The sequence below is a fragment of the Pantoea sp. E2023-21 genome (genome assembly GCF_051302795.1).
GTDB lineage: Bacteria > Pseudomonadota > Gammaproteobacteria > Enterobacterales > Enterobacteriaceae > Pantoea > Pantoea ludwigii_A.
Map to the genome: position 1 here is coordinate 286949 of NZ_CP195345.1, position 113792 is coordinate 400740.

Sequence of the window (113792 nt, forward strand, 5' to 3'; positions counted from 1 at the left end):
CGCTAAACACTTTTCCGCAATGATGTTGATTGCGTTGTCATAATCTGGCTTCTGCTGAACGGATGCAACTTCTTGATGCTGTTTGAGAAGCGCAGTGATGATATCAAGTTGCAAAGGGTGATCGGAGTTAAGCAGGCATGACACCGCACGGCCAATGACAGCATGGATATCATCCATATTTTCCGCTTTATCATCTGACATCACCTTCTCCTCAATTCCTTTGCTAATTAACATTTTTCAGCCTGTTCCTAAACATTAATGGGAATGTCTTACTTACGTGCCGTCAGGGAAGTGCCCTGATGAGTTTTTGGCGTAACGCTGACACTCTGGCGGTTAAATCAACCAGTTCTTCATACGGCGTATCCATCACTGACACCATGTCGGCGGGGACGCCGGCAGCGGCTATTTTCAGCTGTTGACCCTGCTCAGTAACAGAGATCAGCACTCTACGCTCATCGCCACCCACATCTCTTTTTCGGCAAATGACACCAGACTGCTCCATTCTTTTTAACAGTTGGCTCAGTGTTCCCGAATCCAACTGCACGCGTGCGCCTAACTCTGAAACGGTAATCTTGTCTTTTTCCCACAGCGCCAGCAGGACCAGATACTGCGGGTAGGTCAGTCCCAAAGGCTTCAATCTTGACTGATAAAGTTTGGTCATCGCAAGGGATGCGGAATAAAGCGCGAAGCAGAGAAACTGATCAACCGTGACCGGCGCTTCACTCTCTGGACTTACACAGCAAACTTCATCATTTAACTCTTTCATATCACCACTAATTTTAGAATAGAGCTGCAGTCGTAAGACGCAAAAACGCGACTATATTGACATAAATTAGATTGTAGTCAATTCAATTTAAACGCAGGCATTTTGGTTTATTATCACCATAATTCATTAGCCTGGTACGGATTTGACTGTAAAGCGGTTAGTTACGCGTTTTGCTATGCTGGCGTTCCTGAATAGGACGTCGACGATGCAACGACAATCGCTTGAACTGTGAGGTTTGAAACTGATGAAGCAAACAACACCTGGCATTCTCATCCTCGCGGCGGGCAAAGGCTCGCGTTATATCGCCAGCGGCGGCAGCGGCAATAAATTGCTCGCCAGTATGGGCGACGGTGAGCTGACGGTAATTGAAACGGTCATTGAACAGGCAAAGATAAGCGGCGTGCCGGTGGCGCTGGTGACGCGTCCCGACTATCTGGCTGTGCGCCAGCATGCAGAAACAGCTGGCGTGCAGGTTGTATTATGTGAAAGTGGCGGCAGTGGCGAGTCGATTGCTGCGGGCGTTGCAGCAACCGGAAACTGGCAGGGTTGGATAATTGCTCTTGGTGATATGCCGTGGATCGGCGCGCCAGATTATCAGCAAGTGTTAAGCGCACTGGAGCAGGGCGCCGCGCAGGTGCGGCTAAGTAATAAGGGTAAACCTGGGCATCCAGTCGGGTTTAATCACTCCTTTGCCGAGGCGCTGCGCAATCTCTCCGGAGATGAAGGCGGCCGATCGCTTTTGCATCCTAAACTGCTGTTAACGTTGGAAGCGAACGCTGATGTCGGCCGTGATATCGATGTGGTATGAAGCCGGTTAAACCATATTAAGCCGGGCCGCGGCGACATCCGCAACAATGGAAAGGGCAAGAGTGCGAGCATCACGCGCCTGCGCAAATATGCCAATGGGTGCTTTGATTCGCGCAATGTCCTCATCGCTAAAACCTTGTGCCAGCAGTTTCTCAACCCGCGTGGCATGCGTGCGCCGACTGCCTAACGCACCGATATAGAAGGGCGTTGATCGCATGGCTGCCAGCAGCACTGGCAATTCACGGTCCAGATCGTGAAACAGCAGGATCACCGCCGTGAATTGATCGAGAGGCTGTGCCTCCACATCGTCACCGGATTGCACCGCATAACCGGCGGCCTCTGCAATGGCGCGGGTCGCCAGCGCTTCGACCGACCGTCCATGCACCACCACACGGGTTTTTGGCTGATAGCAGGTGATAAAGGCTTCATCCTCCCAGCCCGTGGTCTGAACGGTAGCCTCGATGGCCAGCCGCTGAAAGTTCGGCAGATAGCGCAACGCAGCGGTTTTACGTTTTGCCAGTAAATCCAGCACGCTGATCAGTTGCTGCGCATCACGAAGCCGATGAAAAGCGAGAGTAATGCCGCCGCCGCAGGGCAGCACAATATCCAGATAGGGCGATCCTTCGCCATAGGTGACAAACCGATCTTTCCCGCAGGCGATGACGTCCAACGCTTCGTAAGCCGCTGCCGCTTCCACGCACCCGCCGGAAACATAGCCGCAATAGCGGCCATCTTCCCGAACCACCATCTGCGCCCCCAATGCGCGGGCGGCACCACCGCGAATCTCCACCAATGTCACCAGCACGCTGGCGAAATTAGCCTGCATCGCTTCCAGTGCGAAGCGCAGAATGGCTTCACTATCGTCAGTTTGCAAAGCTTGCTGCGGCTTGATCTGCTGTTGCAGATCGTCGTCAATCATTAGCTGCTGCACTGCGATTCTCCTTCGCTTCATACAAGGGCGGGCAGGCCTTTAAGTAACTTATCCAGCGTGACCGGATAGTCGCGCACACGTACGCCAGTGGCGTTGTAAATGGCATTCACGATTGCCGCGCTGACGCCACACAAGCCCAGTTCGCCCACACCTTTTGCCTTCATCGGTGAGGAAATGGGGTCGGTGTCGTCGAGGAAAATCACCTCTTGCTGCGGAATATCAGCGTGAACCGGCACTTCGTAGCCGGCCATATCGTGATTGACGAAATAACCCAGCCGCTCATCGACGAACAGTTCTTCCATCAATGCGCCGCCAAGCCCCATCGTCATGGCACCAATTACCTGACTACGCGCGGTTTTGGGATTGAGAATACGTCCGGCGGCACAAACTGCCAGCATACGACGCACGCGCACTTCGCCGGTGGCGGTATCTACACCGACTTCAATAAAGTGACCGGCAAAGGTTGATTGCTGATATTGCTTATCAAGATCACCGAATTCGATGGTGTCTTCTACGGTGATGGTGGCTTCTGCGGCGGCGTGGGCGAGTGGCGCGCTTTTGCCTGCGTCATGCACCTGACCGTCGCTAAAAGTCGCGCGTTGCGCATCAAAGCCCAGTTTGCTGGCTACCGCTTCGCGCAATTTCACGCAGGCGGCGTAAACGCCGGAGGTTGAGGTATTTGCACCCCATTGACCGCCGGAACCGGCAGAAATAGGGAAGTCTGAATCGCCTAAGCGGACCACCACACGCTCAATCGGTACACCCATCATCTCCGCTGCCGTTTGAGCGAGGATGGTATAGCTGCCGGTACCAATGTCAGTCATGTCGGTTTCAACGGTGATGATGCCTTTTTCATCCAGATGCACGCGCGCGCCGGAAGGCGCCACCATGTTATTACGAAAGCCTGCCGCGACGCCCATGCCCACCAGCCAGCGTCCATCTTTAACCATCGCCGGTTTAGTGTTGCGACGTGACCAGCCAAACCGCTCGGCGCCGGTATTCAAACACTCGACGAGTTGGCGACGTGAGAAAGGGCGCTCGGGTTTGGCCGGATCGACCTGCGTATCATTGAGGATGCGGAATGCGATAGGATCGATGCCCACTTTTTCCGCCATTTCATCGATGGCAATTTCCAGCGCCATCAGTCCCGGCGCTTCGCCTGGAGCACGCATCGCGTTCCCTTCGGGAAGGTCAAGCGTTGCCAGTCGCAATCCGGTAAAACGGTTGGCACCCGCGTAAAGCAGTTCCGTCTGCTGCACGGCGGTTTCCGGTGTGCCACCCGGCAGATTACCCGACCAGCTTTCATGCGCGATGGCCTGAATGTGGCCTGCTTTATCCGTACCAATACGGATGTGCTGGATGGTTGCCGGTCGATGCGTCGTGTTATTGACGATCAGCGGTCGTGGCAGCATCACTTTGACCGGACGTTTAATTGCGCGTGCGCCAAGTGCAGCTAACACCGCATCGCTACGCAGGAAAAGCTTGCCGCCAAAACCACCGCCGATGTAGGGCGAAATGATGCGGATCTTTTCCATCGGCATGTTGAGCGTGGCGGCTAAATCGGTGCGGCACCAGTCAATCATCTGGTTCGACGTCCAAACGGTGAGTTTGTCGCCTTCCCATGTTGCCATCGAGGCGTGCGGTTCCATAGCGGTATGGCTTTGATCGGGCGTAGTGTATTGCGCATCCAGCTTCACTTCTGCAGCAGCAAAAGCAGCGGTGAAATCACCGACGCTCTTATCAGGCTCACTTTCGGGTGCGGACGTCACGGCGGGTTTCTGCTGCGCAAGATCATAAGCACCCTGAGCACGCTGATAATCCACCTTAACTAAACTGGCCGCTGCACGCGCCTGTTCAAAGGTCTCGGCAACCACCAAGGCTACGGCCTGGTGATAGTGTTCGATGGTGTCGCCAGCCAGTAAGCGAGCGGTATTTTTATCCCCTTTACCCAGAGATCCTGCGTTTTTAGCCGTAACCACCGCCAATACGCCCGGCGCATTGTTTGCTGCCTGCACGTCAATGGCGATGATTTTTCCTTTGGCGATGGGCGCACCCACCACATAACCGTAAGCTGCATCAGGCGCTTCGCTATGCCATTCGTAAGCATAATGCGCCAGGCCGGAGGTTTTGAGCGGTCCGTCGATACGATTCAGTGGCTGTCCGACCACCTTGAGCTGATCAATCGGGTTATTACCTGCGGGTTTTTCGAATTTCATGATTTATCCTCTCGCTTCTGCCAGCACGGAAGCGAGCGTTCGCTGCGCCAGAATGATCTTGAACGCGTTTTCCGCGGTCGGTTGCGCCGTGGCAAAAAGACGATCGTTCACCGCCTGCGCGCCGTGAATAACCGCATTATCCGCCTCCTCAAGTCGCCACGGCTGATGTGCCACGCCGCCAAGCGCCACGCGCCCGGATTTATCTGGCTGAATGATGGCAGCGACAGAAACCAGTGCAAACGCGTAGGATGCGCGGTCGCGCACCTTGCGATAAATGTGCGTACCGCCCAGCGGTGCAGGCAGTGATACCGCGACAATCAGTTCGCCAGGATTGAGCACGGTCTCCAGATGCGGCGTGGTTCCGGGGGCACGATAAAAATCAGCAATCGGAATGTTACGTTCACGGCCGTCTGGGCTGACTGTTTCCACCACGGCATCCAGCAAACGCATCGCTACTGCCATATCGCTCGGGTGTGTGGCAATACAGGCCTGGCTTGTGCCGACAACCGCATGCTGACGACTGAAGCCATCCAGCGCTGCGCAGCCGCTACCGGGTAAACGTTTGTTGCACGGTTGATTGGTGTCATAAAAGTAAGGACAACGCGTACGCTGCAGCAAATTCCCTGCGGTTGTCGCCTGATTACGCAACTGCCCTGAAGCACCCGCCACTAACGCGCGCGATAACACGCCATAATCTCGTCTAATGCGCGCATCGGCCGCCAGGTCAGTGTTGCGCACCAACGCGCCGATGCGTAAACCGCCTTCCGCCGTCGCGTCGATTTTATCCAGCTCAAGGCCATTCACATCAATAAGATGCGAAGGCGTTTCGATCTCAAGTTTCATCAGATCGAGCAGATTGGTGCCGCCAGCAATGAATTTGGCGTTTGAATGCTGCTGTGCGCTGGCTGCCGCTTCGGCGGGGGATTTAACCCGTTCATAAGTGAAAGCTTTCATGATTCCAGTCCCTCCGCATACTCCTCAATCGCCGCGAGAATGTTGGAATAGGCTCCGCAGCGACAGATATTGCCACTCATGCGTTCGCGAATTTCCTCTGCGGTGACCTGCGGTGATGAGACCAAATCGTGCGTAACGTGGCTGGGAATACCGGCTTTGATCTCTTCCAACACCGCCATTGATGAACATATCTGACCTGGCGTGCAGTAACCGCACTGATAGCCATCATGCTTAATAAAGGCGGCTTGCAAGGGATGCAGCGCGTCAGGATTTCCCAATCCTTCGATGGTGGTGATTTCAGCATCCTGCTGCATCACGGCTAATGTCAGGCACGAATTAATGCGGCGTCCGTTAACCATCACCGTGCAGGCGCCACATTGGCCATGGTCACACCCTTTTTTAGTGCCTGTCAGATGCAGGTTTTCACGCAACGCATCCAACAGCGTGGTGCGGGTATCTACATCGAGTTGATGATGTATGCCGTTGACCTTGAAGCCGACCGGCACCCTGGATGGTGCGGGCGTAGTTGCCGTGGTGCCTGCACCAAATGCCACCGTTGACGACGCGGTTGCTGCCGTGGCAGCACTGACTTTCAGCAGGCTGCGGCGTGAAAGGTTAAAGTGATTTTGTCCATCAATTGCCGATAATCGGTTGATTACTCGCATTCCGCCGGCATTGTGGAGAGGTTTTGTTACGTGTTGGCTGCTCATGCCAAACCTCCAGTAAAAGGGTTAAATGTTGGGATACAACTTATTTTTGTATGGTTTTAGAAGGTTAAGCATAGTCGGCAATTGCAAAAACATTATTCGCCATCACTGAATGGGTTTATGAGCGGGAGTAATAAGGGTATTCCGGTGGGGGGAAAAGGCCGCGAGTGGCCCGTCAAAGGGAAGATTTTCCGGGCCTGCTGCTGAAAATAAGCGTGTTGTGGACGTTTTATGAGAAAGAAATCATCGCGGCACGTTTTTAAATCGACACTTCCAAAAACTCGATAAACGCTCTTACCCTTGAATTAAGTGCAGATCGCTCATTAACACAGGCATAAATATTCATCGGTAAAGACGCGATATCGCAGGTATAACTGTTGTCTGATTGAAACAACGGTATGAGTTGACCACTCTCGATTAACGGCTGAGCTATAAAGCTCGCCAGACGGGCAATGCCACCGCCTTTTTCTGCTATTTTCGCAATAATATCAATATCATCACTGATAAACTCAGGGCTGAGTTTAGCGTTAATTGTTTGACCGTTGACCCTAAAAGTCCAGGGGAGGAAACGTCCATCTGTGGGATAGCGGAAAACCAGACAGGCGTGCTGGCTTAGATCTTCGGGCGTTTCGGGGATACCGGCGCGCGCCAGATAATCGGGCGCTGCGCAGATGATAAACGGTAACGAGGCGATTTTGCGGGCGATTAGCTGATCGTTCAGCTGCGCCTCGATACGAATACTGACATCGACGCCTTCCAACCGATGGTCGACATTGCGATCGGTACTGATCAGTTCAATATCAATGTCAGGGTAAGCGTGTTTGAAAGCAGGCATAAGAGAGGCGAGAACGTGCCGACCAAAGGCGGCCGTGGTCGCTATGCAAAGTGGACCCTGAGGTTTGGTTTCGATCGCTGCGGCCTGCGAGGCAAGGTCAATATCCTGGGGGATGTGACGCACTTTTTCAAAATAACGTTTACCGCTTTCCGTAAGCGTCATACTGCGGGTGGTGCGTGATAGCAGCCGCACGCCCAAATGTGTCTCCAGACGCGCAACACTCTGGCTGACCGCCGCCGGACTCATTCCTTTCGACCGCGCTGCTGCTGCAATACTGCCGTTCTCCACCACGCGGATAAACGTGTTAATCAATCCCAATAAGTCCATACATCCCTCAATGCTTAATTCGTTACTTTTACTTAATAATGATTAAAGCAGAAGCGTTCTACCCGCCGCCCGAATCGCCTGATAGGTTAGCGGCTGTTTTGCATAAACTTACTGAACAGGATAATGCGATGAATGCTGAAATTACTAAAAATGTTGTACGTTTTCGCCTGCCTAAGCACGTATCACCCTACATCTTCGCGCTCTATATGGCGACCATCATGGCGTTTCTAATGAGTTTGGTGATTACCTTCGCCGAATTTGGCATCGGGCCCCATTATATGACAAATGTGATGAATGCCTATCAGGTCGCCATGCCAGCGGCTTTTATTTGCATACTCGTAGTGCGTCCCATTGTGGTCCGGTTGGTAGGATTGACGGTTCACGGCCACTGAGGCGTTTGACACTAACCATATCAACTCTCACTAAGCGTTTTCTACTCTGGCGTGCAAAAAGTCGATAAACGCGCGGACTTTCTCCGGTATATGGCGGGTGTTGGGGTAGAGGGCATAAATCCCCTGGCGGGGGAAATGATGATCCGGCAGCAACAGGATTAAGTTCCCCCTAAGCAATTCTTCACTCACAAGCCATGCCGGTAACAGGGCGATCCCAGCCCCGCCAACAGCAAAAGCCAGTAATGAAACTGCGTTATCGGCCATGATCATGGCAGGACGGTGTGCGTTTAGAACCACATTTTTCCCCTCAGGTGTTGAAACTTGCCAACTCAACGGCGTTGAAAGACGGCTATGTGCAATCCATTTCGCCTCAGCAAGTTGTTCCAGAGTGGTGATGGGCCCCTTTCCTAAGTTGCGAAGATAGGCAGGTGAAGCGACGGGGTAAATATCAAAGCGATCGATGAGTCGCGCATGGTGACTGGAATCTGCAAGCTGGCCAAGACGGATTGCCACATCAAAACGCCCGGAAATCAGGTCGTCATTTTTTGAAGATGAAACATGCTGGATGCGCAATTGAGGGTGTCTGAATGAAAATTCTGCCAACGCTGGCACGACAACACGCGCTCCATACTCGGGTGTCGTGGTAATGCGTAGTAAGCCGGTCAGCCCGGAATGATCGCTGCGTACTTCGTCGAGGGCGCGCTCAGCATCCTGCAGAAGTTGCTGGCAACGGTGATAAAACTGTTCTCCGCTATTCGTGACAGACACCCTCCGAGTGCTGCGGGTCAGTAAAGATACGCCGAGTTCTTCTTCAAGTTGTTTGATATTGAAGCTCACTACCGCTTTAGTCAGCCCCAGCGTCTGTGCTGCTCCGGTAAAACTTCCGGCTTCAACTACCGCAACAAACATCTCAAGACGCTGCATATTAATCATCAGTTGCTCCCGTCAGAAAATCCCACTGTCAAAAAATTTTTGACAGTGTAACAACCGTAAGCCCATTTATCCTGATAATTAACGTTCCTATAATTCGCACATTATGCTGTTTTAAAGAGAAAAAGATGACATACCGTGTGCGCGTTGCCTGTGTCTATTTGTTCGGATTTTTTATCGACCTGGTAAACATGTTTATCGCCAATGTGGCTTATCCAGAGATTGGTCGTCAGTTCGACGCCCCGGTGAGTCAACTGGCGTGGATAAGCAATAGCTATATTCTGGGGCTTACTCTGGTCATACCGCTCAGTAACTGGCTGGCGAAACGTATCGGCACTAAACGCCTGTTTATGGTCTCGTTGTTTATTTTCATTATTGCAAGCTTTGGTGTGGGTTGGTCTTCATCCATGGATCAACTGATTGCCTGGCGAGGGCTACAGGGGATCGGCGGTGGGTTGTTGATTCCTCTGGGTCAGACAATGACCTATGCATTGTATAAAAGTCATGAACGCGCAAGATTATCTTCTGCTGTCATGCTGGTGGCGTTACTGGCGCCAGCACTGTCGCCGGCTATCGGTGGAATACTGGTTGAGAGCATCAGCTGGCGCTGGGTATTTCTGACAAGTGTGCCGCTGGGGGTAATCGCCCTTGTGCTGACCGTATGCTGGCTCAAATCTGACCAACGGGTTAAACAGCGCGAGAGTCTGGACGTTGGGGGCCTGATTGGCGGTTGTACTGGATTGGCCCTACTACTTCTTGGGCTGACGTATCTGGGAGAGTCGCACCGCTATCTTCAGGGCGGGCTGATGCTCTTAATGGGGTTAGTTATCATGGCTGGGTACATATGGAATGCCATGCAGAAATCCAGTCCACTCCTTAACTTGCGGCTAATAAAAGATCCTCTTTTGCAGACCGCAATGCTGATCTACCAGTTCATTCCGGGTGTTTTCACGGGAGTGAGTATGATCGCCATGCTTTACCTGCAAAACCAGCTTGGTATGCATGCTTCAGTGGTGGGAGCCCTAATGTTGCCATGGTCATTGGCATCGTTTGCGGCGATCACATTGACCGGCAAGAGGTTCAATACCTTAGGACCACGCCCGCTTTTTATTACCGGTTGTCTCGTTCAGGCATCGGGCATTGGGCTGCTGGCATTGACAGGCCACAGTGCTGATGTCGTCGTTTGTGTATTTGCCTTCACACTGATGGGATTTGGTGGAAGTTTATGTAGCAGCACGGCCCAAAGTTCAGCGTTCATTCACATAGCAAACGGTGATCTTGCCGATGCCAGCGCACTGTGGAATATCAATCGACAGCTCAGTTTCTGTTTGGGCGTAACCCTCATCAGTCTGTTATTTAATGTTATAGCCGACACCGGGCTGTCAATAGACCAAGCCTATCATCTGTGTTTTGTCATAGCTGCATGCAGCGCTGTTATACCCATCGCGTGTTGTTTCCGGATAGCCAACCAGCAGGTTATTTTCACTTTAAACCAGGAGCAGAAATGAATCGTTATTTTAAGGAAGTAATGGATGCGCATGACTTGATCCGTCATTGGCTGGGAAACGCAGACGCGCCTGATGAGGTCTGTGAGAAACTCCTCGCTCGCTTTAGTCCGGCCTATTCAATGATGACGACAAGCGGTGTATTACTGGACTTCACCCAAATAATCAGTTTCTTTCGCACGCAGCGTGGCGCACGACCGGGCCTTAATATTAAAATCACTGATTTGCAGATTGTTGCTGAGAGTGAAAGTGGGGCAACTGTCATCTATAAAGAACGGCAGCAAATTCACGCGCAGGGCGCCACACTTCGCTTTTCGACAGTTGTATTCGAAACAAATCAGTATGGCACCGTGATCTGGCGACACCTTCATGAGACATCAATGTCTTAGGCATAATCCGTGCTTCAGCGCCGTCCAGCGTTGAAGCGGTTACCGTTAGGGTTTGCAGATGAAATTAACAATACCTGGATTACAGCCACCGAATAAAGAGGCTGGCAGAGATTGCGTACTGGTCCGTGAGCAGCCGGAAGTGCCTGCGAGCGCGTGTTAACACGCTTATCCTGTAATCTGGGGATTTCAACATAACCAGTCCAACAAAAGATCCGCATCTCCGAAAGTGACATTATCAAATAGCACCTTTGTCAAAGCTAAGTAGAGATGACCGGCTACAGGCAAATCTGAGATGTCCGAAATTCTCTAATAGCATGTGATTTAACTTCGGCTCTGTTTTATTTTTATTCTCACAATCAGTTATGCTGACTTACATTGGAAATGAAAAAGGAATTATTCAGTGCGTACCCGTGATTCGGCCCGTTTGCTTATTATCAACTCTCTCAATCAGGTTTTATTATTTAGGTTCAGGCATAACAATGATGCGCTGGCAGGTAGAGTATACTGGGCAACTCCCGGTGGAGGCGTGGAATCAGGAGAGACGTTTGAGCAGGCCGCCATCAGAGAACTTAGAGAAGAAACAGGTATTTATGTTGATGATGTGGGCCAATCGTTAACTGAGAGAACTTTTGAAATGACTTTACCCAGCGGAGAGGTAGTTCTGGCACATGAGCGATTTTATTTAATTAAAATTGATAATGAAGATATCAGCAGCAGCGGATGGACTGAAGATGAAAAATCAGTCATTGATAATTATTACTGGTGGGATCTAAATGAACTGCGAAATACTGACGACATTGTTTACCCCTCAAATATTCCCGATATCTGCTCGATGCCGTATTAATCACCAAATATCTCATGACTTGGTGACTGTATTTCGCGTAGCAGCGTCAGTATCTGGCAGCGCAATGCATCATCAATCCGGTGGGTGCCAGGTTTACCGCGGCGCGCGTTCGTCAGCCCGGCAGCGCCGGACTCGCGATAGCGGTTCATAAACCGCTGAACCTGACGTTCAGTGAGCTGCAACTGTGAAGCAGCATCACAACGACGCAGGCGTTTTTCGATAACAGCCTGAATCACGGGAAGACGGTGAAGTTCTTTGTTCGACATGGTCACCAGCATCAGCAGAGATCTCCCAGAAAAGATGGCAAAAGCGCCGTATCTGGGTGACATTATGAACTAGCTAAAAAGTGACATTATCAAATAGCACCTACAATCTTAGTGCGCATAATCATGATTATGTTAAATGAAGTATCTAAATGCGCATTCCCCGCTCATCAATCCTTCCATCTTACGTCACCCTTTCGAGTGACGTGCTGCTCACTCACTGATTGAAAGACCTCGAGTAATGATCTCCAGACCAATTTGTTGACCGTAGGACAGCTCAAGTGTGTTGCCATCAGGATCGGCAAAAAAAGCCCAATATCCCACTGGCGCTGATGATTGTTGCGCTGGTCGGCGCAATACGCCTTCACGTTCTGCTAAAGCAACTGTGGCATCAATCTCTTCTTTGCTGTGACAAGCAACGCCAATGTGGCCAAACGGACCTAAAGGTGTATCAATTGTCGTTTCAGATTGCACAAGCACCAAGGCAAATGGACGCGTCAAATCTGAAAGCCAGGCCACTTTCTGTGCTTCTGCTATGCCGGGCTCGCGCTCGTGGATTACCTGCATTCCAGCGTAACGCTGATAGAAATCGATGCTTCGTTCTATATCTCTGACCTGCAACGCCAGGTGACTAAAACCTCTATCGTGTTCTTTCATATTTCATTCCTGTGAAATAACCAGAATAGAAATATGTCATAGATTCTTAATGGGACTTGTTCCCGGGTGCTTTAACGTTCTGACTCCGCAATATACAACTCATACACCACGCATGGCACGTCGTAATGCTGTTCAATCGCTTTGTAAGTCATTCCCAGTCGCTGCATCACCCTCTGCGATGCGGCATTTTCAGGATCGGCAACCGCAACCAGATATTTTGCGCCGATATGTTCGACCGCAAACTGAATAATGGCCTGTGCTGCTTCAGTCGCGTAGCCTTTGCCGTGATGATTAGCATTCAAACGCCAGCCAATTTCCAAAGGTGCGCCATCCTGGTTGGCCAGGTGCTGAAGACAACCCGCCCCCACGATGTCGCCAGACGCTTTTTCCCGCATCGCCCACCAGGAAAATCCATACTGCTGCCAGCGCAATGTCACGCGTTCAATAGTCGCCAGGGTTTCTTCCGGGGTTTTAACCACGCCATTACTGATATAACGCATAATCTCTGGATCGTTTTCCATCGCCCGCAGGCCATCGAAATGGGCGAGTTCGAAGGGTTCTAGCTGCAAGCGAGATGTTTCTAATTTCATCGTTCCTCCAGAGTATTAATGCGTTTTGTGCAGCGCCTGTACCAGCGTCATGGCATACGGTGATGCTTCAGAAATGTCCAGCTGCTGCTCTAGCTCAATAAGATGATCGCGCATCAGTTGCTGGGCTTTCGCGGGGTTTCCGGCGCTCAATGCATCAATAATGTGCTGATGCTCGTCGCACTGGCAAACCGGCATCTCATTGCGCTGATACAACATCACAATCAACGAACTCAGCACCATCAAATTATTGAGAATGTCTTCCAGCACTTTATTACCGGCGATTTTGCCCAGCAGCAGATGAAACGCGCCAAGCTGATACACCACGCGTTGCCGTTCCTGACTGTGAATGGCGTCATGTTCCTCTTTTTGCTGCAGCTGTAATGGCAGGGCGAACGCCGCTATTTTTTCCGGCGTGATACAGGCAATGATCGCTGACTCGATCGCATGGCGAGCCGTGAAGATTTCACGCGCCGTAGTGGCTGAAGGCTGAGCAACAATAGCGCCGACATTCGGTTCAATAGTGACGATATGCTGCAGCGCCATGCGCTGAAGCGCCGCCTGCACATGGTTGCGATTTGCCTTCAGCGCATCCACGATCTGTGCCTCAATCAAGCGCGTGCCGGGCCGCAGTTTATGCTGGGCAATTGCCATGGTGAGCGAATCATAAATGCGAGCGATCTCTTTTTGTCTGGGGGTTTGCTTCGCGCCCATACTCAATCCTGTATCGGTCATAATAGTCCCCCGAAATATACATCATTTAAGCGCGGTAAACTTGCTGGCCATGGAAGTAACTGGCTGAAATTGCTGGCTGGCGCGCCACCGCCTCGGCGGAACAGCTGGCGTTAAGCAGGACAAAATCAGCCGTATCGCCAGCCAGTGGCCAGATGCGTGTGCCCTTTTCATCCAGCGGTAAAATGTCACCGGTTGCGATCGCCAGCGCCCGATTCAGCGCAAACTCTGTGCCTCGGCCATACAACTGCGCCCATAAGTTGGCCTTTTCCAGCATGCTGCCGGTGCCAAAGGGTGACCAGTGATCAATGACGCTGTCAGTGCCGGTCATCAATTTGACACCGCATTTTTGCAGCAGCGGAAGCGGCATGACATCTTTGCCCAGCGGCAGACCGGACGCCAGGCTAATGCCCAACGCGGCCATACGTTCACCCAGCGCTTGTACTGCAGAATCACTGATTTGCGCCAGACAGTATGCATGGCTGAGCGTCACTCGCCCTTGCAGTTCCGGTGCCTGTTCCAGCGCATCTAGCAGAAAGTGAATACAGGGAATGCCGGTGCTGGCGGCTTCATGCAGATGGATATCCACGCCGGTGTTACTGTCATGCGCTAAGGCCAGCATCGCATCCAGTGAACGGTGCATATCACCATCAACCCTGGAAGGATCGAGTCCGCCGGTCCACTGACAGCCAACAGCCAACGCCTCACGCATGAGTGACGCGACGCCAGACCGCAGCAAGCCGTGCTGGGGAAACGCCACAATTTCACAGTCCATCTTTCCTGCAAACGTTTCTAAAGCCTGCATCAAATGTTCCAGGCTGCGCAGGCCACTCACAGGATCGATATTGCAATGGCTGCGAATCCGCGTCGTGCCGTTACTGAGCAGAAGATCGATCAACTTTTGTGCCTGCTCAACCGAGTCAGGGAGCAGCGTGGGTAATAGCTGCTGCTCCAGCGCAATCATTTGGAAAATGTCCTGCTCGTTATTCGGTTTAGCCGCCCGCCATGGTCGACCGTAGAAGGTTTTATCAAGATGGATATGCATATCACGCAGGGTTGGCAGCATCAGCATGGCGGAAGCATCGGTTTGCGGCAGTGAGCTTTGTACCTCGCTCTGCCCGATTACCGCCATAATCCTGCCGTCTTTGATTTCTATATTAAACAGAGCAGATTGGGTGCCCTGAATATGACCGTTATGTTCGATAAACCCGGTTTCGAGCCTGACGTTGGTGAGAATGAAGTGATCAATCATGGTTTGCCCCTCTGTTGACCCGGGGAAAGGAGGAAGTGACGATCTGCTCAACCGGCGGATGCCCAACGGTCCGTTGCGGATAGGTTGAGATAATATGCGAAAACACCTGTTGTGACGCGGCGTGTAGCGCTGCTGCACTCTGTCCGCTGTTGACCAGTTCGCGATCCCACACCAATTTGCGCCCTGCTACAATCACGCCAGTGACATCGCGGCCATTACCATTCAGAACCAACGTAGTGATGGGATCAAATACCTGTCCCAGCGCAGGTTGATCAAGATTGACCATCATCATATCGGCCTGGCAACCCGCCGCTAAACGGCCAAGATCATCTCGTCCCAATGCTTGCGCACCGCCCAACGTCGCCATGCGATAATAATCGGCAGCGCTGGCCGCAGAGATATCGCCGGTGACAACGCGCGTTAGCACCACACCCATTTGCATATTGGTAAACATATCGGCGGGAAAGGTATCCGTTCCAAGCGCTACGTTGATGCCAGCGGCTTTAATTAACGGGTAATGTTCGAGATATTTGCCATGACGGCCAGAGACCAGCGGACAGGCCACCAGCGAAGCGCCAGATTGTGCCAACCGCGTAATATCCTCGGCCACACGTGTTGCGTCGGCGTGCAATCCACCCAGAAACTGCCCGTGTGGCAACAGCATGTGGCGGTTGAGCAAGCCGTTGTCGGCCAGCAGTTGCAGTGAAGTGCGTCCCTGATAGCGCATGGCTATCTCACGTACTTCCAGCTCGCTTTGGCAACAATGCAAACGTGTGGGACACGCCAGTGACGTGACAATGTCACCTAGTTCTTTAAGCCATACGGCATCACCGCCTTCAATACGATCGGGCGCCAGCATACCGCTCAGCGTTGAAACGCCACGTTGCTGCATGCGCTGATAGAAACTGACCGCATCTTCAAGCCCCTTCTTCGCGCGAGCGCGGTTGCCAATCCACGCAAACTGTCCCTGCACATCGCTGGCGTAGTAGCCAGCCATGAAAGCCGGTCCCAGCCACGCGCGCGCGCCTAAAGATTCAGCCACATCCGCTGCGTATAGATATTCGTCGAAATCCTCGGCCCATTCGCGGTACAGAATCGAGGTGATGGGTGCAAAACTGGTGATGCCGTTAAGCAGCAGATGGCTGTAAGCATAATGCTTGGCAAAGTTAAGCTGTTCGCGGCTGTAGAGATCGCGGCGTTGCCAGTCAGCGGCAACAATGCGCCCTTTTTTCCAGCCTGGCTGGTTATCGAAGGCCAGCACGGTGGTATCGAGATCGCCCAGGGCATCGAGGTCAATGAAACCCGGCCCCACCAGACAATTTCCGACATTCATTTCCTCATCCACCGGGCCGGAATAATCAAAACCGACAAACAGGATGCGCTCGCCCTGCCACACCACTTCGCCCTCTGGCAGCAGGCAGTGATCGCCATCGCGATAGCCCACAACCCAAGCGGCACGCAGTCGGATTACTTTTTCACTCATCAGAACAGGCACTCCCCGTCTGCAGCAATCAGTTTGCCACCCTTGATCACCTTACGTTCACGCGGTAACTCCACCAGCGCTTCAACCATGCTGCGGCCTGGAATCAACACAAGATCGGCGCGATTGCCCGGTTGTAACCCATAGTTTTCAAGCGCCATGACGCGGGCACCACCAAAGGTAATCGTCTGAGCCGCACGCATAATTTCCTGATCCTGACGCCAGCGATAACGCAGTCCCATGGTGACCGCGCGTTGCAGCATATCGCCGCTGCCGTAAGGGCTCCAGGTATCGCGCACGCCGTCGTTACCGGCGCAAAACGCTACACCCGCCTCGGTGAGCAATTCATAAGGGGGGACCGCGATATCTGCCGGCGCGGTCGTCGCGACCGACATGCCCAGCTCTGCCATCTCTTCGGCAAATTGCTGTTGTCGAGCAGGTTCGATCATGCCGAGACAGAAGCCGTGGCTGAGCGTGACGCGGTTATGCATCTGATAGCGCCGGGTAAAACTCAGCAACAGTTCAAGACTAAATGCGCCCAGTTCGCCGCGTTCATGCAGATGAATATCCACCTTTTTGCCATGACGAACCGCCAGGTCAAAGATGATCTGTAGATGGCGTACCGGATCTTTGTCGTACGAACAGGGATCTAAGCCGCCCACCAGCTCCGCGCCCATCTCCAGCGCACGATCCAACAGCGCTTCGGTGCCGGGATTTTGTAAAATGCCGCTTTGCGGAAACGCGACAATCTCAATATCAACCTGATGAGCCAGACGACGCCGGGTTTCCAGCACCCCTTCCAGATTTGCCAGACCGATCTCGTTATCAATATCGACATGAGTGCGAATAAATGAGGTTCCTGCTGCGATGGCACGACGCGTAATGCGCTCTGACTGGCGTTGCGGATCGGGCTGCTGCTCACGACGGTAATCGCGCTCATTGGCAATAATCGCCGCCAGATTACGTGGGACGTCATTGCGATACCAGTCGCGCCCCAGCAAGGTTTTATCAAGATGGGCGTGGCCATCGACCAGACCCGGAAAGGCCTGCAAGCCGCTGGCATCGATAATTTTTGCGCCTGCCGCTTGAGGCAAATTCTGACCACGCGCGGCGATTACGCCATCGTTAAGCAACAGGTCGACGGGCTGACTTTCATCAAACGGCATGACATTCTGAATTAATACGCTTTCCATCTATGTTCTCCTTAAGAGTTTCAGGCCGCAGCAACGGCCGCCGGGAAATGGCATTCAAGCTGATGTTCTTCTGACAAGGCATGAACCGGCGGCATGGTTTGCTGGCACAGCGGCTGTGCGAAGCGGCAGCGGGCGGCAAAGGCACAGCCTGGCGGTGGAGACATGGGATTGGGCGCTTCACCCACGATCGGCTCACGTTCAGTTGATGGATTATCAAACTGTGGAATCGCCGCGATCAGCAAACGCGTATAAGGATGCGCAGGACGAGAAAAAATCTCTTCCACCGTACCTTGCTCAACAATACGACCGAGGTACATCACGCCAACCCGATCAGAAATGTGGGAAATCACCGCCATGTTATGGCTGATGAAAAAGTAGGTCAGACCATGCTCTTGCTGTAAACGACGCATCAGATTTAACACCTGCGCCTGTACCGAGACGTCCAATGCCGAAGTCGGCTCATCACAAATCAGAAAGCCCGGCTGCGTTGCCAGCGCACGCGCAATCGAGATGCGTTGGCGCTGACCACCCGAAAATTCATGCGGAAACTTATCCAGATCGTGAGCAGCAAGCCCAACCTGCTCCAGCAGCTGCCCGCAGTAGTTTCTTGCCTGGCGCGTGCTGCCGACTTTTTTACTCAGGACCAGCGGTTCGGCCAATGATCGGCCAATACGCCAGCGCGGATTGAGGCTGGCATAGGGATCCTGAAAGATCATCTGGGTGCCATTTTGCACTCGCCCTACGTTGCCATCCTCAGCTTGCCAGGCAAACTTTATACTGCCTGCTGAGGGCACATACAGCCCCGCCAGCGCCCGCGCAATGGTGGATTTGCCACAGCCGGACTCGCCGACGATGCTAAAGGTTTCGCCCTGACGTATGGAGATATTGATGCCGCGTACCGCGTGCAGCTCACGTTTTGCCCCCCGACGAAACAACGCGCTACGCTTCTCTCGTCCGAGCTGAAAACGGATGTGCAGATCGCGCACGCTTAACACTTCAGGTGGCAGCACTTTTTCACTCTTCATGGCGTCTCTCCATAAGGATTAAAGCAGGCGATCTGTGACAGATGTTTGAACTGCATGTCCGGTTGCTGACGTTGGCAATGCTCGGTGACGTTCGGACAGCGAGGATGAAACGCGCAGCCGTCCGGCAGCGTATTAAGCCGCGGCATAGTCCCGTCGATCTGCGCCAGGAAGGCATGACGTTCACGCATTGAAGGAATCGAGTTAATCAGGCCGCGCGTGTAGGGATGTTTTGGTGAGCGGATAACCTCAGCAACCGGTCCCATCTCAACAATGCGGCCAGCGTAGAGCACCGCCACCCGCGAACACACTTCCGCAACCACGCCCATGTCATGGGTGATCAGCATTACCGCTGTGCCATGCTGCTGACAGAGACGCTTGAGCACGCGAAGAACCTGCGCCTGAACCGACACGTCCAGTGCGGTGGTTGGCTCATCGGCGATCACCAACTGAGGATCAACGCAGAGCGCCAGCGCAATCACCACACGTTGGCGCATCCCACCTGAAAGCTGATGCGGGTATTGATGCATACGCTGCGCCGGGCTGCTCATGCCCACTTCTGTCAGCAAGTTGATGGCGCGTTCACTGGCCTCAGCCGCTGTGAGCGGCAAATGGGTGCGAATGGTTTCTGTCAGTTGCTGCCCTATGGTGAGAACCGGGTTAAGGCTGGTGAGCGGATCCTGAAAAATGCAGCTGATGGCTTTGCCGCGTAGCTGGCGGCGCGCATTGTCATTCAGGTTATCAATACGCTGCCCCTGAAACCAAATCTCGCCCTGCTTAATGCGGCCCGGTTCCTGCAACAGTCCACTGATCGCCGCGCCAGTCAACGATTTCCCGGCGCCTGATTCGCCGACCATGCCCAGCACTTCTCCCGGCTGCATGGTGAGCGACAAATGGTGAATCGCCTGTAAATTGCCTTTGCGATGGAGAAACTCAATGCTCAAATCTCTGACGTCCAGTAACGTCTCGCTGGCTGTCTGCATCGTTTAGCTCCTAACGTAGTTTCGGGTTGAGGGCGTCCAGCAACCAATCGCCCAGCATGTTGAAAGAGAGAGAAAGGATCACCAACAGCGCGGCGGGGAAAGCCACAATCCACCACTGTCCGGAGAAGAGATACTGATTGCCTTCATTAATTAAGGTGCCCAGCGAGGGCTGGTCTGGCGGCATGCCCACGCCAAGAAACGAGAGCGTCGCTTCGGTCAGGATGGCCACGCTAAGATGCAGCGTCGCCATCACCAGTACCGGGCGCAGCACATTCGGCACGATGTGGCGCAGCATGATATGAAGATGTGTCGCACCACTGATACGGGAAGCCATGACGTATTCGCGGCCCTTCTCCAGCATGGTCAGACCGCGTACCGTGCGGGCATATTGCATCCAGCCGGTCAGCGCAATCGCGCCGGTGAGAATGGCGGGTGCAAAATGCCCCATTAGCTCTTTCGGGATCACCACCCGCGCGACGCCGCTGACCAGCAGCGTGAACATGATGGTCGGAATACTCAGCATGGCATCGGCAAAGCGCATGATTAGCGTGTCGACTAAACCACCGAAATAGCCGCTCAATACGCCCAGCGCTACGCCCAGCAGCACCGATAACAACACGCTGATACCGCCGATAATCAATGAGATATTGAGTCCGTAAAGCATCAGTGAAAAAATATCGCGCCCTTGTACATCGGTTCCCAGCCAGAATCGTGCGTCACCCCCGCTCATCCACGAAGGGGGTAATTCGGAATCCATCAAATCAAACGTGGTGGTATCGAACACGTTATGGGGCGCAATCCAATGGCTGGTCACCGAGCAGAGCAAGATTACCAGGCAGCAGGTGAAGGCAACGACCGTGCTTTTACTGCGCCAGAACAACCAAAGCAGATCGCTGTCGGTGAAGGCACGCCATTGCTGAGCCATGCGGGTACGGCGGCGTACGGGCAAATTATCGTTAATCATGACCACTCCTTACTGAGCCCGCATACGCGGATCGATCAGGTAATACAACAGATCAACCAGCGTGTTGATCACGATAAAAATCAGGGCAGTAAACAGGAGATAGCCGGAGAGGACCGGCACATCGACGAAGTTAATCGACTGAATCAGCAGTAAACCCATGCCAGGCCACTGGAATACGGTTTCGATGACAATGGCGAAGGCGATCAAACCGCCAATCTGCAAACCGATCACCGTGACCACCGGCAATAGTGCGTTCTTCAGCGCATGGCGAAACCAGATGCGATAGTTTTCGATGCCGCGCGCGCGGGCGAATTTAACGTAATCGGACTTCATCACTTCCAGCATCTCGGTGCGAATCAAACGCATGATGATGGTGACCATTGACAGACCCAAAGAGAGCGCCGGCAGCACAATCGAGTGCCAGCCAGACGCGGTGAGCAGGCCGGTACTCCAGAAGCCAATTTTCACCGTTTCACCGCGACCGCTGGAGGGAAACCAGCCAAGCCAGACGGAAAACACGATAATCAGGATGATGCCGGTGAGAAACCACGGCAGAGAAACGCCGATCAATGAGAGGATTTGCACGCCCTCTTTCAGCAGTTTGTTACGGCTGATGGCTGACCAGACGCCTAATGGGAAACCGATTGCCATCGCCAGTACCACCGAAACAAATACCAGCTCTAGCGTGGCCGGCAGGCGCTCCATGATCAGCTGGAAAACCGATACCTGGTTGTAATAGGAAATGCCAAAGTTGCCGTGCAGCAAGCGCGTGATGTAGTGCCCAAATTGCACTATCACCGGGTCGTTGAGGCCAAGGCTGGTGCGTAATGCAGCGCGTTCAACTTCAGTGGCGCTCTCGGGCAGCATGCTGGCAACCGGATCGCCAAGATACTGGAACAGAATAAAGGACAGCAACGCGACACCCGCCAGCAACATACATGCCTGCAGTAACTTGCGCACAAAAAAAACCATAACGGCCTCCAGAAGCAAAGCGGCTAATGCTGATCTGGTGCGCATGAATGCGCACCCTACAAAGATTGTGTAGGGTCGCCATTAATGGCGACCAGGCAGACTTAATGAATCACTTTGCCGTACCACAGGCGTTGAACATTATCCGGCGTCTGTTTCAGCGTCAGTTTTTTGCTCATTGCCCAAACGGTGGGTTCGAAGTGCATCGGCAGATAAGGCAGGTCTTTGTTCGCCAGCGCGACGGCCTGGCTTAGCATGGCAAGGCGTTTAGCGTTATCCAACTCGCCCACGGAATCGTCGATCAACTTATCCGCCGCCGGATTGCTGTAGCGTGGGATGTTAAAGGTGCCGAGGCTTTTTCCGTTGCTGGTATGCAACAGCTGCACCGCTACGCTGTAGGGATCCATGATGGGCAGATTGGCCCAGCCCAGCACGCCAACATCGGTACGTCCGTTGACCAATATCGGGTCATAAACGCTGGCCGGATGCACATTCAGCGCGGCTTTCACCCCAATTTTCGACCAGTAACTCTGCACCGCCTGGCACCATTGTGCGGCGTTAATATAAGTGCCTTCCGGACAATCAAAGTTGAGATTAAAGCCTTGCGCATAACCGGCCTCTGCCAGCAACGCTTTGGCTTTTGCCGGATCGTAGGGATAATCCACACCGGCTTTGGCGTCATAGCCTGGAATATCCGGTGCCAGATAGTTGCTGGTGGGTTTGGTCAGACCGCGCATCACCTTTTGCGTGATCGCCTCGCGATTGATCGCCATATACAACGCCTGACGCACGCGGATATCTTTCAGCGGGTTCTCCGCTTTACTGTTTTTGGCATTCAGCGTGTCACGCATGTTGAGTGCCAGATAATCAACGCGTAACGACGGACTCACCTGCAACTGCACGGCAGGATTGTTTTGCAGGCGCTGAATATCCTGCAGCGGAACCGAGGTGACTAAATCGTACTCGCCGGCTAATAAACCTGAGAGGCGCGTGGCATCGGACGAGATCGGTTTGAAAATGATTTTGTCGATATTGGTGGTACCGGCAGCGGCATTCCACCAGTTGGGATTGCGCACGAGCACCATCTGTGTATCACGCTGGCGGCTTTGCAAAATAAACGGCCCGGTGCCGTTAGTATTATTGGTGGCGTACCCTTCGGTGCCTTGGCTGATATCGGTGGGCTTCAGTGCGTTATGCTTACTGAGCCACTTCTTATCCATGATCATCACGCCGGTCAGTTCGTTGATGGCGATCCCGGTCTTTTTCACCAAATGAATATCCACGGTATAGTTGTCTACCGCCACCGCATCTTTAATGGTTGAGGCATTAGCGCGAATACCTGACGCAGGATCCGTTACCCTCGCGACCGACGCCACCACATCTTCTGATGTCAGCTCGTCGCCATTATGAAACTTGACGCCTTCCCGCAGTTTGAACCGCAGCGTTGTGTCATCAAGTTGCTGCCAGCTCAATGCCAGCCACGGCTGGATTTTCAGATCGTTATCGCGCTGCACCAGCGATTCATAAATGTGATTCTGAAAAGTCAGCGCTTTGGTCGAGGCGTAAGCATCCGGATCCAGCGTTGGAATATCAGCATCGGTTGCCCAACGCACTACGTTCTCCGCCAGCGCCGATTGACTGGCAAGGCCCAGCGAACCTGCTACTAATAACGACAGTAAAAGTTGCTTCATCATTTATCTCTCATTAGCGTGCTAGGGTTATTGCTAGCAATACATGCAAAGCCAATACCAGTTCATGTGTTTGCTATTAATGTGACAGTTGATTCAGTTCTGGCGTCAGAATCCACTCTGCGCTGTCGTTCCACACGTCCATTTTGGTGATGCGCCCTTCTATTACTTCATAGCGGTCGAGGTAGCGATTGCCGGCGAACTCACGTCCATCCGGCCATACGCCGTAGAGGAAACCGGTGCAGTACACCACCACGTGACCAGGGCGTTTCTCCATCCAGTCAAACTCACCCAGCTGTTTTTTTACCCACTGATAGCGGGCGGCGTTGAAGGCAGTTACGCCGTGAACGCTTGGCATCACGCGCTTACCGGTAAAGGTGATGACCACATCCTGCGACATTAGCGCCGCGGCGCTGTCAGGATCCGGCGCCATTGAGGCGGCCAGAAACGCTTTCACAATCTCTACTTCTTCTGGTACTACGGACATATTTGCTCTCCCGTCGATACAATATTTGTGGGTGCAGATAGGCTCAGTGAATGGGCGGCAATCTCACCCGGCGTGGTAATCCATACGTCCTCACACTGCGCAATGATCGTCTTCAGCGTCTGCCGCAAGTGATGCAACCGGAAAGGCTGCCCCACAATGTAGGGATGCAACGCAATGCCCATGACTTGTGGGCGCTGCTCGGCGCGCTGTTTCATTTCCATGAATTGGCTTTCCATCATGCTGCAGAACGTCTCAATCGAGGTGCCATTGGGGATGATGGTAGGAATATCGTTGATCTCCTGCGGATAAGGCACCGACAGCAGATCGCCATGAGAGGTTTGCAGCGCAACCGGACGGTCGTCATGTGCCCAGTTTAGGGTGTAGCTAAAGCCGTTTTGACGCAGTAAATCCGGCGTGTCGTGGCTTTCGGAAATCCACGGCGACAGCCAACCCGCAACCGGGCGCTGCTGATAGGCAGTGAGTCGCTGCTGGCAGCGAGCAATCAATGCGCATTCATCTTCACGGCTTAGCTCACCCTGACGTTGCGAGTTGGTATGACCGTGGCCAATCAGTTCGCTACCGGGCAGGCTCAACCAGCGGTCCAGCAATTGCGGACAATAATCGATGATTGCGGTGTTGGCGATTACCGCCGGCGGAATGCCAAGTTCGGCAAACAAATCGGCCAAATACCAACCGCCCACCCGATTACCGTAGTCGCGCCACGCGTAGTTCAATACGTCGAGACGATTCGCGCCCTGAGACAATTTCGCCCCTTCCGGTAAACCAAAAGCAAAATGCTCCAGATTCATTGCGATATAGAGCGCCAGGCCTTTGCCCTTTGGCCACGCTGGCGATATTTGATGTTCAATTGAGCTGTAGGTATAGCGCTGATGGCTAGCGATATCCCAGATGACCTGCGGCGATGACATAACGGCCTCCTGATGAACACACGTCTTGCGATATAAGGAGCAAAGCAAACGGCATGCCACACTAGCTTTATTGCTAGCAATATTTCTTATTACCAGAGTATTACGGCCTTTTTTCCCGCTATCGCCCCTGCGTTGCCAATGTGGCGGTGAGATGAAAGAGAGTAAAAACGGCTCAAAAAGTCAGCTGATGGTGCACGCTCTGCCCTAAAAGTGCGCAATTGCTCCGTCTTAGTGGGGCTAAGTAATTGTGTGATTACGGTTGCATTTTCACCATTCATTGCTGGTTAACAGCGCAGGGGGAGGCGCAGAATGGAATATATAACCAACAATGAATATATATTCAAACATCAAACCTCTGAGGAGAAAGTCGAATGAGTTCCTACACGTATCCGAAATTCGGTGCCGGCTTGTGGCACTTTGCCAACTATATCGATCGCTACGCCGTAGACGGGTATGGCCCGGCGCTCAGCACCCTGGATCAAATCAAACTTGCGGGCAGCGTTGAAGACCTCTCTTACGTTGATGTGCCCTATCCGTTTACCGAAGGGGTAACTGTCGCGCAGGTAAAACAAGCGCTGGCCGATAACGGATTGAAAGCCATCGGCGTGACACCCGAAATTTATCTGCGCCGTTTCTCACGCGGTGCCTTTACCAATCCCGACGCCGCTATTCGTAAACAGGCGTTTGAATTGATGCACGAAGCCGCCACCGTGGTGCGGGAGTTGGGGGCTAATTACGTTAAAGTCTGGCCAGGTCAGGACGGCTGGGATTATCCGTTCCAGGTCGATCACAAAAACCTGTGGAAGATGGCGGTTGACGGCATGCGCGAATTGGCGAGTGCTAATCCTGACGTCAAATTTGCTATCGAATATAAACCGCGTGAACCGCGCGTAAAAATGACCTGGGATTCAGCTGCGCGCACCTTGCTCGGCATTGAGGACATTGGTTTGGATAACGTTGGTGTGCTACTCGATTTCGGCCATGCGCTGTTTGCGGGCGAATCCCCGGCGGATTCTGCTCAGCTGATCATCGATCGCGGACGTCTGTTTGGCATGGACGTCAACGACAACCTGCGCGGCTGGGATGACGATCTGGTCGTCGGCACCGTACACATGACCGAGATTTTTGAGTTCTTCTATGTGTTGAAGATCAACAACTGGGACGGCGTGTGGCAGCTCGATCAATTCCCGTTCCGTGAAGATCATGTCGAAGCGGCCAATCTATCGATTCGCTTCCTCAAACATATCTATCGCGCGCTGGATAAGCTGGATATCGCCGCGTTGCAGGACGCTCAGCGTGAGCAAAACCCGCTTAAAGCCCAGCGAATTATTCAGAATGCGCTGCTGACCAGCATCGAGCAGGAGAACCTTTAGTCTGGACAACTTTCACGCATCTTAGCGGCGCAATTTATTGCGCAATGAATCGTGTCGCTAAGGACGTTGCGCTGCCTAAAAAGCAACGCTCAGTACGAATTTTGTTGCTTCCATTGCACGTCCAACCCGTTAAGGTGGAAAAAAAATGGAGGTAAACATGCTCATGCCGTCTTCGCCCTGGTGGTGGGATCTCTCAACGCGAGAATTCAGTGAACTGGATATGGCGAATATCGTCGCCATACTGCCGATTGGTGCGGTGGAACAACATGGCCCGCATCTGCCCGTGCGTGTGGATGCGGCTATCAACGCGGGCATTATCCAGCGTGCTGTTGAACTCAAGCCCGACGATTTTCCGCTGCTGGTGATGCCCGCGCTGCCAATTGGCAAATCGGACGAACATCTTGCCTATCCAGGTACCCTTTCGCTGCCTTATGAGGTACTGGGCAAAGTGTGGTTTGAGGTCGCCAAAAGCGCCTGGCGCGCGGGAATTCGTAAACTGATTTTCTGGAACTCGCACGGCGGCCAACCGCAGCTAATGGAGATGGTGTGTCGCCAGCTGCGCATTGAATTGGGGATGTTTGCCGTTAGCGCCAGCTGGTTCCGTACCATTGATGCTTCTGACCTGTATAGCGCACATGAGCTTAATCATGGCATTCACGGTGGGGAATCGGAGACCAGCATGATGTTGCACTTGCATCCTGAATTGGTGCAGATGCAACATGCGGACGATTTCGTATCAGCTTCAGTCGCACTGGAAGCAACCGGCGGCATTTTAACCCCTGAAGGTGGCATTGGTTTTGGCTGGATGGCGCAAGATCTGCATCTTTCCGGCACCACCGGCAATGCCGCCGCCGCCGATGCGGAGCGTGGAGCCATTGCAACCGATCGTGCCGCACATGCGCTTCTGAAACTGGCGCGCGAAGTGCAGAACTTCGATATTCATTTCCTGACCGATCGTACAGCTTACCAAGACGCGCGATAAATCGCGCCGCTACGGATGTGTCATACATTGCGCTGTTACGGACGCGCGATAAATCGCACCGTTACGGATGCGTCATACATTGCGCTGCGACGAAACCCGTGGGTATATTCATTGCCGCACAAACCGTAGCGGCGCAATTTATTGCGCGAACTTTAAGCTTATTGCGCGAACTGTCAGCTAATGGCGCAAACTGTCAGCGTAATTCCGACATCATCCCTTTGATGGTTTCTGCGAACACACTCCCAATCGCGCTGGTACCACGATCGTGGCCGATCAGCATCAGCGTTTGCGTGTGCTGCGCCAGCTCGCGCACTGGAATATAGATCAACCTGCCGCTGCGCTGGTCGGATTCAATATCGATCGGTGTGAGAAACGTCAGCGTTTGATCCATCATCGCCGACTGGCGCATCACCTCGATCGAATTGGTTTCAATCACCGGCTGCAAATTGATCGAGGCGCGCGCAAACACTTCATTCAGGTACGGTCGAATCACCATTGATTTGTCAGCGATCACCACTGGGTACGGCAAACAATCACTCAAACGTAAGCTCGATTTCTCGGCCAGCGGATGCCCCGCGCCCACCACCGCGCCCAACCGCACCGGCACGCTGGCGATGTTGCGATGCACCGGCTGCAAATCAAAATCAAAACCAATGCCCAAATCTGCCTCACCGCTGGCAACAGCATTAGTGATATTTTCGCCGGTAGTGAGCTGTTGCAGCAGCAATTTCACCCGCGGATTGGCGCGGCGAAACTCCAATGCCACGCGAGGAATCAGGTTTGCCGCTAATCCGCTCATCATCGCCACCGTGACTTCACCACGTCGCAGCCCTTTCAACTCTTCGATTTTCATCTGCGCGATTTCAATCTCTTTAAAACTCTGTCGCACATGATGAATCAACGCTTCACCGGCGGCGGTAAGGATCATTTTGCGCGGCAAACGTTGAAAAAGCGGCGTGCCCAGCTCCTCTTCCAGCGCAATCAACTGGCGGTTAATTGCTGAAGCGGAGATGTGCAGACGCTCGGCCGCTTTGCGAATCGAACCGCTGCGCGCCACCTGATCGATATACACAAACAAACGATGTTGCAGCATATTTCCCCTGCGTTGCCTTTTAGGCATCGGTAAGTGCTAAAAATGATGCTTTTAAGATAATGCTCTTCGGGTGATTAATACATCAAAACCACACCAGGAGAACACATGATGGCAGACGTATCCCGCAGAAAGTTTGCGAAGTTAGTGGCTGGCGCGCTGTTGTTACCCGCGCTGGCACCGATGCTGTCGCGCAACGCATTGGCGGCGAATAACAGCATAAAAATCGCCCTGCTGCTGCCCGGCTCGGTTGCCGATGGCGGCTGGAGTTCACTGGCGTATGCCGGATTGCAAAGCCTGCAAAAAGCCGGGTTTACCGTGGCGCACAGCGAAAGCGTCTCGCAGGCGCAGATGGATCAAACCATCCGCGGCTATGCCGATGATGGTTACCAGCTGATCATCGGCCATAGCTTTGAATACGGCTCGGCATTCGCCGAAATCGCGCCGGAATATCCTGATACCTACTTCTTCGCCTCAACCTTTAAGCCCGGCGAAAAATCACCGGACAACGTGGAATACGTCAACCTCGCCTATCTGCAAGGGGCTTACGCGGCCGGTGCGCTGGCTGCGCTGATCTCTGATAAAGGTCAAGCGGTAGGATTTGTTGGCGGCGGCGATAACCCCACACAGCAGGCCATGATGCGCGCCTTTATTCAGGCTGCCGAGAAAACCCGTCCGGGCATTAAAGGCATGGGCGTGGTGACCGGCGATTACGACAATGCCGCCAAAGGTCGTGAAGCCGCCACTACCATGATTGGTAACGGCGCAGATGTGATTTGGCATGCGGCGGACGTTACTGGCCTCGGCGCAATGCAAGGCGCGGCAGCGGCGAAAGTCAAAGCTATCGGCTGCTATGTCGATCAGCGCGATGTCGCGCCAGCTTACGTCGCCTGCAGCTTCCGTCAGAATCTTGACTGGATGGTGGAACAGGTGGGCGAATCGGTGGCGAACAAAACGTTCAAAGGCGGCGACGAATGGCACCCAACCGTTGGCAAAGCCTGGTCGGTGGTCAATGGAAGCGAGCATTACAACGCTAAACTGGTGAGCGCCAGCGCTTGGGCATCCTTCCAGCAGATTTGGCAGCAGCTCGACAGCGGCGCGCTGAAGCCAACGGTTTAACCATCATGACAGCAACGGCAAACATCCGCGTCGCGCTTAACAACATCACCAAACGCTTTGCGCGCGTGGTGGCAAATGATGACGTCTCGCTCAGTATCAAAGCGGGTGAAATCCACGCGCTGCTGGGGGAAAACGGCGCGGGCAAAAGTACGTTGATGCAAATCCTCTATGGTCTGTATCAGGCCGATGAAGGCAGCATTGTGGTGGATGGCAAAGCGCAGCGTTTTCGCGATCCCAGCGATGCCATTGCCTGCGGCATTGGCATGGTGCATCAGGAATTTATGCTGGTGCAGCCGATGAGCGTGGTGGAAAACGTGGTGTTGGGCCTGAAAGAGCGCGCCAGTGGCGTACTCAATCTGCAAGCAGCGGCGGCGCGTTTACAGGCGCTGTCTGACAAACACGGGCTGGCGATCGATCCCTGGGCGAAAGTACAGCATCTGCCGATTGGGGTGCAGCAGCGCGTGGAGATCCTCAAGCTTTTATACCGAGATGCGCAGGTACTGATTCTCGATGAACCGACGGCGGTGCTGACGCCGCAAGAGAAAGCCGGGCTGTTCGCTACGCTCAAATCGCTGTGTGCTGAAGGTCGCTCGGTGGTGATCGTCACTCACAAACTGTATGAAATCATGGCTATTGCCCATCATGTTTCGGTGATGCGCGGCGGAAAAATGGTTGATTCGGTGGATATTAAAGACACGTCGGAGCGCGATCTGGCGCGCCGTATGGTGGGTCGCGATGTGGTACTGCGCGTGGAGAAAACGCCGTGCCAACCCGGTAAAACCGTGTTGCAGGTGGAGAGTATCGCGGTGCGTGATGCCAGTGGACAGCAGAAGATCTGGCGCGTTTCGCTCAACGTCGCCGCGGGCGAAATCCTCGGCATCGCCGGTGTTGAAGGCAACGGTCAGTCGGAGCTGGCGGAAGCGCTACTCAACCTGCGCGAACTGGAAGCGGGTCGCATTCTGCTCAATGGTGAAGACATCAGCGACGATTCCCCCGCTACGCGTCGCAGTAAAGGCATCAGCTTTATCCCGGCGGATCGTCGCGGCGTTGGTTCGGTAACCGATTTATCCATCACCGATAACGCCATGCTCGGTCGCCAACACACCTTTACCCGCGCAGGCGGCTGGTTACTGGATCGTCAGCGCATCAACCAACATGCGCGCGACATCATCGCCCGCTTTGCGGTCCGCACGCCGGATGCCGATTTTGAAGCCGGCAAACTCTCTGGCGGCAACCTGCAAAAGCTGATTCTTGGACGCGAAGTGGTCAGCAATCCCAGCGTGCTGATCGTTGAACAGCCGACGCGCGGGCTGGATGTTGGCGCGATTGAGAGCGTGTGGCAAGGCTTGATGGCGGCGCGCGATCGCGGCTGCGCGATTCTCATGATCTCCGCCGAGCTGGAGGAAATCATCAATCTCTCCGATCGCATCGCGGTGATGTACAGCGGCCAAATCGCCGGTGAAATGGCCGCCGTCGATGCCACACCGGAACGCCTCGGCGAGCTGATGGCCGGCGCGCACCTGAAAAAATCCGGAGGCAACCATGAAGAAGCTGCTTGAGCGTCGTCTGGCGCCGGCGGAATCAACAGGCGCGCTGGTGCTAACCAGTTTTTGCGGCATCCTTGCGGCGTTCATCATTGCCGGTTTGCTGTTTATCCCCTTTGGCGGCAATCCGCTCTCGGCTTATGGTTTCCTGTTTGACGCCGCTTTTGGCTCGCTGCGCAGCTTCGGTCTCAGCCTGGTGCAGTCCACGCCGCTGATGCTGATTGCGCTGGCGACCATCGTGGTGTGGCGCGCCGGGCTCGGTTATATCGGCTTTGAAGGCTGTTTTCTGCTGGGTGCCGCGGCGGCCAGCTGGATCGCCCTTTCCGGTACGCCGCAGGGATTTCCGTGGGCGATTCCTGCGCTGCTCTACTGGCCGTTGGTGCTGATCGCCGCCTTCCTCGCGGGTGCAATTTGGGCCGGTTGGGTTGGCGCCTTACGGGTGAAGTTTGGTGGCAACGATGTGCTAATTTCGCTGATGGCCAACTATGTTGCGCTGTTCATCGTGCAATATTTGGTTTCCGGCCCGATGCGCGCGCCGGGCGATTTGCCGCAGACGCCACGTTTGCCGGTGGAGAGTTGGCTGCCGTTTGTGATGAACGGTATGCGCGCACATTGGGGCATCGCCATTGCGCTGGTTGCCACCGTGTTCGTCTTCTGGCTGATGCGTGCTACGCCCGCCGGTTTCGAAATCAAAATCGCGGGACTTAATCCGCGCGCGGCGCGCTACAGCGGCGTTGATGTCAATCGCCGTCAAATGGGCGCGGTGCTGCTCGGCGGCGGATTAGCCGCGCTGGCAGGATTGTGCGCCGTATTAGGCGTGCAACATCGCCTAATGGAAGGCATCTCCGGTGGCGTCGGCTTTATCGGCGTCGTGGTGGCCTTGCTGGCGCGCCTCAATCCGCTGTTGGTGATCCCTACGGCCATTCTCTACGGTGGACTGGAAGTGGGCGGCAGCGCCATGCAGCGCCAAACCGGTTTGCCCACGTCGGTGGTGCTGATACTACAAAGTCTGGTGGTGTTACTGATTCTGGCAGGCGATCTGCTGCGCTATTACCGCATTAATCTGCCCGGCGGTCGTCAATCGCACAGCCATTTGGCGGAGGAACAATCATGAATCTGTTGATGAATCTCGATACCGCCTTTTTCGTCAGCTGGCTGGCCGCGGCGGTACGACTTGCCGGTCCGGTATTGCTGGCGGCGCTGGGCGAAATCTATGCCGAACGCTCTGGCGTACTGAATATCGGCATTGAAGGCACCATTCTGCTCGGTGCGCTTTCCAGCTACATGATGGCGGTCGAGAGCGGATCAACTGCGCTGGGCTTTATCGCCGGTGGCGTCGGCGGATTGCTGGTTGGCTGCATGCTGGCCGCGCTCTATCTGCGCGCCCATGCCAGCCAGATTGTGGTGGGCATCGTTTTCAATATTCTGGCGGCAGGATTAGCCACCTGGATTTACGCGCTGGTGATGGGCAATGAATCTTCTCCCACCATTCCGATGCTGGAACCCTGGCATGTGCCGCTGCTCTCTTCGCTACCGTTTATTGGCCCGATCCTGTTCCAGCAGCCGCTGCCGCTTTATCTCACCTTGCTACTGGCCGTGCTGGCACATTTCGGCCTGTTTCACACTCGCTTTGGCTTGTCGTTGCGTGCGGTGGGCGAAAATCCCCGCGCCGCACATGCCGCCGGACTCAACGTGTTAAAGATCCGTACGTGGGGCGTACTGTTCTCCTGCGTGGGCGCCGGCTTGGCCGGTAGCTATCTGGTCACTGCGCAGATCGGCCTGTTTCGCGACAACATCGTCAGCGGACAGGGTTTTATCGCGCTGGCGATTGTCATCTTTGGTCGCTGGAGCCCGCTAAAAGCGCTGGTCGCCGCGTTTATCTTTGGCGCCGCAGATGCCCTGCAACTCTCGCTGCAGCTGTTTGAAAACACGCTGCCGCCGCAGGTGCTGCTGGCGCTGCCTTATCTGCTCACCATTCTGGCGATGTCCGGCGTGGTGGGTCGCACCTTGCAACCCGGCGCGTTAACGCAGCCTTATCGAAAGGAATAACTTGTGAAATCGTTTCGTTTCAACAATCTGGCGGATGTTAAGGCGTTCCGTATCAGCCCGGATAGCAGCAACTACTTCGCCATTCTGTTCGACAAGCCGTTAGACGGCATTGAAAACATCTTTGTGGTGGAGATCTTTAACGTCGGCGGCGCTACGCCACCCAATGAACACGCTACCGCACACGAATTCTTCTATGTGCTGCACGGCGAAGGCGTGGCGCGCTGTAACGATGATGAGCTCGACATCAGGAAAGGCGACTCCCTGCTACTGCATCCGGGCAACGACCACGCCATTCGTAATACCGGCAGCAGCAAGCTGTATACGTTGACGGTGATGACGCCAAATGAGGGGTTTTCTGAACTGATTCGCAGCGGTGACCCTGTCACGTTAGATGCGGAAGATTTGCGCGTATTAACGGGAGCCTGATATGCCGGAAAACGTCTTAGGCAGCAGCCGACACAATCAGTGGCGCGTCTCACCGCATGTTGTCGATACGCGGCGCCCGACGCAGGCGGCGCGCACCGTGCAGCTCACAACTCGCGACCGCGCCGTGATTTTTGATCTGCAGCGTAGCGCAATTATCGTGGTGGATATGCAGAACGACTTCTGCCATCCCGAAGGTTGGCTGGGGCATATCGGCGTCGATGTCACGCCAGCGCGCGCGCCGATTGCGCCGCTGCAAGCACTGTTGCCGACGTTGCGCGCCGCTGAGGTGCCGGTGATTTGGCTCAACTGGGGCAATCGCGCCGACAAACTCAATCTCAGTCCTGCGTTGCTTCATGTCTATAACCCGAACGGCGATGGCGTGGGATTAGGCGATCCGCTGCCGGGTTCCGGTGCGCCTGTTTTACAGGCGGGCAGCTGGGCGGCGGAGGTGGTGGACGAACTGACGCCTGCGGCCGAGGATATTCGCGTCAACAAATACCGCATGTCCGGTTTTCAGGACAGCGAGCTCGACAGCATTCTGCGTAATCTCAATGTCACCACCCTGCTGTTTGCTGGCGTCAATGTCGATCAATGCGTGCTTTGCACCTTACAAGACGCCAACTTCCGCGGTTACGACTGTTTGCTGCTGGAAGATTGCAGCGCAACCACCTCGCCTGATTATTGCCGCGATGCCACGCTGTATAACGTGCAGCAATGTTTTGGTTTTGTGGTCAATGCCGCCGAGTTACAACAGCAACTGGAGCGCGAATCATGAGTTATCTGCTGGCCGACGGCTGGATTATCACCATGAATCCACAGCGCGAGATTCTGGAACAGGCCAGTTTGCTAATTGACGGCAATCACATTGGTGCCATCGGCACGCGCGATGCCTTGCAGCAACGTTATCCGGAAGCGGAAATCATCGACTGTCGCGAACGCATTATTATGCCGGGCATGGTGAATACGCACACGCATCTGTTCCAGACGCTGCTTAAAGGTCTTGGCGATGACATGGTGCTGAAAAAATGGTTTACCTGCATGACCGGACCCAGCGCGGTGGCACTAACCGAAGAGGATGTTTATGCCGCCGCATTGCACGGTTGCATGGAGTCGCTGCGTTCTGGCGTCACCTCACTAGTCGATTTCATGTACGCGCATCCGCGTCCGGGATTGACTGCCAAAGTGATCGAGGCCTTTGAAATCAGTGGCATTCGCGGTCATGTGTGTCGTGGTTTCCTTACCAGCGGCGCAGAGCATGGCATTCCCACTGAACTCATTGAAACGCCTGAACAGGCGCTGGCCGATGCGCGCGAGGTGATCAATCGTTATCACAAGTTAGAGGGTCGAGTGAGAGTCGGCCTGGCACCTAGCATGATTTGGGCGCTGGATGAGAAAGTCCTGCGCGGCACACGCCAGTTGGCGAATGAAACCGGCGTGCTGATCACCACGCACGTGGCAGAAACCGATTTTGAGATCGAGCAGGCCAGGCTGCGTTTCCAGGCAAGTGATACCGAATTCCTCAGCGATATCGGCTTCCTCGGCCCAGATGTGCTGGCGGTACATTGCGTACAGTGCAACTCGCGCGATATCCGTGCGCTGAAGCATCACGATACGCGCGTGTCGCACAACCCCTGCAGTAATCTCTATCTCGCTTCCGGCGTACCGCCGATTCCCGAGATGCTGACAGCCGGTTTAACCGTCGGTTTAGGTTCAGATGGCCCCGCCAGCAGTAACAATCACAATCTTTTTCAGGCCATGAAAGTTGCGGCGCTACTGCAAAAAGGCGTGCATCGCGATCCCACCATTATGACGGCGGAAAAGGTGCTGGAGATGGCGACTATTGATGGCGCCCGCGCAATTGGTCTCGATCATCTGGTGGGTTCATTGGAGGTAGGTAAACGCGCCGATGTGGTAATCGTTGATACTTCGCATCCGGCAATGACGCCGATCCATCATCCGGTTTCATCGCTGGTCTACTCTGCGCTCGGCCATGAAGTGAGTGATGTGTTTGTCGATGGTGCCTATCTGTTGCGTGACGGCGAGTTTACCCAGCTCAATCAAAAAGAGGTGATGGCACGTTCGCAGCGTGCAGCATACTCGCTGGCGGTGCGCACCGGCAATGATAACGCGCGCGGCTGGCGATCGGCGGCACATTCCGCTTAACTTACTTTTTGCTACAACATTCAAACTCATAGACCACTGCAAAATGCGCTTTTAGCCCTAAGCTTTAAGGCATCCAGCCACTGTTGATGAGGTTTCAATGAGTTTACTGTTTAATGCTACGCAACTGGGTAAGTTAACCCTCGACAATCGCATCGTGATTGCGCCGATGTGCCAATACTCCGCGCAGGAGGGTAAAGCCAGCGCCTGGCACCGCATTCATCTCGGCCAACTCGCGCTCTCCGGTGCGGGTTTACTGATCATTGAGGCAACGGCAGTCGAAGCCGCCGGGCGTATTTCTCCCGGCGATTTAGGCTTATGGGACGATGCAACAGAAGCGGCGCTGGCCAGCGTGCTGGAAGATATCCGCCCTTACTCTGACATGCCGTTTGGCATTCAACTCGGCCACGCCGGGCGTAAAGCGTCCTGCGCGGCACCCTGGTTAGGCGGCAAGCAACTGTCATTGGAGCAAGGCGGCTGGCAAACCGTCGCCCCTTCCGCGCAAGCCTTTAATCCTGAAGATCGTGCGCCCGTGGCACTCACTAAACAGGACCTTGAGCGCCTGAAAAATGCCTTCGTTGATAGCGCACAGCGTGCCGCAAAACTCGGTATTCAATTGATCGAACTGCATGCTGCTCACGGCTATTTGCTGCATCAGTTCCTGTCTCCATTGAGTAACCAGCGTGAGGATGAATATGGCGGTTCGCTGGAAAATCGCCTGCGTTTTCCTCTGGAAGTGTTCCAGGCAGTGCGTAGTGCCTTACCGGATTCGGTGGCCGTTGGCGTGCGTCTCTCGGCAACAGATTGGGTAGAGGGTGGCTGGGATGTTGAGCAGTCAATTATCTTTAGCCAGCAACTCGAAGCGGCGGGCAGCGATTACGTTCACGTTTCCAGCGGGGGGCTCTCACCGCAGCAGACAATTTCTGTCGGCCCCGGCTATCAACTGCCGTTTGCGCGTGATATTCGGGCGCAGGTAAAGATTCCGGTGATTGGCGTTGGATTGATCACTGAACCGCAGCAAGCTGAGCAAGCGCTACAGGTTGGCGATGCGGATTTGATTGCACTGGCGCGCGCTGTGCTTTACAACCCACGCTGGCCGTGGCATGCGGCCGCCGAATTGGGCGCGCAAGCCAAAGCGCCATCGCAGTATCTGCGCTCGGAACCCCATGGGTTGAAAGGCACATTAATTGCCAATAAAGCCTAAAAAAAACGACGCGATAATTGCGTAAGAGCCGAGGGATTTTCGTTCGCTATCGGCTGGGGCAGTTTCAGCTATGCCGTGCGGCGACCGAGCAGAGGGCGTCAGGCCGCGCCCTCTGCACTCCGCGGCCCTGCGCCAGCCCAGCCCGCCGCTACGCGGTACCTTCACTCGCTCACGATTCCTGACGGACCGGCGGCGATTCGCTCCTGCTCAGCGCCGCCTCTCGCCGCATCCCTGCGGCTCGCCCTGGAATCCTTCACTCGTTCAGCGGGCTGGGATGTCGCCTCAACACCCACGCTGCAGCATCAATGCGTATTTTTTAATCACTATTGCTGTAACGCCTGTAGGGGCGCCATTCATGGCGACCAGGTAACCCCCGCAGAGCCAATGCGCTCCTTAACTGACGAGCATTACGCGATAATCGCGCCGTTTTCAATATTACTTTTTCAACGCGTCTTCATGGTCTGCAACATATGATTGGCCAGACGCAAGCTCAACGCGGCTCCGGTTAACGTCGGGTTCATACAGGACGCCGACGGCATCACGCTGGTACCCGCAATCCACATATTGGGATGATCGTGCGTGCGGCAGTGACGATCCACCACCGAGGTGTGCGGATCATCGCCCATAATGGTCGTTCCCATGATGTGTTGGCGATCCTGGAACTTAGTATCGATCGACAATATCTCCGCATTCAGCAGCTCAGCAAACCTGTGAAAATCTTTGATGCCTGCCTCTTTACCGGCGTGCCAGTAATCCGTCACGCTGTAGTAGATTTCCGGCAACGGAATGCCAATCGCATCCTTTTTGGTCTTACTTGGCGTAACGCGGTTTTCCGCCAGCGGTAAGGTTTCAAAATCAATCGCAAAGTTCAGCGAGCGAGCTGATTGGCGGCGAATCTCAGCATCCAGTTTGGAGCCCAGCACCCCTTTTTCAATCAGTGACGCGGCGTAATCGGCGGTTGGCACCGTGTTACGCACTTTGATCTTGTAGCTGGGGAAATCCTTGCGGAATGCGCCATCACGATTGTTGAGATACACCAGCAATTCGGTCGGTCCCTGACCAGGCCACACATCTTCCGACATCATCACGTTCATACTGATGCCGGTATGGCCCATCAAATTACGTCCAACCTGATCGGAAGAGTTAGCAATACCGTTGGGATATTTCTCCGATGTCGACATCAGCAGCAGCTTGGGCGATTCAATGCCGTAGGCCGCCAGCACAAAATAGTTAGCGGTTAAATGGTGCTCGGAACCATCGGGTTTTTTATACCAAATGCCGGTGATTTGACCGTCGTCAGCCGCCTCAATACGATAAACCACCGCGTTATCCAGCAGCTTCGCACCCAGCCGTTCTGCCTCATCAATATGCATCGAGCCATCATATTTGGCGGCGATAGGGCAAACGGGGTTGCAGTTATTATTGCCACCACACATCGGGCGTTTGCCCCATGGCTTAGTAGCCCGACCGTTCGGTTCCAGCACCGGGTTATAACCGCCTTTACCCAGCATCTCGGTTAGACGATCAAACAAATAGCTGGTTGGCAGCCCCGGCATTGGGAATGGCGTAGAACGTGGCGGCCAGGCTTTGCCGCCCTGACCACTTTCATCTTGCCCATCGACGCCTGAAACGCCCAACTCATGTTCAGCTTTGCCATACCACGACTCCAGCTCGTCGTAGCCAAATGGCCAATCGCGGCCCCGTCCATATAGCGTGTTGAGTTTGAAATCGTTGGGGATCATCCGCCACAACGCGGATCCAAAGTGCCAGGTTGTACCACCGACCACGCGCAGGTATTTAGTGGGATATTTGACCGGCCCCACCTGCTGCAAATAGTCACCGTAGGTGGAGGGAATATGGGGCGGATTGGGATAAGGTGAGCCAACGCCCTGCAATTTGATGTTAGTTAACGACATCTTGAACGGGGAATTACGGAAACGTTCGACGATGTCCTGACGTGATACGCGCGGACCTGCTTCAAGGATAATCACCGATTTACCGGCTTTCGCCATTTGGCAGGCAATTAAACCGCCCATCACGCCTGAGCCAATGATAATCACATCGGCATCGACTTTTTGTGCACTCATGCGCCTTCTCCTGTGGTTGCCACTTTGCCATCTTGCGTCACTGCCCAATAGAACGGCCCGCCGCCATAGGTCGGCACCACCAGAATATCGCGGGTCGGCAGGTACATCATCGCATCGGCATAAGCGATCAACTCCAGATCGCTGCCGTCACCCACAACGCCGGTGTACCACGCCGAAATGATGCGTTTTGCCGTCTGCCAGTCAGCGTTATCCGCACCGAAGGCGGCAAGAAAATCGTCGACATGGGCAAACTTATGCTGCTGCAATAGTGTTTGCAGGCTAGTGAGTTTTTGCGCGAATTGCGCATCATGGCGAATCAACGCCTCGAAATAGCGCTGGCCCAGAATTGGGCCAACCGGACGACTGACGAGGAACTGTGAAACGCTCAGAAAACCCTTGTCAGCCATCTGTTCTGCGGCATAAGCCCGCGCAGGGAAAATCGAATTACACAGTGCGCCGAGTGACAGAACACCCATACCTTGCAGCAAACGGCGTCGGGAAAAGTTATGCGCCATGGTTTTTCCCCCTGCGCGAAATTGAAATCAGCAGTACCAGTAAAATAATGACAATGACTGCGCCACCGCCCCAGACAGCAGGCTGCGCCAGACGCGCAATCAACGGACGTTCGCCGCCCTCACGCACGGTTTTCACCTGTTCAGCCGTCACATCCAGCTGAGCATTACCAAAATTTTTCAGGACATAGTTACTGACGTCGGCAATTTGCTGATCGGTCAGTCGATCGGTAAATAACCCATCCGGTCCGAAACCGGGCATGACGACGTCTTTGCCATCAACCTGGCGATGTACGCCATAGACAATGGTCGCGATGAGGTTATCAGCCTGCGGCGCACCGGTGGCGGTGTTGTGGAACAACGACGGATAGAATTGATTGCCGGCACCATCCGCCTGATGGCAGTTAGCGCAAGAGCTGGCGTAAACCTGCCAGCCCGCATCAGGATTGTTCATCGCTCGCAGTGCCGCTTCATCTGTTGCGGGCTTGCCGAGACGATCGCGTGGTGCATGCGTGGCCTGACCCACGGCGGGAATTTGCCGCAGATACGCGACTATCGCCTGAATATCCTCATCGGACAGATGCTGTAAGCTGTGCTCGACGGCTTCTGCCATCGGGCCGGCGGCCTGCGCTTTGTCTGCCACATGGCCGGTTTTGAGGTATTGCGCGATCTGTGCATCGCTCCAGTTACCGATGCCGGCCTGCTGATGCGGTGTGATATTCGGCGCGTACCAACTGCCCAGGCTACCACCGCTAAGCGCCAGATCGTTGTTTTGTCCCATCAGCGCATTGCGCGGCGTATGGCAGGTATCACAGTGCGCCAGCGCATTGACCAGGTAATCACCGCGATTCACAACATCCGATTTATCTTTGGCTGGAATAAACGGTTTATTATCAGCAAAGAGCATATTCCAGAAGAACATGCTTGAACGAATATTAAATGGGAACGGTAAATCCGTTTGTTGCGGGACATTATCGTCTGCTTTTACACCGTACATAAAATAGGCATACAACGCGTGAATATCTTGGTCAGATATCTTTGCATATGAGGTGTAAGGCATAGCGGGATAAAGATGTTGCCCCTGCTTATTTATTCCCTGTCGAACCGCCTTTGCAAAATCTTGTTCGGTATAATCACCGATTCCAGCCGTTTTTGATGGCGTAATGTTACTGGCAACAATATTTCCTAACGGCGAGGAAATAATATAGCCACCTGACATTTCCTTCCCCTGGTTCGGTGCGGTATGGCAGGCTCCGCAGTCCGCAGCAATAGCCAGATACTTGCCTTTCGCAATAAGAGCTGCAGACTCAGCCGCATCTTCAGCATGAACTGAAAATGTTGCAGACATCAGAATGCTCAACGCGAAAGGCAGACAACACTGTCTCACCTTTCTTGCTTTCATTGTAATTGCTTCCGGTAAATAATTATTAGTATGGTAAAAACAATAATGCACTTCTGTGGCAACCCACAGAAGTGCACATTATCAGACAACCTCAGTTCACAAAATACAAACAGTGCTATAACAATTCATAGTCATTAAAGACGATATTGTCGCCACTCGCTGCGGTAATATCCACTTTACCAGGCTCCGTTAAAAAGGCATCGCCGGGGTGTACCCAAACTTCTTTCACGCGGTTAGCGTGAGCCTGATCGGCAATCAGTACGCGCCCTTCGGTGAAGAACACCCGCACGCCAGGACCGTGTTGCGTGTATTCGCCTGTACTGGCGCCAGGCTTGAGCGTGACCTTCCAGCCGCGAACGGTTTTCTTATCCAATACAGACTGAAAAGCATCGTTAGCAGGCCGAGTAGCGTTACCAAAATGTTGCGGGCCGGGAATGTTAATTTCGAACGCGACCTGATGATTAATATTGTTTCCGGTATTAGTGACTTTGTCAGTATCAGACTTCCCTTGATGCTCGCCAAATTTAACGTTGCCGCTTTTCATTTCGGTGTTGTTAACCGGCTTATCGGGATATTCTATTTTTACCGGACTGCCTTCAATGTGCGTATTCACATAATCCAGATGCTGCTCATGAAACAGCGTGGATTGGCCGGGTTGAATTAATACGCGCATCACGGTGACGTATTTATTTTCCAGAATGACGTGGTGCAGTGGCTCCAGATCGGTGGCAACACCTTTTTCAGCCGCTTGTGTCGGTAATCCTGCGCTTAACAGCGTTGAGCACAATAATGTGCTTAATAATGTCTTGCGAATAGTCGACATGAAGACTCCTTTTCTTACTAATGAATTAAGTAGAGCAGAAATTTACTCAACGATGGTGATCCAATTTGCCCCTTTGCCCGTGGGTACGCGCTCAATTAATGTGAGCTTGCCAGTTTCTTGATCAATGGAATACAGCGAAAGCTGTGTCGATTTTTGTCCTGATTCGATCAAATAGCGCCCGGAATTATCAATTGCAAATCCACGCGGCTGAGCTTCTGTTTGCGTGCTATTAATTAGCGTCAGTCGCCCATCACGCGGTGAAACGTGAAATGCAGTGATAGTGCTGCTGGTGCGTTCAGTGGAATAAAGGAAACGGCCATTGGGCGTGATATGAATATCGGCTTGCCATAAACGCGGTTTGGCTGATTTTGGCAAATCATCGTCGCCGGTCAGTGGGCGCGCTTCTCCTCGCTGCATGTTTGCCGCGATGGACGGATCGAGTGAAGCTGTCGCTTCATGCTCCGTCAGGGTGCCCTCTTTATTGAGGGTCAGACGGGAAATGTTGCCCGCCATTTCGGTGAGCAAATAGAGATTCTGCTCGCCCTTCTCATCTCGCTGCGGCGCGAAAGTGAAATGACGCGGTCCGGTTGCCGCTTCACGCTGAATATTCACAAACGCAGGGGTATTAGCCGTGACGGTTCCGGTATGACTGTCGAAACGGTATTGCAGCAGTTGATCGGCGCCCAGCAGCGGCACAAAGAGAAACTGGTTGCTGGGATCGGTCTGGATCGCATGAGCACGCTTACCGGTATGCACCACCTGAACCGGCGCACTCTCGACGTGGCCATCATTGGCAATGCGATTGATGCTAAACAGATCGCCACCGTAAGAAGATGAAAGCAGGAATTTTCCGCTCTTATCCAGCGCGATATACGCCATCGCTTCGGGTAGTGGTGTATCCGCAAAATGACGCAGCGAACCGTCAGCTTGAGTATGCCAGGCTGAAACATGATAGGGCTGACTGCGAACAGAGACATAAAGTGTCTTCTTATCCTGCGATACCGCCATCGGCATGCTTTTCAGACCACTGGGATATTCACCAATCGGTTTGAGCTGGCGCTGCGCTTTCTGCAACGCATACGCCGTCACCGTGCCGCTGTCACCGTTTGATACGTAGACAAACGCTGTCTCCTGCGCCAATACCGTGGATGCAAACAGCATCATGCCGGCGGCCATTACGGTCTTTTTCATCTGTAGGTCTCGTTTTTATCGGGAACAGAGAGTGTGTTACCAGCGCGTGTTGAAGTGTTCGCACAGCTCCAATACGGCCTCTTCTGGCAGCGCAGCGGGCTTATCCACGCAGTTCAGCCAAAGGCGGGCCGTTTCCTCCAGCTCTTCAAGGGCGAAGCTCACCGCTGAAACGGATGTGCCCCACATCACCGGCCCTAACCTTTCCAGCATTACGCCACGTACGTCATTCGCCAACTCCGCCACCTGTGCGGCAACATCGGCATGACCTGGGCGGCGATAGTCGATTAACGGAATCCGCCCCACTTTCATGACTTGATACGGCGTCAACGGTGGCAAAATGCTGTCGCGCTGCCACACGCCTGCTAACGTCAGTTGCACCAGATGCGTGGAATGGGTATGGACCACACCGTGCGCATCCGGATTGCGATCGTAGATCTGACGATGAAGCAGCAACGTCTTTGATGGCTTGTCGCCTGAAACCCATTCGCCATCACGATTGACCTTGGCAATTCGGCTTGGCTCCAGATGCCCCAGACAGGCATCGGTTGGCGTAATCAGCCAGCCATCTTCCAGGCGGGCACTGATGTTTCCCGCCGTGCCGGTGGTATAGCCGCGATTAAACAAATCGGCTCCTACCTGACAAATTTCTTCGCGTAAGGACTGTTCATTTTGCATGCGATTACTCTCCTTATTGATTGGCGGTAGCAATGACGTTGGCATCACGCTTAGGGCTGATCGGTAATGGCTCCAGCTTGCCGAGCACAAACATGAAGGTCAGCGCACCCAGCACACAGATACCGCCCGCCACCAGCAGCGGCACCATAAATGAACCGTGGCTCAGGCTCAGCATTAACCCTGTGAAGGAGGCCGTCACAATTCCGGCCAGATTGCCGGCAAAGTTCTGAATGCCGCCCAGCGTGGCCACATAATTACTGGCGGGTGCAACGTCGGCGGGCAGCGTCCAGATGTTGGCGGCGGTGAAGGCTAAACCGGCGTAAGTGATGGAGAACAGCGTCAGGATCACCGTTATGCTGTCGGTGAATGCCGCGAAAGCAATCACGCTAGAGAGCAGCATGCCGCTGATAAGACAGGTTTTACGCGCTGCAGTCAGGCTAAATCCTTTACGGTAAAGGGTATCCGACACAATTCCCCCGAGCAGACTTCCCGGAATGCCCATCAGTGCAGGGATGGCGCCAAGCGTGCCCAACTCTTTTAATGAGAAGCCATGCGCTACCGTCAGATAGGTGGGGAACCAGGTGACAAAGAAGTAGGTGGCGAAGTTCATGCAGAAGAAACCAATCATCATTCCCCATACATTGCGATGGCGGAACAGTGACCACAATTCGACTTTTGCGTCGGCTTGTGTGGTCGGCAAAGCACGATCTTCCAGTAGATTTTGGCGCTCGGTTTCATCCAGGCCTTTCATCTCTTCAGGTTCGCGATAGAAGACTAACCAGATCACCACCCAAATCAGTCCCAATGCGCCGGTGACGACAAAGGAGGTTTCCCAATTCCACACGCTAATCAGCCAGGCAACCAACGGCAGCGCCAGCGCACTACCGGCACGCGGACCCGCATCAAAAATTCCGCTCGCCGTCGCGCGCTGTTTTTTCGGGAACCAGCTATATACAACTTTCACACACCCCGGATTGCCCCCTGCCTCACCCAGCCCTAATGCTAAGCGCGCCGCAAAAAGCGAAGTGAATCCTTTACCAAACGAGGTAAACACCGTAAATAACGACCACCAGCCAACGGCGATGGCCAGACCGGCACGTGCACCGAGGCGGTCAAGTAACCTTCCGGCGGGAATCTGCATCAGCGCATAGGTCCAGAAGAAGGCACCCAGAATCAGCCCCATGCTGGTGTCATCAAGGCCTAAATCTGCTTTGATGTGCGGGGCGGCAATCGCGAGGTTGATACGATCGATGTAGTTGATGGCGATGGCGAAAAAGCAGAACACGATCATCAGCCAGCGAATTCGTGGATATCTGCGCATGGTGAATTCCTTTATGATTTATAGAGAGTTAACACAGGTTGTGCGGCCTTACGGCGGCCAGCAGCCAGCGTTGTGGTTAAATTTGGGTACGCCGATTGATGAACATGTTAAAAAAACGTGAGCAGGCACACCCAACCTGATAACATGATGTCAAAAGTAAGCGATTACAAAATACAGTCAAGCCAAAAGTAAGCGCTTTCAAAATTGATGGTGAGTTGTCTGCTATTTTTGTGGGCAAGCTCACTCTTTCTGCAGGAGTGACTTGATGAGTGAGAAGCAAAATGGAACTGGCCGCGTATCACTGGATGATGTAGCGCGTCTCGCGGGAGTATCAACGGCGACGGTTTCACGCGTCTTGAACGGCAGTTCCACCGTGAAAGCATCACGCCGTGAAGCGGTGGAAAAAGCCTGTGAGGAGTTAGGATATGTGATTAACCGCGCTGCCCGCACCCTCGCCTCACGCCGCAGTATGACGATTGGTGCCGTAGTGCCAACGCTGGCGACGGAAACCTTCTCGCGTCCGCTGGCCGCTTTTCAGCAATTGATTCACGAAGCCGGTTATACATTGCTGTTGGCCAACTCTAACTTCGATCCTGAAACGGAGTTGAAAGAAGTTAACAAGCTGATTGAGTACGGTATTGACGGGTTGATGCTGGTGGGCAATACCCACCACCCAAAGCTTTGGGAGCGCATCGTGCAGCAGGAGATCGCCTGCGTGCAGACCTTTTCGCAAGATAGCGAAAGACCTTGTGTCGGCTATGACAGCGAGGGAGCCGCAGAAACCCTGGCGCACCATTTGCTGGCGTTGGGGCATCAGCGTTTTGCCGTGATTGTGGGTACGCCGCCGTCGAACGATCGTATTTCAGAACGTCTAAACGGTACGCGCCGCGCCCTCCAGCAGTATGGATTGACGCTGCCGGATACACATTTAATTGATAACGCCTTTACCATGAATGATGCCCGCCGCGCGGTGTTTAGCTTACTCGATGCACCAAAGCCGCCCACCGCGATAATCTGCGGTAATGATTTGCTGGCGTTTGGTGCCATGCGCGCAGCGAGCGAGCGTTACATGCGTATTCCCAATGATATTTCCATCGTTGGCTTCAATGACTATGAATACGCCGAGCATTTGGAGCATCCACTGACCACCATGCGCATCGATTTAGCCTCGATTGGTGAACATGCAGCGCACTATTTACTGAATACGCTGAATAACCTACCAGCCCAGACGCATACGCAGATAAGCACGGAGTTGATCGTCCGGGGCAGCAGCGGCTCGGTGCCCCGTCAGGAGCGCTAATCGCGTCTTTCCATACCGAAACGGTTGAAAACGTCCATCACATCGGGGGTTTTCAGCCACGTCAGGAAAGCCTGCGCCTGTTCCGGCTGCTGGGCGCTGTTCAACACTGCGGCAGAGAGCGAAATCGCCTGCTGCGTGCCTGCTGGCAGCGGCCCAACGACATCAATGCCTTCAACCATCAGCAGCTCGCTGATCTGTTGTATGGCCAGGTCAGCGTTGCCCTTCACCAATTGCTCGGCGGTAAAACCTGCAGGAATCACCGTGCCGCGCGCGCGCAATTCGGCATCAATATTGAGTTGCTTCAACAAGTGCGAGAACCAGACACCGCTGGCTCCGGCTTCTGACCATGCAACAGAACGCGCACTAAGCAGAGCCTGAATCAATTTATCGCGATTGCTGATATCCGGCTGAGCCGCACCCGCCAGCACCGCAATACCGATGGGAGAATCGACCAGTTCAATGCGGGTATGCTGTTCCGCCAATCCTGATTTCGTCAGTCGGTCCAAGGTGTCAACGGTGGCGATCACCACATCGGCAACTTCCCCGGCATTGAGTTCCTTTTCAATGAGCGTGCTGGGATGCCAGCGCATCGCCAGCGGCGCATCCGGATGCTGAGCCTGCCACTGTGCAGCCAAAGTGTGAAAAGGCGCGCTCAGTGCGAGCGCGCTGTAAATCGATAACGCCATGATTATTCCTCGCGGCCAAATAAGGGGGCGCGACGCAGCAGCGCAGCATTGAGTTGATCGGGACGCGTTACGCCAATCAGCGCTAAATCGCGGTCAATTTCATCACGCAGAATATGCATGGCATGTTCAACGCCCGCCTGAGCGCCAATCACCGCACCATACAGGAAGGGGCGACCAAGAAATACGAAGTCGGCGCCGAGCGCCATCGCTTTCATCACATCAGTGCCACGACGGATGCCGCTATCAATGATGACTTTCATAGTGCCCTTCGCCGCCGCTATTTCAGCGAGCGTATGCAGCGGCGGCACGGTGTAATCCAGCTGACGGCCGCCATGGTTAGAGAGAATCACCGCATCTGCACCGAGGTCACGCGCGATGAACGCGTCATCGGGTGACATCAGACCTTTAATCACCAGATTACCTTTCCACTTTTTGCGAATGGCTTCCACGTGCTTCCAGCTCAGTTTGTCGCGTGCATTGGTGTTACGCACTTTACTCGACATCATCGGCGGACCACGTTCAGCATCGGTATTTTCAAAGTGCGGCGCACCGTGACGCAAGAAGGTTTGTGCCACCGTGCCCAGCAGCCAGCGCGGACTCATGAGGCTCTGCCACATCACTTTCGGCGTGAGTTTTATCGGCATACTGAAGCCGCTGCGGGTGTTGTGCTCCCGGTTGCCCAGCATTGGCGTATCGCCGGTGACCACCAGTGTCTTATAGCCGGCATGTTCTACTCGATCGATTAAACGGTCGATACGCGGCTGATCGCCGGCCAAATAGGCCTGAAACCAGGCGTCCGGGTTGGCAGCAATCACCTCTTCCAGTGGAATTAGCGACGAGGCGCTGAGGATCATGGGGACATTCATCGCTCTGGCGGCTTTCGCCAACATAAGATCTGCGCGGTAGCTGACAAATGACGCGCCCCCCAGCGGGGCAACGCCGAACGGATGGGCCCAATCATGGCCTAACAAATTTACTCGCTGATCGCGGCCTGAAACATCGCGGAACATACGCGGTACAAACACATATTGCTGATATGCCTCATGCGCCGCGGCAAGTCCTCTACCGGTTTCCACGCCCCCTTTCACATACTGATAAATCATATTTGGCAAGCGCTTACGCGCATGGCGTTCAAAATCATCCAATGCCAGCAGGTCACGGAAATGGCGTGGCACCGTATTGACAGGACGCACCTGCGCTTCGGGTGTCACGTTAACGTTAATAGCGGTGGTTTCTCCACGAATGGTCATAAGCGTTCTCAGAGTTAGCAAAAGTAAGCGATTTCAAAATGGGCATTCTGGGGGAATGCATTCAATTACATCCTGACAGATACACATTTTTTTTGTGTGACGAGCATCACCTTATGAAGACAAATGTAAGCCCTTACATTTTCATTTTGCCTCAGGTATGGTGTGCTGTAATTCACTTGTGTATCGCTGGTGTCGGAGAAAATGATGAGCCAACGCATAGTTTTACTGCATGCCACGCCAGTGGCGATGTCTCCTATTCAGGAAGCCTTTAATGAACTTTGGCCAGAGGCTGAAGTGGTGAATTTGCTGGATGATGGTTTGACTCTGGATCGCGCAAAAGAACAACAGCTTTCGCGCCCGTTGATTGATCGCTTTGTTGCTTTTGGCCGCTACGGTTACGCGATGAATGCGCAAGGTATTCTGGTGACCTGCTCAGCCTTTGGCCCAGCGATTGATGAGCTCTCTGCGGCTTTACCGGTGCCCGTGCTGAAACCGAACGAAGCGATGTTCGAGGCGGCACTGCAACAAGGCGAACGTATCGGGATGCTGGCTACCTTCGGTCCATCATTGGTGACGATGTGCGATGAGTTTTCTCACTATGCCAAACAAATTGGCTCACACGCGACGCTGGAAACCGTGCTGGTGCCAGATGCTATCGATCTTCTGCGCAAAGGCGATGTCGCCAATCACAATCGTCTGGTGGCAGAGTTTGCACCTCAGTTGAGCCACTGTGATGTCATTATGCTGGCGCACTTCTCCACCTCGCGCGCTGCTGACGCCGTTCGAGAGCAGGTGTCGATTCCGGTGTTAACAGCACCGCATGCGGCAGTGAAAAAAATGCAGTTAGCGATGGGAGGTTCATCATGCTGATTGGCGTCATCGCCGATGATTTTACCGGTGCCAGTGATATCGCCGTCACGCTGTCGAAAGGCTTGATGGGCGAAGGCGGTTTGCGCACTACGCAGTATCTTGGCGTACCGCACCAGCCTGCCGACGAAGCAGTCGAAGCGGGTGTTATTGCCTTGAAATCACGCTCTCTCCCCGCGGAGGATGCCGTTCAACAATCGCTGGCGGCCTGTGAATGGCTATTGCAGCAGGGCTGTACGCAAATCGTGTTTAAATATTGCTCAACATTCGACTCGACCGATGCTGGCAACATTGGTCCGGTACTTGATGCGTTGGCTCAGCGATTAGCCGCGTGCAATGTGATTGTCTGCCCGGCTTTTCCCGCGATGGGCCGTACGGTTTATCAGGGCAATTTATTTGTTCACGACCGACCACTGAATGAATCCGGAATGGAACATCATCCTTTAACGCCAATGAAGGATGCGGATATCCGTCGTTTGCTGGCGCGTCAGGCGAAAACACGCGTCAGCCACATTCGCTGGCAGCAAGTGGTGCAAGGCAGTGCATCACTGCGCGAGATTCTACAAACCCGCGCAGAAGAGGAACCGCAATTGGTGGTAGTGGATGCGCTCAGTGAACACGATTTAACGCTCATCGGCATCGCCGCTGCGGGTGAGAAGCTGATCAGTGGTGGTTCGGGTATCGCGCTGGCTTTGCCGCACAACTTTATCAGCGCCGGAAAAGCGCTAGGCAATAACAGTGAGTTTCCTGCCATCAAAGGCTCCAGCGCCATTCTGGTTGGTAGCTGTTCAGGTGCGACGCGTGGGCAAATTGAGGAGCATCAAAAACAGCATGCGGTGCTAGCAATTGAGATTGAGGATGTGATGGCGGAACGTATTAATGCTGATGATCTCGTGGACTTCATCCTCACGCATCAGGACCGTTGCCCGCTCATCTATTCTTCTGGCGACCCGGCAACGGTGAAGCAAGCACAGCAGCAATTCGGCCAACACCACATCTCGCAGCGCCTTGATAAGCTATTTGGTGATACGGCACGTAAGTTGGTGATGGAGGTCGGCATCCAGCGTTTGGTGGTTGGCGGCGGAGAAACCTCGGGTGCGGTGGTCAGCGCGCTGAATTTGGGTTCATTGCAGGTTGGACCCGAAATCGATCCTGGCGTGCCTGCCCTGTTTGCGCAACGCGATCGGCCGCTGGCGCTGGCCCTCAAATCGGGTAATTTTGGTCGGCGCGACTTCTTCTCGCATGCACTTAACGTATTAGCCGGTTCAACGCATTAAATTGAAGACAACGTCGTGCAGACGTTGTCTTCTCCTCTCTTTACTGTCCGCCGAATTCCGGCAACACTCCAAACCCGCTCAGCAGCCAGGCAAGCATATTCATCGCGCCAAACACAAACAGCAAAACCACTGCAAGCGAACAGCGTTGCTGAGATTTCCACGCCAGCATTGCGGGGATAATCACCGCCCATAAGGTGGCAAACAGTCCGGCAAAGCCAATCGCGGCGACAAAGCCATTCGGCCACCCAATCGAGGCGAGTAGCGGGGGTACGAAGGTCAGGCACGCTGTTTTCAAACGTGCGCCCGGCGAATTGCCTAATCCCAGACGGTCGGCGATGAAATCAAACAGGCCGGCGGTAACGCCCAGGAATGAAGCGATCACCGCGAAATGCGAGAAGATCGACATCATCAGTGCGAGCGCATTGACGTGCAGATGCGCTCGCAGCGCAGCCATCAGGGCCGCGATATCACCGCCCTGCTTCACAATGTCGGGAAACGCGTCTCGCGGTAAATTGCCCATCGTGCTGGTCAGCCAAAACAGGTACAGCGCCAGTGACAATAAAGTTCCTAACACCAAAGCCCGCGTGATGTTCTTTTGGTTACCGCCGTAATAACTCACCAGGCCGGTGATATTGCCGTGATAACCAAACGAAGCGAGACAAAATGGCAGCACGCCGAGGGCATAAGGCCAGTAATGTTCTCCTGCTGCCGGTCCGCTCAGTAACGAACCCATGTTCACCTGTGTCAGTAAGCCGCCAAACAGCAGAATCAACAGCAGAATTTTTGCGAGCACGCAGAAGGTCATCAACCGACTGACGCCGGTGGTACCAAGCCATACCACCGCCGCCACACACAGTGTCAGCAACACTTTCGCTTCAGCGGTGGAGATCGGCAAACCCACCTGATTGAGTGAATGCTGATAAACCGGCCCGCTGGCCGAGATATAGGCGTAGGTAAGAATCCCAAGTACAAATAAAATACTGAGACCGTTGAGCGCCGCCCAGCCGCGGCCCAGCAAATCTTTGGTTAAGGTATCGTAGCCTGCGCCAGGCGGATATTGCAGGCTGACGCGCATGAACAACAATCCAGACAGCAGCATCCCGCCCCAACTGATCAGCAGTAACACCATCGCCCAACCGAACCATGCGCCTGCCATCACCACCGGCAGCGTAAACATCCCTGCACCTACCACGGTGCCGCAAATAATCATCGCGCCCCACCAAACGGAAGGCTGGCGGCGGGACAATGTCATCTCCGTCATCACTTATTCCCAACAAAACAACCTAAAGGCGGCGATGATACACGGGATAACGCTGAGAAGTGAGTGTGATGCGAGATAAAACGCGCCCCGATAACCTCCGGCGCGCGTTGCATGTGGGAAGTCACGTAGTCATCATCCAACGATGCGCGCTCACTGTAGCGGCGCAATTTATTGCGCGATAAATCGTGCCGTACAGTGGATGCCTAAATAGCGCCATCACCTGCGGCGCGGCAGCGAAACCAGCAACAAGCCCAATACAATCAGCACCACGCCGGCAAAGCTGCTCCAGCGGAAGGTTTCACCCAGCATCGGCAAGGAAATCGCTGCCAGCCATACCAGTACATAACTCAAACTAAGCAGCGGATAGAGCCGGTTAAGCGGTACATGGCGCAGCGCCAGCATCCAGCACACCATAGAAAGCGCGTAAGCGCCGAGGCCGAGCGCTAACAGCAGCAGCGCTTTCCAATGTTGCATACTCAGCAATTCGCGCCACGGCGGAAAATCCAGCATCGCCGATCGCAGCACTAACTGCGCCAGCGATACCAGCAACACGCTGCTTAGCGCCAGCAACACGCCCTTCATAGATGACTTCCCATCAGCGCCACGCCAGCAACAATTGCCAATGTGCCAATCCACTGCTGCACACTGTAGGTTTCGCGCCAGATCATCCGCGCCGCGATTGCCACCAATACAAAGTTAAGACTCAGCATCGGATACGCTACGCTCACCGGCACCACACGCAATATCGCCAGCCACAACAACATGCCGATACCCAGCAGCAGGATGCTGAGCGCTAGCCAAAAAATACCTTTTTTGATGCCGAGATGCGCTGCCTGCTTTTGGCACAGCTGTGCAGCGCAACTCAGCATGCTCACCAGTAAAATCAGTAGCAGATTCATGGTTTGGCATCGTAGCCGTAGTAAACCAGGCGGCCCTGACGATAGACATCATCCGGTTTCGGTAAATTTTTATCCGGCGAGCTGTCGCTGGCGTTCATCATCAACACCAACGAAACCTTCCCCTGACGACGATGGATCCGCAGCCAGTCGGCAAAGTTATCTGCATCAATGTAATGCGACTGCACATCCGGATAGCTCAGACCATATTGCAACTCGCCTTTGGCATCATAAAAGTTGATATCGCTGCGCTGCAGCTCCCAAGCCACCGCGGATGCCACGCCCGGATTGTTGGCCAGCAGATAACGACTATCCGCCAGCTGATCGTGTACGGCACTGACAAAACTCTGCGGCTGTTTGGCATCACGCACCTTCTGCGGAATAGCAAAACCGACCAGCAGCGCCAACATCATTGGACAGAGCGCAGCTAACTGCCAGCGATCGTTTTCCGGCTTACGGCTTAGCCAACCCATCACGCCCCAGCCGATAAAGGCGAGCGCCGCACACAGCACGCCAATGAATTCATCACTGCCGTAAAGTGGCCGATGCGAGACGCCCCACGGTGCCAGCGCCACCAATAACACTAGCGTGGTGATGGTGCCGAACAACAGGTTGATCCAGCCATTTACCCTCAGCGCGTTCATCACCTGCACCGAGCCGCGGTGCGCATAATGCGCCATCAACAGCGCCAGCGGCGCAAAGCACGGCAGAATGTAAGTCGGCAATTTCCCTTTTGCGATGCTGAAAAAGAGCAGCGGCAGCACAACCCAGCTGAGCAAATAGATCGGCCCAGCCTGCTGACTGCGCTGACGCCACGCCGTTATCAACGAACCCGGCAGCAGCGCGAGCCACGGCAGACAGCCCGCCAACAGCACCGGAATGTAGTACCAGAATGGCGCTTTGTGTTGCGCATCTGCGTCAGCGAAGCGCTGAATATGTTCCACCCAGAAGAAGTAGTGCCAGAAATCCCCTTCCTGCTGATTAATCGCCAGCGCCCACGGCATGCTAAGCAGCGCAGCAACTGCAATCGTCAGCGGTCCCCAACGCAGTAATTCAGCGAAACGGCGCTGCCAGATGGCCCACGGCAGAATTGCCAGCACCGGCACCGCCAGCGCGAGAAATCCTTTGGTCATAAAACCCATCGCGCAGGCTGCACCGAGCAGCAGATAACCGCATAAGCGTTGCTGACTGCGCTTCGCCTGCGCGGCCAGCCAGTAACTGCACATCGCGGCGACCAGCCACCACATCAAGATCGGATCAAGCACGGCGTAAGTGCCCACGCCATACACCAGCAGTGAGGTCAGAAAAATTATGCTGGCAGTAAGAGCGATTTTACGGCTGGCGAACATTTGCTTGCCAAGCCAATAGATCATCACCGCACTCAGCGTGGTACTGAAAATCGACCCGGCCCGCACGCCAAAATTACTGTGACCAAACAGCCATTGCCCAATGTTATTCACCCAGTAGCCCGCAATGGGTTTTTCGAAATAGCGTAAATCAAAGAAATGCGGGACCACCCAATTGCCGCCGAACAGCATTTCGCGACTAATTTCTGCATAGCGGGTTTCATCCGGTTGCCACAAGGCGCGGAATTCAATCGGGATCAGGTAATACAGCGCAAAGAGTGTCATCAACAATGCAATTTTAGTGCCTGTACGCATCCGTGTTTCCTATAAGAAAATTAACGCTGGCAGCCTAGCCAGCCTTCACGTCCGGCAATATGTCCGCGCATAATATTGCCCTGTGGCAACGTACTAAGATCGTCGGGCAACAAGGCGCTGAGCGGGCAAAACTGGATACCCTGCTGCTGCGCACGTCTTAGCAGATCGGCGAACGCCTCCAGCCCGACGATCCCTTCCACTTCGGCATGAATGGTATAGACCGGTGAGCCCGTTGCGGCCTGCATCTGATCGAGGATGAAGTCGTTATAGTCTTCAGCTTTAACCGATTGTCCAACCACTTCATCCCACGTCGGCAATGTCACCGGAATTTGTACCGTGCCGGTCGTGCCATCGCTGAGGATGGGTAAAAATGGTCCGCTACCGCGGCAGTCGCTGTTGTAGCGGAAACCAAACGGCTGCTTCGCCGCCACTACGCGACCATCTGCGCGCCAGCCAGCCACTGCCGAACACGTGACATTGTCACCAATAAGGGCTTCTAAAGCCTGTTTACCGCGCGCAATGTGCTCCACTAACTTCTCTTTCGGCCAAACTCCCGCCCAGGTTTGCCAGGCAAAGTGATCCCATGCATGCAAACCGACTTCATGATGATCGGCGGTGGCGCTGATGATCTCCTCCAGACCACGACCAATTTCGCGTCCTGGCCACGCGGTGCCTGCCAGCAAAATATCCCAGCCGTAGAGCGATGCTGCGCGTGAACGCAGCATCTTCCACAGAAAGCGCGGCTTCATCAGACGCCATAAATGGCGCCCCATGTTGTCTGGTCCGACGCTGAAGAAAAAACTGGCCTGCAGTTGATGCAGACTGAATTGCTCCAGTAACGCCGGCACCCCGAGTTGGGTGCCGCGCCAGGTATCCACATCGACGCGCAAACCGACTTTCTTCATGGCTTATCCTGGAGCTCAACGGTGCGCAGGAAGAAGTCCAGCGTGTTATCGATGGTGATATCCATCTCCACTGTCGGTGTCCAGTCCAGCAGGCGACGGGCATTTTTTATCGATGGCTTACGGTGTTCCACGTCCTGATACCCTTTGCCGTAGTAGCTGCTGCTTTCCACTTCGCGGAAACCGGCAAACGGCGGGAAGTGGCTGCGCAGCGGATGACGTTCAAAACTCGCCAGCAAACGCTCGGCCAACTCTTTGATACTGGCTTCGTTATCCGGATTACCGATGTTAACAATCTGCCCGTCGCAGTTGTTCTGCTTGTTCTCGATGATGCGGAACAGCGCTTCGATTCCGTCACGGATGTCGGTGAAGCAACGCTTCTGCGCGCCACCATCAATCAGCTTGATCGGCGAACCTTCCACCAAATTGAGGATCAACTGCGTAATGGCACGAGAGCTGCCGATACGCGCGGCATTGAGGTTATCGAGGCGCGGGCCCATCCAGTTAAATGGACGGAATAGCGTAAAGCGCAGCCCTTCTTTCTCACCGTAAGCCCAAATTACGCGGTCCAACAGCTGCTTAGACACCGAATAGATCCAGCGCTGTTTATTGATCGGCCCCACCACCAGATTGGAGTGATCCTCATCGAAATGCTGATCGGTACACATGCCATACACTTCGGAGGTTGAGGGGAAAATGATGCGTTTTTTATACTTCACGCAGTCACGAATGATTTTGAGGTTCTCTTCAAAATCGAGTTCGAACACGCGCAGTGGATTGCGGGTGTACTCAATTGGCGTGGCGATGGCCACCAACGGCAGCACCACATCGCACTTCTTAATATGATATTCAATCCATTCTGAGTGAATGCTGATGTCGCCTTCGACAAAATGGAAGCGCGGTTGTTCGAGGAAGCGACTGATGGCATCGGAACCAATGTCCAGACCATACACTTCAAAGTTATCGTCCTGCAGCAGACGTTCGGTTAAGTGGTTACCGATAAATCCGTTAACGCCGAGGATCAGTACGCGCGTACGACGTTTCACTGCCGCCACCGGCTGAGAATAGAGCAAGGCGCCCTTCACCATGCCGAGGTTTTGCGCCAGCTGACTGCCGTTCATAAATACGCCGTTATCGCTTTGGCCCGTCACCACTTCCAATGCGCCTTCACCGCAGGCAATAAGGAATGGCTCCACGGAGAGCACGGTACCCGGTTTGGCTTGATGTTCTGTGTGGTGCACGCGACCTTTCCACACCACGAATTTTACTGTTCCGGCAAAAGCAAATGCGCCTGGCCACGGATAGGTGACGGCACGAACCAGATTGTTGACCGTCTGCGCCGGGGCTTCCCATTTGATGCGACCATCTTCTGGCGTACGACGCCCCACTATCGTGGCTTCGCTTTCATTCTGAGGCGTGGTGACGATATCACCACGCTTAAAGGCAGGTAATGCCCCTTCCAGCACCTGCGTTGCACAGGCGACCAGCTTGCGATGCAACGTGAGCGCGTTATCCTGCTCCTCAATCGCCACGCGCTCCTGCGCCACAATGTCACCCGCGTCAGCACGTTTCACCATGCGATGCAGCGTTACGCCTGTCTCGGTCTCACTATTGACCAGCACCCAGTTCAACGGTGCACGGCCACGGTATTTTGGCAGCAGCGAACCGTGCAGGTTAAAGGCACCGAGACGCGCACTGCTGAGAATGCTGTCGTTTAATAAAGTGCGGTAATAGAAGGAGAAAATATAATCGGGCGCCATCGTTTTAATGCGATCGACCCACAACGGATGATTGACATCTTCAGGCGCATACACCGGAATGCCCTGTTCAGCTGCCAGACGCGCCACCGACTCAAAAAAATGACTTTCTGTTCCTGTGTCAGAGTGGGTAAAAATAGCGCTGATTTCATAGCCAGCGTTCAGAAGGGCAGAAATACCCGCGCAGCCCATTTCGGCATAGGCGAAGACGACAGTTTTCATTGCTCAATTTCCTGTACAGATGAAGCGTTTTGCTTTGGGTGAATCACACGTTGAATGAAGTAGCGCGGACGGGCGCGTACGTCGTTGTAAATTCGGCCGATATATTCGCCAAGTAAGCCCATGCCGATAAATTGCGCACCGACAAAGATAAACAGGACCGCGAACAGCATAAATACGCCGTCTCCTGCCCAACCGGCACCAAGGAACAGGCGCAGCACAATCAGAATTAATGAGAAAGCAAAGCCCGCCAGCGCAATCAGGCTGCCGACGATACTCAGCAAACGCAGCGGCGTGGTGGTCAGGCAGGTCACCAGGTCATACATCAAATTGATCAGCCGCATAAAACTGTATTTGGAATCGCCAAACTCGCGCTCGGCGTGTGCCACCGGCAGCTCAATGGTGCGGCGCGCAAAGGTATTGGCGAGGATAGGAATAAAGGTGCTGCGCTCGTGGCAGTTCAGCATCGCATCGACGATATGGCGACGATAGGCGCGCAACATGCAGCCGTAATCGCCCATCGCTTTGCCGGTGACGCGCTGAATCAGCTGGTTGATGGTGCGCGAGGCGCGGCGGCGGAACCAGCTGTCCTGGCGGTTCTGACGCACGGTGCCCACCACGTCATAGCCCTGCTGCGCGGCTTTGACCAGATTGGGTATCTCTTCTGGTGGGTTTTGCAGATCGGCATCCAGCGTAATGATCAGGTCGCCGCTCACGTGGCTTAAGCCCGCCATGATCGCCGAATGCTGACCGTAATTGCGGTTTAGCAACACGCCAACCACATGGCTGCCAGGCATATCCGCAGCATCCGCAATCATCTCGCCCGAGCGATCGCTGCTGCCGTCATCGACCAGCAGAATCTCGTACTCCAGTTCCAATCCCGCGCAGGCTGCGTGGGTGCGACGCACCAACTCCGGCAGGCTCTCCTGTTCGTTGTATACCGGGATCACCACGGAAATTTTACGAATGGTTTTTTCTTCCAGCATGTCAAACTCCCGCGATCTGACGTAATGCGCTGATCACGCGGTTTACGTCTTCGTCGCGCATATCGGGGAACAAAGGGATTGAGCAGATGCGCTCGCTATTCCATTCGGTATGCGGCAGAGAAAGCTGCGGATAGCGTTCACGATAATATTTGTGAGTGTGCGCGGCGCGGAAATGCAAGCCGGTGCCGATATCCTGTGCTTTGAGGGTTTCCATCAGTGCATCACGACTGATGCCGCATTGCGCTTCATCGACGCGAATAATGAACAGATGCCATGCGTGTTGGTGTGACCAGATTGGCTGCGCCAGCGGTAAAAACGGCGTATCCGCCAGTGCGGTGAGATAGCGCTGCGCAATCGCAGCACGGCGTTCATTGATTGCGGGCAGTTTTTTCAACTGCACCAAGGCTATGGCGGCGCTGATATCCGGCAAATTGTATTTGAAGCCCGGCATGATCACTTCGGCCTGCGGCTTGCGCCCGTGCGTATGACGATCGTAAGCATCCACGCCCAGACCGTGGAATTTCAGGCTGCGCAGGCGCTCGGCAAGTGCCGCATCATCAGTGACAATCAAGCCACCTTCGGCACAGGTCATGTTTTTGATGGCGTGGAAGGAGAAGATGGCGGTGCCCTGATGTCCGACGTGCTGGCCTTTGTAATAGCAACCTGCCGCATGCGCGGCATCTTCAATCACCGGAATGCCGTGACGCGCGCCAATTGCGCGAATCGCATCCAGATCGGCCGGCGCACCGGCGTAATGCACCGGAATGATGGCGCGTGTACGCGGTGTTATAGCCGCTTCAATCTGAGCGGGCGTTACCATTAAGCTGTCACGATCGATATCAATCATCACCGGCGTGGCACCGAGCAGCGTGATGATGTTAAGGGTGGAAACCCAGGTCAATGAAGGCGTAATCACTTCGTCACCGGGCTGAATCCCCAGCGCCAGCAGTGTGACGTGCATTCCTGCCGTGGCGGAACTCACGGCAATAGCATGCTGATTACCGGTAAGCTGGCAGAAAGCCTGTTCCAATTCGGCGTTCTTAGGCCCAGTGGTTATCCAACCCGATTCAAATACCGATTTAACTGCTGCTAACTCTTCCTCGCCTAACGAGGGGCGTGAGAATGGTAGAAAATTCATAACATTACCTTGGAATTAAGCACTATTTAACTGCCATTTATTCCAAAATACGCGGATAAACTTAACGCAACATTAAATGAGATAGGTACTCAGTGGCCTTTTTCTGACACGTTGAGGATTGGTAGAGGAAGTGACAACTTTATTGGTTTTAAACCACTAAACGGCACTCTTCTTAAGGTTAAATTAAGGTTTTGACCCTATACTAAGTCAGGTTATGTCTTATAACGTCTGGAGGATAATGCGATGAGTACGGCTACTGACAGACTGTCTCAGGCTGCACTGCGCCGCCACCATATCGGCGTGAAAACAAAGGGATTACGTTATCGCGGTGATCTCTACGTATTTCGCTATAACGCGGGTCACTACGATGTGTTTCTCAATAACGATCGTGTGATGTCCCTCGCGACCAGTAATGTGCAGGAAGCCATTCAACTGTTTAAACAGCAGGCTTAATGGCCTGACGCTCGCCACTTCTGGAGCCCGCTCGGCATTCCCGATGTAAACCCTTGTAACGCCCTTTTTCCCCTCGCACCGATCCTCGCTTTGGCGTAACGTCGCGGCCATGACAAGCCTGGATGGCGCGAGGTAGCGGCAATGGAATATGTGTGTGGGTTAATCGGCGGTTTAGTGGGATTGGCCGTTGGCAGCTTTCTCAACGTGGTGATCTCTCGCTTACCGCAGCAAATTCTGCATCCGGATACTGCGCTTAATCTCTGTTATCCGCCCTCTTACTGCCCACAATGTTCAACCCCGCTCCGCTGGCGTGACAACGTGCCGGTCTTCAGTTGGTTACTGTTAGGCGGTAAATGCCGTTATTGTCGCGGCAAAATAAGTGTGCGTTATCCACAGGTGGAGATAATAACGGCACTTTTAACTCTGCTGCTGCTATGCCTCATGCCCGTTAATATGCACTTGCTGAGCGCACTTCTATTGTTCTGGGCGCTAACAGCGTTAGCCTTTATTGATTTCAACCATTTGCTATTACCCGACGTGATCACGCTGCCATTGCTATGGGCTGGATTACTGTTCAAAACGCTGGGTTGGCTCCCGGGTTCGTTACATGAATCGGTGCTCGGTGCTATTGCGGGATATAGCCTGTTGTGGGCACTGGCGGTTTTATATCAATGGATTAGAGGGATTAATGCCCTTGGCATGGGCGATGCAAAACTGCTGGCGGCAATCGGGGCCTGGCTGGGATGGCCACTTTTACCCTGGGTGCTTTTATTGGCTTCCGGCGGCGCTATTTTAGGGGTTTTGATTGCCCGAATTGGCTGGCAGCGGGACGTTAATCACACCATTGCGTTTGGTCCCTGGATCGCCTTAGCGGCGATAAGTCTCTTTATTCATTCGATTATTTTTTAACCACCCCTGAGGTGGTGCAAAATAAAGCGGCCAATTTCTGGCCAACGCCCTGATTCATATATGGAAAGAGTAAACAATTCTAAACAAAATTAATCATTGTGATGTAGGTCAAAAGGCTCTATATTGGCCGCGTTTTTTCACAGCTGTTACTTTTTTGTTCAATTAGTCAATTGGCGAGCCATACGAGCCCCGGTTGAAGGAGAGATATGATGACGGATAAAGTCCGTATTGATAGTTTTGGTGCCAATGCATTCAACGGAAATAACGACGCATTCTTAGCCCGTCAGGCTGAGTTTGAATCTAACGTTAGGAGTTACCCGCGCAAATTGCCTTTAGCCATTGCTAAAGCTCATGGCGTGTGGATCACAGATGTTGAGAATAAACAATATCTTGACTGTCTGGCTGGCGCAGGGACGCTGGCACTGGGTCACAACCATCCTGATGTTCTCCAGAGCATTCAAAATGTCATTACCAGCGGCTTGCCGTTACATACTCTTGATCTGACTACACCACTTAAAGATCAGTTCTCTGAATCTCTGCTCTCGCTGCTGCCAGGCCAGGGTAAAGATTATTGCCTGCAGTTCACCGGCCCTTCCGGTGCCGATGCTGTTGAAGCCGCGCTGAAACTGGCGAAGAAAGCCACTGGTCGTAGCGGCGTGATCAGCTTCTCTGGCGGTTACCATGGTATGACGCACGGCGCGCTGTCCGTCACCGGTAACCTGGCACCTAAAGAAGCGGTTGATGGCCTGATGCCAGAAGTGCAGTTCATGCCTTACCCGCATCAGTATCGTTGCCCGCTGGGTATCGGTGGTGAAGCTGGCGTAAAAGCGCTGACCTACTACTTCGACAACCTGATCAATGACGTGGAAAGCGGTGTGCGCAAGCCTGCGGCCGTGATTCTCGAAGCCGTTCAGGGCGAAGGCGGCGTGAATCCAGCGCCAGCGGAGTGGTTGCAGCGCATCCGTAAAGTGACGCAGGAACACGGCATTCTGCTGATCCTCGACGAAGTTCAGGCTGGCTTTGCCCGTACCGGTAAATTCTTCGCCTTCGAACACGCAGGTATCGAGCCTGATATTATCGTGATGTCCAAAGCCGTTGGCGGCGGTCTGCCACTGGCTGTGCTGGGCATCAAAAAGCAGTTCGACGTTTGGTCGCCAGGTCATCACACCGGCACCTTCCGTGGCAACCAGCTGGCGATGGCTACCGGCCTGACTACTCTGAAAATCCTGAAAGAGCAGGATATCGCGGGCAAAGTTGCCGCGCAGGGTGAATGGCTGAAACAGCAGCTGACTGCAATGCAGAAACGCTTCCCAGTCATTGGTCATGTTCGTGGCCTCGGTATGATGATCGGTATTGAGATTGTTAAACCAAACGAAGCGGCCGATCACATGGGCAGTTTCCCGGCTGACGGCGAGCTCTCTGCGCTGCTGCAGAAGAAGTGCTTCGAAGCAGGTCTGATTTTGGAGCGCGGTGGCCGTCATGGCGCAGTATTGCGTCTGCTGCCTTCACTGCTGATCACCAACGATGAGTTGGCGATTTTCCTGGATAAATTTGAGCAGGCGCTGATTGGCGCTGGCGTCAAACCTGTTTGATTGGAAGAGTAAATGTCTGAAGTAAACCCGATTCTGGCCGCCTCTGCACAGAGCATTGAGGCGTACCAGCAGGCGATTGCCCAAAGCAGCGCCGCGGTTGTGCAGTGGCTGCAACAGCCTGAGATGTATCAAGGCAAAACCGTTGCCGAACTGCGCGAGCGTATCACGCTCGACTTCAATCCAAACGGCCTGGGTAACCAGGCCGCGATTGAACGCGCGATTGAATATTTCCTGAAAGACAGTCTTTCAGTGCATCACCCACAATGTGTGGCGCATCTGCACTGCCCTAGCCTGGTGGTAAGCCAGGCGGCAGAAGTGCTGATTAATGCTACCAACCAGAGTATGGATTCGTGGGATCAGAGCCCTTCTGCCACCATCATTGAGATCAAATTGATCGAATGGCTGCGTGCGCAAGTGGGTTATCCGGCTGGCGACGCCGGTGTCTTCACCAGCGGCGGCACCCAGAGCAACTTAATGGGCTTGATGCTGGCACGCGATGCGTTCTATCAGCGCCAGGGTCACTCGGTGCAGCAGCACGGTATCACCGGCGATCTGCGTAAGGTCAAAGTGCTGTGCTCTGAAAATGCGCACTTCTCCGTACAGAAGAATATGGCGCTGCTCGGTCACGGCTATCAGTCTGTGGTGCAAGTCAAGTCTGATCAATACGCCCGTATGGATGTGTTAGACCTGAAAGCCAAGCTGGCGCAGGCCGAAGCTAACGGCGAACAGATCCTGGCGATCGTGGCGACCGCTGGTACCACCGATGCCGGTGCGATCGATCCGCTGCGTGAAATTGCCGGAATTGCTGCTGAGCACAACATCTGGGTACACGTCGATGCAGCATGGGGCGGCGCACTGCTGCTGTCCGAGAAGTATCGCGACTACCTCGATGGCCTTGAGCTCGTGGATTCTGTCACGCTGGACTTCCACAAACAGTATTTCCAGACCATCAGCTGCGGTGCGTTCCTGCTAAAAGATGAGCGTCATTACGAGCTGATGCGCTATCAGGCGGCTTACCTGAACTCTGAGTTTGATGAAGAGGCAGGCGTGCCAAACCTGGTATCCAAATCTCTGCAGACCACGCGTCGTTTCGATGCGCTGAAACTGTGGATGGGCTTGGAAGCGCTGGGTCAGAAACAGTATGCCGCCATCATCGATCACGGTGTCACCCTGGCGCAGGACGTGGCGAAGTTTGTCACCTCTGAACCACGTCTCGAGCTAGTGATGCAGCCTCAGTTGGCCAGCGTGCTGTTCCGCTATCGTCCAGAGCAACTGACCGACACCGCTCAGATTGCCCTGTTCAATCAGCGTATCGGCGATGCACTGCTTGATTCAGGCCGCGCCAACGTCGGTGTAACCGAGAATCAGGGCGTGACCTGCCTGAAGCTGACACTGCTCAACCCAACCGTGACGCTGGAGGATGTTAAAGTCCTGCTGGCATTGGTTGAGAAAACGGCGAATCAGTTGCTGAACGCGTAATCGCATTTGCTACAAAAAGCCGATAACTGGCAACGGTTATCGGCTTTTTTATTGGCTTTCATGGACGTCGTCATGAATGATGACGCTATTAAGCCACAAGCGGAATTACTGTGGAATGCGCGCAATGACCTTAATTTCAAAATCAAAACCCGCCAACCAGTTAACGCCAACCGCGGTCCAGTTTGGATAAGGTGGTTCACCAAAAAAGCGCAGTCGTACCTCATTTACCGTTGCGAACTGCTTTTCCGGATCGGTATGAAACGAAGTGACATCAACCACGTCATCCAGGCTACAACCCGCCGCTTTCAGCACGGCTTGCAGATTTTCGAACGCCAGATTGACCTGGCGCGCAAAATCGGGCTCAGCTGAACCGTCTTCGCGGCTGCCCACTTGACCAGAAACAAACAGTAAATCGCCAGAACGTATCGCTGCCGAATAACTGTTTATCTCATACAACGCTTGTCTTCCTGCTGGAAATATCGCTTCGCGTTTGCTCATAATCTCTCTCCTGATGGGAAATAATCGGTTAGCCGGTGAGCGACACCGGAAGCGCCTTTACATACGCCGCGTATGTATTACTATGGATAACATACACGGCGTATGTCAACACTATTTCGAGAGGGCAATATGGCAGTCAGACGGCGAGCGCAACAGGTAGAAGAGACGCGCGGCAAACTTATCGAAGCGGCACGACGGGCTTTTGCGGAGAAAGGCTATAGCGCTGCATCAATGGATGACTTAACCGCAGAAGTCGGTTTAACCCGTGGTGCGCTTTATCATAATTTTGGCGACAAAAAAGGGTTATTGCAGGCAGTTATCGACCAAATCGATGCAGAAATACTCAGCCAGATGCGTGCTGCCGGGCAACAATTTACCTCGAGATGGCATGCATTCCTCGCCGAAGCTATTACCTATATTGAGATGTCGCTCGAGCCAGAAGTACAACGCATCATGCTGCTGGATGGCCCGGCGGTGTTAGGCGATCCCTCGCAATGGCCGAATCAAACTGCGTGCTTGCGCACTACCGCAGATATGCTGGCGCTGCTGATTGAAGAAGGGACAGTAAAAGCGGTCGATACGGAAGCTGCGGCGCAACTGGTCAACGGCGCCGCACTGAATGCGGCGCTATGGATAGCGGCCTCAAATGAGCCGGTCGCGGCTTTGCCGCGTGCCGTGGACGCTTTCCGTCTGCTGATGTCCGGGTTGCTGGTTAACCCGGAAGCGGCTGGGCATTAAGCTCGCGCACATAATCCAGAAACGCATGCAGCGGCGCCGGGATTAATCGGCGATCGTTGTAATAGAGCCACAGGCCGGAAAAGCTGTGCCACCATTCCGGCAAAATCGGTTGTAGTCTGCCATCACTCAGCGCCGGTTTGAGCCAATCCTCGAACAGATACACCACGCCGCACCCAGCAATCGCTGCTTCCACCGTGAGATCCATCGCCGCACCGATACTACAAATCAGCGGCCCTTTCGGTTGCAAGCGCACGGTGTCCTCGCCGCAGGTGAATTCCCACTCGGCGATCACCCCCGTCGCATAGCGTCCGTGCAAGCAGCGATGCTGAATCAGGTCGCGCGGATGTTGTGGCGAGCCGAACGTCGCCAGATAAGCGGGTGCCGCCGCCAAAGCAAAGCGCTGGGTGCGCGGACCAATCGGCAGCGCGACCATGTCCTGCTCCAGATGATCGTCGTAACGAATGCCAGCATCACAGCTGTCGCGGAACACATCCAGCACATTGCTTTCCGCCACCACTTCCAGCTGGATATCCGGATAGCGTTGCAGAAATCCCGGCACTATCGCCGGTAACACGATGCGCGCCGCACTGACCGGCACATTCAAACGTAAGGTGCCACCCGGCGTATCCCGGAAAGTATTCAATGCATCAAGTGCCGCATCCACTTCGTTCATCGCCGGCAGCAGACGCGACATCAGCGCCCTGCCGGCTTCCGTTAACGCCACTGTGCGCGTGGTGCGGTTAAAAAGTCGCACGCCAAGCTGCTCTTCAGCCCGCCGTACCGCATCACTCAAGCGTGACGGATTGCTACCGGTCATGCGCGCTGCCTCACGAAAGCCTCCGGCTTTTGCCACCGCGACTACCGCGTGTAACAGAGCTATATCTACTGCCATTGTTCGTCATCTCGCACAATGTGTCCCGATTTGCACGGATAGTTGCACAGCTGTTTGGCGATTACAATCTAACCACACACTGATGAAGGAGTTTCCCATGTCTTATCCAGCATTGACTTACACGCTTGGCGATCGCCAGGTGGCTCGTCTTGGTTACGGTGCCATGCAGCTTGCAGGTCCTGGTGTATTTGGTCCGCCAAAAGATGAAGCTCGCGCTTTGCAGGTGCTGCGTGATGCTGTCGCAGCAGGCGTAAACCATATTGATACCAGCGATTTTTATGGCCCGCACATCACCAATCAGCTGATTAAACAAGCGCTGTATCCTTACGCAGAGGATCTGGTGATCGTCAGCAAAGTGGGCGCACGTCGTGACGAAAAAGGGGGCTGGAAGCCCGCGTTTACCCCGGAGGCGCTGACACAGGCGGTGGAAGATAACCTGCGTAATCTGGGACTTGAAGTGATGGAAGTCGTGAATCTGCGTTCAATGTTAGACGTGTATGGACCGAAAGAAGGATCGCTGGAGCCGCAGGTTGAAGCGATGATCAAGTTGAAAGAGCGCGGTCTGATTCGTCACATTGGTCTAAGCAGCGTTACCGCCAAACAGGTAGCCGAAGCACAAGCCATGACACCTATCGCCTGCGTGCAAAACCTGTACAATCTGGCCAATCGGCAGGATGAGGCGCTGCTCGACCAACTGGCAGCACAAGGCATTCCCTACGTGCCGTTCTTTCCGCTCGGTGGGTTTTCACCGCTGCAATCAGATCAGTTGAGCGACGTGGCGAAGGAACTCAGCGCGACGCCGTTACAGGTAGCGCTGGCCTGGCTGCTGCAGCGTTCGCCCAACATTCTGCTGATTCCGGGGACTTCATCGCCAGAGCACCTGAAGCAGAACCTTGCAAGCGCTGAAGTGAAACTTACGCCTGAAATCGTGCAACGGTTAAATAGCATCGCTCAACCCTAAGCGCAGGCGGTCGCCAGGCATGGCGCCCCCCCCCTCAAATGATCCTCATCTCCGCCAAACACCCTTTCAGCGTACCAAACGCATCCTGACACTGCTTTTCATCGACACAGGCAAAACCCAGCAGCAATCCGCGCCGTTCTTGCGGATGCATATAATATTGCGATAGCGGCCGCACCTTCACGCCGCGCCTCAGCGCCAGCGCGGCCACCGCCACATCATCACAGCCAGCAGGCAAATTCATCACTAAATGCAATCCTGCCTCGTGATTGGCTAGTGGCAAAAAAGCGTTTCCGAGGTAGCGTTCAATCAGGCTGATCATAAAGCGCCGCCGCTGGCTGTAGAGCTTACGCATCCGGCGAATGTGCGACATGTAATGCCCTTTCTGAATGAACTCTGCCAGCGCACGCTGCACCAGCAGATGACCGCCGCGATACAGTTCCGCAGCCGCCACGCGCAGCGGTTGCGCCAGGGCTTTTGGCACCACCAAATAACCGAGGCGTAAAGCGGGATAAAGTGTCTTGCTGAAGGTGCCCATATAAATTACCGGCGCATCCGGTTCAAATCCTTGCAGTGAAGGGAACGGCTGACCAGAAAAACGAAATTCGCTGTCGTAATCGTCTTCCACTAGCCAGGTTTTATGCTTGCGCGCCAGATCAAGAAGTTGTTTGCGGCGTTCCAGACTAAGATGTACGCCGAGAGGATATTGGTGTGACGGTGTCACGAAAATCATTTTCGGCGCACGACTGCGCGGCGGTAAATCAGGGATCAATCCCTGCTCATCCACTGAAATCGCGTTGATTTTCAGACCATTAATGCGCAATAAATTTCGCGTCCCCCAATAACCAGGCTCTTCGATCCACACCTGATCGCCCGGATCGCACAACACGCGTGAAACCAAATCGACCGCCTGATGAACGCCTTCGGTGATGATGATTTGATCGGCATCGGCGCGCACCGAGCGCGCCACGCTGAGGTACTCCGCTAACGCTGCGCGTAGCTGCGCACAGCCGCCGTTGCTGCTGTAAATCAGCCGTTCAATATCCGGCTCGCGATTCAAACGTGCCTGAATTTGGCTGAACAACTTATGTGGAAACTGCGTGACATCGGGCGCGCCTGGCACGAATGCACCCCACTGATACGGCGACGCGTTTGCATGACCGAGCAATGACGCACCGCGTTTAGATAAGGCAGCCGGTTTTGTCACCAGCGGTGCCATTTCCGGGCCATTACGTGGCGTAGTGAGCGAGCCTTCGGGAAGATTTTCGGCGATCCATGTGCCGCTTCCAGTACGCGCTGTAACGTAACCCTGCGCGATCAAATGTTCATACACATTCAACACCGTATTGCGTGACACCGACAACTCGCGTGCTAAATCACGCGTGGCGGGCAATCGGGTGGCGCGTGGAAAAATCCCGTCCGCGATAGCCCTTTGCATACAGCTCAGCAAACGCTGCTGCAAAGTCCCTTCCTGCATAAATTGTAGACGTTCTAATACATGATCGGCGTACAAACTTCGCAATTGGCTCCCTCCTTTTTACTGAAAGTGGCTCTGGCATCATAACTCAGCTCGGGCATAAATAAGCGTGTTTGTCGTGATTTGTAAAGACGCTTATTGCTAAGGAAAGATTATGGAAGGTAAAAACAGCCAGTTGCAGCAACGTAAAGATGACGCCCTGCCACGCGGCACCGGCAATCTGTGTCAGTGGTATGTGGATCACGCTGAGAACGCAACGCTGCGCGATGTTGAAGGTAAAAGTTGGATCGATTTCGCTGGCGGTATCGCGGTGCTGAACACCGGTCATCGTCATCCGCGTATCGTGCAGGCAATGACTGAACAGTTAGCGAAATTTACCCATACCGCATTTCAGGTTACGCCTTATGAAAGCTATGTGGCGCTGGCCGAACGCCTTAATCGCATCGTGCCCATTGCCGGCAAAGTGAAAACCGCGTTCTTCTCCACCGGCGCTGAAGCAGTAGAAAATGCCGTGAAAGTGGCACGAGCCGCTACGCGTCGTCACGGCATCATCACCTTCGGCAATGCTTTCCATGGCCGTACCTTCATGACCATGGCAATGACCGGCAAAGTGGCACCCTATAAACGTGACTTCGGGCCAATGCCCGCGTCGGTATGGCATGCGCGCTATCCCAACAGCGTCACGGGCATCAGCATCGATGATGCGCTGGCAAGCTTGCAGGACATCTTCACGCAGGACATCGCACCGCAGGATGTTGCCGCTATCGTGCTGGAGCCGATTCAGGGTGAAGGAGGATTCCACGTTGCGCCCCCCGAGTTCATGAACCGTCTGCGTGCGCTGGCCGATGAACACGGCATTCTGCTGATTGCCGACGAAGTACAAACCGGCTTTGCCCGCACCGGCAAGTTATTTGCGATGGATCACTATGCGGTGAAACCGGATCTTATCACCATGGCGAAAAGCCTCGCGGGCGGCATGCCCTTATCGGCAGTCAGCGGCCGCGCCGACATTATGGATGCGCCAGGTCCTGGCGGCTTGGGCGGTACTTACGCCGGTAACCCGCTGGCGATTGCCTCGGCGCACGCGGTACTTGACGTGATCGCCGACGAGAAGCTGTGTGAACGGTCTGAGCAGCTGGGCGCACAGTTGACAGCGTTCCTGCACAGCGCGCGCGCTCAGTGTTCATCCATCACCGATATTCGTGGTCTTGGCTCAATGATTGCGGTGGAGTTTGCCAGCCCGCAAATGGCGCAAACCATCCAGCAACAGGCGATGGCGCTTGGGCTGCTGCTGCTCACCTGCGGGCCACAAGGCAACGTCATCCGCTTCCTCTATCCGCTCACCATTCCTGATGCGCAGTTCGGCCAGGCGCTGGATATCCTCAGTAGCGTGCTGCGTCAACACGTCGATTCGTAGGCTTTTGCCAATCTACCCAGCTCGTACCACGGGCTGGGCTTCTCACCTGTTGTAACCCGGCTGCGCCTCGCGCTGCCTGAGAGACGCTTTGGAGAAATATTGATGAGTTCACAGAAAGCCGATGTCCTGGCGCAAGGCCTGAAGCCGCGCCATGTGCGGATGTTATCGATTGGTGGCGTTATCGGTGCCGGATTGTTTGTCGGCTCAGGTCATGCGATCGCCGAAGCCGGTCCTGCGGTGCTGCTGGCCTACATTGCTGCCGGCGCGCTGGTCGTATTGATTATGCGCATGTTAGCGGAAATGGCGGTGGCATCGCCCGATTCTGGATCCTTCTCGACGTATGCCGATAAATCGCTTGGCCGTTGGGCTGGATTCACGATCGGCTGGCTTTACTGGTGGTTTTGGGTGCTGGTGATCCCGCTGGAAGCGAACGCCGCGGGCACCATTTTGCACTCGTGGTTTCCGCAAGTCGCCGTCTGGGAATACACGCTGGCAATCACCACGTTCCTCACCATTAGCAACCTGTTTAGTGTGAAGAATTACGGCGAGTTTGAATTCTGGTTCGCGTTATTAAAGGTGGTCGCGATTGTGGCGTTTCTCTGCGCGGGCAGTCTGGCAATATTTGGTTTGATGCCGGGCAGCAGCACCCAAGGCATTTCACATCTGTATGATAAAGGCTTTATGCCAAATGGCATCAGCGCGGTGCTGGCTGCGATCCTCACCACCATGTTCTCGTTTATGGGTACAGAGATTGTCACCATTGCCGCTGCGGAATCACGCGAGCCGAAGAAACAAATCACGCAGGCCACTAACTCGGTGATCTGGCGCATCGCGCTGTTCTATCTGCTGTCGATTTTCATCGTGGTAGCACTGGTGCCGTGGAATACCCCGTCGCTGATGAAAGCGGGTTCTTACCAAACGGCGATGCAGATGATGAACGTGCCGTACGCGAAGCAGATTGTTGATGTGGTGGTATTAATTGCGGTGTGTAGCTGTCTCAACTCGGCACTTTATACCGCATCACGCATGATGTATTCGCTGTCACGTCGTGAGGATGCACCGGCCATCGCGTCGCGCACCACGCGCAGCGGCACGCCGTGGGTGGCGGTATTGCTTTCAACGGCAGCGGCCTTCCTCGCGGTAATCGCCAACTATCTGGCGCCAAGCGCGGTGTTTGAGTTTCTGCTGGCGAGTTCCGGTGCGATTGCGTTGCTGGTGTATCTGGTGATCGCCGCATCCCATTTGGTGCTGCGCAAGAAGCGCGAAGCGCGCGGCGAAACCCTCAGCTATCGCATGTGGCTGTTCCCGGGCCTGACATGGGCGACGATGGTGTTCATTGTTGGCGTGTTGATTGCCATGCTGTTTAACCAACAACACCGCCCAGAGATTATCGCCACCGGCCTGTTAACGCTGGCTGTGGTTGCCGCCAGCCGCATTGTGCAACGCAAACGCGTCGCGCGTAAAAACGAGCAGATGGTAGCGTTACGTTCGTAGCAGATGCATTCCGGGCAAGGATGCCGCGGAACTTAATCGTACTGTACGTCGATGCTGATCGCCTCTTCCAGCACGTTAAGGTTAATGGCGCATTTGCGCCACACCGGCAGACCGTTGGTCATATTGTTATCCACGAAGTATTGCTGAAACGCTTTCAGCGCCTCCGAGAGATCGCCAATGGCGCGCGCATCGGGTTCAAACCAATCCGGTTCACCGTTTTCATCGATATAATCGAACTGAAACTGCCCGCCATCATCGTCCGCAAACAATTCGGCCTGGACGATCAATTCCCGCGCACCTTCTGGCCCACAGCTAAAGATAATCTGGCCGATACGGCGATAAAGGTCTTCGTATTGCATAGGTGTTGGGTTCCTCAATTAAATAAATGACGCGCAATAAATTGCGCCGCTACAAGATGAATGCACGTTCCCGTAACGGCGCGATTCATCGCGCAGTAAATTGCGCCGCTACAAGATGTATGCACGTTCCCATAGCGGCGCGATTCATCGCGCAATGAATGATACGAATATTGACTTTAGTTCGCATGATAAGAGAATGAGGCTCTTCGAACAGAAAGTTGCAAGAAAGGGAGTTTATCATAGCCTGTTCACATCGTTTTACCCGGGTCAAAAACGTCAGGAAATCCGCTGCGTTGATGGCTATGGCCGTCGCCCTCTCACTCGTCAGTTGCTCCTCGCCGCCGCCAAAATCGCTGGTGACGCCGATGCCGCCGGTAACGAAACCACCAATGCCCACTAAACCGACGCTGAGCAAAGAACCGGTGCGCGGCGTGTGGCTGACGACGGTTTCGCGCCTCGATTGGCCGCCAATCAATTCAGTGAATGCCAGCCCGGCAACCCGCATCCATCAACAGCAACAAGCGTTGACTGATAAGCTGGATAATTTGCAACGTCTCGGTATCAACACCGTTTTTTTCCAGGTGAAGCCCGATGGCACCGCGCTGTGGCGTTCAAGCATCTTACCGTGGTCAGATATGATGACCGGTAAAATCGGTCAGGATCCCGGCTACGATCCGCTGAAATTTATGCTGGATGAGGCACACAAGCGCGGCATGAAAGTGCATGCGTGGTTCAATCCCTATCGCGTATCGACCAACGTCAAACCTTCCACGATTAACGCGTTGAATAATACGTTAGCGCTGCAACCGGCCAGCGTGTTTGTACTGCATCGCGACTGGATTCGCACTGCCAGCGATCGCTTCGTGCTCGATCCCGGCATTCCTGCTGCGCGTGACTGGATCACTAGCATCGTCGCCGAAGTGGTGTCGCATTATCCGATCGACGGTGTGCAGTTTGATGACTATTTTTATACCGAAACGCCGGGTTCAACCCTCAACGACAACGCCACCTTCCGCCAATATGGCCAGGGCTTTACCTCGAAAGCCGACTGGCGGCGCAACAATACGCTGCTGTTAATCGAGCAGGTGTCGCGCACTATCAAGCAGCTGAATCCCAACGTTGAATTCGGCGTCAGCCCCGCGGGCGTGTGGCGCAATCGTTCGCATGATGCGGCGGGTTCTGACACGCGCGGTGCAGCTGCCTACGATGAAGCGTATGCCGATACGCGTCGCTGGGTGCAAATGGGCCTGCTTGATTACATCGCGCCGCAGCTTTACTGGCCGTTTGCGCGCCAGGCCGCACGCTACGACGTGTTAGCCAACTGGTGGGCGGAGGTGGTGAAACCAACGCACACGCGGCTCTACATTGGCGTCGCGCTGTATAAAATCGGTGAAGCGTCGAAAAGCGAGCCAGACTGGACGGTCAATGGCGGCGTGCCGGAGCTTAAAAAGCAGCTCGATCTTAATGAGTCGCTACCGCAAATTAACGGCACCATTTTGTTCCGCGAGAATTACCTTAATCAGCCGCAAACCCAGGATGCGGTGAATTATTTGCGCAGCCGTTGGGGCGATTAGATTTTCCTGCGCATCAGTTAAAAAGGTGAGATGAATGTTAATTGATGCGCCAGGAAAGGATTTATCAAGCAGAGCAACATGGCATTTATCTAATTAAACCGATGTTTTTTATGATAGATCACGCCACATTTCGTTTCACTGGTGATCACTAATCGTCTGTTGCTATCTTCACACTCTTGCAAAACTGCGTGTAATGCAGCCATATCTGGGATGTGTATATCATCGTTTTGATAAGTTGCGTTTTTAATTTCAAACTCGCCAATTAGCATTTTAAGCCTGAACATGAGAGCACTATTACGTATGAATAGATTCAAACTCGGTGAAATCCAATACGTTAACTCAACAATATCGTTAATTTTCTTCTCAAGACTCGAGACGATCTCAGCCATATCGTTAACATCCGCATCTTTCCAGATAGGCTCATTATGTGCAACCCGGTTTCTTAACATGCGGATCGTTTCGATTCGGCGCCTGATAATATCACGTTGTTGAAATTGCTTATTTTTACCAGTAACGTTCGGCAACTTTTTAAAAGCAGTGAGAAATCCTTTAGGCCACAAGAAGCCTTTCGTTGCATCACCATCATAGAAACTTTTATCTAAGATATATTCCCACACACTAAAGTCAGTTTGCGAGATGATTTGATCTAGCGTGGCTACAGCCGCAGTATCCTCACCGAGTTTTTTCTTCAATAGCTTTTGTGCGCTTTTTTTAGCTTTTGCCAATCCGCTTTCAAAATCTTTCACCTGCGCCGCTTTGATCATAGGATACGAACCATTAGCTAATGGCTCGGCATTTTCATCTTCTATTAAATTAAAAGGTACAGCCTCGAACCAATGCTGATTTGGGCCCGCAACGATACAGTTTTTACCTGCTTCATTAATAGTATTACGTAACGCAACCTCAACCAGTTGCAACAGACTATTCAATGCCCCAGATAATTCAAGATTCCAGCTATAAAGGCCAAAAAGCTCAGCTTTATTAGAAACTCCGAAAGCTGAGTTATAGCTGGCTAATCTGGCTGGTGAGATCAACCTGACCATATCAGTAAAGTCAAAATTTTTCGGCATTATATAAATTCTCATATCCCTTGATGCCGATTTTTATACTACAAATAATGGGTCCATTCGATTGCAATTTTCGGGCTGTACGAATAGAATTCTCCCCGTAGCTAGTCTGACGTTCTTCTCCCGACATGTGCGGTGCCAGATCTAAGACAACAAGCGCAAGAATCAATGCCCCAGCTCTGCTGGGGCTTCTTATTTCTACCGTCTGTTAATCTGTTCCACTCCCGCCAGCAACTCCTCACTTTGCATCAGTGAAAAAAATGACTCCAGCTCACGCAGCATCATAGAAGCGGCAATCGAAAGTTGCCGCTGCGGCGCAACGCACAGCGACAGCGTAAACGGCTTTAGCACGGTGTCGATCAGCGGGATAAATTTCAGTTCGCCACGTCGATACTCATCCACAATATCCAGCCAGCACATCAAGCTAATTCCTACATCATCGCGCACCAGCGAGCGCAGCATATGAATATTATTGGTACGCGCCACCTCATTGATCTTAATCCCCGAACTGTTTATCAGTGCTTCAAGCGGGTCGGCAAGCATCAAGGGGGCAGCGGGCACGATAAACGGCCACGATTCGCAGTGGCTAAAACGAATGGATTCCAGATTGGCCAGCGGATGCTGGCTGCTCACCACAATGCCGAGACGCAGATCGGCAAACGACTTCACCAGCAGTTCACGGGAGCTTTGCGGGTTGAGCATGATGCCGAAATCCGCATCGCCCGACGACAATGCGTTGGCGATATGGATGTTACTCATGGTGGTCAACGTGAAGGAGATGCCCGGATATTCAGCGCGAATACGTTGCAATATCGACGAGAAGAATCCGCGGTTAATGGCATCAATGGTGGCGATATGCACGTGGCCATGGCGGAGGCCGCGCAGATCGTCCAGTTGCGTACAGACGCGGCCAAAGTCGCGCTGCCAGTTTTTTGCGGCATTCAGCAAGATCTCACCGGCGGCGGTCATACGTAATCCTGATGGATGGCGCTCAAACAGCGGCATATCCAATTGCTCCTCGACCCGCAAAATCTGCCGGTCGATCGATGATGCGGAGACATGTAGCACCTCAGAAGCCTTGCGCAGCGAACCCTGGCGGGCCACTTCAGTGAAATAGAGTAGAAATCGGGAGAAGGCGAACATAAGGGGGGCTCTCTTTTTTGCAACGCATCATGCGAATTAAACAGATGGACGCTTACACATGAGCAAAATAATAATCGCTGCCATGATTAAAACAAGGGTTTACGCGGCCTTGTCGCTGCTGATATCCCTGTTCAGGCAGACAGATGATGAAATCTACCGAACTCGCCGTCACCGTCATCGCAAAGCAGTTCAACGGTGCAGGCAATGTGTTACTCACGCTGGCGAGTCGCCGCGACCAACCGCTCCCCGACTTTACGCCCGGCGCGCATATCGATGTGCTTATTCCCGACTGCGGTAAACGCCAGTATTCGCTTTGTTCAGCGCCGGATAATGCCGATGGTTACCAAATCTGCGTGCGTCTTGATGCGCGATCAACCGGCGGATCCCGCTGGCTACATCAGCAGTTGGCTTTGGGCGATGCCTTACACATCTCTGCACCGCGCAACCACTTCCCGCTGCCGCAGGCACCGCGAACGCTGCTGTTTGCCGCAGGGATTGGCTTAACGCCGCTGTTGATAATGGCCGAAGCGCTGGCGGCACGTCAGGCGGATTTCACCCTGCACATCTACCTGAAGCGCGCCGACGAACTGGCTTTCAGCGAACGCCTAAGCAGACTTGGCGATCACGCCATCATTCATTTCAGCAGCGAAGGCGACAGCCTGCGCCAGCATGTTCCCGACGATCTCACTCAGCCACAAAACAGCGTGTTAATGTCCTGCGGCCCGGCGGGCTTTATGGATCATCTGCAGCAATTGGCATTGCAGTACGGCTGGCAGGCCGATCAGTTGCACAGTGAACGCTTCAAACCCACCACAACGCTGATTACTGGCGGTGCATTTGCAGTAGAGATCGCCTCTAGCGGCGCACGCTTTATCGTGGGCGCGGAACAAAGTATTGCCGAGGTGCTGGAAGATGCAGGAATTGACATCGAACTCTCGTGCGAACAAGGCATGTGCGGTGCCTGTATCACCGGCGTATTGGCGGGCGAACCGGATCATCGTGACGATGTACTAAGCCAGCAAGAGCGCGCGGCCAATGATTGCATTGTGCTGTGCTGCTCGCGCGCCCGCTCCCCGCTGCTGGTTCTGGATCTATGAGCGGCTATCCGGGTGCGACTGGCGCACGTTTACCCCGTTGGCTGCTGCCAGAGAACTGGCCTGTTATCCACAACCAACCTCAGCTGGCGACTTTACATTTTCATGCTGCTGGCCTGCAATTCGAACCCGACAACGCAGAATTACCGGCTAATTATCTGCCGCTAAACGGGGCGCTGGTACTGCCCGCGTTTATCGAGCCGCATGCACATCTGGATAAAACCTTCACCTTTGAGCGCAGCCCGGCGCAGCAGCCTGGATTGCTGGCGGCAATTACCGCGATGCATCAGGACCGCGCGCACTGGAACGCAGAGGATCTGCAACTGCGCGCCACGCGGGCGCTGCAGTGGGCGGTAGAAGCCGGTGTCGGCTTGCTGCGCACCCATATCGACTGGTTCTCCGTCGATGCACCATTAGCGTGGCAAGTGATTGGCGATCTGCACCATCCGTTGTGCAGCATTGAGCGCGTGGCACTCGCGCCGCTCAGTTTCTTCGCCGATGCCAGGGATGCGCAGCATATTGCCGCGCAGGTGGCGACCAGCGGTCCCGGCGCACTGCTGGGCGGCTTTATTCACAGCAGCAACTGGGACGCGCAGGCGTTTCAGCATCTGCTGGACGCCGCAGAACAGTGGCAGCTGGATATCGATCTGCATATTGATGAAGAACTTAGCGTCGAAGCGCAGGGATTACGCTGGCTGGCGCGCTATTTGCAGCAGCATCCATTTAGCGGCGCGATTACCTGCAGCCACAGCTGTGCGTTATCGCAGCAGGACGATGCGGAACAGATTCTTGCCGTGCTGGCGCAGTACAACGTCACGCTAATTGCACTGCCGCTCACCAACCTGTTGCTACAGGATGCAGTGCCAGGCCGCACGCCGCGTCTGCGCGGTTTAACGCTGGTGAAAGAGGCGCAGGCGCATGGCATTCCGCTGCTGCTCGGCGCTGACAATGTGCAGGATGCGTTCTGCCCGTTTGGCAGCTATGACCCGCTTGATACGCTGTTTAGCGGTTTGTTGAGCCTGCAACTGGGCGCGGCATTTGATGAGGCCTCCGCGCTGATATGCCAACGCCGCGCGCTGCTGGCTAATGATGTCGTGATTTTTCCGGATGCCGATGTGGCGAGTTGGCCGTTGCGTCAACGTCAGCGCTATCGGTTGAAAAAGGGTGTGCGTTATGGAGAAACAACAAATGGCGCTTGATGAAGGCGCGGGAAAACCGCTGGCGAAATATGCTGCGTGGCGACGCGCGGGCGATTTCATTTTTCTCTCCGGCATTATTCCGGTGAATCCGCAAACCGCCACCATTGTGCGTGGCTACGACGACATTCCTGCCGCGGCACAGCGACTGCTCGGGCGGAGCGGCGAGTTCTCCACCGACATTAAAGAAGGCCCGATTCTGGCGCAGAGCTGGTACGTGCTGGAGAGCATCCGCACCACCATTGAAAGCGCGGGCGGCCAGATGAGCGACGTGTTCAAGCTGGTGCAGTACTTCCGCAATCTCGATCACTTCCCCCATTACAGCCGGGTGCGTAAGCAATTTTTCCCCGCTGAGCCGCCGGTTTCAACCGTGGTGCAGGTGAGCGAAATGTTGCCGAGTCCGGACGTCTTAATTGAAGTTGAAGCCACGGCGTGGTTGCCGCAATAACACGAGGAGTTGAAATGTTGCATGGTTATATTCCGGCAAACCGCTTTTTGCCGTACCTAAGCTGGACTGACATCGCCACGCTGGAAAATAAAGCCAACACTGTGATCGTGTTGCCGACCGGCGCGATTGAGCAGCATGGCCCGCATCTGCCGTGTGCGGTCGACAGCGTAATCTCTTCCGGCGTGGTCGGTCACGCGCTGGCGCGCTTACCCGCTGAAATCCCGGCTTACGCGATTCCACCGATCACCTACGGCAAATCTGATGAGCATCTGCATTTTCCCGGCACGCTGACGCTGACCGGCGAAACCCTGCTGCACACCATTCTGGAGATTGGGGAATCACTCTATCGCGCCGGTTTCCGCAAATTTCTGATGGTTAACGGCCATGGCGGTCAGCCGCAGCCATTGCAGATGGCGGCGCGCGAACTGCGTCTGCGCCACGGCGACATGATTATCATCATGCAAGACACCTTCAAAGTCCCCAACTGCGCCGAAAGCTTTATGGACGACAAAGAGCGTCAGATGGCGATGCATGCCGGTCACGCAGAAACCGCGCTGATGCTGGCGCTGGCGCCCGATACAGTGCAAATGGACAAAGCGGTGGCCAACTATCCGCCGGCATTCCCCTGCCCGACGCTTTCTGCTAACAAGCCGATGGCCGCGTGGGCGTCGTACGATTTCGGCCCGAGCGGCGTCATTGGCGATCCGCTGCCTTCTACCCCCGAGCAAGGTGCGGCAATCCTCGATTCGCTGGCTGAAAGCTGGGCAAACGTGATCACCGAAGTGCATCAAATGACATGGGTGACACGCGCCGAACCGGCGTGGGGCACCGGCCAGTGGCAAGGCAAAGTATTAGACCACAATGACGCAGCCGCCTTTTTACAACCGCGCTAGGGAATATTGATGAAAAAAACATTGAGCATTGCTGCCGCGCTTGCGCTGGCCCTGTCAGCCCCGAGCATGGCGGCTGAGAAATTCACCTTTATGACCAACTGGTATGCGCAGGCGGAACACGGCGGATTCTACCAGGCGCAGGCGCAAAATCTGTATCGTGATGCCGGCCTCGACGTCACCATTAAAATGGGCGGCCCGCAGGTGCATACCATGCAGTTGATGGCCGCGGGTCAGGCCGACTGCATCATCAGCGATAACATGCAGGCGCTGGAAATCTGGCAGCAAGGCGTGCAGGCGATGCCGGTCGCTACCACTTTCCAGCACTCGGCGATTGCCTTTCTCACCCATCCGGATGTAAAAAATCAGGCTGATCTGCAAGGCAAAACCTTCCTGCTGGCCGCCGAAGCCTACACCTCATATTGGCCATGGGCGCAGAGCGCGTTAAACCTGAAAAATGCGCGGGTGCGGCCGTATACCTTCAGCATTCAGCCGTTCCTCGCCGACAAAACGCTGGTGCAGCAAGGCTATATCACCTCCGAACCGTTTGCGGTGCAGAAAGCCAATGCGCAGGCCAATGTGTATCCGATCAGCGATTGGGGCTATCCGCCGTACGGCAACAGCATCGTCTGCATGAAATCGACCATCGAGCAGCGTCCGGACGTGGTGGCCGCGTTTGTGAAAGCCTCAATGCAAGGCTGGAAGAACTATCTTCAGGATCCCAGCGCCGGCAACGTGCTGATTAAGAAAGAGAACCCGCAGATGAGCGATGAACAGATCGCCTTCGGTATTGCACAGATGAAGAAATACCAGATGCTGACCGGCGGGGATGCGCAAACCGGTGGCATTGGCATCATGACCGAAGCACGCCTTAAGCAAACCTGGCAACTGCTGGTCGATACCAAGCTGATCGATCCGGCCAAAGTGCCGTTTGACGGCAGCTATACGCTGAAATTCATCCAAGACGTCAAGGTATTACCATGAATACCGCCAGCCATCTGACGCTGCTCAATCCCGATGCGCAAGCGGTGCCGCGTTCAGCGGCGCCACCGGCGATTGAGGTGCTGTCAGCCGAGAAAATCTATCCTAACGGCACGCGCGCGCTGCTGCCGGTCGATCTGACGATTCGTCAGGGGGAATTTGTCTCGCTGCTCGGCCCGTCCGGCTGCGGCAAAAGTACCCTGTTGAAAATGATCGCCGGGCTGATTGAGCCCACCGACGGCAAACTCATGCTGTTCCGCCGCGATCGTCGTGAAAATCAACGCGATCTGCCGCTGTCGTTCGTGTTTCAGGAAGCGACGCTCATGCCGTGGAGCAACGTGCACAAAAATGTACGTCTACCGCTCGATTTAGCAGGCGTGCCGCGTGCCGAAGCCGATACCCGCGTGCGCGAGATCCTCGACCTGGTCGGCCTCGGCCAGTTTGGTCACGTGCTACCACGCGAGCTTTCTGGCGGTATGCAGATGCGCGTCTCCATAGCGCGCGGTCTGGTCACGCGCCCCAAAGTGCTGCTGATGGATGAGCCGTTTGGCGCGCTGGACGAAATCACCCGCAACAAGCTGGACAGCGATCTGCTGGATTTGTGGCAGGAGCAGAAGCTGACGGTGGTGTTTGTCACCCACTCAATTCAGGAAGCGGTGTTCCTGTCGCAGCGCGTGATCATGATGGCGGCGCGTCCTGGTCGCGTGGTGGATGACATCCGCATTGAAACCAGCGTGCCGCGCGACGATGAGTTCCGCGTCAGCCAGCACTTCACCCACTATGCGCAACAGCTGCAACGCGGCCTGTTGGCGGCGAGCAAGGAGAGTCAATGATGAAACCGTTAGCCGCCCATCGTCAATTTCAGCAATGGCTATTCCCGGCCATCGTCGCGGTCGCCATGCTGCTGCTGTGGCAGTTTCTGGTCACCACCTTCAAGGTGCCGGTGTTTCTGGTGCCATCTCCGTTAGTGGTAGCACAAAGTCTGGTGCAGAATTTCCCGACGCTGTTTATGTCACTGCTCTATACCTTGAAGATCACCGTGATTTCCTTCGCAGTGGCGATTGTGATCGGCTCGATCGTGGCGTTTCTGCTGGTGCAAAACCGCTTTATTGAAACCGCCCTGTTCCCTTACATCGTGTTTTTGCAGGTCACGCCGATTGTCGCTATCGCGCCGTTAATCATCATCTGGGTGAAAGACACCACGCTATCGTTGGTGGTGTGCGCAACCTTAATGGCCGTGTTTCCAATCATTTCCAATACCACGCAAGGTCTGCGTAGCGTATCACCGGGATTGTTGAGCTATTTTCGCCTCAATCATGCTTCACGCCTGCAGATTCTCTTGCGCCTGCGTATTCCTTCGGCGCTGCCGTACTTCTTCGGCGCACTGCGCATTTCCAGTGGCTTATCGCTGATTGGCGCAGTGGTGGCAGAGTTTGTCGCCGGCACCGGCGGTACCGATACCGGGCTGGCCTACCAAATTTTGCAGGCCGGTTACCAACTCAACATTCCACTGATGTTTGCCGCGCTGCTGCTGATTTCACTGGCTGGTTTCCTGCTGTTTGCACTGATGTCATGGATTACGCGCCATGTACTGGCGGCATGGCATGAGAGTGAAATGAGCCCCAGTTAACATCGTAACGTCGCCATTTATGGCGACCTTCTTACCAGGTCGCCATAAATGGCGACCCTACGGAAAACCTTTTTACACAGGAAATAAACATGTCTGATTCCGATCGCCAGTCTGCACTGGCGGCGCTGGTCGCGGCGTTGCCTGAACTCGACTGGATTAAAGAAGCGCCGAAGGTCAAACGCCTGTCGCGCGATTTCCACTGGTTCAGCCCGGTGCTAAAACCGCAGCTGGAAGAGAAATTTGCCGAACTGGCGGTGCGACCGCGTGACGAACAGGAGTTGGCACGGATCGTCGCGGCTTGCACAACACAGCGCGTACCGCTCAACCTGCGCGGAGGCGGCACCGGCAATTATGGTCAGCTGATTCCGCTGAACGGTGGTTTGATGGTTGATATGACGCGTCTCAATGCGGTTACTGCCGTCGGCCACGGCACAGTGCGTGCGCAGGCAGGCATTCGTCTCGGCGAGTTGGAAGCGCATACGCGTCCACTTGGCTGGGAGCTGCGCTGCATGCCGTCCACCTGGAAACTGGCGACGCTCGGCGGACTGTTTGGCGGCGGTTTTGGCGGCGTGGGTTCCATTAACTACGGTCCGCTGGCCGCGCCGGGCAACGTGTTGTCAGTGCGTTTGATGACCATGGAAGAGACGCCGCGCATTATCACTCTGCAAGCACCCGACGCGCTGCTGCTGCATCACGCTTACGGCAGCAACGGCATCGTCCTGGAGATCGAACTGGCGCTGGCGCCATGTCACGATTGGATCGAGCGTCTCGACCTGTTCGCTGACTTTCCGGCGGCAATGGCATTCGCCGATGCGCTGGCGCGTTCACCAGGCATGGTAAAACGTCAAATCGCCGTGTTTGCTGCGCCAGTGCTCGATTACTTCACCGATCTGGCGGATGCCGATGTCGCGGGTAAACACGGCGTGATTTCGCTGGTCGGCAGCGAAAGCGATGGGTTGTTACCTGCGCTGTTGGCACAACATGCAGGTCGCAATGCGCTGCATTTTGCCGAAGGTGAAAATAGCGGCCATTCACTGATCGAATATTGCTGGAACCACACCACGCTGCAGGCGCTTAAAACCGATAAAACGCTGACTTACCTGCAAACGGCGTATGCAGCAGATAACTATCAGCAACAGGCCATAACGCTGGCAGCTCAATTATCCGATGAAGTAATGTCGCACATTGAGTTTTTACGCGACATGAACGGCACAATTACCTGTAGCGGCTTGCCGCTGGTGCGTTATAGCGACGAAGATCGTTTAAACGCCATTATGGATATTTACCGCGCTAACGGGGTAAAAATAAATAATCCGCACGTTATTCATATTGAAGATGGCAAGCAAGGCATGGTGCGTGCGGATGTGGTGGCAATGAAACGTGCCTGCGATCCGTATAATTTATTAAATCCCGGCAAATTACGCGGCTGGGAAGTGCGTGACTCTTTACCGGATGTGTATATTCCGGGCGTGAATTAATCTTTTAATGTCTAATTAGGGATGTGCAAATGAAAACACGTAAATGTGTCGGACTGGCTGCGCTGTTTTTCCCTCTGGCGCCGGCTGTAATGGCGGCCACACAGAGCAACATCAGTGATTGTCAGTACGATGCCAGCGGCGTAAATAGCTTCAGTGATATTTTCACCTGCGGCACAGTAAGCGGCAGTTTACGTACGCTTTATTACTCCACACATAACGCTTATTTTGCCAAAGGGTTTAATCAGGATACCACCAGCTATGGCGGCAGCCTGAAATACGAAACCGCACCGCTATGGGGTTTTCGCGCTGGCGTCAGTGGCATATTTCTGCGCGGCATCGATCATCCTGATGAAGCGCATACCATCAGCGACATCGGTGACAATCAAACCAACGTCGGTGAAGCGTATTTAAGCTGGCAGCAGGATGATTTTAAAATTACCGCTGGCGATCAACGCATTAATATTCCCTTCGTTGGCGATTACGACTGGCGTATTACGCCCATTTTGTTCCGTGGCGTAGATATGAATTACGGTGACAGCACCAATTATCTGCACGCCACGAAAGTGTGGCGCTATAAACCCTGGGGCGACGATCAGTTCCTGAATACCACCGCCTATAGCGATATTGATGAACGCACCAATGGCATGTGGGCGATTGGTGGCGGGCGCGGCACGCAGTGGGACGGCAAAAACCTTACTGGTCAGTTGTGGTATCAGGAGTATGCCGATTATTCGCGCGTGGTGTATGGCGAAAGTCATCTGCAGTGGCAGGACACACTGTTCCAGCCGAATGTGGGATTGCAATTTATTCGCGGCACCAGCGACGGCAAAGCGCTGGCGGGTGAAGTGAACAGCACGTCTTACGGTGCGCAGTTGGCGCTAACCTTCACGCCAGCGCTGAGTTGGAAGCTTGGTTATGATCACATCGCCGCCAGCGCCAACAGCTGGGGTAACGGGTCGCTGGTGGTGCCCTATGCGCATAACAGCTCGTCGGGTCCCTATTTCGCGCAACCCTTCTTCACCAGCACCCAGGATTTGGGCAGCGGTAACGCGTATTCCACTAATCTGAATTACGTGCTCAATGAGAATTTGTCGCTCGGAACGCAGTATTCCTTTATGGATCTCAAACCCTCCGCGGCTTCAAACAGCATCAATCAGTCGGAATATTTGGTCTATTTCACCTGGGCATTCAGCGGCGTATTGAAAGGGTTAAGTTTGACCGATTTCGCCGGAGTACAAACCTCACCGTTGTATGATTCGAGCTTCTGGCAAAACCGATTAAGTCTGCAGTACGATTTTTAATTGAAGAGCCAGCAACCTCAGTTGCTGGCTTTTAATTAGAGATAAGGCTTAACCGGATCGTTAAGTGGAATGCTCCACTCCTCGCTATTGACCCGCACTTTTAAATAACGGCGGGTACGAAACTTACCTGGTTCATATTCTTCGGTTTCTCCCTTAATGACGGTTCCACGCAATAACAATTCTTTATTGTTGTTGTAACCGAAACCAACCTCTTTGTTGCCAATCCAGTGCTGTTCAAAGGCGACAATTTTCGCGGCATCCAGCGTGGCACTCTCTTCAGCAGTACAGGCGGTAAAGCTTTTACGGAAGATAAAACACAGCCCCGCGCGATAACGGTCTTTGCCATTGGTTTCCACCAGTGCAATGGAGAAACCGGTATACGCGGCGATTTTCACATACAGCTTGGTTCTGGCACCGTTGCCTGAAATATGCACTTTAACCACGGGACTGGAACCTTCACTGTGCCAGCTACCGATAGAATCTGCGCCATCGCGCGCCTGTAAATAGATATTCGCCACGCCTTCAGGCGTGCGATTACTGAAGTCAGTTTGGGTTTCGGACTGGGAAAGATATTGTGCAGTACCGAGCACGCGGACATGAATTTGCGACGTCGCATCAGAAAAGTTAAATTCACCGACATAAAACCACTTATTCGCCGCCGTGCGGTTATCCATATGGTGCTGTGAGGTGATGACGTCATAATTCAGCGAGCCCTGAATGATCGCCCCCCAATCTGATAATTCCAGCACGCCGCGATCGCCTTCCGCCAGTAACGTCCACGGCTCAATCCCTTCGGTGCTGTAATCAAATCCAGCGCTTTCGTTGTGAATGCTTTTCTGAATAATGGTCGCGCGACAATAGCCCAGCTTAAGAGGATGGGTGGTGGATTCGATGGCTAAACCTTCAATGACCCACTGGCCATTAGTAAGATCGCCGGCAAATTCAGAATGCTCGATCCAACCGTTGCGAATAAAAGATTGCGTGCAGCGTGGCAAATCAAGTACCGGCTTTTTCGTACCGCCTTGTAAGTTGAAATTCGATAGCTCAATGGCCGTGGAGTGATCCCATGCGCCTCGCGCTTGATCGGACCAGCGCGCGTAAACAATGCTGTCCTGACAGCCACGGGAATAGAACTGGTCAATTTTGCAATCCAGCGTATCGACCAGATCGAGTGCGCGTCCACCAAGGTAACGGAACTCCATACTGCTGACGCGTAAGAACTGGCCGCCGGAAATGATATTGGCGAAGAAGCCCACCTGATTGAATGCGGTACCACCATCCTCGCCGCTGTTGGAGCTCATCCCCTTCACCACAAAGCCAGAGAGTTCCGCATAACGCGCATTCACTTTGAAGAAGTGCAAGCCGCGTGGTTTTGTCTCCCAGTTGAAGAGCAACGTCGTGGTCGGGAAATAGCCAAAGTTAACCGATGCCCCTGCGACCTTAAAGCGGTTAATTTCTTTATCCGAGATGTCAAACGTGGACATGCTGAATACGCCAGCGGTAAAGCGGATTCCCGCGGACGGCAGTACACGTTGGGACCAGGCAAACATGCGCTTTACCGCTTCAATGCAGTCTGTTTTACCGTCTGGTACTGCGCCAAAATCCAATACCGTGACCGAGTTATAATCCAGTATCACGCGCTTCCAGCGCTTCTTACCCGCCGTAACAATAATTAAACCACCGTCATCGACGCTGGTTGAGTCGGTTGCATCGTATACGAAGACGCCACCGCCACTCTTTGTTCCGCGCTTATATTCCAGTACCGTGGCAAGTTCGCCAACCGCCGTGGGCTCTGTCGCTTTTAGCTCGGCAACATCGTGAACCTGTATTACAGCCGCTGCCGCCGTGACGGCATTCTGTGATGTGGTATTCGAACTGCCTGACGCATTCGCCATGGGGTGCCCCTAAATGATAAGAGAAAGTAACTGCCCCATGTATTATAAGTAACTGAAAATTAATGTGTTGTTAAGTGCCGGGCGTAACAACGGCGTTTTGAACACGCCAGACAACAGCCTCATCGCAACGTCATGATTAGTGATAAAAAGCGCAGCGGCAGAGCAAAAATTTACGGAATTATCTCAGGTGATTTATTCATTCAAGCGGGCCGAAAAAGAAAAAAGGCCAGTAACTAACGGTTACCGGCCTTAATGGTTAGAACGTGGCGTTTAACCCCACATTCCAGCTCACCTGATGATAATCGCTGTTCCCCCCAACGGTTGAAACCCCGGCAAAGGCATTCACCGTTTCGCCCAACGGCACGTTGGCACCCACCGAGACGTCGAGCCAGTTTTTATCGCGCGCTTCGACGCTGCGCTCAAAGGAAGTGCGGGTCGATTTTAATCCGGCGCGCACGGTGGAATCGGTATCGCCGAACTGGTGGTTGTAGCTCACCTGCGCCCACGGATTAACGATCCACTGTTTGCTGTCGATGCGCCAACCGAGCGATCCAATCTGCGAATGGGTGGTTTGATCGGAGTAGCGCATCGCGGTGCTGCTGTTGCTGTTTTCGCTGTAACCGCCGACGCGTCCGTAATCCAGCGCATAACTGGCCACTGGACCGGTGCTCAGATTTTCGCTAAGCGGTAGCGTCCAGCCGGTTTGCACGCGCATGCCGAGCAGTTTACCGCTGGTGCTGCCCTGCTCGGTACGCTGAGCGGGGCCGATATGGATATCACGCTCAATGCTGTCGAAATCGACATCGGCATAATGCAGATCGGCGTTGATCCAGCCCTGATCCAACACCGTGAGCTGGCTATACAACGCCACCAGGTTACCGCGTAGCTTGTAGTCGTAGTCCGAAGACGGTTTCTGGCGTTGGTTGCTGTTGGAAAACAGCACGCCGGTTTGCCAGTTATCTGTGATTTGATAACCGATACCCAGCGTTAGGTTGGCGCTGTTGGCATCGCCATTGCTCCAGCTATCGCCCTGATAATCAACATGCTGACCGGCATATCCCCCAAATACGGTAAATTTCCCGCTGCTGGCAGGCTGCTGACGCTGCTGCTGCAAATGCCCATCCAGGGTATTTTGCATATCACGGGCCATCATCAGCGGTGATTGCGAGAGCGCAGCGACCTGTGCTGGCGCATCAAGAATGGACTGAATGTAGTCGGCGATCATTGCCTGTACGGCGGGGCTGGGATGCAGACGATCGGCAAACAGATAATCCTGCGCGGTGGAGAAGCCCGGCGTGCTGGACTGGCACTCATCCGCCGCGGTGCCGATGGGACAAGCAATACCGATGGTGTTGGTTAACCCATATTGGCCGGGATTGGCGATCACTTCATCAAACAGCCCGGCGATATCCGCGCGCACGATATTGCCGTTTAGGGTGGCCAGTCCCGCTTCTTCCTGCTGGTTGTAACCGTCGGACAGCGCAGTAACTTGCTCGCTAAGCGCCTGCCATGCGCTGTAAAGCTGTTGCGCCAGCGCATCACGCACCGCCGGAACCGAAGAAATTTCCCCTGCGGCTTGCGTGAACGCATCCTGCACTGCTTGCTGCCGCGCCGCTTTATCCGGCGTTGTCACACTATCCAGTGACTGAAACGCCGCCACCATCGCCGGCGTAGCTTCGGTTCCCAGCACGCGCAGCACCGTCTGGATCATATAAGGTGTTGAACCAAGTTGCGGTACGGTTGGGACGATTACCGCTCCCGCGCCGGCATCTAACAAGGTTTTTATCTGTGCCACCGCAGCGTTGGCGCTGTTACTGATGGTTTCACTGGCGGTCAGCGGATTGGTGACCGCCACTGCGATATCGTTAGCGCCGATCCAGTGAATGTACAAACCGTTGCTGTCAGCACGCCCGCCGGTCGATTGCAGATATTCAGCTAATTGGTCCTGAGTATTTAAATCGGGATTGATTGTCGGCACTGCACCTGCGCCGCCTTCCGCATAATTGCTGCCACCAAGCGTGGAACGCTGCAAATCCTGCCCCAGGTGCGCGGCAAGGATCTCATCGTATAGCGGATGCTGAGCACCATCAAACGTGAAACGGCCTACGTTACCCCCGTCACTCAGACTATCGCCAAATACCGTCAGGCTATCCCAGGCCAACGCGGGAACGGGCATTAGCAAGGCACTGAGCGTGGCGAGGGCGACAGCAGAAAGGGCAGATTTGTGGTTGTTCATTATCAACTCCGTGATGGGCCAAAGCTAAAGCGTTAGGCCAAAAAGGTAAGGCTCGCCCGCGCGAACCCGCAACATCGCCTCAGGAATGCGTAAGAAAAATATCAAGGACGTTTAACTGTTTAGTCAGGAAGGAAGCTTATTGCCAGTTTATGTAACAAAATTTCTGTAGGAAATTTACATGATGAAAGACATGCATTTAAATTAAACCTTTAAATTAACCCGCCGATAACTAAAGATGGCTCGACTTATCCCTGTCTAGCCGGTTCGTTTCAGACATCAGGTCATTTAATTAATTACCCCCATGCGGCGCAAAAGCGCAGAGAGACACAATCAAGTGTCCGGTGAAGGGGAATCTTGCGAACAGCAAAGGTCCGCGCTTTCGTGTGACCAAAATAATGCTGTGCGCATTACGTTCAATAGCACAACAATCGCCTGAGGCTTCCCATGTTTGGTGTGAAAAAGTCGAGTCTTTCCTTGCCGTTTTATAAAAGTGGCGATGTGGTTAAAGATATCAATGCGATCAAACAGCATGTGGCATGGATTGAGTTTTCGCCCAGCGGCGAAATCCTCACTGCCAATCACCTCTTCCTTGCCACTACCGGCTACCAGCTCAATGAGATTCAGGGCAAGCATCACCGCATCTTCTGCAGCCCACAACATAGCCAATCTTCCCGCTATCTCGCCTTTTGGCAAACGCTGGCGTCTGGCGAATCGGTTACCGGCATCTTTGAGCGCTTCAATAAGCAAGGCCAACGTTTCTATCTCAGCGCCACCTATTTCCCGGTGAGCGATGACAAAGGCCAGGTTTACAAAGTGATCAAGGTGGCTTCGGATATCACCGAACGTCATCAGGAGCTGGAGCATAAAGAAGCGGTCATCACCGCGCTGGATCTTTCCATGGCCGTGATTGAATTTACGCCGGACGGCCAAATTCTCAGCGCCAATAAAAATTTCCTGACGCACATGGGTTATGAGCTGGCCTCCGTCGTGGGGCAGCACCACCGTATTTTCTGCTTCGAAAACTTCTACCGCGAAAACCCTGACTTCTGGCGCAAAATCGCCAAAGGTCAGCACTTTGTCGGTCGCTTCGAACGTAAAACCGCCAGCGGTGAACGTATCTGGTTGGAGGCCAGCTACAACCCGGTTTACAACGCTGATGGCAAAGTTTACAAAGTGATCAAAATCGCCTCGGATATCACCGCGCGCGTTGAGGCCGCTAAGCGCGTGGCCGACATCGCGCTGACCACATCTGAAGAGACTTCGCAAATTACCGACAACGCTAATGAGGTGCTGGACGAAACCATTCGCAACTCGGGCCTTGTGGCGGTGCAGGTCAATGCGGCAACGGCGATTGGTGCGGAGCTTAACGCTTCGGCAAGGAGCATTAGCGAAGTGGTTGAGACCATTAACCTGATTGCCTCACAAACCAACATTCTGGCGCTGAATGCGGCAATTGAATCTGCGCGTGCCGGTGAAGCAGGACGCGGGTTCAGCGTGGTGGCAGGCGAAGTACGACGTTTGGCGGCTTCCACCTCCAGCGCCACTAAGCAGATCACCCAAGTAGTGGAACATAATGCGAGCCTGATTGCGCAAATGCAGCAGCAACTCAATGAAGTGAAGCAGTTTGTGGTGACCGAGCAGGATAAAATCAGCGTCTTGTCACGCAGCCTGCGGGAAATCAATAGCGGCGTACATGAGTTTGTGAACGTGATTCATCGGTTAGATGTGTAGATTTCGTAGGGTCGCCATTTATGGCGACCAGAACAGCGCCATTATGCGGACATCGAAACGGTCGTCATGAATAACGACCCTACGTTCGTGCTGTTTCCGTTACATCATCTGCGGCTCACGAATCGCCTGACCTTTAGCAAAACGCGCCAGACTGTACGGCGTCATATCGGTGAACAGCGGTTTGTTATTCACCCTCTGCGCGCACAACAAGCCTGCGCCGGGTCCAATGCCAAAACCGTGGCCGCTAAAGCCGGAGGCAATAAACAAGCCCGGCAGGCTATTCATCTCGTCAATCACCGGCACCAAATCCGGTGTGGTATCAATCCAGCCGCCCCACGCATGATCCACTTTTATACCGTTCAACTCCGGATAGAGCTTGACCAGCGCCTGCATGGCTTCCTGTACGATACCGTTATCCGGTGCCGGATCGAGGGTGCGGATCTTCTCAAACGGCGACACGCCTTGATTGGACCACGAACCCGCTGCTTCTGGGCCGTTGAAGAAGGAACCGTTGATGCGCATTTTGAGCTTTTTGGCGATCTTGCTGCGGTACATCGGATAGAACTTGGTGGCGTAGCGGATGTTTTGCGGCGCGAGATCGATCTGCCCGCGTCCAGAAAGTGCCACGGTGTAGCTGCCATCCTGACGACGGCGAATACACAATCCACCGGTGCTCAAACACCCCTTAATCACTTCCGGCGCCACCGTGGTTTTGAACGCGGTACCCAGAATATTGGCGCTCGGAAGTTCGATGCCGTATTGCTTGCAGAAGCGTGAGCTCCACGCGCCGCCACAGCAGATCACACGATTGGCTTTCACCAGCCCACGCTCGGTCCAGACGCCGGTAACGCGTCCGCCCGACACATCCAGGCCGCGCACCGCGCAATTTTGATGGATTGACGCGCCAAGATTTTTCGCGCCGGTGGCAATCGCCGGTGCAGCAAGAGAAGGTTCAGCACGACCATCGCTGGGCGACCACACGCCGCCCACCCACGGCGAGCTGTTGCCGATGCGTTCGCGTGCTTCTTTAGCCGAGAGTAAATGGCTGACGAAACCAATTTGCTGCGCCTGTTTGCCCCACGCTTCCCAGCGCGCCAGGTCGCTTTCGCTCTGCGTGCCGTAGGTAATGCCCTGGCGCGAGAAGCCCAGATCGAGACCGATTTCGCGACTCAACTCCTCCCAGCGCTGTAAGCTACGCATCGCCATCGGCAGTTCGTACAGGTCGCGATTTTGCTGACGAACCCAACCCCAGTTGCGACCTGATTGTTCGCCGCCGATCACGCCCTTCTCAAACAACGCCACCGAAACGCCCTGTTTTGCCAGCTCGTAACTCACCGACGTGCCAATAATGCCGCCGCCAATGACAATCACATCAACGGCTTCGGGAAAGCGTTCACTGTCTATTACTGCATTGATTTTTATGCGCATCGTCTCAAGTCCTGCACGCCACTTCGGTGACGAAATCACAAATGATGTTCAGAGGGAATGTGCATGATCCACAACACTCTGGCTTCACTCGCGCTATGGTTAAAAATGTTGTGCGGTAAATGGCTCTGGAACTGGAAGCTGTCGCCCGCGGTGACAATGGCACTGTCGCCATCGATCTCCAGCGTCAACTCGCCTTCCATCACCAATCCGGCCTTTTCGCCCTTGCCCATTAACATCTCATCGGAACGCACGCCCGGCGGCACATTGATGAACATAAATTGCAAATCGTGATCGCCTGACGGCGACAACATCGCCTTCGAGATTCCGCGCTTGCCGACATTAAAATGCGGCCGCTCAATCGCGCGACGCACGAAGTGTTCTGCGCCGCGCAGCGTTGATTCCTTCTCTTCCAGGAAGGCTGAAAGCGGCACTTTCAGCACCAGCCGCAGCTGCTCTAATACGCGCACGGTTGGATTGGTCAGGTTGCGCTCGATCTGGCTGATGGCGCCAGCGGACACATTTGCCAGCTGCGCCAAATCAGTGATGGTCATATTGCGCGCCTTGCGAATCCGTTTCAGGCGCGATCCAATATCCGCTTCCTGCGCGCCCGTTGCTTCGTCACTGATACTCACTTTCTTCATCGGTTTTTACCCTTCCAGCGGATAACTTTATCGAATTTCACACAGCGTAGTCGCCGCGTTTATGTCCCTGATACTGTGTTTATCGCTGAAATAAAGGGTTCGAGACAGCAAAATATGCCGCAGCGGCGTTAGGGCATACCCCATTTAGTTTTAATGGTTTGCAACGTGCCGTCCTCTTTCATCGCGGTTAGCGCGCTGTTAATTTGCGCCATTAATTGATCGTTGCCTTTTTTCACGCCAAACGCCATTGGCGAAACATGTTCCGGTTTATAACCGTCGATAACATGCATACCTTTTAGGCCACCCGCTTTCTCCTGCGCTTTAAGAATCGGATAATCATTCATGCCGGCCGCAATACGTCCGAGAGACAAATCTCGCGTCATATCCGCTGGACTGTCATAAACCTTCACCTCTTTGGCGATACCGCTGGCCATTAAGCTTTGCGTGTAATCCGTCCCCGCCATCGTTCCGACAATGTCACCTTTCACATCTTGCCATGAGTTATAGGTCTTTTTGTTGTCGTCGCGCACCACCAATCCCGCGCCAAAAGCGGTAACCGGCTGTGAGAAAGTAATGCGCCTGGCGCGTTCTTCGGTGGGTGTCATGCCCGCGACAATCATGTCAATTTTGCCGGCAATCACCGATTGAATCAGCGTGGAGAATGGGATGGCAGTGTAATTAATCTCGAGGTGCTGGCGTTTCGCCACTTCGGCTGCCACATCCGGCATAAAACCTTCAATTTTACCGCTTTTAGTATCGAGAAACGTCGTAGGCGCGCTGGAAGGCGGTGAACCGGCGGTCAGCGCCGCGGCCTGCGCATTGAGGCTAAAAGCCGCCGCCAGACACGCGAATAATAACCGTGAACGATTAACAGACATAACTCACTCCTGAATTAAAGGGAAAGGGCGAACGTCATTTTCACTATAATGAAATTAGTCAGGTGTGTGTCAATGTTTTATTTAATCAGAATGCGTGAATTCACACTTCAGGATTAAACCCTTTGATAACAAGCATTATTTAACCTATAGCGTGTTCATATGGCGAGAATAAGTAAAAGCTATCTCTGTTCGACGGGTAAAGATTGACAGTGATTCATCAACAGAGATATTCATTATAATGAAATTTATCTACAGGGGATTATCATGGATTGGAGTAGTATTCACGTTTATCTGCCCTTCCTGTTGAAAGGGGCCGAAATGACGATTTACATCACCATTTTGTCCCTGATAATTAGCACACCGCTGGGACTGATTTTTGCCGCGGCGAAGATGTGCCCGTGGAAAATAGTGTCCTGGCCCATCGCAACCGTCATTAATATTACACGCGGCCTGCCGATGATTGTGGTGTTGTTTTATATCTATTTTGTCTTCCCCGATATCGGCATCACGCTGTCGTCATTTCAAGCCAGCGTGATTGGTATCGCCTTCTGTTTTTCGACTTATATCGCTGAGATATTCCGCGCCGGCATTGAATCGGTGGATCGCGGCCAGCTGGAAGCCGCCCGTTCAATGGGCATGAGTTTCCCAAAAGCAATGCGCCGCGTGGTGCTGCCGCAGGCGTTTCATGTCGCCTTGCCGCCGTATAGCAATACGCTGGTGATGATGCTGAAAGATTCTGCGCTGGCCTCCACCATTGCCGTGACAGAAATGACACGTCAGGGGCAGCTGATTGCTGCGTCTACCTTCGATAACACCACGGTGTATACGCTGGTTGCACTGCTCTATCTCGTGCTGTGCCTGCCTTTGCTGGCACTGACCAAGCAGCTGGAAAAACGCCAGATCAAAGGAGCCTGAGATGATTGAAATTCGTGATGTACACAAAAGATTTGGTCATGTCGAAGTGCTGAAAGGCGTGAGCTTCAGCGTGAGTGAAGGTGAAGTGGTCTGTTTAATTGGTCCCTCCGGTTCGGGAAAATCGACCATTTTGCGCTGTATTAACGGTCTTGAAACCTATGAAGGCGGCGACATCGAGGTACTAGGCCAGCGCGTCAATAATAAACACAACAGCATCAACGATTTGCGCCGCCAGATCGGCATGGTGTTTCAGCGCTTCAACCTCTTCCCGCATCGCAGCGTGTTAGAAAACGTGATGGAAGGCCCGATTCATGTCAACGGCGAACCGCGTCATGTGGCAGAAAAGCGAGCTAAAGATCTGCTGGCGATGGTCGGCCTTGCGGAGAAGATTAACGCATGGCCGACGCAGCTTTCCGGTGGTCAGCAGCAGCGTGTGGCAATAGCGCGCACGCTGGCACTGCAACCGAAAGCAATATTATTTGATGAACCCACGTCGGCGCTCGATCCGGAATTGGTGGGTGAAGTGCTGCAGGTAATGCGTAATCTGGCACGTGAAGGCATGACGATGATAGTGGTCACACACGAAATGCAGTTCGCGCGCGAAGTCGCCGATCGCGTCTGTTTCCTGCACAGCGGACAGATTGTCGAGCAAGGCCCCGCCGACCAAATTCTGCTCAAACCGCAAGAACCGCGCACCCAGGATTTCCTGCGCCGCGTACTTGGCAATGTGGTTTCCACCCCCTGCGCCTGCTGTAAAGTGGCGATTTAAAATATTCTTTGCACGCATCGTAGCGTGCGCTAGCTCAAGATCATTCCTAATTAGGGGTAATTATGAAAGTCCAAAAAATCACGCAACCCGCCGCTATCGACGTCATGGAAAACTGGGGCAGCGTAGCAGGCTTACCCGGCACCGGCAGCATTGCATTATCCGGCATACAAAAAGTGATTCCCGGTATGGAAGACATCGACACCGGCATCTTCGAATGCGGCGTCGGTTCCTATCGCCGCTCGGTGAAACAAGCTGAGATCATGCATTTCCTCAATGGCAACGGCTCTTTTACGCCAGATGGCGAGGAAACCCTGAACTTCAAACCCGGCGATTCGTTCTTCTTTGAAGCCAATACTGAAGGCACCTGGGTGATTGAAAACACCATGCGCAAGCTGTATGTGATTTTTGACGCCAGCTGAAGGGTGCGCTGCCTTTTAAAATAGCGAATGTCGCCCGGTGCGCATCAATGCGCACCCTACAAAATCCCGCCTGACTTTGACCCGCCTGTTTCGTAAATTTTTGTCTTTGCACTGGCGTTGTGAACAAAAATGACTCATATAAATAGCATCAGCTATATATTATAGCACTGGCTATATTCCTCTGGAGATGATCATGTTCACTCAACGCCTTTTGCCTGCAGTTGTCATGTTGATGTCACTGACCTCGCTGCTGCCCTTTTCGGCGTCAGCGGCAGAAAAACTGAAAGTGGTGACCACTTTTACGGTGATTGCTGATATGGCAAAAAACGTCGCGGGCGATGCGGCAGATGTGACGTCAATTACCAAAACGGGCGCCGAGATTCACGAATACCAACCCACACCTGGCGATATCCGTCGGGCGCAGGGCGCCAATCTGATTTTGGTAAACGGCTTTAATCTGGAGCTGTGGTTCAGCCGTTTCTACCAGCGTTTGCACGATGTGCCGCAGATTACCGTGACAGAAGGCATTGACCCGATGGGCATTACCGAAGGTCCCTATAACGGCAAACCGAATCCGCATGCGTGGATGTCGCCGGATAACGCGCTGATTTATGTCGATAACATCCGTAATGCGCTGCAGAAGTATGATCCCGCCAATGCCGCGGTTTATCAGGCCAACGCCGAGCGTTATAAAGCGCAGATTCAGCAAACCATCGCGCCGATGCGTGCTGCTATCGATAAGCTTCCCGCCGATAAACGCTGGTTGGTCACCAGTGAAGGTGCCTTCTCCTATCTGGCGCGCGATTTTGCTTTGAAAGAACTCTATTTATGGCCAATTAACGCCGATCAGCAAGGCACGCCGCAGCAGGTGCGTAAAGTGATTGATGCGGTGCGCGCCCATCACATTCCCGCGATTTTCAGTGAGAGCACCATTTCTGCTAAACCCGCTCAGCAAGTGGCGCGTGAAGCCGGTATTCATTACGGCGGCGTGTTATACGTTGATTCGCTGAGCAACGGCAATGGTCCGGTGCCGACCTATCTGGATCTGCTGCGCGTCACCACCGAAACCGTGGTGAAAGGCATCACAGAAGGAGGCCAGAAATGAACCCAGCCGCAGGATTACTCGTCGAAAATGTGGGTGTGACCTACCGCAACGGCCACACTGCGCTGCGCAAAGCCTCTTTTAGCGTGCCCGCAGGCAGCATCACCGCGCTGATTGGCGTCAACGGCTCCGGCAAATCCACGCTGTTCAAAGCGATCATGGGATTTGTCCCGCTCGCCTCAGGCGCGGTAACGCTGGCGGGTTTGCCGGCAAATAAGGCGTTGAAACACAATATCGTTTCCTATGTCCCGCAATCGGAGGAAGTGGACTGGAGCTTTCCGGTACTGGTGGAAGATGTGGTGATGATGGGCCGTTATGGTTACATGGGCATGCTGCGTATTCCGCGTGCCGCCGATAAACACAGTGTTGATCAGGCGCTGGAACGCGTCGGCATGAGCGCCTATCGCCATCGCCAGATTGGCGAACTGTCGGGCGGGCAGAAAAAGCGCGTCTTTCTGGCGCGCGCACTGGCGCAAAGTGGTCAGATTATCCTGCTGGATGAGCCGTTTACCGGCGTGGACGTCAAAACTGAGGCTGCGATTATCGCCCTGCTGAAAGAACTGCGTGACGAAGGCCGCACCATGCTGGTTTCCACCCACGATCTTAATGCCATCCCCGATTTCTGCGATCGCTGCGTGCTGGTGAAAAATACCGTGCTGGCCAGCGGCCTGCTGCATGACACGTTCACCGCCGATAATCTGGCGCAGACGTTTGATGGCGCGCTGCATGAGCGTAACGCGGTGTTGATGCAGTTGATGAAAGACAAAAATCCTCACCGGGGAGAGAACCATGTCGTGGATTATTGAACCCTTCGGCTATCAATACATGCTGAATGCGATGTGGATCGCGGCGCTGGTCGGCGCGATCTGCGCCTTTCTCTCCTGCTTCCTCATGCTAAAAGGTTGGTCACTGATCGGTGATGCGCTGTCGCACTCGATTGTGCCCGGCGTAGCGGGCGCGTACATGCTTGGCCTGCCCTTTTCGCTCGGCGCTTTCCTCTCCGGCGGCCTGGCGGCGGGCAGCATGCTGTTTCTCAATCAACGAACGCGCTTAAAGGAAGATGCCATTATCGGTCTAATCTTCTCGTCGTTTTTTGGTATCGGCCTGTTTCTGGTTTCGCTCAATCCCACCTCGGTGAATATTCAGACTATCGTGCTGGGCAATATTTTATCGGTTGCACCCGCCGATATCTGGCAGCTCGGCGCGATTGGCTTTATCACCCTGACCATTCTGCTGCTGAAGTGGAAAGATTTGATGGTGACGTTCTTCGATGAGAGCCACGCGCGATCGCTGGGATTAAATACGCTGCGGCTGAAAATCCTGTTCTTCACCCTGCTCTCCGCTTCTACCGTTGCCGCGCTACAAACCGTTGGGGCGTTTATGGTGATTTGCCTGGTAGTGACGCCTGGCGCGACCGCCTATTTGCTGACGGATCGTTTTCCGCGCTTGCTGCTGATTGCCGTGACCATCGGCAGTGTTACCAGTTTCCTCGGCGCCTGGAGCAGCTACTTTCTTGATGGTGCGACCGGCGGCGTGATTGTGGTGGCGCAAACGCTGGTATTTTTAGTGGCTTTTGTATTTGCACCTAAACATGGCGTGCTCGCCGCTCGCCGTCGCGCACGTCAGACCCTGGAGGACGGCGTAAATGGCTGAATTATTATTGAGTCCCTTCCAGTTCGAATTCATGAACATGGCGCTGATCACCACCCTCGTGCTGTCGCTGCCTTGCGCGATGCTGTCGGCGTTTCTGGTACTGAAAGGTTGGTCATTGCTCGGTGATGCGATGAGCCACGCAGTATTTCCTGGCGTAGTAATCGCCTGGCTAATTGGCTTGCCGTACGCCATTGGCGCGTTTATCGCCGGCATGGTGTGCGCCGTCGCTACCGGCTATATCAGTGAGAACAGCCGCATCAAACCCGACACCGTGATGGGCATCGTCTTCTCCGGCATGTTCGGCGCAGGTTTGGTGCTCTACCTGAAACTGCAGCCTGAAGTGCATCTCGACCACATCTTATTCGGCGATATGTTAGGCATCAGCCTTGCGGATATTATTCAGACCGCAGCCATCGCTTTAATTGTTAGCGTGCTGATTGGCATCAAGTGGCGTGATTTGCTGCTGCATGCGTTTGATCCTCACCAGGCGCGCGCGTGCGGCATCAACGGCAAATTGATGCATTACGGCTTGCTGTGTTTGATCTCGTTAACCATTGTCGCCGCGCTAAAATCGGTGGGCGTGATTCTGTCGATTTCCATGTTGATCGCGCCTGGCGCTATCGCTTTACTGCTGGCGCGTCGTTTCCTGCAGGTGATGTTGCTGGCGATAGGCATTGCGGTGGTGACGGGATTCAGCGGCGTGTATGCCTCGTTCTTCCTTGATAGCGCGCCGGGACCTACCATTGTGGTGATTTACGCCGCACTGTTTGTTCTGGCATTTTTGTACGTCTCGGTGCGAGATCGCCGTACGCAGCACGTGCATGGTTGATGATCCCAATCGCCATCAATAGCGCAATACCGATTTGCACACTCTGTCGCGGCGCGGTTTATCGCGCATGTCTGTGCGGGTTCTGTGCCCACCCAGACAATGCGCCATAAATTGCGCCGCTACGGAGGAAAAACGCAGCCGAGTTCGCGTAGCGTCTTCTCGACCCCATCGCGCGTGTTGCGCCCTTCGGTTATGGCCTGCATATCGCCCATGCTGGGGAGTTCAACACCGGCGATATGAAGTAGACACGCTAAATGTTAAAACGACCATCGCACGCCCGCGTTATAACGCCAGCCTTTAGCACCGTTGCCATCGATCTCTTTGCGGTAATCCGCTTCGGCATACAGCGCGACGTCCTTATTCAGCGTAGCGCTGCCGCCTAAGCCAACATCCCACATCTGACCGAACTTACCGCTTTCAAAGGTTTGGCTGCCTTCAGCATCTGCTGAACCTATCTTGGTTTTCGCGGTGCCGCCCCAGCCTTTGTAGTAATTAGCGCGAAGATAAGGCGTGTAGGCATTCTGGCTGGCGTCCTGCCAGGTGCGATCAAGGCGCGCGCCGAGTCGGCCAATGGTTTGATCGTAATCGTTGTACGCTACGCGCGTGCGATCGCCATCGGTGAAGCTGTCCATTTTTATCTGCAACCAGGTAATTTGTGCCTGCGGTTCGAGGCGTACGCCGTGGGCGAAGGTGAACGGATAGCCCGATTCTACCGAGGCCGTCCAGCCGTTACCTTTCGGTGATGCCACTTCTTTCTGGCGCGCAATGTCGGTTTCTCCGCGATACCAACCCCAGCTCAATGAGCCATCGAGGTAAAATCCGCTGTCACGCAGCCAGGTGCCGTACAGCGAAATGCTGTCGCTATCAAAACTGGTGGAGCTGTAACCGTCCGCCGCGTGTGGGCGAATACGGGTGTTACCGCGCGTATACGCCACGCCGCCACGCAGGCTATCTTTCGCGCCATCAGCACGCAGCAGGTTGCCGCCCAATTGCACGGCGCTGTAATCCAGATCGAAGTCGTAGCCGTAATCCGCTAAACCGCGATTGCTTTGATATTTGAGATTGGAGCCGAGATAACGGATAAACATCTCGCCGCCCACCGCAGCAGAATCGGTTTGCTGCTGACGCAATTCGCCGAGGCGTTTATGCAGATCGTCGGTTACCGCCAGCGAGTAATAAGCCAAACCGACCGGTGCCGAGATATACGATGGCACCTGCGGCGTCACGGCCAGACGCGCGGCGCGCTGATTGCTGCCTGCGCGTGGCTGACACAGCGAACCCTCTTCACAGACAAAGTTGTTAGCCAATCGATAATCCCATCCGCCCGCAGCGGAGCTGCCGGGCGCAAAGCTGGCTAAGCCGTATTGCCACGGCCCGGACGCCACATAGCCGCTCTGTAGCGCAAAGCTGGTTGCGCTGGCGCTGCCGGTCACCTGCGCCAGCGACACACCTTCGTTATTGGCAATCGCGCCATCGCGGTTGCTATCCAGCAGCGGGCCGCCGATTAGCCGATCCTCGATCAACGTCGTTCCTGTGACATTGCCGTTTACGCGCAAAGTGTCACTTTGTGTCGCAGTCGAGTTGAGTTTCAGGCTGCCGCCCGCCGATGCCAGTTCGCCATCAATGGTTAAGGTATTCGCCGCTGTGCTGCCGCCGTTGGTGAGATCCAGCGTACCGGCGTTATTCACCACCAGCGAATCACCGGTCGCGCCTTGCAACAGCGGGTTGACGTTATCGCCGGCGAACAGCGTACTGCCGGCATCAATATTGATGGTGCTGTGCGCCAGTTTGATGTTGTCAGTTAGCGTCCATTTCGTCGCGAAGAAATTGAGCGTGCTCCAGCCCGCGCCGAGGTTGGTGCCTTTGCGGGTATCATCGCTGGCAAATGAGCCGCCGCGCGCCGTCAGTTCGCTCAGGCTGAGCGTGCTGCCTGCGCCGTTTTCGGTGGTGATGTGGCGGGTATCCGCCAGGCTGACTTTTTGCACCGTCGCCTGATTCGCTGCGCCGCTGCCCATCGTCAGACTGCCATTCAGCGTGCCGCCGGTGACCACCACTTCATCGCTGCCGTTGCCGGTATTCACATCGCCAATCACCGAACCATCGAGCAGTGCAATCACATCATTACCCGCGCCACCGGCTACTACCACCTGATCCGGGAACGGCGCGTTAATCGTGCCTTCATTGATAAATACCGTCTCTCCGCCGCGCAGATCGATCAGCGGAGAGACGCGGCTCAGCGAGGTAATCGAGCCCTGGTTGATCACCTGGCTGGCGGTGTTGGTGACAATCGCCGAACCGCCGTTGAAATCGCGAATGCCGATGGAGCCCTGCGAAATCACTCTGCCGCGGGTGTTGGCGCGAATGCCGGTGCCTTGTCCGGAAACCAAAATGACATAATCCTTCCCGATCACCAGATCGTTGCTGGTGGTTGAACCATCGGCATTTTCGAAGCGGTAGCCGGTACCGCCGCCGCTGACATTAATCAGCGCGCTGCCATTGGGATCGAACGACGTGGCCGAGCGCACACCGTTGCCACCGCTCACGTCCAGCATCACGTTCTCCAGCGAGATATTGGTGGTTTCAGCGCGATTGTTGATCACGCTGCCGCTACCGTAGCTACCCAGGATGATGTCGTTGGCTTCAAAGCCCTGCGCGCCGGTATCAAGCAGCAAACCATCCGCATTGCCCATCGCCTGGATGGCGCTCGCGCCCTGCCCGTCGCCGTAGATTTTCAGCCAGCCGCCGTTACCCACGCGCAACGCTGCGATGCCGTCATCGACACGCAGGGAACTGTCCACTGGAACGTATTGACCGTAGCCGCTGCTGACATCCACGCCGATGCCCGATGCGATATGCATGCTGCCACGGTTAATAAAGTTACCGCCGTCATGCACGCGCGCGCCGGTGCTGTTGGGCCCGGTGAGATCGACCACGCCCTGATACTGATTAAACAAGCGCGCGCCCCCGCTCACATCAAACGCGGTGCTATTGCGGCCATTGCCGGTGATTTGCGAGGAGGCGTAGATTTCCGACTCATCGCCGCCGACCACCGCCGCCGTACCGTTTTCGCCATTCAATGCGATACCGCTGGTAATGACGCCCTCGGCGCTGCCGCTGACGCGCATCACCGTGGCATTTTTACCGGTTACGGTGTAATTGTCGGTGCTGGAAACGGAAGCGTCGTACCCGCTCACGTCCATACCGGTGGTGCTTTCACCGCTGAGCGTCACGTTGCCTGGCGTTTCGGCATACAGCCACGCGCCGTTAACAATTTCGTACAACCTGGAGTTTTCCGTGCTGACATCGGTACTGCCGCCATGGCTGATCAAACGCGTACCGGGATCCGCCGCGCGAAAACCGTATTGATTTCTGTCGTGGTACACCACGCTATTGCCGTCGCCTAACTCAAGCAGTCCACCGGCGAACACCGCGCCCGCCAGCGCGTTTGAGCCGAACAAATTGATGGTGCCGTTTTGCGAGAAGCGCGCCAACTGGTGATAGGAGATCACCCCTTTGCTGGGAGAAAAACTCTCAGAATCCACGTTATACACATTGAGTAAGCCGACATTGATGACTTCCGTCGGCGTTACGCCATCGGTGTATTCGGGGTTGCCATACGCATACAGCCCCGTGCTGCCGCGCGTCACCGTAATATCGCCACGGTTGAAGGCAAAGGCGCCATTTTGCGCATAAATGCCGTTGGTCCTCTGGCCGCCTAAGGTGATGTCGCCGGTATTAAGCAACTGAGCGTGATTGGTGACAACCAATGCCTGCTGATTATCAGCGACGCCGCTAAGCGCCGCGTGGTTGATCAGCAGCGTATCAGGATTAAACTGCGTTTCCGGATTGATCGGTTGGCCCACCAGGGTGAATTTGTTGCCATCAGCAACGGCGCCGGTCGCGCCATTGCTGAGCAGTCTGATACGGGTAGCCGCATCAATGGTGGCGTGCGCACCATCGCTGATCTCAACTGCACGGGCGTAATTGCCTGCAACGTTGAAGGTCGCGCCATTAGTATTGACGTCGGTGAACTCACCACTGCCGTACACGCCCGTCGCAAAGGCGTTGGTCATGGAAAGCGTGCGGCCGGTGCCATCAAAATCTGCACCATCTGCAACGCGAAATATGTTGCCGTACGGCACGGTGGCGCTGTAGCTGCCGTTGGCGGGTAAGTTGATTCTGGCATTGGGTCCAATGGTATAAAAACTAATATGGCGAGCGGTATACACGTTGGGATCAGGCACAGATATCGGCACCGCATTGGCGCTGACATCCACGCCCGCGCTGCCCTCCGCGCGAATACCAATGTTTGCGTTTCCGCCAAGTCGAATCGGCCCGCTAAGGTTTGCGTAGGCGGTACCGCCCGGGTCGCCCTTTACCCACACTGCAGTGCTAAAGGCGTCGGTATAGCGATCGCCATCGCCAGGCACATTGATTGCCCCGCTGGAAAACGCTACGGAGTCATTGCCATCGCGCGCGATGACTTTGAGTCCGGTGCTGTTGTAGCCGTTAATATTGATGGTGCCCGTATTGCCAACCTTGCCGAGACTGCCGGAATCGAGCACTAACATGCCAACGTTCTCTGCAGGCTCGGGTTGTATCAGGCCATTTACGTCGATTACGCCGTTGTTAAGCGTGACCGCGTGAGGCGCAAGTTCCACCTTCATCCCCGCCGCGTTTTGCACTTTTGAGCCAATGACGATGTGGCCGTTATTCACCGCTTTTGAGTCAAGAAATTGATAGATACCGCTGGCACCGCCACTCAGATTGACGGCGACATCTTCGGTTGGATCATTTTTGCGATTTTGCGGTGAGCGCCCGATGTAGAGGGTGCCATCTCTGGCATTAACGAAACCGCCTTTGCCATCGCTGCTCAACAATACGCCAGCCGCTGCGCCACCGTTACTGACATCGCTGACGCCGACGTTGATGTTGCCGTGGTTAATTACCTTGCTGTTATAGGCATTGATGCCGGCGCTGAAGCCTGCGCCGGGTTGCACATTGATCACACCACGATTAATGAATCGACTTTCATAACTGGCAGTGACTGCGCTGCCGCCCGCACCAACCGTACTGCTATCCACACCTGAACCATTGGCGTTATTGAGAAAACCGGCGTTAATGACGCCGTTATTGTAGCCGCGCGCGCCATAAAGTAACTCCAGACCCGAACCGGTGCTGGAGAGTTTGCCGTCGACAATCGCCTTCGCCCCGTTGCTGGCGCGCATCACCGCGCTATTGCTGTTCACCACTTCCAGCGTTTTGCCGCGATTGATTTTCACTGTCGCTTTCGGGCCATCGGCGCTGAGCACCACCTGATCGAATATCGGCAGCGCCACTTCATCGTCGAAGTTGTTGGTGCTCATGCGATAGACCACGCGGCCCTCACGCAGGCGAAAGGCCTGATTAAAATCGCTATTGTAGTTTTGGGTAATCAATTTGCCGTATGAGAGTTGCTCGATGAGCCAGTCGTTGTAAGCACGCAATTCGCTAAGATTAGTGACGTTAAACCAGGTGACGCTGCCGTCGTACATGCCAACACTAAACACACCGGCATATTCAACGACGTTACCCACGTCATACGCCAGCCGATCGCCACCGTACGGCGTGGTTGCTGCCGTGAAGGCAATGCGGTTATTACTGTTCCAGTTCAAATTCCCTTTATTGCTGGCGGTAAATAACTGACTTTGTTTCGCCGCCATTGACCAGCTATTACTGGAGGAAGACGTTGCCGCGTTATGCTTACCCATATCGATATTAAGCGTGCCTTTACTGACGGACGCGACGCGCGCATTGATATATTGCTTGTCGTTTACATCAAAATAATCTGGCACTACGGTTTCCAGACCAACAGCGGGTAAATCAACCAGTTCCGCGCTATTAAACGCCTGATAATTAACATAGGTGTTGTAATTGGGATCAAAAACGCCGATGGAATAATTTTGCGGCCCAATTTGTAAGCGTGGCGCACCAATAACATCGTCGTTAATAATACGACCAATCGATCGCAACTCACCAATTGTCACGCTCCCCACGCCACTCTCACCGGGTGTAAACTTTGGTAATCCGCTGAGCGTTTGCGTGCTGCCATTGCATAAACAGTAGGCTCCAACCTTATTGTCATTAATTTCAGGCGTATAAGGCTTTAATATCGCTGCCGTTGTCGGCAACACAGGGAACATCATGCCTTGCGCAGCCACAAGGCTTAGTAATACCGGATTTAATTTAAACACAATGTTTTCCTCAAGAGAGAAAAGACAAAAGGCACAAAGCAGTGTGCTTCAGATTGTTTAACTGACTGAATTAATTTGTTTCAGGATTTTAATATTTGAAATCGGATGAAATGAGTATCGTCGCTTAAGCAGGAAAGCGTCCAGTTTGAGTTAAGTATTTGTGAGGCGGGAGAGAGGATTTAGGAATTGAGCCAAGAAAATTGTATTTTTAAGCGGATCTACCCTGAATGAGTAAATTAAAATCTTTGAGAGACATTCATTTCATTCGGCTTTATGAACATGCGTTCAGAAATTTTCCAGAAGCTATTCATTAAGCATCTTTTTTTCCAAAGGCCAGGCCGCCAATCCTTTTATCTCTTTCAACACAAACATACTTTGCATCTCCTTTATCCCCGGCAGGCGGCGAATGACCGACATAGCAAATTCTGCATACGCATCCAAATCTGCTGCCACCACCTGTAATAAGAAATCCGCATCGCCGCCGATGCTGTAGCAGGACACCACATTATCCAGCGCCATCACTTTCTGTTCGAATTTTCGCGCTTCGGCTTCGCTGTGGCTATCAATGGTGACGCGTACAAACACCATCACATTAAGGCCAATCTTTTTTCGATTCAGTACAGCGCGATAGCCCTGAATCACTTCATCCTCTTCCAGCTTGCGCACTTTGCGCCAGGTTGGCGAGGCGGAGAGGCCAATTTCGTCAGCGAGATGTTGGTTGGTGATGCGCGCGTCCTGCTGCAACTGCTGGAGGATTTTGATATCTGTCTTGCTCAGAGTCATAAGCGGATAATTCTTTCCTTTAGGTAGTGATTAAGGGGGTTTTTATCCCTATTCCGCCACTTTTGCAACCTATTCAGAAAGCACTTTCCCTTGGGGATGCGGCATACTTTTCGTCTGATTATTGCCGTCAGAGTCATTGCGCGGATGTAGCCAGGTCGCCATGAATGGCGACCCTACGGCGTAGGGTGCGCATTTATGCGCACCGGAAATACCAGCGTCATTCGCAGAAGCGCGTACTTATAACCCACTCAAAGTGAAGCCTGAAGCATGAATTTCGACGCAAACACCCATCGCTGTACCATCGTGATCGATCAGCAATTGCCTGCAGGATTGGCAATGAACGCTGCTAGCGTTATCGGCATTAGTTTTGGAAAATTGATCGGGAATTTGGTGGGGCCGGATCAGCAAAGCCAGGATGGCGTTAATTATCCCGGCGTCATCTACGCGCCGCTGCCGGTGTTATTGGCGGACGGCAATTACCTGCGCGAATTACAGCAAATAAGCGTCGCGGATAGCGAAATCTTTGCGATGCCGTTTAGCGCGCTGGCGCAATCCTGCAAAACGTATAAAGAGTACGGCGAACGTATTGCTGACACGCACAGCGATCAGATTGAGTTGGTGGCAATCGGTTTGATCGGTCCAAAGAAAAAAATTACCCGTTTAACCGGTAATTTGAAACTTTATCGCTAACTATCCTCTTCAGCCGCAAACCACGCGGGTGACTGACCGACATAGCGGCTGAATGCCACGCTGAACGCGCTGGCGGAGCGATAGCCAACGCGCTCCGCCACTTCGGCCACCGCCATGCGTTTGCCACGCAGCAAATTTTTCGCCAGCGCCATGCGCCATGTAAGTAAATAGACCATCGGAGCAACGCCAACCGCTTCCCGGAAGCGCACAAAAAAGAAGAACGTGATAGCGCTGCGGCTTTCGCCAACTCGGCCACCGTCCAGTTGTGCGCCGGATTCGCGTGAATGGCGCGGATCGCCGCCGCCAGGCGCTCATCGGCTAACCCGCTCATCACGCCCGGACACGCATTGCAGATCGCTATCGATCGCAACGCTTCTATTAATAACAACTCCAGCAGGCGTTCCAGCACCACATGGCGCGCCGGACGCTGTGCCCGGCATTCGTCCATCACCAATTGCACCAGTGTGGTTAAGCGCGATTCGCCGCGAACATGAATGAACTGCGGCAGCAGCGAAACAATTAATCCGGCATCGGGCGCGCCGAACTGGCAAAAGCCAATGAGTGTTTGTACATCGGCGGGCTGTTGCTGATCGCCGATCCAGAATTCACCGGGCGCAAGCATGTGTGGCGTTGTTGCAGGCGCATCGGCGGCCGGCGGTTGGGCACTGGCCATGCTAAATTCACACGCCGCTGGGATCAGTACAAAATCGCCCTGCTCAAGCGAGATGGCTGGGTGCCCTTTCATCTTCAACTGGCTGCGCCCTTCCAGCACGACACAATAGAACGGCTGACCGGTTTCACTGCGATCCACCCGCCATTGGCCATTGGCGCGGGCGCGTTTGGAAAACGCCGCTTGCGGCTGCAGCAGCGACACCATTTCAGCTAAGGGATCGATCATTTGGACTCCTGCGAATGAAAGCCGGACGTTGTGTTGTAGTGAGTCCAGCTGGTTGACTCTATAGTGTTCGTCTACCCCAATGCAATGCAGGAGTGAAAGATGAAAACGATTCTGATCACCGGCTGTTCTTCTGGCTTTGGTTACGCCACCGCGCTCTATTTTCTGGAACGAGGCTGGAAAGTGATCGCCACCATGCGCAATCCGCGCGCCGATCTGTTCCCGGCGTCGGATAATCTTCGTCTACTGCCATTGGACGTTAGCGATGCCGTCAGCATTAAAAATGCCATTGCTGAAGCGGGCGACATTGATGTGCTGGTGAATAACGCCGGGATTGGCTTGCTGGCCTCGCTAGAAGGCACGCCAATATCGACGGTACGCGACGTGTTTGAAACTAACACGCTTGGCACCATCGCACTGTCGCAGGCTGTGCTGCCACAGTTCCGTGCTAAACAGAGCGGTACGATTATCAACGTGACCTCGACGGTAACGCTGAAACCTCTGCCGCTGCTGGCGGTGTATACCGCCAGCAAAGCGGCGGTAAATGCCTTTACCGAATCGCTGGCGCTGGAGCTTGAGCCGTTCAATATCAAAGTACGCCTGGTGCTGCCAGGCTTGGCGCCCACCACCGATTTTGGCAAGAACGCTACGCCGCGCATGGAGAACACGCAGCTTGAGCCCTATCAGCCGCTATTAGATGGCGTGTTTAACAGGATGCAACAACCGCAACCGACCACCAAAGCGCTTGATGTAGCCGAAGCGGTGTGGCAAGCGGCGACCAATCCCAATGCACCGATGCGCATTCCAGCCGGCGAAGATGCGGTGGCGCTGGCAAACGAAGTGGGCTAACGGTGAATTTCGGCGACTGCCATGGTGAAAAGCAACGGTAGTTTGCCTGGCAACATCAACGGCTAGCCGCTATGTTGTCACTCTCGTCTGCCACGTTTTAGGATTGGAAATGCACATTAGCCTGCTGGCGCAGCAGCCACAGTTTTTGGACGCGGTGACACGGATGCTGCATTGCGAATGGTCAGATTTACCCAACTGGCGCGATGCGGCGGTTATTCAGCAGCGTTTACAGGCGCGCAATGCTGATGAAATTCAGACCCTGACGTTGATTGCGACCTCGGCAGAAGGCGCATTGATGGCGACCGCCAGCATAATCCATTACGAACTTAACGATATCGCCGAGCGCGAGTTTTGGCTCGGCGAAGTCATTACTGCCGCAGAACATCGTGGCAAAGGGCTGGCGAGTGCTTTAGTGACGCGCGTCATTACCGAAGCGCGTCTGCGTGGGATTACCGCGCTGTGGCTGTATACGCCGGATCAACAAGCGCTCTATCGCCGCTTCGGCTGGCAGGATGTGGAGCAGCGTGAGATTGCTGATGAAGAAGTTACGGTGATGGTTCTTGAAATTGTTTAAAGAGAAACAGATGCTGATTCGTAAAAACTATCCGCAATTGGGTGAAGTCAAAGCGCCTTATGTGCATGCGGTAAAGCACAATGATACCTTGTATGTTTCTGGCTTGACCGCCTTCGGTACGCCAGCGCAGCAGGCCGATATCGCTACGCAAGCAGAAACCCTATTCCAGCAATTGCATACCATCGCGGCTGAGGAAAACAGTTCGCTGGAAAAGCTGATCAAGGTGACGATTTTCATCACCTCATTTGATGAAATCAACGCTTTACGCACCGTGCTATTTAAACACTATGGCGACCATCTTCCTGCCAGTTCGCTGGTACAAATCAGCCAACTTTTCTCGCCGGATTTAAAGATTGAGATTGAGGCGATTATCGCACTTTAGCTAGTGCCTGCAGCGCCGCCAATCCATCGCGCGCCATCCAGGTGCGCAGCGGCGCAAACAGCGGTTGCGGCAGATCCTCCGGCGCGAACCATTGCCAGCCGTGGCACTTTTCTGGCTCCATCAATTGCGGTTCGCCGATAACATCCTGCGCCACCATCAGCAGCGTTATGTAGTGCTTGTTGACCTCGGGAAACACATCGCTAACGAACGCACCGTTTTGCAGTTCGCCAAGCTGTAGGCCGGCTTCTTCCAGCACTTCTCGACGCGCACAGGCTTCCGGCGATTCGCCAAACTCCAGATGCCCGCCCGGCGCAGACCAGTCGCCCGCGCCGTGACTGCCTTTGCGTTGCCCCAGTAACAGTTTTCCGTTGCGGAAAATTAATACGCCGATCCCCACTTGTGGCGACATCGTTGCTCCTTTTTTGCCAGGCCGTCACACATGACGACCTTAGGTATAAAAATTGCCCCACGTTTTATCACATTCTCTGTCGGCGGTTTATCTTTGCGGTTTAAAACGCAGTGCCATCACCATCAGTAGCACAATACCCACGCTCATTATGATCCACGCACTATCCAGCGAGGCGGCGCGGTCACGTACAATGCCCGCGATCAGTGGCATCAACGCCGCCAGTAAATAACCGCCTCCCTGCACAAATGATAGCAATGCGCCCGCTTCTTCCGGCGTGTGCGCGTGATCGAGCGTAACGATAAGCGAGAGGGGAAACAGCGCGCCAATGCCCACTCCCAGTAGCAATGTGGGCAGCCACACCTGCGCGCCACCCAGCAGCAGCAAACTCATCAAGCCCAGCAAAATAAAAGTTAAAACCACCAGCAACGGACGGCGACGATCGCGGAAACGATGGATCAGCGCCGACAGGACAAATCCTGCGGCTACTTCCGTCAGCGTCAGCGCGCCCAGCACGTATCCGCTCTGCTCCGGTTGCCAACCGTGCTGCATATAAAACGGCGGCAGCCACGCCAGCACTAAGGTGTATGCACCGGTACCGATACCAAAGAAGATCATCAACAGCCACGCACGCGTGGAGCGCGTGGCGCGTGGCGGGTTTCTGCTTTGAATCGGCGCTACGCCGTGTGAAATCTTCAGCCATAACAACAGCGCGAGGACTGCAGGCACGACTGGAATCGCCAGCGTTAACGCTAAACCTTGCGTATTCGCCAATGGCGCCGCGCTGGCGGCGGCAATCGCTGCGCCCGCCATAATGCCGGTAGTAAACAGCGCCATCAGCGTGCCCGCTTTTTCACCGAAGTGACGTTTGATTTGCGCTGGCATCATTGCCTGAATTAACCCGATGCCGCCACCCGCCACCAGCGCACTGATAATCAACGCACCCGCGGATTGGTCGAATCCGCGCGCTACGCTCGCCAGCGCCAGCAACACTAATCCGGTAGCGATACCGCGCACTTCACCGAGCTGACGCAGCAGCAGCGGACCGGCCAGCGCCGCCAATCCCATCATGATTACCGGCAACGTGGTGAGCAGACTTAGCTGCGTCGCGTTGAGCTGCGCGTTGCGCTGCAGTAGCGGAAACAGCGGCCCCATCGCCGCCATAATTGGCCGTAAATTCAGGGCGATAATAAAAACCAGTAAGGCAAACATCCCAACCGCAGGTAAAGTACGATTCACAGAGCATCTCCAGACACATTGAAAGTGTCTTAACGTTAAGATACTTTTTGCAACAACAATAGCCCATGCGCACAAAGCAACAAATGGGAGATTCAATGCGCAAGAGATGATGGTGAAAATCAATGACCGTACACACCGTAGCAGCGCGATATATGGTGTGGGCAGAAATGCATCAACCAGGTTGTAAGGAGAAGGATATTGACGGATCACGTCGATTTTGTGGTGGAACAGTGGGCCAGCGCGATGCCGGAGTTGGATGCATCGTCAATGGCCGTTTTTGGTCGCATGCTGCGCATCATGAAGCATCTGGCGAAAGCCCGTGCTGAAGCACTGGCACCGTTTGGATTTCGCGATGGCGAATTTGATGTGCTTGCCACGCTGCGACGTGCGGGTGCGCCCTATCGCTTATCGCCCACGCAGCTGTATAAATCGTTGCTGGTGACATCGGGCGCGATGACCCATCGCCTCAATCGGCTGGAAGCCGTCGGTTCAATTGTGCGTGTCGCCGATCCCGAGGATAAGCGCAGCATGCTGGTGGCGCTTACCGATGCGGGATTAGCGAAGATCGAGCAAGCGCTGAGAGTGCATACGGAAACGCAAAACAACCTGCTGGCTGCGCTGGATGCCTCTCAGCAATTGCAGCTCAAAAGCTTATTGAGTCAATTGTTAGTGGCAAGTGAAACGGAAAAGTAAAAACGAGGTGACTAATGTGTCAAATAATGAATTAATTCAGCGCATTTTCCCTTAAAGTACGCATCCCGCCAGGCATTTTACGGATTAGAAATGAGCAATAAATACGCGCCATCGCAGATTTTTCTTCATTGGTTGACCTTTCTGTTAGTCGTTATTGCATATTGCACCATGGAATTCCGTGGATTGGCGACGCGCGGTTCGTGGCAAGGCTTTGCGATGATCATGAGTCACTTCAGCGCAGGAAGTTGTGTGCTGGTGATTATGCTGACACGCATCCTGCTGCGTTTTCGCCATAGCAGCCCGGCAATTTTGCCCAAACCACCGCACTGGCAAACCGGACTGGCGCATCTGATGCATCTGGCGATCTACGTGTTTTTCATCGTATTGCCGACGCTGGGGATTTTGTCACGCTTTTATATGGGCCGCACATGGTGGATCTTCGGCATTCCGATGCCGGTAAGTGGCGATCCCGATCCCGATTTCGCCGACATGATTGCGGACTGGCATGAAACACTCGCGCCTTATGGTTACTGGCTGATTGGCATTCATGCGGTTGCCGCGCTGGCGCACCATTATCTTTTCAAAGACAACACGTTACTGCGCATGATGCCATCGCGTCGCTCGCGTTGAGGCTAATAGTGACATTGTCACATAGGCTGACTAAAACGTCAGGTTAAAGCTGTCGTCAAGCAGCGCCAGAATCTCGCTATCCGGCAAGCCGTTTTCCAGCGTGATGCTCAGCCAGTGTTCTTTGTTCATGTGATAAGCCGGATAAACGCCGTGCTGTTGACGCAGCGATCCATTCAGTTCGGGCCGGGTTTTGATGTTCATCACCTCAATCACCGGTCCATCCGGCAGGCCGAGTTTGTGACTCTCCAGCGGAAACACCAGCGCAAACCATTTGCGGTGCCGTGGATGACGCAGCACCGCATATTCACTGAGCTTTTTCCACGGATAATCGGGCTCTATCTGATAATGCTGATTGATGTGATCGAACAACTGCTGGCGTTGCATGCATCCTCCTTGTTCGGCGGCGCGTAAAAAAAGCACACGCGAAGCCATAATTTTAAGCCGTTAAGACTACACTGCGTAGGGTATTTTTGCGCTGGTGTAGCGCCTTTAACCAGGGAAGTGAGTGATGTTTCATCTGATTTTTAGCATACCGAGCTGGTATGTGATCGTACGATTTTTATTCCCGTTAGCCATGCCATTGCTGTTAAAAATCATTCTGTCTTTACTGGTGTTACTGGCTTCGCAGTATCTGCTGGTGAGTCGATTTACATCAGGCAGCATGTTCTCCCCGGAAATGCCGCGCGCAATTGTCATCTTATTCAACTGGGGCTTCAGCGCCGTGTTGTTTCTTGCGCTGACGCAGTTGGTAATTGATGTGGTGGCGCTCGTTTCGTTGTTGTTCCGTCATCCGTTTGAAATCGTGCCTGCGGTTCGCTATGTAGCGGCGGCGTTTGCCATGATTCTGGCCACCGTCGGCGTTTATCAGGCCATCCGCGTTCCGCCGATTAAAGATGTGACGATTGAGATCGATAACCTTCCCCGCGCGTTTGAAGGCTATCAACTGTTACAGTTAACCGATATGCACATCACCAAACTCTTCAATGAGAAATGGACGCGCGCGCTGGTGCAAAAAGCCATGACGCTGGATGTCGATCTCATTCTGGTCACCGGCGATGTGATTGACGGCACGCTGCAGAATCGCCGTGCGGATGTTGAACCGCTGCGTGGGCTACATGCGCCGGATGGCGTTTTTGCTATCACCGGGAATCATGAGTATTTCTTCGAGCAGGAGCGCTGGACTGCGCATCTGGCGTCACTCGGCCTTGAGCCGCTACTTAATCGCCATACGGTCATTAAGCGCGATCAGGCTGAATTAGTGATTGCAGGCATGCCAGATACATCAGCGTCACGACGTGGTGCTGTCGGTCCGGATCTGGAGCAAACGCTGGCGGGCGCACCGGAAAATGCACCGATCATCTTGCTCGATCACCAGCCGCGTAACGCCCGGCAAAATGCGGTTAAGAAAATCGATCTGCAACTTTCCGGTCACACGCACGGCGGCCTGATTGTAGGTTTTGACCGACTGTTTGCGAAACCCAACGCGGGCTTTGTCTCGGGGCTTTATCAGGTGGGCGGCATGCAACTTTACGTCAACAATGGTACCGCGCTGTGGCCTGGCATGGCGGTACGTTTGGGCCGCCCCTCCGAGTTAACCCGCATTACGCTGCAGCGCAAACCCTAACGCTAATTTGCCCCCAAGAGAAAGAAGATCAACGCGCATTGGGGCATTTGCTCAATGCGCGCCTGCCTGAAAGGTTGCGTCAATATATCGAGTTTGATGAAACCTATCCTCTTATTAACAACCTTATTGACGAATCTATGTCTCCACTGAAACGTTTATAAGCGTATTTCCCCGCTGTGAAAACTTGGCGATGATGCGCTTCCGGAAAAATATACCGGTCATAACGCATAAAGGTCGTATTCCGCTCTTTGGCTTTCCTTTAT

The 113792-nt window shown here is 54.1% G+C and carries 107 protein-coding genes and 2 pseudogenes (1 of these 109 cut by a window edge); 52 read left to right on the forward strand and 57 right to left on the reverse strand.

Annotated features, from left to right (window positions below; genetic code table 11):
- On the reverse strand, positions 1-201 hold the 5' portion of the coding sequence (locus ACRQ84_RS20340; RefSeq protein ID WP_155726412.1) for a hypothetical protein. 6 nt of this gene lie to the left of the window's left edge; 201 of the gene's 207 nt are visible here — the first part of the coding sequence; the start codon lies at positions 199-201; its stop codon lies beyond the left edge, outside the window.
- Positions 202-283: 82 nt separating this feature from the next.
- Positions 284-766: a MarR family winged helix-turn-helix transcriptional regulator gene (locus tag ACRQ84_RS20345; RefSeq protein WP_483818409.1), complete on the reverse strand. Its 483-nt coding sequence runs from the start codon at positions 764-766 to the stop codon at positions 284-286.
- 244 nt (positions 767-1010) lie between these two features.
- Here ACRQ84_RS20345 and ACRQ84_RS20350 point away from each other — a divergent pair, with 244 nt between their 5' ends.
- Positions 1011-1574 carry a nucleotidyltransferase family protein gene (locus ACRQ84_RS20350; RefSeq protein ID WP_483818410.1) on the forward strand — a complete coding sequence of 188 codons (564 nt, stop codon included), beginning with the start codon at positions 1011-1013 and terminating at the stop codon, positions 1572-1574.
- 6 nt (positions 1575-1580) lie between these two features.
- Here ACRQ84_RS20350 and ACRQ84_RS20355 read toward each other — a convergent pair whose 3' ends face one another.
- The 5 genes from ACRQ84_RS20355 to ACRQ84_RS20375 all read right to left on the reverse strand — a co-directional run bounded on the left by ACRQ84_RS20355 (position 1581) and on the right by ACRQ84_RS20375 (position 7543).
- Entirely contained in the window at positions 1581-2492 is a 912-nt protein-coding gene (locus ACRQ84_RS20355) for an XdhC family protein (protein WP_483818507.1), read from the reverse strand.
- Positions 2493-2521: 29 nt separating this feature from the next.
- Positions 2522-4720: an aldehyde oxidoreductase molybdenum-binding subunit PaoC gene (paoC, locus tag ACRQ84_RS20360; RefSeq protein ID WP_483818411.1), complete on the reverse strand. Its 2199-nt coding sequence runs from the start codon at positions 4718-4720 to the stop codon at positions 2522-2524.
- Between the two features lie 3 nt (positions 4721-4723).
- Positions 4724-5674: an FAD binding domain-containing protein gene (locus ACRQ84_RS20365; RefSeq protein ID WP_483818412.1), complete on the reverse strand. Its 951-nt coding sequence runs from the start codon at positions 5672-5674 to the stop codon at positions 4724-4726.
- Entirely contained in the window at positions 5671-6339 is a 669-nt protein-coding gene (paoA, locus tag ACRQ84_RS20370; RefSeq protein WP_064740305.1) for an aldehyde dehydrogenase iron-sulfur subunit PaoA, read from the reverse strand. The genes ACRQ84_RS20365 and paoA overlap by 4 nt, the downstream gene beginning before the upstream one ends.
- Before the next feature lie 301 nt (positions 6340-6640).
- Positions 6641-7543, reverse strand: coding sequence for a LysR family transcriptional regulator (locus ACRQ84_RS20375; RefSeq protein ID WP_483818413.1), 903 nt, complete (start codon positions 7541-7543; stop codon positions 6641-6643).
- 128 nt (positions 7544-7671) lie between these two features.
- On the opposite strand from ACRQ84_RS20375, the gene ACRQ84_RS20380 reads away from it, so the two are divergent.
- Positions 7672-7935, forward strand: a complete 264-nt coding sequence (locus ACRQ84_RS20380; RefSeq protein WP_064740023.1) for a DUF2798 domain-containing protein — start codon at positions 7672-7674, stop codon at positions 7933-7935.
- 30 nt (positions 7936-7965) lie between these two features.
- Here the strand turns inward: ACRQ84_RS20380 and ACRQ84_RS20385 are convergent, their stop codons facing one another.
- A complete protein-coding gene (locus ACRQ84_RS20385; RefSeq protein WP_483818414.1) occupies positions 7966-8868 on the reverse strand; it encodes a LysR family transcriptional regulator in 903 nt (300 codons plus the stop codon).
- A gap of 125 nt (positions 8869-8993) precedes the next feature.
- On the opposite strand from ACRQ84_RS20385, the gene ACRQ84_RS20390 reads away from it, so the two are divergent.
- The 3 genes from ACRQ84_RS20390 (at position 8994) to ACRQ84_RS20400 (ending at position 11603) form a co-directional block, all read left to right on the forward strand.
- Positions 8994-10373, forward strand: a complete 1380-nt coding sequence (locus ACRQ84_RS20390) for an MFS transporter (protein WP_483818415.1) — start codon at positions 8994-8996, stop codon at positions 10371-10373.
- Positions 10370-10759, forward strand: a complete 390-nt coding sequence (locus ACRQ84_RS20395; protein ID WP_483818416.1) for a DUF4440 domain-containing protein — start codon at positions 10370-10372, stop codon at positions 10757-10759. The genes ACRQ84_RS20390 and ACRQ84_RS20395 overlap by 4 nt, the downstream gene beginning before the upstream one ends.
- Before the next feature lie 400 nt (positions 10760-11159).
- Positions 11160-11603 (forward strand): NUDIX hydrolase, encoded by a 444-nt coding sequence (locus ACRQ84_RS20400; protein WP_483818417.1) that lies wholly within the window; start codon positions 11160-11162, stop codon positions 11601-11603.
- Between the two features lie 32 nt (positions 11604-11635).
- On the opposite strand, the pseudogene ACRQ84_RS20405 reads toward ACRQ84_RS20400, so the two are convergent.
- From ACRQ84_RS20405 to ACRQ84_RS20470, 14 genes and pseudogenes are all read right to left on the reverse strand, one after another.
- A pseudogene (locus ACRQ84_RS20405) lies at positions 11636-11869 on the reverse strand (helix-turn-helix domain-containing protein); the annotation flags it as partial.
- Between the two features lie 210 nt (positions 11870-12079).
- Positions 12080-12523 carry a VOC family protein gene (locus ACRQ84_RS20410; RefSeq protein ID WP_483818418.1) on the reverse strand — a complete coding sequence of 148 codons (444 nt, stop codon included), beginning with the start codon at positions 12521-12523 and terminating at the stop codon, positions 12080-12082.
- 71 nt (positions 12524-12594) lie between these two features.
- Positions 12595-13113: a GNAT family N-acetyltransferase gene (locus ACRQ84_RS20415; protein ID WP_483818419.1), complete on the reverse strand. Its 519-nt coding sequence runs from the start codon at positions 13111-13113 to the stop codon at positions 12595-12597.
- 15 nt (positions 13114-13128) lie between these two features.
- Positions 13129-13824, reverse strand: a complete 696-nt coding sequence (locus tag ACRQ84_RS20420) for a GntR family transcriptional regulator (RefSeq protein ID WP_483818508.1) — start codon at positions 13822-13824, stop codon at positions 13129-13131.
- Positions 13825-13870: 46 nt separating this feature from the next.
- Positions 13871-15094, reverse strand: a complete 1224-nt coding sequence (locus ACRQ84_RS20425; RefSeq protein WP_483818420.1) for an amidohydrolase — start codon at positions 15092-15094, stop codon at positions 13871-13873.
- Positions 15087-16577: a chlorohydrolase family protein gene (locus ACRQ84_RS20430; RefSeq protein ID WP_483818421.1), complete on the reverse strand. Its 1491-nt coding sequence runs from the start codon at positions 16575-16577 to the stop codon at positions 15087-15089. Before ACRQ84_RS20430 ends, ACRQ84_RS20425 begins: the two co-directional genes overlap by 8 nt.
- A complete protein-coding gene (locus ACRQ84_RS20435) occupies positions 16577-17767 on the reverse strand; it encodes an amidohydrolase family protein (RefSeq protein ID WP_483818422.1) in 1191 nt (396 codons plus the stop codon). The genes ACRQ84_RS20430 and ACRQ84_RS20435 overlap by 1 nt, the downstream gene beginning before the upstream one ends.
- 20 nt (positions 17768-17787) lie before the next feature.
- Positions 17788-18792 (reverse strand): ABC transporter ATP-binding protein, encoded by a 1005-nt coding sequence (locus tag ACRQ84_RS20440; protein ID WP_483818423.1) that lies wholly within the window; start codon positions 18790-18792, stop codon positions 17788-17790.
- Positions 18789-19772, reverse strand: coding sequence for an ABC transporter ATP-binding protein (locus ACRQ84_RS20445; protein WP_483818424.1), 984 nt, complete (start codon positions 19770-19772; stop codon positions 18789-18791). The genes ACRQ84_RS20440 and ACRQ84_RS20445 overlap by 4 nt, the downstream gene beginning before the upstream one ends.
- Before the next feature lie 10 nt (positions 19773-19782).
- The gene (locus ACRQ84_RS20450; RefSeq protein WP_483818509.1) at positions 19783-20697 is read right to left on the reverse strand and encodes an ABC transporter permease; all 915 of its coding nucleotides are present in this window, start codon (positions 20695-20697) and stop codon (positions 19783-19785) included.
- Between the two features lie 48 nt (positions 20698-20745).
- A complete protein-coding gene (locus ACRQ84_RS20455; protein WP_064740032.1) occupies positions 20746-21708 on the reverse strand; it encodes an ABC transporter permease in 963 nt (320 codons plus the stop codon).
- A 101-nt stretch (positions 21709-21809) separates the two neighbouring features.
- Complete coding sequence (locus ACRQ84_RS20460) at positions 21810-23396, reverse strand: ABC transporter substrate-binding protein (protein WP_483818510.1); 1587 nt, start codon at positions 23394-23396, stop codon at positions 21810-21812.
- Positions 23397-23472: 76 nt separating this feature from the next.
- Positions 23473-23880, reverse strand: coding sequence for a nuclear transport factor 2 family protein (locus ACRQ84_RS20465; RefSeq protein WP_483818425.1), 408 nt, complete (start codon positions 23878-23880; stop codon positions 23473-23475).
- Complete coding sequence (locus ACRQ84_RS20470; RefSeq protein ID WP_483818426.1) at positions 23871-24809, reverse strand: polysaccharide deacetylase family protein; 939 nt, start codon at positions 24807-24809, stop codon at positions 23871-23873. Before ACRQ84_RS20470 ends, ACRQ84_RS20465 begins: the two co-directional genes overlap by 10 nt.
- A gap of 371 nt (positions 24810-25180) precedes the next feature.
- Between ACRQ84_RS20470 and ACRQ84_RS20475 the strand changes: the two genes are divergently transcribed.
- Positions 25181-26182 (forward strand): sugar phosphate isomerase/epimerase family protein, encoded by a 1002-nt coding sequence (locus ACRQ84_RS20475; RefSeq protein ID WP_064740036.1) that lies wholly within the window; start codon positions 25181-25183, stop codon positions 26180-26182.
- A 157-nt stretch (positions 26183-26339) separates the two neighbouring features.
- Complete coding sequence (locus tag ACRQ84_RS20480; RefSeq protein ID WP_064740308.1) at positions 26340-27164, forward strand: creatininase family protein; 825 nt, start codon at positions 26340-26342, stop codon at positions 27162-27164.
- A 193-nt stretch (positions 27165-27357) separates the two neighbouring features.
- Here the strand turns inward: ACRQ84_RS20480 and ACRQ84_RS20485 are convergent, their stop codons facing one another.
- Entirely contained in the window at positions 27358-28257 is a 900-nt protein-coding gene (locus tag ACRQ84_RS20485) for a LysR family transcriptional regulator (protein WP_064740037.1), read from the reverse strand.
- A gap of 105 nt (positions 28258-28362) precedes the next feature.
- Between ACRQ84_RS20485 and ACRQ84_RS20490 the strand changes: the two genes are divergently transcribed.
- The 8 genes from ACRQ84_RS20490 (at position 28363) to ACRQ84_RS20525 (ending at position 36756) form a co-directional block, all read left to right on the forward strand.
- The gene (locus tag ACRQ84_RS20490) at positions 28363-29373 is read left to right on the forward strand and encodes a BMP family protein (RefSeq protein WP_483818427.1); all 1011 of its coding nucleotides are present in this window, start codon (positions 28363-28365) and stop codon (positions 29371-29373) included.
- Positions 29374-29378: 5 nt separating this feature from the next.
- Positions 29379-30932 carry an ABC transporter ATP-binding protein gene (locus ACRQ84_RS20495; RefSeq protein ID WP_483818428.1) on the forward strand — a complete coding sequence of 518 codons (1554 nt, stop codon included), beginning with the start codon at positions 29379-29381 and terminating at the stop codon, positions 30930-30932.
- Positions 30916-32031, forward strand: a complete 1116-nt coding sequence (locus ACRQ84_RS20500; RefSeq protein WP_483818429.1) for an ABC transporter permease — start codon at positions 30916-30918, stop codon at positions 32029-32031. The genes ACRQ84_RS20495 and ACRQ84_RS20500 overlap by 17 nt, the downstream gene beginning before the upstream one ends.
- On the forward strand, positions 32028-32966 hold the full coding sequence (locus ACRQ84_RS20505; protein ID WP_483818430.1) for an ABC transporter permease: 939 nt from the start codon (positions 32028-32030) through the stop codon (positions 32964-32966). Before ACRQ84_RS20500 ends, ACRQ84_RS20505 begins: the two co-directional genes overlap by 4 nt.
- Positions 32967-32969: 3 nt before the next feature.
- Entirely contained in the window at positions 32970-33392 is a 423-nt protein-coding gene (locus ACRQ84_RS20510; protein ID WP_064740041.1) for a cupin domain-containing protein, read from the forward strand.
- Position 33393: 1 nt separating this feature from the next.
- Complete coding sequence (locus tag ACRQ84_RS20515; RefSeq protein ID WP_064740042.1) at positions 33394-34167, forward strand: cysteine hydrolase family protein; 774 nt, start codon at positions 33394-33396, stop codon at positions 34165-34167.
- Positions 34164-35555 carry an amidohydrolase family protein gene (locus tag ACRQ84_RS20520; RefSeq protein WP_483818431.1) on the forward strand — a complete coding sequence of 464 codons (1392 nt, stop codon included), beginning with the start codon at positions 34164-34166 and terminating at the stop codon, positions 35553-35555. The genes ACRQ84_RS20515 and ACRQ84_RS20520 overlap by 4 nt, the downstream gene beginning before the upstream one ends.
- Before the next feature lie 97 nt (positions 35556-35652).
- Complete coding sequence (locus tag ACRQ84_RS20525; protein ID WP_483818432.1) at positions 35653-36756, forward strand: NADH:flavin oxidoreductase/NADH oxidase; 1104 nt, start codon at positions 35653-35655, stop codon at positions 36754-36756.
- A 443-nt stretch (positions 36757-37199) separates the two neighbouring features.
- Here ACRQ84_RS20525 and ACRQ84_RS20530 read toward each other — a convergent pair whose 3' ends face one another.
- From ACRQ84_RS20530 to ACRQ84_RS20560, 7 genes are all read right to left on the reverse strand, one after another.
- Positions 37200-38843 carry a GMC family oxidoreductase gene (locus ACRQ84_RS20530; protein ID WP_483818433.1) on the reverse strand — a complete coding sequence of 548 codons (1644 nt, stop codon included), beginning with the start codon at positions 38841-38843 and terminating at the stop codon, positions 37200-37202.
- Positions 38840-39358, reverse strand: a complete 519-nt coding sequence (locus tag ACRQ84_RS20535; RefSeq protein WP_064740046.1) for a sugar dehydrogenase complex small subunit — start codon at positions 39356-39358, stop codon at positions 38840-38842. Before ACRQ84_RS20535 ends, ACRQ84_RS20530 begins: the two co-directional genes overlap by 4 nt.
- On the reverse strand, positions 39348-40757 hold the full coding sequence (locus ACRQ84_RS20540) for a c-type cytochrome (protein ID WP_483818434.1): 1410 nt from the start codon (positions 40755-40757) through the stop codon (positions 39348-39350). Before ACRQ84_RS20540 ends, ACRQ84_RS20535 begins: the two co-directional genes overlap by 11 nt.
- Before the next feature lie 115 nt (positions 40758-40872).
- Positions 40873-41580: a hypothetical protein gene (locus ACRQ84_RS20545; RefSeq protein ID WP_483818435.1), complete on the reverse strand. Its 708-nt coding sequence runs from the start codon at positions 41578-41580 to the stop codon at positions 40873-40875.
- Between the two features lie 42 nt (positions 41581-41622).
- Positions 41623-42771: a lactonase family protein gene (locus ACRQ84_RS20550; RefSeq protein ID WP_483818436.1), complete on the reverse strand. Its 1149-nt coding sequence runs from the start codon at positions 42769-42771 to the stop codon at positions 41623-41625.
- 36 nt (positions 42772-42807) lie between these two features.
- The gene (gene otnC / locus ACRQ84_RS20555; RefSeq protein WP_483818437.1) at positions 42808-43446 is read right to left on the reverse strand and encodes a 3-oxo-tetronate 4-phosphate decarboxylase; all 639 of its coding nucleotides are present in this window, start codon (positions 43444-43446) and stop codon (positions 42808-42810) included.
- Positions 43447-43459: 13 nt separating this feature from the next.
- On the reverse strand, positions 43460-44767 hold the full coding sequence (locus ACRQ84_RS20560; RefSeq protein ID WP_064740051.1) for an MFS transporter: 1308 nt from the start codon (positions 44765-44767) through the stop codon (positions 43460-43462).
- Between the two features lie 265 nt (positions 44768-45032).
- Here ACRQ84_RS20560 and ACRQ84_RS20565 point away from each other — a divergent pair, with 265 nt between their 5' ends.
- Complete coding sequence (locus tag ACRQ84_RS20565; protein ID WP_483818438.1) at positions 45033-46067, forward strand: LacI family DNA-binding transcriptional regulator; 1035 nt, start codon at positions 45033-45035, stop codon at positions 46065-46067.
- Here the strand turns inward: ACRQ84_RS20565 and ACRQ84_RS20570 are convergent.
- Positions 46064-46753 carry a substrate-binding domain-containing protein gene (locus ACRQ84_RS20570; protein WP_483818439.1) on the reverse strand — a complete coding sequence of 230 codons (690 nt, stop codon included), beginning with the start codon at positions 46751-46753 and terminating at the stop codon, positions 46064-46066. The two genes, ACRQ84_RS20565 and ACRQ84_RS20570, sit on opposite strands and share 4 nt — an antisense overlap.
- Before the next feature lie 2 nt (positions 46754-46755).
- Positions 46756-48003, reverse strand: a complete 1248-nt coding sequence (locus ACRQ84_RS20575) for an alpha-hydroxy acid oxidase (RefSeq protein WP_483818440.1) — start codon at positions 48001-48003, stop codon at positions 46756-46758.
- A 204-nt stretch (positions 48004-48207) separates the two neighbouring features.
- Between ACRQ84_RS20575 and ACRQ84_RS20580 the strand changes: the two genes are divergently transcribed.
- Positions 48208-48873 carry an aspartate/glutamate racemase family protein gene (locus ACRQ84_RS20580; RefSeq protein WP_483818511.1) on the forward strand — a complete coding sequence of 222 codons (666 nt, stop codon included), beginning with the start codon at positions 48208-48210 and terminating at the stop codon, positions 48871-48873.
- Positions 48867-50147, forward strand: coding sequence for a 3-oxo-tetronate kinase (gene otnK, locus ACRQ84_RS20585; protein WP_483818441.1), 1281 nt, complete (start codon positions 48867-48869; stop codon positions 50145-50147). Before ACRQ84_RS20580 ends, otnK begins: the two co-directional genes overlap by 7 nt.
- Positions 50148-50187: 40 nt before the next feature.
- Here the strand turns inward: otnK and ACRQ84_RS20590 are convergent, their stop codons facing one another.
- The 8 genes from ACRQ84_RS20590 to arnB all read right to left on the reverse strand — a co-directional run bounded on the left by ACRQ84_RS20590 (position 50188) and on the right by arnB (position 58967).
- Positions 50188-51408, reverse strand: a complete 1221-nt coding sequence (locus ACRQ84_RS20590; protein WP_483818442.1) for an aromatic amino acid transporter — start codon at positions 51406-51408, stop codon at positions 50188-50190.
- A gap of 216 nt (positions 51409-51624) precedes the next feature.
- On the reverse strand, positions 51625-51990 hold the full coding sequence (arnF, locus tag ACRQ84_RS20595; RefSeq protein ID WP_483818443.1) for a 4-amino-4-deoxy-L-arabinose-phosphoundecaprenol flippase subunit ArnF: 366 nt from the start codon (positions 51988-51990) through the stop codon (positions 51625-51627).
- Positions 51987-52307 (reverse strand): 4-amino-4-deoxy-L-arabinose-phosphoundecaprenol flippase subunit ArnE, encoded by a 321-nt coding sequence (gene arnE / locus ACRQ84_RS20600; protein WP_483818444.1) that lies wholly within the window; start codon positions 52305-52307, stop codon positions 51987-51989. Before arnE ends, arnF begins: the two co-directional genes overlap by 4 nt.
- A complete protein-coding gene (arnT, locus tag ACRQ84_RS20605) occupies positions 52304-53965 on the reverse strand; it encodes a lipid IV(A) 4-amino-4-deoxy-L-arabinosyltransferase (protein WP_483818445.1) in 1662 nt (553 codons plus the stop codon). The genes arnE and arnT overlap by 4 nt, the downstream gene beginning before the upstream one ends.
- 20 nt (positions 53966-53985) lie before the next feature.
- Complete coding sequence (gene arnD / locus ACRQ84_RS20610; protein WP_483818446.1) at positions 53986-54870, reverse strand: 4-deoxy-4-formamido-L-arabinose-phosphoundecaprenol deformylase; 885 nt, start codon at positions 54868-54870, stop codon at positions 53986-53988.
- Positions 54867-56846 (reverse strand): bifunctional UDP-4-amino-4-deoxy-L-arabinose formyltransferase/UDP-glucuronic acid oxidase ArnA, encoded by a 1980-nt coding sequence (gene arnA / locus ACRQ84_RS20615; protein WP_483818447.1) that lies wholly within the window; start codon positions 56844-56846, stop codon positions 54867-54869. Before arnA ends, arnD begins: the two co-directional genes overlap by 4 nt.
- The gene (gene arnC, locus ACRQ84_RS20620) at positions 56843-57829 is read right to left on the reverse strand and encodes an undecaprenyl-phosphate 4-deoxy-4-formamido-L-arabinose transferase (protein ID WP_483818448.1); all 987 of its coding nucleotides are present in this window, start codon (positions 57827-57829) and stop codon (positions 56843-56845) included. Before arnC ends, arnA begins: the two co-directional genes overlap by 4 nt.
- 1 nt (position 57830) lies before the next feature.
- A complete protein-coding gene (gene arnB, locus ACRQ84_RS20625; RefSeq protein ID WP_483818449.1) occupies positions 57831-58967 on the reverse strand; it encodes a UDP-4-amino-4-deoxy-L-arabinose aminotransferase in 1137 nt (378 codons plus the stop codon).
- Positions 58968-59210: 243 nt separating this feature from the next.
- Here arnB and ACRQ84_RS20630 point away from each other — a divergent pair, with 243 nt between their 5' ends.
- From ACRQ84_RS20630 to ACRQ84_RS20645, 4 genes are all read left to right on the forward strand, one after another.
- Complete coding sequence (locus ACRQ84_RS20630; protein ID WP_064740066.1) at positions 59211-59420, forward strand: hypothetical protein; 210 nt, start codon at positions 59211-59213, stop codon at positions 59418-59420.
- Positions 59421-59561: 141 nt separating this feature from the next.
- Entirely contained in the window at positions 59562-60329 is a 768-nt protein-coding gene (locus tag ACRQ84_RS20635; RefSeq protein ID WP_483818450.1) for a prepilin peptidase, read from the forward strand.
- A 206-nt stretch (positions 60330-60535) separates the two neighbouring features.
- Complete coding sequence (locus ACRQ84_RS20640; protein WP_064740068.1) at positions 60536-61921, forward strand: diaminobutyrate--2-oxoglutarate transaminase; 1386 nt, start codon at positions 60536-60538, stop codon at positions 61919-61921.
- Between the two features lie 12 nt (positions 61922-61933).
- Entirely contained in the window at positions 61934-63400 is a 1467-nt protein-coding gene (locus tag ACRQ84_RS20645; protein WP_483818451.1) for a pyridoxal phosphate-dependent decarboxylase family protein, read from the forward strand.
- A gap of 105 nt (positions 63401-63505) precedes the next feature.
- On the opposite strand, the gene ACRQ84_RS20650 is transcribed toward ACRQ84_RS20645, so the two are convergent.
- On the reverse strand, positions 63506-63898 hold the full coding sequence (locus tag ACRQ84_RS20650; RefSeq protein WP_064740070.1) for a RidA family protein: 393 nt from the start codon (positions 63896-63898) through the stop codon (positions 63506-63508).
- A gap of 129 nt (positions 63899-64027) precedes the next feature.
- Here ACRQ84_RS20650 and ACRQ84_RS20655 point away from each other — a divergent pair, with 129 nt between their 5' ends.
- Complete coding sequence (locus tag ACRQ84_RS20655; RefSeq protein WP_483818452.1) at positions 64028-64636, forward strand: TetR/AcrR family transcriptional regulator; 609 nt, start codon at positions 64028-64030, stop codon at positions 64634-64636.
- On the opposite strand, the gene ACRQ84_RS20660 is transcribed toward ACRQ84_RS20655, so the two are convergent.
- A complete protein-coding gene (locus ACRQ84_RS20660) occupies positions 64611-65528 on the reverse strand; it encodes a LysR substrate-binding domain-containing protein (protein WP_483818453.1) in 918 nt (305 codons plus the stop codon). The genes ACRQ84_RS20655 and ACRQ84_RS20660 overlap by 26 nt on opposite strands.
- 97 nt (positions 65529-65625) lie before the next feature.
- Between ACRQ84_RS20660 and ACRQ84_RS20665 the strand changes: the two genes are divergently transcribed.
- Positions 65626-66489, forward strand: a complete 864-nt coding sequence (locus ACRQ84_RS20665) for an aldo/keto reductase family oxidoreductase (protein WP_483818454.1) — start codon at positions 65626-65628, stop codon at positions 66487-66489.
- A gap of 34 nt (positions 66490-66523) precedes the next feature.
- Here the strand turns inward: ACRQ84_RS20665 and ACRQ84_RS20670 are convergent, their stop codons facing one another.
- Positions 66524-68008 (reverse strand): MocR-like pyridoxine biosynthesis transcription factor PdxR, encoded by a 1485-nt coding sequence (locus ACRQ84_RS20670; protein ID WP_483818455.1) that lies wholly within the window; start codon positions 68006-68008, stop codon positions 66524-66526.
- A 109-nt stretch (positions 68009-68117) separates the two neighbouring features.
- Here ACRQ84_RS20670 and gabT point away from each other — a divergent pair, with 109 nt between their 5' ends.
- Both gabT and gabP read left to right on the forward strand, forming a co-directional pair.
- Positions 68118-69380: a 4-aminobutyrate--2-oxoglutarate transaminase gene (gabT, locus tag ACRQ84_RS20675; protein WP_483818456.1), complete on the forward strand. Its 1263-nt coding sequence runs from the start codon at positions 68118-68120 to the stop codon at positions 69378-69380.
- A gap of 102 nt (positions 69381-69482) precedes the next feature.
- Positions 69483-70874: a GABA permease gene (gene gabP / locus ACRQ84_RS20680; protein WP_483818457.1), complete on the forward strand. Its 1392-nt coding sequence runs from the start codon at positions 69483-69485 to the stop codon at positions 70872-70874.
- 32 nt (positions 70875-70906) lie between these two features.
- Here the strand turns inward: gabP and ACRQ84_RS20685 are convergent, their stop codons facing one another.
- Positions 70907-71233 carry a hypothetical protein gene (locus ACRQ84_RS20685; RefSeq protein ID WP_064740076.1) on the reverse strand — a complete coding sequence of 109 codons (327 nt, stop codon included), beginning with the start codon at positions 71231-71233 and terminating at the stop codon, positions 70907-70909.
- Positions 71234-71429: 196 nt separating this feature from the next.
- Between ACRQ84_RS20685 and ACRQ84_RS20690 the strand changes: the two genes are divergently transcribed.
- Both ACRQ84_RS20690 and ACRQ84_RS20695 read left to right on the forward strand, forming a co-directional pair.
- The gene (locus tag ACRQ84_RS20690) at positions 71430-71633 is read left to right on the forward strand and encodes a hypothetical protein (RefSeq protein ID WP_483818532.1); all 204 of its coding nucleotides are present in this window, start codon (positions 71430-71432) and stop codon (positions 71631-71633) included.
- A complete protein-coding gene (locus ACRQ84_RS20695; RefSeq protein WP_483818512.1) occupies positions 71536-72807 on the forward strand; it encodes a glycoside hydrolase family 10-like protein in 1272 nt (423 codons plus the stop codon). The genes ACRQ84_RS20690 and ACRQ84_RS20695 overlap by 98 nt, the downstream gene beginning before the upstream one ends.
- Positions 72808-72896: 89 nt before the next feature.
- Here the strand turns inward: ACRQ84_RS20695 and ACRQ84_RS20700 are convergent, their stop codons facing one another.
- Entirely contained in the window at positions 72897-73877 is a 981-nt protein-coding gene (locus ACRQ84_RS20700) for a hypothetical protein (protein WP_483818458.1), read from the reverse strand.
- A gap of 195 nt (positions 73878-74072) precedes the next feature.
- The gene (locus ACRQ84_RS20705; protein WP_483818459.1) at positions 74073-75017 is read right to left on the reverse strand and encodes a LysR family transcriptional regulator; all 945 of its coding nucleotides are present in this window, start codon (positions 75015-75017) and stop codon (positions 74073-74075) included.
- A gap of 146 nt (positions 75018-75163) precedes the next feature.
- On the opposite strand from ACRQ84_RS20705, the gene ACRQ84_RS20710 reads away from it, so the two are divergent.
- The 9 genes from ACRQ84_RS20710 (at position 75164) to ACRQ84_RS20750 (ending at position 84035) form a co-directional block, all read left to right on the forward strand.
- Positions 75164-76114 carry a PDR/VanB family oxidoreductase gene (locus ACRQ84_RS20710; RefSeq protein WP_483818513.1) on the forward strand — a complete coding sequence of 317 codons (951 nt, stop codon included), beginning with the start codon at positions 75164-75166 and terminating at the stop codon, positions 76112-76114.
- Positions 76111-77310, forward strand: coding sequence for an amidohydrolase family protein (locus ACRQ84_RS20715; protein ID WP_483818460.1), 1200 nt, complete (start codon positions 76111-76113; stop codon positions 77308-77310). Before ACRQ84_RS20710 ends, ACRQ84_RS20715 begins: the two co-directional genes overlap by 4 nt.
- Positions 77300-77755 carry a RidA family protein gene (locus tag ACRQ84_RS20720; RefSeq protein WP_483818514.1) on the forward strand — a complete coding sequence of 152 codons (456 nt, stop codon included), beginning with the start codon at positions 77300-77302 and terminating at the stop codon, positions 77753-77755. The genes ACRQ84_RS20715 and ACRQ84_RS20720 overlap by 11 nt, the downstream gene beginning before the upstream one ends.
- A gap of 14 nt (positions 77756-77769) precedes the next feature.
- The gene (locus ACRQ84_RS20725) at positions 77770-78648 is read left to right on the forward strand and encodes a creatininase family protein (RefSeq protein WP_483818461.1); all 879 of its coding nucleotides are present in this window, start codon (positions 77770-77772) and stop codon (positions 78646-78648) included.
- Between the two features lie 9 nt (positions 78649-78657).
- A complete protein-coding gene (locus ACRQ84_RS20730) occupies positions 78658-79629 on the forward strand; it encodes an ABC transporter substrate-binding protein (protein WP_064740082.1) in 972 nt (323 codons plus the stop codon).
- Positions 79626-80459: an ABC transporter ATP-binding protein gene (locus ACRQ84_RS20735; protein ID WP_483818462.1), complete on the forward strand. Its 834-nt coding sequence runs from the start codon at positions 79626-79628 to the stop codon at positions 80457-80459. The genes ACRQ84_RS20730 and ACRQ84_RS20735 overlap by 4 nt, the downstream gene beginning before the upstream one ends.
- Positions 80456-81256 (forward strand): ABC transporter permease, encoded by an 801-nt coding sequence (locus tag ACRQ84_RS20740; protein ID WP_483818463.1) that lies wholly within the window; start codon positions 80456-80458, stop codon positions 81254-81256. Before ACRQ84_RS20735 ends, ACRQ84_RS20740 begins: the two co-directional genes overlap by 4 nt.
- Before the next feature lie 89 nt (positions 81257-81345).
- Positions 81346-82734, forward strand: coding sequence for an FAD-binding oxidoreductase (locus ACRQ84_RS20745; protein WP_483818464.1), 1389 nt, complete (start codon positions 81346-81348; stop codon positions 82732-82734).
- Between the two features lie 29 nt (positions 82735-82763).
- Positions 82764-84035 (forward strand): OprD family outer membrane porin, encoded by a 1272-nt coding sequence (locus ACRQ84_RS20750; RefSeq protein WP_483818465.1) that lies wholly within the window; start codon positions 82764-82766, stop codon positions 84033-84035.
- Between the two features lie 35 nt (positions 84036-84070).
- On the opposite strand, the gene ACRQ84_RS20755 is transcribed toward ACRQ84_RS20750, so the two are convergent.
- The gene (locus tag ACRQ84_RS20755) at positions 84071-85930 is read right to left on the reverse strand and encodes a hypothetical protein (protein ID WP_483818466.1); all 1860 of its coding nucleotides are present in this window, start codon (positions 85928-85930) and stop codon (positions 84071-84073) included.
- 256 nt (positions 85931-86186) lie between these two features.
- On the reverse strand, positions 86187-88166 hold the full coding sequence (locus ACRQ84_RS20760) for an autotransporter outer membrane beta-barrel domain-containing protein (protein ID WP_483818467.1): 1980 nt from the start codon (positions 88164-88166) through the stop codon (positions 86187-86189).
- 444 nt (positions 88167-88610) lie between these two features.
- Here ACRQ84_RS20760 and ACRQ84_RS20765 point away from each other — a divergent pair, with 444 nt between their 5' ends.
- Positions 88611-89897 carry a methyl-accepting chemotaxis protein gene (locus ACRQ84_RS20765; protein WP_483818468.1) on the forward strand — a complete coding sequence of 429 codons (1287 nt, stop codon included), beginning with the start codon at positions 88611-88613 and terminating at the stop codon, positions 89895-89897.
- Between the two features lie 99 nt (positions 89898-89996).
- Here the strand turns inward: ACRQ84_RS20765 and ACRQ84_RS20770 are convergent, their stop codons facing one another.
- From ACRQ84_RS20770 to ACRQ84_RS20780, 3 genes are all read right to left on the reverse strand, one after another.
- Complete coding sequence (locus tag ACRQ84_RS20770; RefSeq protein ID WP_483818469.1) at positions 89997-91325, reverse strand: NAD(P)/FAD-dependent oxidoreductase; 1329 nt, start codon at positions 91323-91325, stop codon at positions 89997-89999.
- Between the two features lie 35 nt (positions 91326-91360).
- Complete coding sequence (locus ACRQ84_RS20775) at positions 91361-91966, reverse strand: cupin domain-containing protein (RefSeq protein ID WP_483818470.1); 606 nt, start codon at positions 91964-91966, stop codon at positions 91361-91363.
- A 128-nt stretch (positions 91967-92094) separates the two neighbouring features.
- Positions 92095-92844 carry an ABC transporter substrate-binding protein gene (locus ACRQ84_RS20780; protein WP_064740092.1) on the reverse strand — a complete coding sequence of 250 codons (750 nt, stop codon included), beginning with the start codon at positions 92842-92844 and terminating at the stop codon, positions 92095-92097.
- Between the two features lie 264 nt (positions 92845-93108).
- On the opposite strand from ACRQ84_RS20780, the gene ACRQ84_RS20785 reads away from it, so the two are divergent.
- From ACRQ84_RS20785 to ACRQ84_RS20815, 7 genes are all read left to right on the forward strand, one after another.
- Positions 93109-93759: an amino acid ABC transporter permease gene (locus tag ACRQ84_RS20785; protein WP_064740093.1), complete on the forward strand. Its 651-nt coding sequence runs from the start codon at positions 93109-93111 to the stop codon at positions 93757-93759.
- Between the two features lies 1 nt (position 93760).
- Positions 93761-94528 carry an amino acid ABC transporter ATP-binding protein gene (locus ACRQ84_RS20790; RefSeq protein WP_483818471.1) on the forward strand — a complete coding sequence of 256 codons (768 nt, stop codon included), beginning with the start codon at positions 93761-93763 and terminating at the stop codon, positions 94526-94528.
- Between the two features lie 62 nt (positions 94529-94590).
- The gene (locus ACRQ84_RS20795) at positions 94591-94947 is read left to right on the forward strand and encodes a cupin domain-containing protein (protein WP_483818472.1); all 357 of its coding nucleotides are present in this window, start codon (positions 94591-94593) and stop codon (positions 94945-94947) included.
- A 226-nt stretch (positions 94948-95173) separates the two neighbouring features.
- Positions 95174-96052 (forward strand): metal ABC transporter substrate-binding protein, encoded by an 879-nt coding sequence (locus ACRQ84_RS20800; RefSeq protein ID WP_483818515.1) that lies wholly within the window; start codon positions 95174-95176, stop codon positions 96050-96052.
- Positions 96049-96855, forward strand: a complete 807-nt coding sequence (locus ACRQ84_RS20805) for a manganese/iron ABC transporter ATP-binding protein (RefSeq protein ID WP_483818473.1) — start codon at positions 96049-96051, stop codon at positions 96853-96855. The genes ACRQ84_RS20800 and ACRQ84_RS20805 overlap by 4 nt, the downstream gene beginning before the upstream one ends.
- Positions 96839-97702 carry an iron/manganese ABC transporter permease subunit SitC gene (sitC, locus tag ACRQ84_RS20810; protein ID WP_483818474.1) on the forward strand — a complete coding sequence of 288 codons (864 nt, stop codon included), beginning with the start codon at positions 96839-96841 and terminating at the stop codon, positions 97700-97702. Before ACRQ84_RS20805 ends, sitC begins: the two co-directional genes overlap by 17 nt.
- Entirely contained in the window at positions 97695-98531 is an 837-nt protein-coding gene (locus tag ACRQ84_RS20815; protein ID WP_483818475.1) for a metal ABC transporter permease, read from the forward strand. Before sitC ends, ACRQ84_RS20815 begins: the two co-directional genes overlap by 8 nt.
- Before the next feature lie 257 nt (positions 98532-98788).
- Here the strand turns inward: ACRQ84_RS20815 and ACRQ84_RS20820 are convergent, their stop codons facing one another.
- Positions 98789-104764, reverse strand: a complete 5976-nt coding sequence (locus tag ACRQ84_RS20820; protein ID WP_483818476.1) for an autotransporter outer membrane beta-barrel domain-containing protein — start codon at positions 104762-104764, stop codon at positions 98789-98791.
- A 303-nt stretch (positions 104765-105067) separates the two neighbouring features.
- On the reverse strand, positions 105068-105547 hold the full coding sequence (locus tag ACRQ84_RS20825; protein WP_064740101.1) for an Lrp/AsnC family transcriptional regulator: 480 nt from the start codon (positions 105545-105547) through the stop codon (positions 105068-105070).
- A 267-nt stretch (positions 105548-105814) separates the two neighbouring features.
- Here ACRQ84_RS20825 and ACRQ84_RS20830 point away from each other — a divergent pair, with 267 nt between their 5' ends.
- Complete coding sequence (locus ACRQ84_RS20830) at positions 105815-106237, forward strand: DUF2000 domain-containing protein (protein ID WP_483818477.1); 423 nt, start codon at positions 105815-105817, stop codon at positions 106235-106237.
- On the opposite strand, the pseudogene ACRQ84_RS20835 reads toward ACRQ84_RS20830, so the two are convergent.
- Positions 106234-107135, reverse strand: a pseudogene (locus tag ACRQ84_RS20835) (cupin domain-containing protein). The gene ACRQ84_RS20830 and the pseudogene ACRQ84_RS20835 sit on opposite strands and share 4 nt — an antisense overlap.
- Positions 107136-107234: 99 nt before the next feature.
- On the opposite strand from ACRQ84_RS20835, the gene ACRQ84_RS20840 reads away from it, so the two are divergent.
- From ACRQ84_RS20840 to ACRQ84_RS20850, 3 genes are all read left to right on the forward strand, one after another.
- The gene (locus ACRQ84_RS20840; RefSeq protein ID WP_483818478.1) at positions 107235-107981 is read left to right on the forward strand and encodes an SDR family oxidoreductase; all 747 of its coding nucleotides are present in this window, start codon (positions 107235-107237) and stop codon (positions 107979-107981) included.
- A gap of 109 nt (positions 107982-108090) precedes the next feature.
- Positions 108091-108555 (forward strand): GNAT family N-acetyltransferase, encoded by a 465-nt coding sequence (locus ACRQ84_RS20845; protein ID WP_483818479.1) that lies wholly within the window; start codon positions 108091-108093, stop codon positions 108553-108555.
- Positions 108556-108565: 10 nt separating this feature from the next.
- Positions 108566-108937, forward strand: a complete 372-nt coding sequence (locus ACRQ84_RS20850) for a RidA family protein (RefSeq protein WP_483818480.1) — start codon at positions 108566-108568, stop codon at positions 108935-108937.
- Here ACRQ84_RS20850 and ACRQ84_RS20855 read toward each other — a convergent pair.
- Together ACRQ84_RS20855 and ACRQ84_RS20860 are read right to left on the reverse strand one after the other, a co-directional pair.
- On the reverse strand, positions 108924-109346 hold the full coding sequence (locus ACRQ84_RS20855; RefSeq protein ID WP_064740105.1) for a nucleotide triphosphate diphosphatase NUDT15: 423 nt from the start codon (positions 109344-109346) through the stop codon (positions 108924-108926). The two genes, ACRQ84_RS20850 and ACRQ84_RS20855, sit on opposite strands and share 14 nt — an antisense overlap.
- An 87-nt stretch (positions 109347-109433) precedes the next feature.
- Positions 109434-110582, reverse strand: a complete 1149-nt coding sequence (locus ACRQ84_RS20860) for an MFS transporter (protein ID WP_483818481.1) — start codon at positions 110580-110582, stop codon at positions 109434-109436.
- Between the two features lie 198 nt (positions 110583-110780).
- On the opposite strand from ACRQ84_RS20860, the gene ACRQ84_RS20865 reads away from it, so the two are divergent.
- Positions 110781-111275: a MarR family winged helix-turn-helix transcriptional regulator gene (locus ACRQ84_RS20865; RefSeq protein ID WP_483818482.1), complete on the forward strand. Its 495-nt coding sequence runs from the start codon at positions 110781-110783 to the stop codon at positions 111273-111275.
- Between the two features lie 90 nt (positions 111276-111365).
- Positions 111366-111905: a cytochrome b561 gene (cybB, locus tag ACRQ84_RS20870; protein ID WP_483818483.1), complete on the forward strand. Its 540-nt coding sequence runs from the start codon at positions 111366-111368 to the stop codon at positions 111903-111905.
- Between the two features lie 30 nt (positions 111906-111935).
- Here cybB and ACRQ84_RS20875 read toward each other — a convergent pair whose 3' ends face one another.
- Positions 111936-112289, reverse strand: a complete 354-nt coding sequence (locus ACRQ84_RS20875) for an MmcQ/YjbR family DNA-binding protein (protein ID WP_483818484.1) — start codon at positions 112287-112289, stop codon at positions 111936-111938.
- Between the two features lie 124 nt (positions 112290-112413).
- On the opposite strand from ACRQ84_RS20875, the gene ACRQ84_RS20880 reads away from it, so the two are divergent.
- A complete protein-coding gene (locus ACRQ84_RS20880; RefSeq protein ID WP_483818485.1) occupies positions 112414-113529 on the forward strand; it encodes a metallophosphoesterase in 1116 nt (371 codons plus the stop codon).
- Positions 113530-113792: the final 263 nt, after the last annotated feature.

What these genes read in the sequence shown, in the direction of transcription:
- ACRQ84_RS20790 (WP_483818471.1), top strand. Translation starts at nt 93,761, where the DNA reads ATGATTGAAATTCGTGATGTACACAAAAGATTTGGTCATGTCGAAGTG.
- ACRQ84_RS20430 (WP_483818421.1), bottom strand. Translation starts at nt 16,577, where the DNA reads ATGAGTGAAAAAGTAATCCGACTGCGTGCCGCTTGGGTTGTGGGCTAT.
- ACRQ84_RS20535 (WP_064740046.1), bottom strand. Translation starts at nt 39,358, where the DNA reads ATGGCGCATAACTTTTCCCGACGCCGTTTGCTGCAAGGTATGGGTGTT.
- ACRQ84_RS20500 (WP_483818429.1), top strand. Translation starts at nt 30,916, where the DNA reads ATGAAGAAGCTGCTTGAGCGTCGTCTGGCGCCGGCGGAATCAACAGGC.
- ACRQ84_RS20850 (WP_483818480.1), top strand. Translation starts at nt 108,566, where the DNA reads ATGCTGATTCGTAAAAACTATCCGCAATTGGGTGAAGTCAAAGCGCCT.
- ACRQ84_RS20720 (WP_483818514.1), top strand. Translation starts at nt 77,300, where the DNA reads ATGGCGCTTGATGAAGGCGCGGGAAAACCGCTGGCGAAATATGCTGCG.
- arnC (WP_483818448.1), bottom strand. Translation starts at nt 57,829, where the DNA reads ATGCTGGAAGAAAAAACCATTCGTAAAATTTCCGTGGTGATCCCGGTA.
- ACRQ84_RS20385 (WP_483818414.1), bottom strand. Translation starts at nt 8,868, where the DNA reads ATGATTAATATGCAGCGTCTTGAGATGTTTGTTGCGGTAGTTGAAGCC.
- ACRQ84_RS20445 (WP_483818424.1), bottom strand. Translation starts at nt 19,772, where the DNA reads ATGCAGACAGCCAGCGAGACGTTACTGGACGTCAGAGATTTGAGCATT.
- ACRQ84_RS20440 (WP_483818423.1), bottom strand. Translation starts at nt 18,792, where the DNA reads ATGAAGAGTGAAAAAGTGCTGCCACCTGAAGTGTTAAGCGTGCGCGAT.
- ACRQ84_RS20420 (WP_483818508.1), bottom strand. Translation starts at nt 13,824, where the DNA reads ATGGGCGCGAAGCAAACCCCCAGACAAAAAGAGATCGCTCGCATTTAT.
- ACRQ84_RS20880 (WP_483818485.1), top strand. Translation starts at nt 112,414, where the DNA reads ATGTTTCATCTGATTTTTAGCATACCGAGCTGGTATGTGATCGTACGA.
- ACRQ84_RS20380 (WP_064740023.1), top strand. Translation starts at nt 7,672, where the DNA reads ATGAATGCTGAAATTACTAAAAATGTTGTACGTTTTCGCCTGCCTAAG.
- ACRQ84_RS20540 (WP_483818434.1), bottom strand. Translation starts at nt 40,757, where the DNA reads ATGAAAGCAAGAAAGGTGAGACAGTGTTGTCTGCCTTTCGCGTTGAGC.
- ACRQ84_RS20505 (WP_483818430.1), top strand. Translation starts at nt 32,028, where the DNA reads ATGAATCTGTTGATGAATCTCGATACCGCCTTTTTCGTCAGCTGGCTG.
- ACRQ84_RS20685 (WP_064740076.1), bottom strand. Translation starts at nt 71,233, where the DNA reads ATGCAATACGAAGACCTTTATCGCCGTATCGGCCAGATTATCTTTAGC.
- ACRQ84_RS20840 (WP_483818478.1), top strand. Translation starts at nt 107,235, where the DNA reads ATGAAAACGATTCTGATCACCGGCTGTTCTTCTGGCTTTGGTTACGCC.
- ACRQ84_RS20515 (WP_064740042.1), top strand. Translation starts at nt 33,394, where the DNA reads ATGCCGGAAAACGTCTTAGGCAGCAGCCGACACAATCAGTGGCGCGTC.
- ACRQ84_RS20765 (WP_483818468.1), top strand. Translation starts at nt 88,611, where the DNA reads ATGTTTGGTGTGAAAAAGTCGAGTCTTTCCTTGCCGTTTTATAAAAGT.
- ACRQ84_RS20575 (WP_483818440.1), bottom strand. Translation starts at nt 48,003, where the DNA reads ATGACCATTCGTGGAGAAACCACCGCTATTAACGTTAACGTGACACCC.
- paoA (WP_064740305.1), bottom strand. Translation starts at nt 6,339, where the DNA reads ATGCGAGTAATCAACCGATTATCGGCAATTGATGGACAAAATCACTTT.
- arnB (WP_483818449.1), bottom strand. Translation starts at nt 58,967, where the DNA reads ATGAATTTTCTACCATTCTCACGCCCCTCGTTAGGCGAGGAAGAGTTA.
- gabT (WP_483818456.1), top strand. Translation starts at nt 68,118, where the DNA reads ATGGAAGGTAAAAACAGCCAGTTGCAGCAACGTAAAGATGACGCCCTG.
- ACRQ84_RS20715 (WP_483818460.1), top strand. Translation starts at nt 76,111, where the DNA reads ATGAGCGGCTATCCGGGTGCGACTGGCGCACGTTTACCCCGTTGGCTG.
- ACRQ84_RS20710 (WP_483818513.1), top strand. Translation starts at nt 75,164, where the DNA reads ATGAAATCTACCGAACTCGCCGTCACCGTCATCGCAAAGCAGTTCAAC.
- ACRQ84_RS20570 (WP_483818439.1), bottom strand. Translation starts at nt 46,753, where the DNA reads ATGGCGTTATCGATTTACAGCGCGCTCGCACTGAGCGCGCCTTTTCAC.
- ACRQ84_RS20390 (WP_483818415.1), top strand. Translation starts at nt 8,994, where the DNA reads ATGACATACCGTGTGCGCGTTGCCTGTGTCTATTTGTTCGGATTTTTT.
- ACRQ84_RS20455 (WP_064740032.1), bottom strand. Translation starts at nt 21,708, where the DNA reads ATGGTTTTTTTTGTGCGCAAGTTACTGCAGGCATGTATGTTGCTGGCG.
- ACRQ84_RS20465 (WP_483818425.1), bottom strand. Translation starts at nt 23,880, where the DNA reads ATGTCCGTAGTACCAGAAGAAGTAGAGATTGTGAAAGCGTTTCTGGCC.
- ACRQ84_RS20750 (WP_483818465.1), top strand. Translation starts at nt 82,764, where the DNA reads ATGAAAACACGTAAATGTGTCGGACTGGCTGCGCTGTTTTTCCCTCTG.
- ACRQ84_RS20815 (WP_483818475.1), top strand. Translation starts at nt 97,695, where the DNA reads ATGGCTGAATTATTATTGAGTCCCTTCCAGTTCGAATTCATGAACATG.
- ACRQ84_RS20665 (WP_483818454.1), top strand. Translation starts at nt 65,626, where the DNA reads ATGTCTTATCCAGCATTGACTTACACGCTTGGCGATCGCCAGGTGGCT.
- ACRQ84_RS20485 (WP_064740037.1), bottom strand. Translation starts at nt 28,257, where the DNA reads ATGCTGCAACATCGTTTGTTTGTGTATATCGATCAGGTGGCGCGCAGC.
- ACRQ84_RS20395 (WP_483818416.1), top strand. Translation starts at nt 10,370, where the DNA reads ATGAATCGTTATTTTAAGGAAGTAATGGATGCGCATGACTTGATCCGT.
- ACRQ84_RS20560 (WP_064740051.1), bottom strand. Translation starts at nt 44,767, where the DNA reads ATGCGCAGATATCCACGAATTCGCTGGCTGATGATCGTGTTCTGCTTT.
- ACRQ84_RS20760 (WP_483818467.1), bottom strand. Translation starts at nt 88,166, where the DNA reads ATGAACAACCACAAATCTGCCCTTTCTGCTGTCGCCCTCGCCACGCTC.
- ACRQ84_RS20695 (WP_483818512.1), top strand. Translation starts at nt 71,536, where the DNA reads ATGGCCGTCGCCCTCTCACTCGTCAGTTGCTCCTCGCCGCCGCCAAAA.
- otnK (WP_483818441.1), top strand. Translation starts at nt 48,867, where the DNA reads ATGCTGATTGGCGTCATCGCCGATGATTTTACCGGTGCCAGTGATATC.
- ACRQ84_RS20450 (WP_483818509.1), bottom strand. Translation starts at nt 20,697, where the DNA reads ATGGCTCAGCAATGGCGTGCCTTCACCGACAGCGATCTGCTTTGGTTG.
- ACRQ84_RS20705 (WP_483818459.1), bottom strand. Translation starts at nt 75,017, where the DNA reads ATGTTCGCCTTCTCCCGATTTCTACTCTATTTCACTGAAGTGGCCCGC.
- ACRQ84_RS20775 (WP_483818470.1), bottom strand. Translation starts at nt 91,966, where the DNA reads ATGAAGAAAGTGAGTATCAGTGACGAAGCAACGGGCGCGCAGGAAGCG.
- ACRQ84_RS20375 (WP_483818413.1), bottom strand. Translation starts at nt 7,543, where the DNA reads ATGGACTTATTGGGATTGATTAACACGTTTATCCGCGTGGTGGAGAAC.
- ACRQ84_RS20565 (WP_483818438.1), top strand. Translation starts at nt 45,033, where the DNA reads ATGAGTGAGAAGCAAAATGGAACTGGCCGCGTATCACTGGATGATGTA.
- arnF (WP_483818443.1), bottom strand. Translation starts at nt 51,990, where the DNA reads ATGAAGGGCGTGTTGCTGGCGCTAAGCAGCGTGTTGCTGGTATCGCTG.
- ACRQ84_RS20755 (WP_483818466.1), bottom strand. Translation starts at nt 85,930, where the DNA reads ATGGCGAATGCGTCAGGCAGTTCGAATACCACATCACAGAATGCCGTC.
- ACRQ84_RS20545 (WP_483818435.1), bottom strand. Translation starts at nt 41,580, where the DNA reads ATGTCGACTATTCGCAAGACATTATTAAGCACATTATTGTGCTCAACG.
- ACRQ84_RS20365 (WP_483818412.1), bottom strand. Translation starts at nt 5,674, where the DNA reads ATGAAAGCTTTCACTTATGAACGGGTTAAATCCCCCGCCGAAGCGGCA.
- ACRQ84_RS20770 (WP_483818469.1), bottom strand. Translation starts at nt 91,325, where the DNA reads ATGCGCATAAAAATCAATGCAGTAATAGACAGTGAACGCTTTCCCGAA.
- cybB (WP_483818483.1), top strand. Translation starts at nt 111,366, where the DNA reads ATGAGCAATAAATACGCGCCATCGCAGATTTTTCTTCATTGGTTGACC.
- ACRQ84_RS20690 (WP_483818532.1), top strand. Translation starts at nt 71,430, where the DNA reads ATGAGGCTCTTCGAACAGAAAGTTGCAAGAAAGGGAGTTTATCATAGC.
- ACRQ84_RS20350 (WP_483818410.1), top strand. Translation starts at nt 1,011, where the DNA reads ATGAAGCAAACAACACCTGGCATTCTCATCCTCGCGGCGGGCAAAGGC.
- ACRQ84_RS20785 (WP_064740093.1), top strand. Translation starts at nt 93,109, where the DNA reads ATGGATTGGAGTAGTATTCACGTTTATCTGCCCTTCCTGTTGAAAGGG.
- sitC (WP_483818474.1), top strand. Translation starts at nt 96,839, where the DNA reads ATGTCGTGGATTATTGAACCCTTCGGCTATCAATACATGCTGAATGCG.
- ACRQ84_RS20425 (WP_483818420.1), bottom strand. Translation starts at nt 15,094, where the DNA reads ATGATTGATCACTTCATTCTCACCAACGTCAGGCTCGAAACCGGGTTT.
- ACRQ84_RS20630 (WP_064740066.1), top strand. Translation starts at nt 59,211, where the DNA reads ATGAGTACGGCTACTGACAGACTGTCTCAGGCTGCACTGCGCCGCCAC.
- ACRQ84_RS20655 (WP_483818452.1), top strand. Translation starts at nt 64,028, where the DNA reads ATGGCAGTCAGACGGCGAGCGCAACAGGTAGAAGAGACGCGCGGCAAA.
- ACRQ84_RS20345 (WP_483818409.1), bottom strand. Translation starts at nt 766, where the DNA reads ATGAAAGAGTTAAATGATGAAGTTTGCTGTGTAAGTCCAGAGAGTGAA.
- ACRQ84_RS20435 (WP_483818422.1), bottom strand. Translation starts at nt 17,767, where the DNA reads ATGGAAAGCGTATTAATTCAGAATGTCATGCCGTTTGATGAAAGTCAG.
- ACRQ84_RS20530 (WP_483818433.1), bottom strand. Translation starts at nt 38,843, where the DNA reads ATGAGTGCACAAAAAGTCGATGCCGATGTGATTATCATTGGCTCAGGC.
- ACRQ84_RS20855 (WP_064740105.1), bottom strand. Translation starts at nt 109,346, where the DNA reads ATGTCGCCACAAGTGGGGATCGGCGTATTAATTTTCCGCAACGGAAAA.
- ACRQ84_RS20415 (WP_483818419.1), bottom strand. Translation starts at nt 13,113, where the DNA reads ATGAAATTAGAAACATCTCGCTTGCAGCTAGAACCCTTCGAACTCGCC.
- ACRQ84_RS20635 (WP_483818450.1), top strand. Translation starts at nt 59,562, where the DNA reads ATGGAATATGTGTGTGGGTTAATCGGCGGTTTAGTGGGATTGGCCGTT.
- ACRQ84_RS20520 (WP_483818431.1), top strand. Translation starts at nt 34,164, where the DNA reads ATGAGTTATCTGCTGGCCGACGGCTGGATTATCACCATGAATCCACAG.
- ACRQ84_RS20580 (WP_483818511.1), top strand. Translation starts at nt 48,208, where the DNA reads ATGAGCCAACGCATAGTTTTACTGCATGCCACGCCAGTGGCGATGTCT.
- ACRQ84_RS20700 (WP_483818458.1), bottom strand. Translation starts at nt 73,877, where the DNA reads ATGCCGAAAAATTTTGACTTTACTGATATGGTCAGGTTGATCTCACCA.
- ACRQ84_RS20525 (WP_483818432.1), top strand. Translation starts at nt 35,653, where the DNA reads ATGAGTTTACTGTTTAATGCTACGCAACTGGGTAAGTTAACCCTCGAC.
- ACRQ84_RS20780 (WP_064740092.1), bottom strand. Translation starts at nt 92,844, where the DNA reads ATGTCTGTTAATCGTTCACGGTTATTATTCGCGTGTCTGGCGGCGGCT.
- ACRQ84_RS20590 (WP_483818442.1), bottom strand. Translation starts at nt 51,408, where the DNA reads ATGACGGAGATGACATTGTCCCGCCGCCAGCCTTCCGTTTGGTGGGGC.
- ACRQ84_RS20825 (WP_064740101.1), bottom strand. Translation starts at nt 105,547, where the DNA reads ATGACTCTGAGCAAGACAGATATCAAAATCCTCCAGCAGTTGCAGCAG.
- ACRQ84_RS20650 (WP_064740070.1), bottom strand. Translation starts at nt 63,898, where the DNA reads ATGAGCAAACGCGAAGCGATATTTCCAGCAGGAAGACAAGCGTTGTAT.
- arnE (WP_483818444.1), bottom strand. Translation starts at nt 52,307, where the DNA reads ATGAATCTGCTACTGATTTTACTGGTGAGCATGCTGAGTTGCGCTGCA.
- ACRQ84_RS20640 (WP_064740068.1), top strand. Translation starts at nt 60,536, where the DNA reads ATGATGACGGATAAAGTCCGTATTGATAGTTTTGGTGCCAATGCATTC.
- ACRQ84_RS20725 (WP_483818461.1), top strand. Translation starts at nt 77,770, where the DNA reads ATGTTGCATGGTTATATTCCGGCAAACCGCTTTTTGCCGTACCTAAGC.
- ACRQ84_RS20550 (WP_483818436.1), bottom strand. Translation starts at nt 42,771, where the DNA reads ATGAAAAAGACCGTAATGGCCGCCGGCATGATGCTGTTTGCATCCACG.
- ACRQ84_RS20795 (WP_483818472.1), top strand. Translation starts at nt 94,591, where the DNA reads ATGAAAGTCCAAAAAATCACGCAACCCGCCGCTATCGACGTCATGGAA.
- ACRQ84_RS20730 (WP_064740082.1), top strand. Translation starts at nt 78,658, where the DNA reads ATGAAAAAAACATTGAGCATTGCTGCCGCGCTTGCGCTGGCCCTGTCA.
- ACRQ84_RS20845 (WP_483818479.1), top strand. Translation starts at nt 108,091, where the DNA reads ATGCACATTAGCCTGCTGGCGCAGCAGCCACAGTTTTTGGACGCGGTG.
- arnA (WP_483818447.1), bottom strand. Translation starts at nt 56,846, where the DNA reads ATGAAAACTGTCGTCTTCGCCTATGCCGAAATGGGCTGCGCGGGTATT.
- ACRQ84_RS20470 (WP_483818426.1), bottom strand. Translation starts at nt 24,809, where the DNA reads ATGTCATCGCCGCAGGTCATCTGGGATATCGCTAGCCATCAGCGCTAT.
- ACRQ84_RS20740 (WP_483818463.1), top strand. Translation starts at nt 80,456, where the DNA reads ATGATGAAACCGTTAGCCGCCCATCGTCAATTTCAGCAATGGCTATTC.
- arnD (WP_483818446.1), bottom strand. Translation starts at nt 54,870, where the DNA reads ATGAAGAAAGTCGGTTTGCGCGTCGATGTGGATACCTGGCGCGGCACC.
- ACRQ84_RS20800 (WP_483818515.1), top strand. Translation starts at nt 95,174, where the DNA reads ATGTTGATGTCACTGACCTCGCTGCTGCCCTTTTCGGCGTCAGCGGCA.
- ACRQ84_RS20745 (WP_483818464.1), top strand. Translation starts at nt 81,346, where the DNA reads ATGTCTGATTCCGATCGCCAGTCTGCACTGGCGGCGCTGGTCGCGGCG.
- otnC (WP_483818437.1), bottom strand. Translation starts at nt 43,446, where the DNA reads ATGCAAAATGAACAGTCCTTACGCGAAGAAATTTGTCAGGTAGGAGCC.
- ACRQ84_RS20410 (WP_483818418.1), bottom strand. Translation starts at nt 12,523, where the DNA reads ATGAAAGAACACGATAGAGGTTTTAGTCACCTGGCGTTGCAGGTCAGA.
- ACRQ84_RS20645 (WP_483818451.1), top strand. Translation starts at nt 61,934, where the DNA reads ATGTCTGAAGTAAACCCGATTCTGGCCGCCTCTGCACAGAGCATTGAG.
- ACRQ84_RS20830 (WP_483818477.1), top strand. Translation starts at nt 105,815, where the DNA reads ATGAATTTCGACGCAAACACCCATCGCTGTACCATCGTGATCGATCAG.
- ACRQ84_RS20805 (WP_483818473.1), top strand. Translation starts at nt 96,049, where the DNA reads ATGAACCCAGCCGCAGGATTACTCGTCGAAAATGTGGGTGTGACCTAC.
- ACRQ84_RS20495 (WP_483818428.1), top strand. Translation starts at nt 29,379, where the DNA reads ATGACAGCAACGGCAAACATCCGCGTCGCGCTTAACAACATCACCAAA.
- ACRQ84_RS20875 (WP_483818484.1), bottom strand. Translation starts at nt 112,289, where the DNA reads ATGCAACGCCAGCAGTTGTTCGATCACATCAATCAGCATTATCAGATA.
- paoC (WP_483818411.1), bottom strand. Translation starts at nt 4,720, where the DNA reads ATGAAATTCGAAAAACCCGCAGGTAATAACCCGATTGATCAGCTCAAG.
- gabP (WP_483818457.1), top strand. Translation starts at nt 69,483, where the DNA reads ATGAGTTCACAGAAAGCCGATGTCCTGGCGCAAGGCCTGAAGCCGCGC.
- ACRQ84_RS20460 (WP_483818510.1), bottom strand. Translation starts at nt 23,396, where the DNA reads ATGAAGCAACTTTTACTGTCGTTATTAGTAGCAGGTTCGCTGGGCCTT.
- ACRQ84_RS20735 (WP_483818462.1), top strand. Translation starts at nt 79,626, where the DNA reads ATGAATACCGCCAGCCATCTGACGCTGCTCAATCCCGATGCGCAAGCG.
- ACRQ84_RS20490 (WP_483818427.1), top strand. Translation starts at nt 28,363, where the DNA reads ATGATGGCAGACGTATCCCGCAGAAAGTTTGCGAAGTTAGTGGCTGGC.
- ACRQ84_RS20480 (WP_064740308.1), top strand. Translation starts at nt 26,340, where the DNA reads ATGCTCATGCCGTCTTCGCCCTGGTGGTGGGATCTCTCAACGCGAGAA.
- ACRQ84_RS20355 (WP_483818507.1), bottom strand. Translation starts at nt 2,492, where the DNA reads ATGATTGACGACGATCTGCAACAGCAGATCAAGCCGCAGCAAGCTTTG.
- ACRQ84_RS20660 (WP_483818453.1), bottom strand. Translation starts at nt 65,528, where the DNA reads ATGGCAGTAGATATAGCTCTGTTACACGCGGTAGTCGCGGTGGCAAAA.
- ACRQ84_RS20475 (WP_064740036.1), top strand. Translation starts at nt 25,181, where the DNA reads ATGAGTTCCTACACGTATCCGAAATTCGGTGCCGGCTTGTGGCACTTT.
- arnT (WP_483818445.1), bottom strand. Translation starts at nt 53,965, where the DNA reads ATGCGTACAGGCACTAAAATTGCATTGTTGATGACACTCTTTGCGCTG.